At 60.3% G+C, this 115,343-nt stretch carries 90 protein-coding genes, 2 pseudogenes and 3 riboswitches (1 of these 95 running past the window's edge); of the genes and pseudogenes, 34 read left to right on the forward strand and 58 right to left on the reverse strand.

Annotation, left to right across the window (positions count from 1 at the left end):
* Positions 1-534 (forward strand): cysteine hydrolase family protein (locus tag ABF990_RS05260; protein ID WP_415499762.1); only part of this gene is annotated, 534 nt, incomplete at its 5' end.
* Positions 535-762: 228 nt separating this feature from the next.
* Here ABF990_RS05260 and ABF990_RS05265 read toward each other — a convergent pair.
* The 6 genes from ABF990_RS05265 to ABF990_RS05290 all read right to left on the reverse strand — a co-directional run bounded on the left by ABF990_RS05265 (position 763) and on the right by ABF990_RS05290 (position 7,706).
* Entirely contained in the window at positions 763-2,355 is a 1,593-nt protein-coding gene (locus ABF990_RS05265; protein WP_415499763.1) for a SufS family cysteine desulfurase, read from the reverse strand.
* Entirely contained in the window at positions 2,339-3,721 is a 1,383-nt protein-coding gene (locus ABF990_RS05270; RefSeq protein WP_415499764.1) for a family 2B encapsulin nanocompartment shell protein, read from the reverse strand. The genes ABF990_RS05265 and ABF990_RS05270 overlap by 17 nt, the downstream gene beginning before the upstream one ends.
* 229 nt (positions 3,722-3,950) lie before the next feature.
* Positions 3,951-4,817, reverse strand: coding sequence for a serine O-acetyltransferase (gene cysE / locus ABF990_RS05275; RefSeq protein ID WP_415499765.1), 867 nt, complete (start codon positions 4,815-4,817; stop codon positions 3,951-3,953).
* 497 nt (positions 4,818-5,314) lie between these two features.
* Positions 5,315-5,935, reverse strand: a complete 621-nt coding sequence (locus ABF990_RS05280; protein WP_415499766.1) for an RBBP9/YdeN family alpha/beta hydrolase — start codon at positions 5,933-5,935, stop codon at positions 5,315-5,317.
* 187 nt (positions 5,936-6,122) lie between these two features.
* Positions 6,123-6,752: a peroxiredoxin gene (locus ABF990_RS05285; protein WP_415499767.1), complete on the reverse strand. Its 630-nt coding sequence runs from the start codon at positions 6,750-6,752 to the stop codon at positions 6,123-6,125.
* A 750-nt stretch (positions 6,753-7,502) separates the two neighbouring features.
* Positions 7,503-7,706, reverse strand: coding sequence for a hypothetical protein (locus tag ABF990_RS05290; RefSeq protein ID WP_415506514.1), 204 nt, complete (start codon positions 7,704-7,706; stop codon positions 7,503-7,505).
* 354 nt (positions 7,707-8,060) lie between these two features.
* On the opposite strand from ABF990_RS05290, the gene ABF990_RS05295 reads away from it, so the two are divergent.
* The 10 genes and pseudogenes from ABF990_RS05295 to ABF990_RS05340 form a co-directional block, all read left to right on the forward strand.
* Positions 8,061-8,390 (forward strand): hypothetical protein, encoded by a 330-nt coding sequence (locus ABF990_RS05295; protein ID WP_415499768.1) that lies wholly within the window; start codon positions 8,061-8,063, stop codon positions 8,388-8,390.
* Positions 8,391-8,533: 143 nt separating this feature from the next.
* A complete protein-coding gene (locus tag ABF990_RS05300) occupies positions 8,534-8,896 on the forward strand; it encodes a transposase (protein ID WP_415499769.1) in 363 nt (120 codons plus the stop codon).
* Positions 8,897-9,023: 127 nt separating this feature from the next.
* Positions 9,024-9,113 (forward strand): annotated as a pseudogene (locus ABF990_RS05305) (IS5/IS1182 family transposase); the annotation flags it as partial.
* Between the two features lie 379 nt (positions 9,114-9,492).
* Positions 9,493-11,916 carry a TonB-dependent receptor gene (locus tag ABF990_RS05310; protein WP_415499770.1) on the forward strand — a complete coding sequence of 808 codons (2,424 nt, stop codon included), beginning with the start codon at positions 9,493-9,495 and terminating at the stop codon, positions 11,914-11,916.
* A 113-nt stretch (positions 11,917-12,029) separates the two neighbouring features.
* Positions 12,030-13,337, forward strand: coding sequence for an MFS transporter (locus tag ABF990_RS05315; protein WP_415499771.1), 1,308 nt, complete (start codon positions 12,030-12,032; stop codon positions 13,335-13,337).
* A gap of 4 nt (positions 13,338-13,341) precedes the next feature.
* Positions 13,342-15,759, forward strand: coding sequence for a beta-glucosidase (locus tag ABF990_RS05320; protein WP_415499772.1), 2,418 nt, complete (start codon positions 13,342-13,344; stop codon positions 15,757-15,759).
* Positions 15,749-17,998 carry an MGH1-like glycoside hydrolase domain-containing protein gene (locus ABF990_RS05325; protein WP_415499773.1) on the forward strand — a complete coding sequence of 750 codons (2,250 nt, stop codon included), beginning with the start codon at positions 15,749-15,751 and terminating at the stop codon, positions 17,996-17,998. The genes ABF990_RS05320 and ABF990_RS05325 overlap by 11 nt, the downstream gene beginning before the upstream one ends.
* Positions 17,989-20,649 (forward strand): hypothetical protein, encoded by a 2,661-nt coding sequence (locus ABF990_RS05330; RefSeq protein WP_415499774.1) that lies wholly within the window; start codon positions 17,989-17,991, stop codon positions 20,647-20,649. Before ABF990_RS05325 ends, ABF990_RS05330 begins: the two co-directional genes overlap by 10 nt.
* A 139-nt stretch (positions 20,650-20,788) precedes the next feature.
* Positions 20,789-21,724 carry a ribokinase gene (locus tag ABF990_RS05335; RefSeq protein ID WP_415499775.1) on the forward strand — a complete coding sequence of 312 codons (936 nt, stop codon included), beginning with the start codon at positions 20,789-20,791 and terminating at the stop codon, positions 21,722-21,724.
* A 124-nt stretch (positions 21,725-21,848) separates the two neighbouring features.
* Positions 21,849-22,054 (forward strand): annotated as a pseudogene (locus tag ABF990_RS05340) (IS5/IS1182 family transposase); the annotation flags it as partial.
* 85 nt (positions 22,055-22,139) lie between these two features.
* Here the strand turns inward: ABF990_RS05340 and ABF990_RS05345 are convergent.
* Positions 22,140-22,709 carry a TetR/AcrR family transcriptional regulator gene (locus ABF990_RS05345; RefSeq protein WP_415499776.1) on the reverse strand — a complete coding sequence of 190 codons (570 nt, stop codon included), beginning with the start codon at positions 22,707-22,709 and terminating at the stop codon, positions 22,140-22,142.
* A gap of 72 nt (positions 22,710-22,781) precedes the next feature.
* Here ABF990_RS05345 and ABF990_RS05350 point away from each other — a divergent pair, with 72 nt between their 5' ends.
* The gene (locus ABF990_RS05350; RefSeq protein WP_415499777.1) at positions 22,782-24,056 is read left to right on the forward strand and encodes an MFS transporter; all 1,275 of its coding nucleotides are present in this window, start codon (positions 22,782-22,784) and stop codon (positions 24,054-24,056) included.
* Positions 24,057-24,252: 196 nt separating this feature from the next.
* On the opposite strand, the gene ABF990_RS05355 is transcribed toward ABF990_RS05350, so the two are convergent.
* From ABF990_RS05355 to ABF990_RS05365, 3 genes are all read right to left on the reverse strand, one after another.
* The gene (locus ABF990_RS05355) at positions 24,253-26,037 is read right to left on the reverse strand and encodes an ABC transporter ATP-binding protein (RefSeq protein ID WP_415499778.1); all 1,785 of its coding nucleotides are present in this window, start codon (positions 26,035-26,037) and stop codon (positions 24,253-24,255) included.
* A gap of 286 nt (positions 26,038-26,323) precedes the next feature.
* Positions 26,324-26,965, reverse strand: coding sequence for a LysE family translocator (locus tag ABF990_RS05360; RefSeq protein ID WP_415499779.1), 642 nt, complete (start codon positions 26,963-26,965; stop codon positions 26,324-26,326).
* A 308-nt stretch (positions 26,966-27,273) separates the two neighbouring features.
* Positions 27,274-29,553, reverse strand: a complete 2,280-nt coding sequence (locus ABF990_RS05365) for a TonB-dependent receptor (RefSeq protein ID WP_415499780.1) — start codon at positions 29,551-29,553, stop codon at positions 27,274-27,276.
* A 321-nt stretch (positions 29,554-29,874) separates the two neighbouring features.
* A riboswitch (cobalamin riboswitch) is annotated at positions 29,875-30,108 on the reverse strand.
* A 59-nt stretch (positions 30,109-30,167) separates the two neighbouring features.
* A riboswitch (cobalamin riboswitch) is annotated at positions 30,168-30,308 on the forward strand.
* Between the two features lie 32 nt (positions 30,309-30,340).
* On the opposite strand from ABF990_RS05365, the gene ABF990_RS05370 reads away from it, so the two are divergent.
* On the forward strand, positions 30,341-30,562 hold the full coding sequence (locus tag ABF990_RS05370) for a CbtB domain-containing protein (protein WP_415499781.1): 222 nt from the start codon (positions 30,341-30,343) through the stop codon (positions 30,560-30,562).
* Positions 30,563-30,577: 15 nt separating this feature from the next.
* Positions 30,578-31,309: a CbtA family protein gene (locus ABF990_RS05375; RefSeq protein ID WP_415499782.1), complete on the forward strand. Its 732-nt coding sequence runs from the start codon at positions 30,578-30,580 to the stop codon at positions 31,307-31,309.
* A 54-nt stretch (positions 31,310-31,363) separates the two neighbouring features.
* Here ABF990_RS05375 and ABF990_RS05380 read toward each other — a convergent pair whose 3' ends face one another.
* Genes ABF990_RS05380 through cbiE form a run of 7 tightly spaced genes read right to left on the reverse strand, consistent with a single transcriptional unit; the run spans position 31,364 to position 38,463 of the window.
* Positions 31,364-32,155 carry a histidine phosphatase family protein gene (locus tag ABF990_RS05380; protein ID WP_415499783.1) on the reverse strand — a complete coding sequence of 264 codons (792 nt, stop codon included), beginning with the start codon at positions 32,153-32,155 and terminating at the stop codon, positions 31,364-31,366.
* Positions 32,121-34,091, reverse strand: coding sequence for a threonine-phosphate decarboxylase CobD (gene cobD, locus ABF990_RS05385; RefSeq protein WP_415499784.1), 1,971 nt, complete (start codon positions 34,089-34,091; stop codon positions 32,121-32,123). Before cobD ends, ABF990_RS05380 begins: the two co-directional genes overlap by 35 nt.
* Positions 34,088-34,825 (reverse strand): uroporphyrinogen-III C-methyltransferase, encoded by a 738-nt coding sequence (cobA, locus tag ABF990_RS05390; protein WP_415499785.1) that lies wholly within the window; start codon positions 34,823-34,825, stop codon positions 34,088-34,090. Before cobA ends, cobD begins: the two co-directional genes overlap by 4 nt.
* Positions 34,822-36,132, reverse strand: a complete 1,311-nt coding sequence (locus ABF990_RS05395; protein ID WP_415499786.1) for a cobyrinate a,c-diamide synthase — start codon at positions 36,130-36,132, stop codon at positions 34,822-34,824. The genes cobA and ABF990_RS05395 overlap by 4 nt, the downstream gene beginning before the upstream one ends.
* A complete protein-coding gene (gene cobM / locus ABF990_RS05400) occupies positions 36,129-36,911 on the reverse strand; it encodes a precorrin-4 C(11)-methyltransferase (RefSeq protein ID WP_415506515.1) in 783 nt (260 codons plus the stop codon). The genes ABF990_RS05395 and cobM overlap by 4 nt, the downstream gene beginning before the upstream one ends.
* The gene (locus tag ABF990_RS05405; protein WP_415499788.1) at positions 36,908-37,285 is read right to left on the reverse strand and encodes a cobalamin biosynthesis protein; all 378 of its coding nucleotides are present in this window, start codon (positions 37,283-37,285) and stop codon (positions 36,908-36,910) included. The genes cobM and ABF990_RS05405 overlap by 4 nt, the downstream gene beginning before the upstream one ends.
* Positions 37,282-38,463, reverse strand: coding sequence for a precorrin-6y C5,15-methyltransferase (decarboxylating) subunit CbiE (gene cbiE / locus ABF990_RS05410; protein WP_415499789.1), 1,182 nt, complete (start codon positions 38,461-38,463; stop codon positions 37,282-37,284). The genes ABF990_RS05405 and cbiE overlap by 4 nt, the downstream gene beginning before the upstream one ends.
* On the opposite strand from cbiE, the gene ABF990_RS05415 reads away from it, so the two are divergent.
* Entirely contained in the window at positions 38,462-39,223 is a 762-nt protein-coding gene (locus ABF990_RS05415) for a cobalt-precorrin-6A reductase (protein WP_415499790.1), read from the forward strand. The two genes, cbiE and ABF990_RS05415, sit on opposite strands and share 2 nt — an antisense overlap.
* On the opposite strand, the gene cobJ is transcribed toward ABF990_RS05415, so the two are convergent.
* Genes cobJ through ABF990_RS05450 form a run of 7 tightly spaced genes read right to left on the reverse strand, consistent with a single transcriptional unit; the run spans position 39,199 to position 47,234 of the window.
* Positions 39,199-39,933, reverse strand: coding sequence for a precorrin-3B C(17)-methyltransferase (cobJ, locus tag ABF990_RS05420; protein WP_415490533.1), 735 nt, complete (start codon positions 39,931-39,933; stop codon positions 39,199-39,201). The two genes, ABF990_RS05415 and cobJ, sit on opposite strands and share 25 nt — an antisense overlap.
* On the reverse strand, positions 39,930-40,673 hold the full coding sequence (locus tag ABF990_RS05425) for a precorrin-2 C(20)-methyltransferase (protein WP_415499824.1): 744 nt from the start codon (positions 40,671-40,673) through the stop codon (positions 39,930-39,932). The genes cobJ and ABF990_RS05425 overlap by 4 nt, the downstream gene beginning before the upstream one ends.
* 19 nt (positions 40,674-40,692) lie before the next feature.
* On the reverse strand, positions 40,693-41,322 hold the full coding sequence (locus ABF990_RS05430; RefSeq protein WP_415499791.1) for a precorrin-8X methylmutase: 630 nt from the start codon (positions 41,320-41,322) through the stop codon (positions 40,693-40,695).
* The gene (locus ABF990_RS05435; protein WP_415499792.1) at positions 41,306-42,547 is read right to left on the reverse strand and encodes a precorrin-3B synthase; all 1,242 of its coding nucleotides are present in this window, start codon (positions 42,545-42,547) and stop codon (positions 41,306-41,308) included. Before ABF990_RS05435 ends, ABF990_RS05430 begins: the two co-directional genes overlap by 17 nt.
* Complete coding sequence (gene cobN, locus ABF990_RS05440; protein WP_415499793.1) at positions 42,544-45,786, reverse strand: cobaltochelatase subunit CobN; 3,243 nt, start codon at positions 45,784-45,786, stop codon at positions 42,544-42,546. The genes ABF990_RS05435 and cobN overlap by 4 nt, the downstream gene beginning before the upstream one ends.
* Before the next feature lie 6 nt (positions 45,787-45,792).
* Positions 45,793-46,875 carry a cobalamin biosynthesis protein CobW gene (gene cobW / locus ABF990_RS05445; RefSeq protein WP_415490529.1) on the reverse strand — a complete coding sequence of 361 codons (1,083 nt, stop codon included), beginning with the start codon at positions 46,873-46,875 and terminating at the stop codon, positions 45,793-45,795.
* A gap of 2 nt (positions 46,876-46,877) precedes the next feature.
* On the reverse strand, positions 46,878-47,234 hold the full coding sequence (locus tag ABF990_RS05450) for a DUF1636 family protein (RefSeq protein ID WP_415490528.1): 357 nt from the start codon (positions 47,232-47,234) through the stop codon (positions 46,878-46,880).
* 100 nt (positions 47,235-47,334) lie between these two features.
* A riboswitch (cobalamin riboswitch) is annotated at positions 47,335-47,560 on the reverse strand.
* A 37-nt stretch (positions 47,561-47,597) separates the two neighbouring features.
* Here ABF990_RS05450 and cobO point away from each other — a divergent pair.
* Together cobO and ABF990_RS05460 are read left to right on the forward strand one after the other, a co-directional pair.
* A complete protein-coding gene (gene cobO, locus ABF990_RS05455; protein ID WP_415499794.1) occupies positions 47,598-48,236 on the forward strand; it encodes a cob(I)yrinic acid a,c-diamide adenosyltransferase in 639 nt (212 codons plus the stop codon).
* Positions 48,237-48,250: 14 nt separating this feature from the next.
* The gene (locus tag ABF990_RS05460) at positions 48,251-49,702 is read left to right on the forward strand and encodes a cobyric acid synthase (protein ID WP_415499795.1); all 1,452 of its coding nucleotides are present in this window, start codon (positions 48,251-48,253) and stop codon (positions 49,700-49,702) included.
* A 97-nt stretch (positions 49,703-49,799) separates the two neighbouring features.
* Here the strand turns inward: ABF990_RS05460 and cbiB are convergent, their stop codons facing one another.
* The 4 genes from cbiB to ABF990_RS05480 all read right to left on the reverse strand — a co-directional run bounded on the left by cbiB (position 49,800) and on the right by ABF990_RS05480 (position 56,241).
* Positions 49,800-50,762, reverse strand: a complete 963-nt coding sequence (gene cbiB / locus ABF990_RS05465) for an adenosylcobinamide-phosphate synthase CbiB (RefSeq protein WP_415499796.1) — start codon at positions 50,760-50,762, stop codon at positions 49,800-49,802.
* A 95-nt stretch (positions 50,763-50,857) separates the two neighbouring features.
* Positions 50,858-51,934 (reverse strand): GlxA family transcriptional regulator, encoded by a 1,077-nt coding sequence (locus ABF990_RS05470; protein ID WP_415499797.1) that lies wholly within the window; start codon positions 51,932-51,934, stop codon positions 50,858-50,860.
* A 287-nt stretch (positions 51,935-52,221) separates the two neighbouring features.
* Positions 52,222-53,529, reverse strand: a complete 1,308-nt coding sequence (gene glyA, locus ABF990_RS05475; RefSeq protein ID WP_415499798.1) for a serine hydroxymethyltransferase — start codon at positions 53,527-53,529, stop codon at positions 52,222-52,224.
* A gap of 246 nt (positions 53,530-53,775) precedes the next feature.
* A complete protein-coding gene (locus ABF990_RS05480) occupies positions 53,776-56,241 on the reverse strand; it encodes a TonB-dependent receptor (protein ID WP_415506516.1) in 2,466 nt (821 codons plus the stop codon).
* A 392-nt stretch (positions 56,242-56,633) separates the two neighbouring features.
* Here ABF990_RS05480 and ABF990_RS05485 point away from each other — a divergent pair, with 392 nt between their 5' ends.
* The gene (locus ABF990_RS05485) at positions 56,634-57,431 is read left to right on the forward strand and encodes a GntR family transcriptional regulator (RefSeq protein ID WP_415499800.1); all 798 of its coding nucleotides are present in this window, start codon (positions 56,634-56,636) and stop codon (positions 57,429-57,431) included.
* A 138-nt stretch (positions 57,432-57,569) separates the two neighbouring features.
* Here the strand turns inward: ABF990_RS05485 and ABF990_RS05490 are convergent, their stop codons facing one another.
* The 5 genes from ABF990_RS05490 to ABF990_RS05510 all read right to left on the reverse strand — a co-directional run bounded on the left by ABF990_RS05490 (position 57,570) and on the right by ABF990_RS05510 (position 63,476).
* Positions 57,570-59,063, reverse strand: coding sequence for an aldehyde dehydrogenase (locus ABF990_RS05490; RefSeq protein WP_415499801.1), 1,494 nt, complete (start codon positions 59,061-59,063; stop codon positions 57,570-57,572).
* Positions 59,056-59,967, reverse strand: coding sequence for a dihydrodipicolinate synthase family protein (locus ABF990_RS05495; RefSeq protein WP_415490519.1), 912 nt, complete (start codon positions 59,965-59,967; stop codon positions 59,056-59,058). Before ABF990_RS05495 ends, ABF990_RS05490 begins: the two co-directional genes overlap by 8 nt.
* 70 nt (positions 59,968-60,037) lie before the next feature.
* Entirely contained in the window at positions 60,038-61,402 is a 1,365-nt protein-coding gene (locus tag ABF990_RS05500) for an MFS transporter (RefSeq protein ID WP_415490518.1), read from the reverse strand.
* Positions 61,402-62,721: an NAD(P)/FAD-dependent oxidoreductase gene (locus tag ABF990_RS05505; RefSeq protein WP_415490517.1), complete on the reverse strand. Its 1,320-nt coding sequence runs from the start codon at positions 62,719-62,721 to the stop codon at positions 61,402-61,404. The genes ABF990_RS05500 and ABF990_RS05505 overlap by 1 nt, the downstream gene beginning before the upstream one ends.
* Before the next feature lie 38 nt (positions 62,722-62,759).
* Positions 62,760-63,476 carry a GntR family transcriptional regulator gene (locus ABF990_RS05510; RefSeq protein WP_415490516.1) on the reverse strand — a complete coding sequence of 239 codons (717 nt, stop codon included), beginning with the start codon at positions 63,474-63,476 and terminating at the stop codon, positions 62,760-62,762.
* 686 nt (positions 63,477-64,162) lie between these two features.
* On the opposite strand from ABF990_RS05510, the gene ABF990_RS05515 reads away from it, so the two are divergent.
* A complete protein-coding gene (locus ABF990_RS05515; protein WP_415499802.1) occupies positions 64,163-65,821 on the forward strand; it encodes a diguanylate cyclase in 1,659 nt (552 codons plus the stop codon).
* A gap of 166 nt (positions 65,822-65,987) precedes the next feature.
* Here the strand turns inward: ABF990_RS05515 and ABF990_RS05520 are convergent, their stop codons facing one another.
* From ABF990_RS05520 to ABF990_RS05540, 5 genes are all read right to left on the reverse strand, one after another.
* Entirely contained in the window at positions 65,988-66,953 is a 966-nt protein-coding gene (locus tag ABF990_RS05520) for a hypothetical protein (protein ID WP_415490514.1), read from the reverse strand.
* A 55-nt stretch (positions 66,954-67,008) separates the two neighbouring features.
* On the reverse strand, positions 67,009-68,304 hold the full coding sequence (locus tag ABF990_RS05525) for a methyltransferase domain-containing protein (RefSeq protein WP_415490513.1): 1,296 nt from the start codon (positions 68,302-68,304) through the stop codon (positions 67,009-67,011).
* Positions 68,305-68,370: 66 nt separating this feature from the next.
* On the reverse strand, positions 68,371-68,919 hold the full coding sequence (locus ABF990_RS05530) for a dTDP-4-dehydrorhamnose 3,5-epimerase family protein (RefSeq protein WP_415490512.1): 549 nt from the start codon (positions 68,917-68,919) through the stop codon (positions 68,371-68,373).
* A gap of 106 nt (positions 68,920-69,025) precedes the next feature.
* Entirely contained in the window at positions 69,026-69,733 is a 708-nt protein-coding gene (locus ABF990_RS05535; protein ID WP_415490511.1) for an SDR family NAD(P)-dependent oxidoreductase, read from the reverse strand.
* A gap of 266 nt (positions 69,734-69,999) precedes the next feature.
* Positions 70,000-70,272, reverse strand: a complete 273-nt coding sequence (locus tag ABF990_RS05540) for a hypothetical protein (protein WP_415490510.1) — start codon at positions 70,270-70,272, stop codon at positions 70,000-70,002.
* A 30-nt stretch (positions 70,273-70,302) separates the two neighbouring features.
* Between ABF990_RS05540 and ABF990_RS05545 the strand changes: the two genes are divergently transcribed.
* Entirely contained in the window at positions 70,303-71,340 is a 1,038-nt protein-coding gene (locus ABF990_RS05545) for an NAD-dependent epimerase/dehydratase family protein (RefSeq protein ID WP_415490509.1), read from the forward strand.
* 287 nt (positions 71,341-71,627) lie between these two features.
* Positions 71,628-72,392, forward strand: a complete 765-nt coding sequence (gene rfbF, locus ABF990_RS05550) for a glucose-1-phosphate cytidylyltransferase (RefSeq protein WP_415490508.1) — start codon at positions 71,628-71,630, stop codon at positions 72,390-72,392.
* Positions 72,393-72,415: 23 nt separating this feature from the next.
* Here the strand turns inward: rfbF and ABF990_RS05555 are convergent, their stop codons facing one another.
* Positions 72,416-73,762, reverse strand: a complete 1,347-nt coding sequence (locus ABF990_RS05555; RefSeq protein ID WP_415490507.1) for a DUF4910 domain-containing protein — start codon at positions 73,760-73,762, stop codon at positions 72,416-72,418.
* Between the two features lie 387 nt (positions 73,763-74,149).
* Positions 74,150-75,463, reverse strand: a complete 1,314-nt coding sequence (locus ABF990_RS05560; RefSeq protein WP_415499803.1) for an MFS transporter — start codon at positions 75,461-75,463, stop codon at positions 74,150-74,152.
* A 659-nt stretch (positions 75,464-76,122) separates the two neighbouring features.
* Here ABF990_RS05560 and ABF990_RS05565 point away from each other — a divergent pair.
* Positions 76,123-76,593, forward strand: coding sequence for a GAF domain-containing protein (locus tag ABF990_RS05565; protein WP_415499804.1), 471 nt, complete (start codon positions 76,123-76,125; stop codon positions 76,591-76,593).
* 12 nt (positions 76,594-76,605) lie between these two features.
* On the opposite strand, the gene mgtA is transcribed toward ABF990_RS05565, so the two are convergent.
* A complete protein-coding gene (gene mgtA, locus ABF990_RS05570; RefSeq protein WP_415499805.1) occupies positions 76,606-79,182 on the reverse strand; it encodes a magnesium-translocating P-type ATPase in 2,577 nt (858 codons plus the stop codon).
* A gap of 265 nt (positions 79,183-79,447) precedes the next feature.
* On the opposite strand from mgtA, the gene ABF990_RS05575 reads away from it, so the two are divergent.
* Entirely contained in the window at positions 79,448-80,968 is a 1,521-nt protein-coding gene (locus tag ABF990_RS05575; protein WP_415499806.1) for a CHAD domain-containing protein, read from the forward strand.
* A 96-nt stretch (positions 80,969-81,064) separates the two neighbouring features.
* Here the strand turns inward: ABF990_RS05575 and ABF990_RS05580 are convergent, their stop codons facing one another.
* The 7 genes from ABF990_RS05580 to ABF990_RS05610 form a co-directional block, all read right to left on the reverse strand.
* Positions 81,065-82,381, reverse strand: coding sequence for a haloacid dehalogenase-like hydrolase (locus ABF990_RS05580; RefSeq protein WP_415499807.1), 1,317 nt, complete (start codon positions 82,379-82,381; stop codon positions 81,065-81,067).
* A complete protein-coding gene (locus ABF990_RS05585; RefSeq protein WP_415499808.1) occupies positions 82,381-84,414 on the reverse strand; it encodes a phosphocholine-specific phospholipase C in 2,034 nt (677 codons plus the stop codon). The genes ABF990_RS05580 and ABF990_RS05585 overlap by 1 nt, the downstream gene beginning before the upstream one ends.
* Before the next feature lie 48 nt (positions 84,415-84,462).
* On the reverse strand, positions 84,463-86,892 hold the full coding sequence (locus tag ABF990_RS05590; RefSeq protein ID WP_415499809.1) for a TonB-dependent receptor: 2,430 nt from the start codon (positions 86,890-86,892) through the stop codon (positions 84,463-84,465).
* A 294-nt stretch (positions 86,893-87,186) separates the two neighbouring features.
* Positions 87,187-87,663: a hypothetical protein gene (locus ABF990_RS05595; RefSeq protein ID WP_415499810.1), complete on the reverse strand. Its 477-nt coding sequence runs from the start codon at positions 87,661-87,663 to the stop codon at positions 87,187-87,189.
* An 83-nt stretch (positions 87,664-87,746) separates the two neighbouring features.
* A complete protein-coding gene (locus tag ABF990_RS05600; RefSeq protein WP_415499811.1) occupies positions 87,747-88,316 on the reverse strand; it encodes a winged helix DNA-binding protein in 570 nt (189 codons plus the stop codon).
* A gap of 83 nt (positions 88,317-88,399) precedes the next feature.
* Entirely contained in the window at positions 88,400-89,578 is a 1,179-nt protein-coding gene (locus ABF990_RS05605; RefSeq protein WP_415499812.1) for a M24 family metallopeptidase, read from the reverse strand.
* A 290-nt stretch (positions 89,579-89,868) separates the two neighbouring features.
* Positions 89,869-90,633 (reverse strand): SDR family NAD(P)-dependent oxidoreductase, encoded by a 765-nt coding sequence (locus ABF990_RS05610; protein ID WP_415499813.1) that lies wholly within the window; start codon positions 90,631-90,633, stop codon positions 89,869-89,871.
* A gap of 323 nt (positions 90,634-90,956) precedes the next feature.
* Here ABF990_RS05610 and ABF990_RS05615 point away from each other — a divergent pair, with 323 nt between their 5' ends.
* Both ABF990_RS05615 and ABF990_RS05620 read left to right on the forward strand, forming a co-directional pair.
* The gene (locus ABF990_RS05615; protein ID WP_415499814.1) at positions 90,957-91,880 is read left to right on the forward strand and encodes a LysR family transcriptional regulator; all 924 of its coding nucleotides are present in this window, start codon (positions 90,957-90,959) and stop codon (positions 91,878-91,880) included.
* Positions 91,881-92,182: 302 nt separating this feature from the next.
* On the forward strand, positions 92,183-93,544 hold the full coding sequence (locus ABF990_RS05620) for an MFS transporter (protein ID WP_415499815.1): 1,362 nt from the start codon (positions 92,183-92,185) through the stop codon (positions 93,542-93,544).
* 208 nt (positions 93,545-93,752) lie between these two features.
* On the opposite strand, the gene ABF990_RS05625 is transcribed toward ABF990_RS05620, so the two are convergent.
* The 3 genes from ABF990_RS05625 to ABF990_RS05635 all read right to left on the reverse strand — a co-directional run bounded on the left by ABF990_RS05625 (position 93,753) and on the right by ABF990_RS05635 (position 99,373).
* Complete coding sequence (locus tag ABF990_RS05625; protein WP_415499816.1) at positions 93,753-94,736, reverse strand: hypothetical protein; 984 nt, start codon at positions 94,734-94,736, stop codon at positions 93,753-93,755.
* 20 nt (positions 94,737-94,756) lie between these two features.
* Positions 94,757-97,216: a TonB-dependent receptor gene (locus tag ABF990_RS05630; RefSeq protein WP_415499817.1), complete on the reverse strand. Its 2,460-nt coding sequence runs from the start codon at positions 97,214-97,216 to the stop codon at positions 94,757-94,759.
* 120 nt (positions 97,217-97,336) lie between these two features.
* Positions 97,337-99,373, reverse strand: a complete 2,037-nt coding sequence (locus tag ABF990_RS05635; protein WP_415499818.1) for an FAD-dependent oxidoreductase — start codon at positions 99,371-99,373, stop codon at positions 97,337-97,339.
* Between the two features lie 364 nt (positions 99,374-99,737).
* Between ABF990_RS05635 and ABF990_RS05640 the strand changes: the two genes are divergently transcribed.
* Positions 99,738-101,093 carry an MFS transporter gene (locus ABF990_RS05640; RefSeq protein ID WP_415499819.1) on the forward strand — a complete coding sequence of 452 codons (1,356 nt, stop codon included), beginning with the start codon at positions 99,738-99,740 and terminating at the stop codon, positions 101,091-101,093.
* Between the two features lie 12 nt (positions 101,094-101,105).
* Here ABF990_RS05640 and ABF990_RS05645 read toward each other — a convergent pair whose 3' ends face one another.
* The 6 genes from ABF990_RS05645 to ABF990_RS05670 form a co-directional block, all read right to left on the reverse strand.
* Positions 101,106-102,047: a LysR substrate-binding domain-containing protein gene (locus ABF990_RS05645; protein WP_415499820.1), complete on the reverse strand. Its 942-nt coding sequence runs from the start codon at positions 102,045-102,047 to the stop codon at positions 101,106-101,108.
* A 22-nt stretch (positions 102,048-102,069) separates the two neighbouring features.
* Entirely contained in the window at positions 102,070-102,819 is a 750-nt protein-coding gene (locus ABF990_RS05650) for a class II aldolase/adducin family protein (protein WP_415499821.1), read from the reverse strand.
* The gene (locus ABF990_RS05655; RefSeq protein ID WP_415490487.1) at positions 102,816-103,946 is read right to left on the reverse strand and encodes a TauD/TfdA family dioxygenase; all 1,131 of its coding nucleotides are present in this window, start codon (positions 103,944-103,946) and stop codon (positions 102,816-102,818) included. The genes ABF990_RS05650 and ABF990_RS05655 overlap by 4 nt, the downstream gene beginning before the upstream one ends.
* A gap of 442 nt (positions 103,947-104,388) precedes the next feature.
* Positions 104,389-104,754 carry a VOC family protein gene (locus ABF990_RS05660; protein ID WP_415490486.1) on the reverse strand — a complete coding sequence of 122 codons (366 nt, stop codon included), beginning with the start codon at positions 104,752-104,754 and terminating at the stop codon, positions 104,389-104,391.
* Between the two features lie 2 nt (positions 104,755-104,756).
* A complete protein-coding gene (locus ABF990_RS05665; protein ID WP_415490485.1) occupies positions 104,757-105,809 on the reverse strand; it encodes an LLM class flavin-dependent oxidoreductase in 1,053 nt (350 codons plus the stop codon).
* Positions 105,810-105,906: 97 nt separating this feature from the next.
* Positions 105,907-106,686, reverse strand: coding sequence for an SDR family NAD(P)-dependent oxidoreductase (locus ABF990_RS05670; protein WP_415490484.1), 780 nt, complete (start codon positions 106,684-106,686; stop codon positions 105,907-105,909).
* Between the two features lie 386 nt (positions 106,687-107,072).
* On the opposite strand from ABF990_RS05670, the gene ABF990_RS05675 reads away from it, so the two are divergent.
* From ABF990_RS05675 to ABF990_RS05710, 8 genes are all read left to right on the forward strand, one after another.
* Positions 107,073-108,386 carry an NAD(P)/FAD-dependent oxidoreductase gene (locus tag ABF990_RS05675; protein ID WP_415490483.1) on the forward strand — a complete coding sequence of 438 codons (1,314 nt, stop codon included), beginning with the start codon at positions 107,073-107,075 and terminating at the stop codon, positions 108,384-108,386.
* Between the two features lie 255 nt (positions 108,387-108,641).
* Entirely contained in the window at positions 108,642-109,310 is a 669-nt protein-coding gene (locus tag ABF990_RS05680) for a GntR family transcriptional regulator (protein WP_415490482.1), read from the forward strand.
* Positions 109,311-109,329: 19 nt separating this feature from the next.
* Positions 109,330-110,574: a D-amino acid dehydrogenase gene (locus ABF990_RS05685; protein ID WP_415490481.1), complete on the forward strand. Its 1,245-nt coding sequence runs from the start codon at positions 109,330-109,332 to the stop codon at positions 110,572-110,574.
* Positions 110,571-111,356: a hypothetical protein gene (locus ABF990_RS05690; RefSeq protein WP_415499822.1), complete on the forward strand. Its 786-nt coding sequence runs from the start codon at positions 110,571-110,573 to the stop codon at positions 111,354-111,356. The genes ABF990_RS05685 and ABF990_RS05690 overlap by 4 nt, the downstream gene beginning before the upstream one ends.
* Before the next feature lie 51 nt (positions 111,357-111,407).
* Positions 111,408-111,761 (forward strand): RidA family protein, encoded by a 354-nt coding sequence (locus tag ABF990_RS05695; RefSeq protein WP_415490479.1) that lies wholly within the window; start codon positions 111,408-111,410, stop codon positions 111,759-111,761.
* 46 nt (positions 111,762-111,807) lie between these two features.
* On the forward strand, positions 111,808-112,716 hold the full coding sequence (locus ABF990_RS05700; RefSeq protein ID WP_415490478.1) for an EamA family transporter: 909 nt from the start codon (positions 111,808-111,810) through the stop codon (positions 112,714-112,716).
* Between the two features lie 325 nt (positions 112,717-113,041).
* Entirely contained in the window at positions 113,042-113,701 is a 660-nt protein-coding gene (locus tag ABF990_RS05705) for a GntR family transcriptional regulator (protein ID WP_415490477.1), read from the forward strand.
* On the forward strand, positions 113,698-114,549 hold the full coding sequence (locus tag ABF990_RS05710) for an urea carboxylase-associated family protein (RefSeq protein WP_415490476.1): 852 nt from the start codon (positions 113,698-113,700) through the stop codon (positions 114,547-114,549). The genes ABF990_RS05705 and ABF990_RS05710 overlap by 4 nt, the downstream gene beginning before the upstream one ends.
* Before the next feature lie 90 nt (positions 114,550-114,639).
* Here the strand turns inward: ABF990_RS05710 and ABF990_RS05715 are convergent, their stop codons facing one another.
* Positions 114,640-115,343, reverse strand: partial view of an MFS transporter gene (locus ABF990_RS05715; RefSeq protein ID WP_415490475.1) — the 3' portion only. It continues 553 nt past the right edge of the window; only the last 704 of its 1,257 coding nucleotides appear in the window; the start codon falls outside the window, past its right edge — the gene reads right to left on this strand; its stop codon occupies positions 114,640-114,642.

Consider the following 115,343-nt stretch of genomic DNA (forward strand, 5'->3'; position numbering starts at 1 on the left):
GCGCTCACGGAACTCAGGCGAATAACGGGATGTTTTCTTCTTCTCTACCATAGGGTTCATCCTCCGAGAGTTTTACTCTCCGGTAAACCCGGGACAGTTCAGTTCCGGGAGACAGGAACGCCGGTCATCCATATCCGGCATGAGTTTGAAAGCAGCGATGCACCGTTCTTTGCTCCTGGATCAATCGGCGCGCAGATCAACGAACTGGTGCTACCGGAGAACGGAGAGCCGGTTGTGCTCAAACATCATCCCAACGCGTTGAGGAATACGGAACTGAAGACGCTTCTGGATGGGCGGGGCATCAGGAAACTGACGATCCTGGGCGTCATGAGTCATGTCTGCATCGATGCGACGGTTCGCGCTGCGGTGGATCTGGGATATGACGTGACCGTGGTGCATGACGCGATCGCAACGCGCGATCTGGAGTTCAATGGAACAGACGTGCCGGCGAAGCAGGTTCATGCCGCGTATATGGCCGCGCTGTCTTTTGCTTACGCGACGGTGGTGTCCACGGACGAAAGTCTTGAACGATGAGCGGGAAGGCTGGGGCAAGAGCCGTCCATCTCGTGCGTCCTCCGGATGGGTTCCGGTACCGATCACACCCGCGACAAAAGCTTGGCGCCAGATTTGCAGCGGGCGCGAAAACGCATGCCCCAGAATGCCGCTGCCCCCAGGATATGTCCTGTCGCGGCTTTCAAAAGAACGGCGGCACTCCCTATCAGAATGCCGCCGCAGAACGCATCTAATATCGCTGTTGTCATTTCAATGCCTGATCAGAGCTCTGAGCGTAGAGACCAGCACATCAACATCTTCAAAACTGTTATAAAGACCGAAAGACGCCCGGACGGTAGCCTCTACCCCAAAACGTCTTAGTGCAGGTTGTGCGCAATGATGCCCGGATCGCGCGGCTATACCGTAACTGTCAAGATATTTTGCAACATCTGTGACGTTGTGGCCCTGTACAATAAACGACAGGACGCTGGCTTTTGCCGCGGCTGTGCCAATGATCCGTATGCCCGGTAAACGTTCAAATTCAGAGGTAGCATAATCCAGCAGGGCATGTTCATGCGCCGCGATAGCTGGTAGCCCGATTTGTTCCAGATAGTCTACGGCGGCGCCCAATCCGACAGCTCCTGCAATATCAGGCGTGCCGGCTTCAAATTTTTCGGGGAGTCCCTGAAATTCCGTAAGGGTAAATGTGACATCCCGTATCATATGCCCTCCGCCCTGCCATGGGGGCATAGCCTCAAGCAGAGCGCGTTTCCCGTATAGAATGCCAATCCCGGTCGGCCCATAAATCTTATGTCCGGAGAGCACCAGAAAATCGGCATCCAGAGCCGTCACGTTCAAGGGAAGATGAGGCGAGGACTGCGCTGCATCCACCAAAACCGGCACACCATAGGTATGTGAGAGCGCTATGATCTGCTCAATAGGGTTGATTGTGCCCAATGCGTTGGCAACATGTGTGACGGCCACGATTTTGGTTCGTCCAGATAGAAGAGATGCAAACTGATCCAGCAGCAGTTCCCCCCTGTCATTAACAGGGGCCACCCGCAAAACAGCTCCGGTCTGTTGCGCAAGCAACTGCCAGGGAACAATATTTGCGTGATGCTCGATCGTGGTAATCAGAATTTCATCGCCCGCGCCGATATTGGCGCGTCCGTAACTTTGGGCAACCAGATTGATAGCTTCTGTGGTGCCTCGGACAAAAACAATTTCCGCCGGTTCACGAGCACCGATAAAGCGCTGAATTTTTTCACGAGCCGCTTCAAAAGCATCTGTAGCCCGTGCCGCCAGTGTATGGGCAGCGCGATGGATGTTTGAATTGTCCCGCTCATAAAATCGAGACGTTGCGTCAATGACAGATCTTGGCTTCTGGGTGGTGGCCGCGTTATCCAGCCAGACCAGTTTATGGCCATTGACCGATTGATTCAGAATTGGAAAATCATTCTTGATCTGAACAATTTCATAGGGCGAAAGCGTATTTCCCGTTCCAAGAGAGGGCTTGTTCCCTGCATGCAGGAAATATGGGGTATTTTCTGCAGCGCTATCATGGTCATGAGCGCGGATAGGGAAAGAAAATGGATTGGGGAAAAATGGCGAGGCTGCTTTTTGAGAAATATTTCCGAAGCGGTTTTCCGGAGTGGCAGGTGATGTTACCGGTGTTCGGGACCAGACGGGTTCATAACCGGAAACTTCAGCGCCGGACGCAAATGCTGGTGAAGCAAGCCGGTCATTGTGAGAGGGAGCAGCGACGGCTGCCCCCTCTTCAAGAACGTCGTGCAGAGCACGCGCAAGAAGGCTCTGATGCGCCTTCAGGTCCGGCGTACCGCCAAAGTCAGGGGGCGTAGTCATAATAATTTCCAATCAGCACGTTATCGAGCCGGGCAATTGCGTCTTCCACCAGAACAGCAGCCGAAAAGTAACGTGTAATCAGGTGTGAGGCGACGGAATATTGATCCGTTCCGCTATAACGGACAGACAGGCCCGGTTCGACCTCTCCGGTAATACCTGTATTATGCAAGCCGATAACGCCTTGCTCTTCCTCGCCCACCCGAAGCAATAGAATGCTCGTCTCTCCAATATCCGAAACGGGAATTTTGTCGGAAGGAACAAGGGGAATCCCGCGCCATGTCAGAAAGGGCGAGCCGAAAAGCGTCACCGTCGGCGGTGGCACGCCACGACGGGTTGCCTCACGGCCAAAGGCGGCAATGGCCTTGGGATGAGCCAGGAAAAAGGCGGGCTTCTTCCATACCCTGGTCAAAAGCTCATCCAGGTCGTCCGGTGTGGGTGGACCACCGCGTGTCGGAATACGCTGAGCAATGGCGGTTTCGCGCAAGAGTCCAAATTCAGGGTTGTTCAGCAGCTCCCATTCTTCACGCTCGCGAATGACGTCAATGACGACCCGCACCTGTTCACGTAACTGGTCGAATTCGTTACTATAGAGATCGGTAATGCGTGTATGAGTGCGTAGAACAGTCTGAAGCGAATGGAGATAATATTCGCGGGGATGATCCTGATAATCCACAAAAGTCGTCGGCAGCTTGGGTTCGCCGTCGACACTTGACAGAACCTGAATGGCGGCCTCGCCATACTGATTCACGCCGTGGGCCGGTTCAGCCTCATTTCCGATCTGCTCCAATGCCTCTGTCAGCCATGGATGCTGCTTTGCCAGAGAAGGAGAAAGTGTGACGACTGTGGTTTCATCCGTTGCAACAAGGGAGCCGTGCCTCTTGTCCTGTCGGATAATACCGTTTTGTCCCGCAGCCAGGAATAAATGTCTGACCTGCCGACCTTGCGGCGTTGTCGCTTTTTGCTGGACCTGTCCCTGGACAACAATAAGGAGACTACCATCGTCGACAGCAAATTCTTTTCCAGCAGAAATTTTCTGAGTTTTGAATGCGGTGCTGATATCGCGAATAGTTTCAAGCTTCTGATCAGAGAAACCCGGGAAGAGAGACAGGCTTTCAGGCGTCGGATAAAGCGCGTTCCCGCTACCGGAAAAAACTACCCCTGCATAACGGGATGTTACAATGCGTCGCCGGTTAACCCGGAACACGCCCCCGCCAACATTTACCCATGGCAGCAGTCGATGGAGCCATCGAGGAGTCCGCTCCAGATTTTGCACACGTGTGACATGTGCTGTTGAAAGTTGCCTTGCGGACAGATTACGATCAAGTGCCGACGCCCCTGCGAGAGGAGCGGGTTGAATTTCTGTCATGATCAGCCAGACCTTATGATTTTGTCGTGTTTTTTATGAAGCTCATTGATTAATTTATCTTGAATGATCGACAACATCGCTTCTGGTGAAAAATCAGACAGATCATGTTTTCGTTCCATCTCATTTTGGGTGTACCCTTCAGCAAACCTCAGTTCGAGCCTAACAGCCCATTTTCAGACGTCAATCAAAAACGATTAAATTTCGTGTATTTTTTAAATCACTATCGAAATTACAAAATGTAGTCGATTGCGGGAAGAGACTGGTCGAAAGTTAACCCGGGGATATGCGTATGTCGTCCTACAACCTGAGCGGGGCTACCAAAAACACAGGTAAAAGGGGCAACATTTTTGACAACGACCGATCCCGCTCCGACTTTGGCTCCTCGTCCGATCTCAATCGCGCCCAGTATCTTGCTCCCTGGTCCGATCACGACACCTTCCCGCACTGTCGGGTGACGTTTGCCACTCTCTTTTCCTGTCCCGCCCAATGTCACGTCCTGAAAGAGAATAACGTCATCTTCTATGATGGTTGTTTCTCCAATGACAATGCCGGTTCCATGATCGAGAATGATACGTGCTCCCAGAGCGGCTGCGGGGTGTATGTCAATGTCACAGAGTTCAGATGTCATGCTTTGCAGAAAGCGCGCGGCTGTCTTTCTTTGTTCGTTCCATAGAACATGCGAAACACGATGGAGTTGGAGGGCATGATACCCCTTGAATTCAAGAAAAGGCGTTCCATAGTCTGCAACAGCAGGATCACGATTATGCAAGGCAATCAGGTCGGACGCGGCGCGGTCAAGAAGATCAGGATATTTTCTATAAATTTCATGAAAAAATTTATAGAAATTCAGATTTCTATTTTCCGTAACGGATAGCTTTTCTGACAAAAGGAACGAAAGACCTTCTGCAAAGCCGGAATCTGTATGTGTAGTTATACTCGCGATTTTTTCAAAAAAAATCTTTAAAAAGGGATTTGCTTCTGATTTAAGCATTTCCCACAAACGCTGATAATAAATGTTTTTAAGTCCTTCAAAAGATGAAGATATATCGGTTTTGCAAAGTGGCTTCCCGACAAAGACAAGAGCTGGGTCTTCCATCTATGGCGACCTTCCAGAACGGCGTCATTAATAGACTGCTTTTCAAAGTTAATTGTTCTGTAAAGCTCCCGTTGTACAGTCTGGCACAAGCTGTGATTTGTGGCGCCGCAAATGGAAGTACGCAGAAAAAGCTAAAAAAGGATAAATATACATGATTTTTGCAGTCATATCGCAAGCGATGGCTATACAATTCGATCTGTCGTGTCGAATCGTATTATGAATGATCTGAATTTGTAAGGGCCATTAACGGCAGCAACATCGCCATACTTGCACGATGGAGGGCGAATAATGTTTTTGTGCAGCCATCATCACTTTCCCTCCTTTCCTGCTGACACATTCAACCAGAACGTGGAAATTGTGTCAAATTAATATCTTAAATTTTTGTTGTTTTTATATACAACGTTATTTTTTGGTTATTTGCGGTCGGGTTCTGAGAAATATTGGTGCTCTATGCTTGAGGCGTGATGCAATTTTTTTAACATAGCCTCTGTTCTGCTTCACGCGTATTCGTAGGCGGAATTTTGCGCCAGCCGATCCAGCAGGAGTAAGCCATCCGGCCAGTAACCAAGGTCACATTGATTGCCGATATGTCCTTTGCGTCCGGCATCGATAAAAAATGCGCCCCAATGACGAGCAAATAAGCGAGCCTGCGTTACACTCAACCATGGATCGTTTCTGCTCCCGACCACCAACGACGGGAATGGCAGGATTGATAAAGGTACAGGAGCAAAATCGGCAACACGAGACATATCGCTATCGGGGCCATTCTCAACGTCAGCTGGCGCAACTAGTAACGCGCCAGCGACAGTATCGGGCAAAAGTCCCTCCTGCGCGGCATGCGTAATCAGGATACAGCCCAGACTATGCGCCACGAGCAGGACGGGTTTTTTACTGCGTCCGATGGTTGCGACAAGTGTCGCCATCCAGTTTTTATAGTGCGGCCTGGACCAGTTCTCCTGCCTGACACGGCGGACCGACACTCCGCGAGAGCGAAGCGCCCTTTGCCAACTGGATTGCCAATGATGTGGGGCGGATCCATCCAGGCCGGGAACAACCACAATTTCAAAATCTGCCAAAGATGAAGAAATATGGGAAAGAACATCATCTGGCACACGCATGTCCAACAGATCCTTCGTGTGTCGAGTGCGCACGCCAGATGATTTTTCTATCTTCTGTGGAGCAGGCGTACGCGACAATTTTTCGAGCCCTCGTGAAGACATGATTGGGGCGACGCTATGGCTTTCGATGCTTCGCTTGCCTGTTCTTAAGTGCATTGTCATGCTTGCCTTTTGCACAAACGACGGATCAGGAGAGTGTCACCAGACGCAAGTAGGGCTTGAGGGTCTTCCAGCCTTGCGGAAAAAGTGTTTTTGCCTGTTCATCACTAACCGACGGCGCAATAATGACATCTTCTCCTACATGCCAGTTCGCTGGTGTTGTTACTTTCTGCCTGTCAGTTAATTGCAGACTATCCAGGACACGCAGAATTTCGTCGAAATTGCGCCCGGCTGATGGAGGGTAGGTAAGTGTGAGTCTGACTTTCTTATTCGGGTCAATAATAAAGACGCTTCGGACGGTCACCTTCGGATCGGCTTCGGGGTGAATCATGCCATAGAGATGGGCAACTCTGCCATCCACATCCGCCAGAATGGGAAAATCAACTGCAGCTCCCTGAGTGTCGGCAATATCTGCCTCCCACGCAGTATGGTCTTTCAACCCGTCGACTGACAGACCGAGCACTTTTGTATTCCGTTTAGCCCATTCGGGAGCAAGTCGAGCGACTGCACCTAGTTCCGTCGTGCAGACGGGGGTGAAATCTTTCGGATGGCTGAACAGGATTCCCCACCCGGTTCCAAGCCAGGAATGAAAATGGATCGGCCCTTGCGTGCTGTCTTGCTGGAAATCGGGGGCATTCTGGCCAAGCTGGATTGTCATTTGGGCACCTTAAACCACATGATGTAATCTTATTTTAAGATAACCACATTATAAAAAAGTTGTAAAACATTAAATGGCCTGAAATTAGTGAAATAAGTCGTATGAAAACTCAGGGCACCAGAACCAAGTTCAGAATGAAATCTTTGCGATAAAATATGAAGGTTGCAGCGATCCGAATGGCAGATACGAGGGTGTAGGTCTTATTGCGCGGCACGACACCGCGACAGTTTTCGATAGCGTAGCGATGTCTCATTCTGCACGTGAGCGTATGATTCGCTTGCTGTCGTGGTTAAGGGCCCCGATGCTTTCTGTTTTATTGGAAAGCCCGCACAGCATTGCTCTATTTAAATCGCTGATCTGCTCTATAGTCCGATACATACGGATGGTGCGGCCGTTACTGTATTATGAGTTTTTGAGTTGAGGTCGTCTTTGGTGCTTACTGCTATCGCAGGAGACAGTCATTTGTGAGCAGGACAAGAAAAATCTGCAACAAAGGCGGTCATATAATTTCTGTGAATGACATCGGTTTGTCAGGCTTTTAGCCGTCGTGTAGTAAGCTGTTCTGGTATGCCATGCGTGGAATGATCTGTGCCTGAGAACTATGGCCTGATCACTAGCAAAATAGCCGCGGCGGGAATGTGATGTCGCCCGCTATTTTCTCTGTCAGCGTAGCACGATGCAGAACAGGGCGATCTGGAAAAGAATGAGATCGGCCTGTTCCACAAGATCGTCGCTGACAGTGTGAAATTTTTACCCTGGAGTGGCCGAAGTTCTGGCCCGACGAAACTGCTGCGCAATCTGGCGACTCAGATTGCCGGATTGGTCCAGAATATGATTGTGAAAGGATTTGACAGCGTCATGTACGGCATAGAAACGCCGCTCGCAACGTGTGCAATCCTGAATGAGAGAACCAACAAAAACACCATCAATTTCGAAAATATGCGAAGTCAACATGGTCATATACTTTCTGTGCCTATACGGAGCGGACTACTTACCCATCGGGAAGCCTGAAGGAACGCTCAGCCTGACATCGTTTCATGACAGATGTTTGGTGCCTGAATTGCATGGTCCGTCTCCGGGGGTGACGTCGAAGTGCTATGAACTGGGAGGGATTATTCCACCATATATTAATGTGGTCAACATATTATATCTATAAAAATAGTTATTTTATATATACACAAAAAATATAGTTAAATATCAAGGGTGGCATTTGGGTCTGTGGGGAAGCCGGAGGGTTTTCTGCCGGGAGTAGGGAATTCTGGTTGCTGGTGATATCCGGCTCACGGTGTTCCGGGGTGGGGAACGGCTTTGGATGTCATCATGCACGATCGGCGACAGGAAGGCCGTCGCGCGGGTAGTGTTCGCGTGCCGACCGGTCCATATCACCGGTCGCTGGAGGAGCGCCTGGCGTCCCTCGGCGTGGTGAGGATCAAGGTCAAGCCGCGGCACGTGCGCCGCTTCGCCGAAGCCACCGGCAGGCTCGTGAAGGCCGATCGTGTCGATGCGTTGATGCTGGCGTGCTATGGCGCATTGCTGGATGCCGGTCGCCCGCCCGGTCCGTTCAAACCAGCAGAACCGCCTGGCCGAACCGGTCGCTGCCCGGCGGAGCCTGATGAGAGACCGGAGGGCCACGATTAATCGCTTCAAAGCCCTGACGATCGCATTGCGGCAATGCCATGCCCATCATCGCAAGTAGCAAATCAAGGCACGGGTCATCTCTCTCGACACCGCCGTCGAGCTATTAGTGGCAGAGGACCGGAACCAGTTACGACGCAGGGGACGTGCTGGCCAGTATCCCAGGTCTCGGTCTTGTCACGGCTCATGCGCTGCTGGCCGATATGCCCGAAATCGCCACAATGGAGGAAGGCCAGACTGCCGCGCTGGCATCGATGACCCGCCAGTTTGGAATATGGCGGGGAAGAGGTTTCATCCAGGGCAGCAGGGCTACCCTCCGATACGTACTCTACATGCCCGTCATCGTCGTCGGGCGCTTCAACCCATATTTCAAGCGCGTCTATGACCGCCTGACTGCCAAGGGAAAACATGCCAAAGTCGTCATTACCGTCATTATGCGAAAGCTTATCGTCTTCGCCGTCGCACTGTTGCGCGGAAAAAACGGCCTCTGGACGCCAAAAGCCGCTTGATCACGCAGGATATTCTAAGTGGTCTGCGTTCTGTTCGGGCGGATATTGAAGCGCGGTTTGTGCGTCGGCGTGATACAAAAAACTGTTTGCTATGCGAGGATCGCGCGCTCTTGGGGGGGGGGGCTGTGTGGAGGATTATGAACAGAGAATTGATGCCGCAGAAGCCATGATTCACATTGCGATGGAAAGCATGACGCTATGGCAAAATGCTCCGTGACTTTCTAAAAGGACTCTCAAGGGCTTACGAACGGATTTTTTGGGGGTAGGGTTGTTAATTCTTTCCGAAATCATGGTGTTTACGCGATATCGCCTACCTAAAGAGGATGATGGGCCCGCGATGCCTGATTATAATTACACAAGCATATTGAGGTCATGATTATTTTTTATTTGCAACGCATAGCCCTGGTTTGTTTGAAAACTATAGTATTTAGAGATTTTTTGTTATTTTTACACACCTGCTTCAGGTGGTGGGGTGCGCGTGGGATTCGGGGTTTCGTTGCGGAAACGGAACTTGACGGTGCAATCCATCATGTATACGCTACATATTAGATTCGAGCCTGATCCCGCTAGCAAACTCGTCGTTCATGGAGAACCCTATGGGGCTACCTTTCAAGGCTATCAAAGCATCGTTCTATTTTTCGACGATTATATCGTCGCTTGTCGCTGGCTGGGATTTCAGCGGCAAGGCGGCCCATGCTGCGTCGCGGGCGCACAAGGGCGGGCTGGAACATGTAAAATCACGGCACCCTTCAGGATCGTCCGCCGTATCGACCAAGGTATCCGCCACGCCTGCGGTGCATCGTAAGCCGTCGACCCTGGCGCTGACCGCCCGCGGCAGCGAGGCGGTGGATGTGCATACCCAGCATAAAAGCCATGGTGGCGTGACGGCAATTTCAGCGCAGGCCTTTACATCGGCTGTTGCTGGCACCTCGGTATTGAAAATTCTCGAACGTGTGCCCGGCGTGCTGTTCCAGTCCGATGACCCGCAGGGCGTAGATACCGGCGGTGTCAAGCTGTATATGCACGGTTTTTCCCAGAACCAGATCGGCTTCGCGCTGGATGGCATTCCCCTGGGTGAACCGGTGTATCGCAATTACAACGGCCTGAATACGGTCGAGGCGATCTCTTCCGAAAACGTCGGGCGCATGGATATTTCCCAGGGCGCCGGGGCGGTGGACATGCCCAGTACGAACAGCCTGGGCGGCGCTCTCAATATTTTCTCTTCTGACCCGAAGGACAAGATGGGGGGTGTGCTGGCGCAGAACGGCGGCAGCAATTCCACCGTGCATACGTTCATCCGCTTTGACAGCGGCAAGCTCAATGAGTCTGGCACCAAATTTTACGCATCCTACATGCGTAACGACACCAAGCTCTGGAAAGGTAGCGGGGATCAGTTCCTGCAGCAGGTCAACTTCAAGCTGGTGCAGCCCATCAGGGCGGAGAGCAAGGTTTCCCTGTTCTTCGATTATTCGGACCTGTCACAGTTCAATTACCAGGCTGAATCGCTCGAAATGGTTCACGTTCTGGGTTACAATGTTGCAAACACCTACCCCAACTACCGGCAGGCGTACCTGGCGGCGCAGGGCATTTACACCCACGGGGAAGACAAGACCAGCGACCCCAAGGACGTGTCCTATTACGCGGGCACGACAACAACAACCGATTATCTGGGTGGGCTGAATTTTCATCTGAAAATGGCGGACAACCTCAACTGGGATACGGTCGTTTACGGTCATGGGCAGGATGCCGCAACCCAGTGGAGCAGTCCGTGGATGGCCTCGGCCAATGGCGCGCCGCTGTCCGAAATCGTGAAACAGCCTTCCATCAGCCGTTTTGGTCTGACATCGGGTGTGACGTACACGATCGCCCGGAACCAGATCCATGCTGGTCTGTGGTATGAAAACAACAAATACGTTTCCAACATGTTTGCTTATGACGATCCGCTCCTGACCGGAAACGAGACCCTGACGCCCAACCCGTTCAGAAGCTGGAAAAACCCGTTCGCCAAGCTGTGGGGGCAGACGTATAATACCAACACGCTGCAAACCTATATCGAGGATACCTACCGCCCGATCGACAACCTGTCCCTGAATGCGGGCTTCAAGTCCCTGCTCAGCACGACGCATGTGGGGCAGACAGGCAATTACGAACCCTATACCGGCACCGATGCCCTGGCCGGTGGCGTGGGCCTGACGACATTCGGTGCGTTTCTGCCGCATTTCAGCGCTGACTACCGTTTCCTGAAGCATCACGAAATCTATTTTGATATTTCAGAAAACATGCGCGCCTATCCGCAAAGTGGTTATCACCTGTCCTCGTCTCCGTTCGCGGTGTCGCAGGCGGCGTTCGACCTGTCGCGCAACAGCATCAAGCCCGAAACGGACTGGGCGTATTCTGTCGGCTATCGCTATAACAGCAAGTATCTTGATGCGTCTGTCAGCGGTTACCGGGTCAACTTCTCCAACCGTTTGGGCGCCATGGTGGCCGGTAGCCAGCAGAACCCGCAAACCACGGTCATGAATCTGGGCGGGGTCACCATGAACGGCGTGGACGCGGCGCTGACCGTGCGGCCGTTCAAGAATTTCAGCATTTTCAATTCCATCAGCTACAATCATTCAACATACGACAACAACATTACGCAGCAGGGCGTGACCTATGCCGTAAAAGGCAAGCATGTCGTGAACTACCCCATGTTCATGTACAAGGCCTCCGCCGATTACAAATGGAACCGGACATCGTTCCATGCGGATGCAATGTATATTGGCAAACGGTATTTCAGCTACGTGAACGATACCAACCTGCCTGCCTACTGGATGGTGAATTTCGGCATGCGGCATGATTTCGGCCGTATCGGCCCGGCCGAGAACCTTGCCCTGACTTTCAACATCACCAACCTGACGAACGCCAAATACCTGATCATGACCGGGGATGACGGCGGCAACCCCCTGTCGGGCGATTACCAGTCCCTTGTGGTTGGTGCGCCCAGGCAGTTTTTCGGTGGCGTGCGGGCTGATTTCTGACAATATGCCCCGCCCCGGCCGGTCTGCCGGGGCAGCACTGTCTAAAGGGGAGGATACGATTGGACCAGCATGCCACCAGTCAGCCGGAGGCCCCCCGTTCAGGGGGCCGACCGTTGTCACTGTCTCAACGCATGACATTCGGTCTGGGGGACATGGTCGGTAATGGCATGTTTGGCATTACAGGTTCCTACCTGATCCATTTTTATACGGATGTGGTGGGGATCGCGACCGCAAGTCTGGCTGTGCTGCTCCTTGTCGCCCGGATCGTGCATAGCCTGGTCGACCCGGTGGTCGGGTGGTGTATCGACCGGCGTATTCTGTTCAATGGGCGGGTCGGGCCGTATCTCAAGTGGTTTGCGGTGCCGCTCGCCATTTCACTCACCTGCTGTTTCGTGTCGGTGCCGTTTTCTGGCCATGGCAGGCTGGCCTGGGCCTATGTCAGCTATCTGTCCATGGGCATTCTGTTTTCGCTCTATATCGTGCCGTACGGGCTGTTGCCCAATGTCATGACCGACAGCGCCAATGAGCGGCTTTCCCTGTCTACTTTCCGTATGGTCGGCGCGGCACTGGGTACGTTTCTGGTCGGCAGTATCGTGCCGCTGGCCGTGTCACGCTATGGTTATGCGACTGGGGTGGGCCTTGTGGCGGCCGCTGGGGCCGTTCTGGCCATGATCCCGTATAAAACCTGCCCCGAACGCATTAATCTTGAACCCGACCTGCTGCCGCTTTCGGTCATGGTGCGGTCTATCCTGCGTAATCGGGCCTGGGTTGTCGTGACCGTGGTGCTGAGCCTTTTTTATATCGACCTGACATCCTTTTACGGATTTTCCATTTACTACGCGCAGCATGTCCTTGGCCGGAGCGCTGCTTTCGGCGGGTTGCTGATTTCTGTCATGGGCATAACCAAGGCGTGCGGTGTCTACTGTTCGTCTTTCCTCTCCCCCCGTATTGGCTGGAAGCGTGCCGTGGCACTGGGGTATGCGTGTTCCATGTTCTGTCTTGTCCTGTTCTGGCATGCCCCGAACACGACCGGCGTCCTGCTGTTTCTGTTCGGCCTGGTCTGTTTTTTCGATGGCATAGCCCTACCGGTTTTTTATGCCATGCTTGCTGAATCGATCGATATCGGCGCGGACCTGACAGGGGTGCGTGCAGCGGGCCTTGCCTATTCCATCAACAGTTTTGCCGGAAAGTCCGCCTGGGCATTTGGCGGGTTTCTTGTTGCGGCCATTCTGTCATGGGGGCAGTATGACGCGCATGCGCCTATGCAGGCGGCCATGACCCGAAGCGCCATTACGTTCGGGTTTCTGGGCGTGCCGTTCTGTGTGGGGCTTTTCTCCATGGTTCTGATCCAGTTTTATCCGTCCGCAACCCGTGCCGAGACATCAGGCACTTTCAGCGGGCAGGTTCTGCCGGAGGATTAAGTCTGTGCGCCATACGCCGGAACAGCAACTGGCCCAGATGTCCCTGGATGAAAAACTCGATCTGGTCAGTGGGCATTCTCTTTTTACGACATCCGCCATCGCGCGGCTTGGTGTCAGGTCCCTGCGCATGGCCGACGGCTCCAACGGGCTAAGGGTCTTGCGCGAGGCCCCGACCATGTCCGCTGAGTTGGACGATGACACGGACATGTTCTTCGGCCTGGTTGAAACCGGCCGGGACACGGACCGGGCAGGGCCGGACACCACGGATGGGGCAGAAGCGTCCGCCCTGCTGGGGGCCAGCTATCCGGCCACGTGTTTTCCCGCGGCATCGGTTCTGGCCTGTGGCTGGAACGAGGCAACGCTGTACGAGATAGGCAGCGCCCTGGCGCGGGAATGCCGGGCGCGCGATGTCGATGTTCTGCTGGGGCCCGGGGTCAATATCCGCCGTTCGGCGCGGGCCGGGCGGTCTTTCGAATATTATAGTGAAGATCCTGTGCTTTCGGCGGATATGGCCGCCGCCATGATACGCGGACTGCAGGATAACGGTGTGGCAGCGTCCCTGAAGCATTTTGCCTGCAACAATTCCGAGACTGAACGCATCACGATGGATTCAGTCGTGGAGGAACGCGCGCTGCGCGAGGTATATCTGGCAGTTTTCGAACGTGTGATCGCGCGCAGCAACCCGTGGACAGTCATGACGGCCTATAACAGGCTGAACGGCATTCATGCTTCCGAAAACGCATGGCTTCTGACGGACATCCTGCGTGGCTGCTGGGGCTACGGGGGGGTGGTCATGTCTGACTGGCATGCCATTGGCAACCGCCCCGGCGCGCTGGAAGCCGGGTGTGATCTGGACATGCCGCTCAGCCGGGCCAGAAAAGCCAGCCTGCGTCAGGTCATGACCCGCCACGACATTGCGCCTGAGGTGCTGGACCATGCCTGTCTGCGCCTGCTGCGCCTTGTCGAACATCTGGACAGCATTCAGGCGGCCCGCCCGCGTCAGCCCCCTGTCTGGCGGGAACATCATGCTCTTGCGGTCCGGGCCGCGGCGGAAGGGTGCGTGCTGCTGCGCAATACGCATGCGCGCCTGCCGCTGCAGGACGGCGCGCATAACACGGTGCTGGTGATCGGCACGGACGCGCTCTGCCCGCAGATTCAGGGTGCCGGCAGTGCCGCGGTCAATGCGTGGCAGGTCGACCAGCCTTTGAGCGCGCTCCGCTCCCTGCTGCCCCATGTCACGGTCCTGCATGAACCCGGCTGGTGTGAGGACGGCACGGCAGACCCCCAAAGGCAGGCAGAGGCACTGCAGAAAGCGGCCCGTGCGACCTCTGTCGTAATTTTTGCCAGCACACCCGGAGCGGAAGCAGGCGAAGACGCGGATCGTAAAAATCTTGATCTTCTGCCAGCACATAATGCGCTGATCGAACGGGTCTGCCGTGTCAATCCGGCTGTGGCGGTTGTGGTCATCACGCCGGATGCCGCGCTGTTGCCCTGGCGGGATGACGTACAGGCCATTGTTGCGGCGGGCTATGCAGGCCAGGGATTTGGTCTGGCGGTTGCTGAACTGCTCTGTGGGAAAAGGAATTTTTCTGGAAAGCTTTCAACAAGCTGGCCGGAGCGCGAGGCAGACGCCCCGGCGTTTCTTGGTTATCCGGGCGAACAGGGGCGCAATATCTACCGTGAAGGTATTTTTGTCGGGTATCGCTATTTCGACCGCAGGGATATTACGCCGCTTTATCCGTTCGGATTTGGCCTGTCCTACACGACGTTCCACTATGGTCAGCCCGATGTGCAGGCCGAAGGGCAGGGGGCGGAGCAGACCGTGCGCGTCAGATTTTGGCTGACCAATACAGGAACCCGGCCGGGGCGTGAAATATGGCAGCTCTATATCGGCCGGACCGATACCGGGCAGAGGGAAAGCCGTGTCAGCTATCCGGTGCGGGTGCTGCGGGCGTTCGGGTCCGTAACACTGGAACCCGGTGAAAGCCGGGAGGTGGAGGTCTGTCTGTCCGGCCGTGACTTCGCGTATTTCGACTGCCTGCGACAGGACTGGTGCATTTCGGCCGGTGCCGCCACGATCGAGATCGGCGCTTCCTCGCGTGATATACGCCTGCGTGTATCCCATACACCGGACAGCACCGCACAGCATTTTGCCCTGACGGTTGAGACACCCATGAGTGCGGTGCTCGATCATCCGGCCGCGGCTCCTGTCCTGCGTGGCTGGCTGATGGACACGCAGGGGCTGGATGGAGAAAGTGCTGACATGCTCCTGCGCAAGTGCCGCCGGTCGTTCCTGGGGCTGCACAACACCCTGGCATGGAGCCTGGGGCACGAACCGGACACGGCAAGCCTGACACAGGCGCTTTGCCGTATTGTTTCTTTCGATTTGTCTTCAGAGAGTGAGAGTCACCATGCTGGTTAATCCCAACGTACCTTCCTCCCGCGCCTGGAACACATGGTCGGACCTGCCGGCCGAAATGGTTTTTCTGCCGCTGGGGGTAAGGGTGACCCCGGTTCTGTATTCCACCCGCCTGCGCAGGGCGACCCTGCTGCGCGGACGTGAGCATATGCGTCTGGGCCGCCACAGCATGGATGGGGACGTTGTGGAGTTCGTGTCGGCTTTCGGTGGTACGGAACTGGCATTTTCCTACACCAAGCCTGATCCGTGGGCCGTTGTGGGAAGCTGGCGGCCCGCCGTTAAGGCAGAGTGGGGCCTGCGGTACTGGGTCAGCATCTGCCTGTCCAGCGATGATGGCAGCCCCGTCTGCTGGAATGGGTCGGAGGCGCTGGTGACTGTCAATGGCCGCACGGTAGCCTTGGGCAGTGATATCGCGCCCGTGCAGGTTACGGTACACGACACGCTGGATGACGTTGTTGCCGATTACGAGAAAAATGGTTATTTTTTCAAGGAGAGTCGTGGCACGCAGGGTAATGTCCTGGTTCTGCGCTTCAATCTGGAAATGATGCCGCAGGGCCGCTTTGCCGCCGCCGCCGCTGACAGTGCGGCACTCGCGGTAGAGCATGTCCGCGCCGCACTGGGGCAGCCGGTCCAGCCTGTCCTGCCGGTCCAGACCGGCCGCTTTGCGGGCGCGCTGGATGCCGTGCGCGATGTCATGGCATGGAATACGCTGTACGACAGGCAGAATCACCGTGCCTATACATGTGTCAGCCGGTTCTGGAACCTGGGCAGCTTTGCCGTCTGGTGGAATGACCAGACCTATGCCGCACTCATGACCAGCCTGTTCGACCGCACGGTCACGCGCGAGAATATTGATGTTTCCATGGCAAGTGCGACCCCCCAGGGTAATTTTGCCTGTATCCTGACATCGAACGATTCCTGGGTGGACCGCACGCAGGCGCCCAATGGCGCCTTCATGATGTGGCTGATCTATCTGCGTACATCGGACAGGACCGTGCTGGAACGCTGCTATGGCGATCTGGTGCGCAACCATATGTGGTGGCGCACCCATCGTGATGTGGATGGTTCGGGCCTTGTGTCGTGCGGGACGTCGGATGTGGGAGACGGCCTTTATCAGGGCACGCGTTTTGGCGCCTGCAATGAAACCGGCATGGACAATTCCCCCACCCATGACGAAGCAACCTATGACCCCGCCACGCGCAGCCTGTCGACGCTTGACCTGGGGCTGAACTGTTCCCTGACGCTCGATGCCGAAATGCTGTCCCTCATGGCGCGTGAACTGGGTGACAGTGCCGCCGCGGCCCGTTTTGCCACCCTGGCGGAACAGGGGCGGCAGGCGATCAGTACGGTGTTCTGGGATGCAGAGCGCTGTGTATTTGCCAACCGCCAGCGCGGCGGCGGTTTTGTCAGAAGTATCGGGCCGACAAGCCTTTATCCGCTGGTCTGTGGTGCCGCCACGCAGGAGCAGGTCCGCCATATGGTGGCCCTGCTGACAGATCCGGCACGGCTGGGCGGCACGTTCATGTTGCCCAATGTCACGCGGGATGATCCGGCATTTGCGGATAATGTGTACTGGCGGGGCCGCATATGGCCCAACGTCAATTATTTTGTCTGGCAGGGTCTGCAACGCTACGGGCTGGCGCAGGAGGCAGAACAGCTTGCCACAAGCAGCATGGCGCTGTTTGACCTGTCCTGGACCGGGCGGCGCATAGCGGCTGAAAACTACAATGCGGATACGGGCCTGCCGGACGACCAGCCCGACACCGACCTGTTCCTGTCATGGGGGGGTATGCTGCCGCTGATCGGCGTGTCCCATGTCATGGACTTCAACCCCTGGCAGGGGTGGAGACTGAACTGGAACGGAGAAACAGGCACGCTGGGTCCGGTGAACAGCCCTGTAGGCCCGGTCACGCTGGAAATGGATGCCACGCAGGCCCGGCTGCTGCGGAATGGCCGCCTGCTGCTGGCATGGTCCGTGCCGGGTGTGCTGTCGCATCTGCGTATCGGGGATGATGGCATGTCCTGCCGGATTACGGCGGCGTCAGGCACGGTTGCGGGCGGCACGCTGGTACTGGGTGAGCGCACCCGTGCAGGCCTTGTGCTGGCGCATGAAAATAACACGGACTGCGCCGTGGCGGAACTGGCGCAGGGGCTTGAGCTGACACTGGCCGGAACCGGGGCGCAGGCTCAGGTCATGGTGTGTTTCGCCCCTGCCGATACGGCCGTGCCCGCATGCTGCTAGACAACGCGTTCCGCCCGGCGGCGTTCTGGTTCTGGCATTACCTGCCGGGCGAGGACGAATGCCGCGAAAGCCTGCGTGACGCCAGGGCTGCCGGGTTGGGGTGTGTCATGGTGCAGACACGCCTGTCCTTTCCGCGGGCGGAGTATCTTTCGTCCGCTTACCTCGAACGGTGCCGTTTTGTCAGTGCTGAGGCCCGTGCCCTGGGCTTGGATCTGGAAATTTACGACGAATATAACTGGATGTCCGGCCATGGGGGCGGCCGGACCGTACAGGGGGCGGACCACCTGCGTGAACGTCACCTGTTCTGGTGCCGGGCACCGCTGCGGCAGGGCCGGGCCTCCTTCAGCATTACCGGTATCCGTTCGGATTTCCTGGGTTTTCTGGGGCAGGAGGGGGCTGACTGGTGCTACGAGACCGGTGTGCCGCGCTGGTCTGACTGGACGGTGGTGGGGCTGGTGCGTGAGGACGGGCAGCCCTTTCAGGCCGAAGCGGTGGACCTTGTCGCCGATGAAAGCGGGTGCCGTGTCGAACTGGGCGCTCCCGGCCTGCCCGAGGGGGGGGAGGTAACACTGCTGGTTGCCGCGCGCTGTGCGACATCCCGGCTGGTCAACTATCTGCTGCCCGAAACCGCTCGCCGGTTTGCCGAACGGGTCTATGCGCCCCTGCTTGAAGCCATGCCCGATGCGGAAAGTTTCTTTTTCGATCATCCTTATGCCGGTTTTTATACCTGGAACGAACAGTGCGGCAGTGTCGGCAACAGTATCCTGTGGGATGACAGCCTGCTGGCCGATGGGGTGACGCTCCAGCAACTGGCATCCCTGGCTGCGGGCGACAGCCCTGAACACTGTCGGGCGCGTGTTCTGTTTTTCCGACGCTATGCCACACTCATGCACCGGGCTTTTTTCGGCACATTGCGTAGCTGGTGCGATATGCGGGGCAAGGGCCTGACAGGCCATGAAATTCTGCCCCATGTGGGGGCCTGGGCGCTGCGCGGCGGGCTGAAGGGGTTTGACCCGCGGGTTATGCCCGGTACGGACTATTTCGGGTTTGACCGTTTTCGTACAGCCACAACGGTGGACGCTGCGGATTTTCATTCCCAACTGTCGGTTCTGATGGGGGATTCCATCGCGCGGGCCAACGGGCGCAGCCGCTGCACGGTGGAACAGTACGCAACCGGGCGCGAAGCCGGCCGCCCTTCACTCAAGGGGCAGTGGGACCTATCGCTAGACCGGCTGCGCATGCAGTGCATCGGCCATATCCTGAACGGCGCGCGGCGTGTGCTGCTGCATGCGCTTTATCTGCCGGGGGTGACGGCGTTCGAACCTGCGGGTGACTTCGAGCCACTTTTCGATTTTCCGCCCGGGTTCAACATGCAGCCATGGTGGCGGTACATGCCGCTCCTGTCGGATTATCTGGCCAGGCTGTCTGTGTTTCTGGAAGACGGTCATCCCGTGCGGACGGTCGGCCTGGTATACCCGCTGGCGGATCTGTGGGCTTCGGACACGGCCCCCGCCAGTGCCGAACAGTTCGGGCAGTGGGCGCAGGCGCTGGACGCGGCAGGGTGCGCCTTTGCTGTTGTGGATGAAAGCCAGTTCAGCACCACGATTACTTTCGCGGAGGAAATCGATACCCTGATCCTGCCGGGCCCGGGCTGGCTGGAACAGGCAAGTTCCCTGGAGCAGCTCAAGCGTTTTGCCGCCAGACCGGGCTGCCGTCTTCTGTCAGGTGGCCCGGTGGCGATATCGGCCGTGCATGGGGGAGGGGAGCGCTCGTGGGCCAGCGGCCTGCCCGTGCAGGCTGTGGCAGTGGGCGATATTCCGCAGACCGCCGAAAACCTTGCCAGCGGACAGACCGGCGCAAGGGCGATGTTTGTAAAAACCAGCGATAACGCCACCCGTATCACATGGCACAGGATAAAACCCGGCCATGACCGGTTTGCGGTGTTCAATACCGCAACACACTGGGGCACGCTCGATATCCCGCCTGCGCCCCACGCACGGCATGTACGCCTGTGGTGCCTTGAGAGCGGAACCTGGCTGGCGGAATGCCACGTTCCCGCGCAAACCGGGGCAACACTGGCCCTGCGCCCGCATGACGTCATGTGTCTGGATGTCATGTCGCCCATCCCCCCCGCCGGTTCAGGGAAGTCCCCTGTTCCGCCTTTACCCCTTCTTGCCCGCCCCCCGGCGGTAACCGATGCGGGCCGACAGGTTGTACCGTTGCCCGATGGGTGGGGTTTTGTGGTGCCCGAACAGCCGTCCCGCCCCGTCAGCACCGCCTGTGCGCTGGAAGAACAGGGGATCATCCTGCCGGAAGGCATGGGCCAGTATACCCTGACCTTCACGCCGCCACCGCTTCCTGAAGGGTGCGTGTGGTATCTGGTCGTGCCAGAGGTATCGGGTGTGCTGGACTGCCGCATGAACGGGCAGACCTGTGGTGTCAGTCCGGGTGCGTACGGGGCGTTCGCGGTGCCGGAGGATACCGGGCCGGTTACACTGGTGTTTGACCTGCGGACAAATGCCGCAAGGCGTTTCTACCCGGAAGACTATCTGGCCGGAGAACGCAGCGGCCTGACAGCCGTGCCCTATCTTGAGGCATGGCCGCTCCGGCCCGTTGTCATGCTGCAACCCGACAGGGCCGGTGCTGTGTGAAAGACCGCGACACCCTGCCGCGAACGCAGCCGGGTAACCGCTTTTTTCACGGTATTCCACTGGCCGAAGATGCTGTAGGAACCATGCTTGCATGGTCCGCACGGATCGGGTTTTGGCACTAGAACAGGCTCTTCGATCAATGTCGGGCTCACCTCTTATTCTTTCTTTTGGCAGCATCAATATCGATATCACGGCACGCGGGCAGAAACTGGCCGTGCCGGGTGAAACTGTCCATGCCGATACCTACGCTATCGGGCTGGGTGGCAAAGGTGCCAATCAGGGCGCGGCGGCGGGGCGACTGGGGGCTGGTTGCGGCGTGCGTTCCGCACTGGTGGGCCGGATTGGTGATGACGCATTTGGCGTTCAGGCGCGCGCGGCGCTTCAGACATTTACGGTCGATCTGGATGCCGTCAGAATGGATGCCAACGCCCCGACAGGGCTGGCGCTGATCGGGGTCGGCCCGGGCGGAGAAAACTGTATTACCGTGGTGGGCGGCGCCAATATGTGCGTGGACCACAGTGATGTCAGCCGGGCGGATACCCTGTTCAGCGCGGCATCGGTTCTTTTGTTGCAGCTTGAAGTGCCGGTTGCGGCGGTTCTGGCGGCGGCCCGGCGTGCTCGTGACAATGGCTGTTGCGTCATTCTGGACCCCGCCCCCATTCCGTCCTGCCCTGTGCCGGATGAGTTATGGTCGCTTGCGGATATTGTAACCCCGAATGAAACGGAAACAGCAGCCTTATGCGGTATTCTGCCAATGAATGAGCAGGAAGCCGAAAAAGCCGCCCGGCTGCTGTTGGACCGGGGTGTCGGGACCGCAATCGTAAAAATGGGGTCGCGCGGGGTCTGGTGGCAGAATAGGACTGCGAGCGGATTTATTCCGCCGTTTCCTGTGACGCCAGTGGATACAGTTGCAGCAGGCGACTGTTTCAATGCAGGGCTGGCAGTCGCAATGGCTTTGAAAAAGCCGCTTGCTGAAGCTGTTCGCTTTGCGGCGGCAACAGCAGCCTTGTCTGTTACGAAGCCCGGCGCTGCGCAGGCTGCCCCGGAATGGGATTCCGTTGTCGCCATGCTTTGACCATGGAACAGATGCTCTGGCCGGCTGTCGGCCTGCGGTAACGGCCCGCGGGCATCCGCGGTAAGTTTTCGGGGTAAGCGGCTTCATCCCGTTTGATCGATCGCAGCTATATCCTCTGCCGCCGGATCTGAAGGCTAGGCTGTATCCGGACCCGGAAAAAGCTCTCTACGCCTACGTAGGCAGGCCGCCGTAACCGGTCTGTGGCATTACCAAAAGTGCAATGGGCTTTACTCGATTCCACCTTCGTAGCCTCGCAAATGTCGCAACAGAATGGCCTTTATCGCTTTCGCGTATTACTGCCACAGGGTCACGCGACTGATGGTCACATAAACGCCGGTGCCTTCGTCACGCATCTTGTTTCTGACATGACGGAGCGAAAGCTCAGCGCCCAATGCGGAGATGTGCAGCATAACATTTACATATCAAGCAGGAGACGGGCTACCATGCCGGCGTGAGCAGCCGGGCCGGGCGGTGCAAAGGCCTGTCCCGCGACGAACACCCCCTCCATCAGCAGCACCAGTCCAGACGTCAGCCGTTCGGGTTCGCCTGTGTCCAGAAGCGCGACGCGCGAGGCGATCCAGTCGGCCATTGCCTGCTTCAGTCGCGCGGCCTCCCGGCGGACGGGGTGGTTGTGATCGGGGAACTCCAGAATTGCGTTTGTCAGCCCGCAGCCCCGATAGGCCGGACGGGAGGCCCGTTCAGCCAGACCGTCGAAATAGGAGAGGAGCTGGCCGCGCGGATCGTCAGGACAGGTGGCCTCGGCCTGTTCGAAACGCGTAAGACAGGTCTGGAAAAATTCATCGAGATAGACCGCGGCCAGGCCGTCCTTGGATTCGTAGGCGCGGTAGAGCGACGGCTTGGTGACGCCCGCATTCTGCACGATCTCGTCGACGCCGACGCAGCGTATTCCGTTGCTGTAAAACAGGTCTCGTGCTGAGTTCCGAATACGTTCGGCGGCGCTGACGCCGGAGGTGGGTCGCTTCATGATATGTTTCCGCTTGACGATGTTACCGATCGGTACCTACGCTGACTGAGTTGTAACTTACCGGTCAGTCATATGAGCAGAAACCTTCACATCCGCAAGGGTAGCGTCTTCGTGGTCGTCGTGGGGCTTACCTTTCTTTCCTTGCTGGTGTCGGCCGGTGTGCGCGCAACGCCCGGCGTCCTGATGATGCCCCTGCAAATGGAGCTGGGGTGGAGCCGGACCACGGTCTCGTCGGTCGCCGCGTTCGGCATATTCCTCTATGGCTTCGTGGGACCGTTCTCGGCGGCGTTGATGCAGTCGATCGGCATCCGGCGTACGCTGATCGGTGCCCTTCTGCTGATCGGGGCGTCGTCCGGGCTTTCGCTGTTCATGACCGCGCCGTGGCAGTTCTTTCTCACCTGGGGCGTGCTGACCGGTCTGGGCACCGGGGCCGTGGCGATGGTGCTTGGCGCTACGGTCGTCAATCGCTGGTTCGTGGCACGGCGCGGCACGGTCATGGGGCTGCTCGCGGCAAGCACGGCAACGGGGTCGCTGCTGTTCCTGCCCTTGCTGGCATCCCTTGCGCAGACGCATGGCTGGCGGGGGCCGGTCGTCGCTGTGACGGTCGTGTGCCTCTCCCTCGTGCCGCTCGTCGCGCTGTTCCTGCCCGAGCATCCCGAACGTCTGGGACTGGTGCCGCATGGGGCGCAGGAGGGATATGTCCCGCCCGCGCGCCCGTCGCGCCACCCGCTGCGCATTGCGGTGTCGGCGCTGCGTGAAGCCATGGCGATGCGGGATTTCTGGCTGCTGTTCCTGACGTTCTTCGTATGCGGCTTTACGACAAACGGGCTGATCGGCACGCATTTTATCGCGATCTGTGCTGATCACGGCGTAGGCGCGGTCCCGGCGGCAGGGTATCTCGCGCTCATGGGGTTCTTCGACCTGTTCGGCACCACCGCCTCGGGCTGGCTTACCGACCGGATGGATGCGCGGCGGCTGCTTTTCGCCTATTACGGACTGCGCGGCCTGTCGCTGATGGCGCTGCCGTTCGTAGACTTTCACGGCGTAAGCCTGACGCTGTTCGGCGTGTTCTACGGCCTGGACTGGATCGCGACGGTGCCGCCGACGCTCCGGCTCGCCAACGCCGCCTTCGGCGAGGCACGCGCGCCGGTCGTGTTCGGATGGATCGTGTTCGGCCATCAAATCGGCGCGGCCTTCGCGGCATCGCTCGCGGGTGTGCTGCGCCAGGCACAGGGGAGTTATCGCGACATGCTGGTGATGGCCGGGTTCGCCGGGGTGGTGGCGGCGCTGATGGCGCTGCGGATCGGGCGATCCCCGGCGCAGGGCGTCGCCGTCGCTGCGGAGTGAGGCGAGCCGATGCAGGGGTGGCGCCAGCGACCGACTGATCGGCCGTGCCGCTTCGCCCGCGTCTCGCCGGGATTTTCTGGCGTATCGGCCGTCAACTTTCCCGAGGCTTACGGGTTTTTCTGTCTCCACAAGGCCCTGGGCAATTCAATCGGGATCAGGGCCGTTGTGGGCACAGAGAAACAGGTTTTTGAAGGTGTTACTGGTAACCTTCGGCCTGTAATGCAAAGAGTTCGGCATAGCGGCCCTGTCTGGCAAGAAGCTCGTCATGCGTGCCGGTTTCGAGCACTGTCCCATGTTCCAGAACGACGATACGGTCTGCGGTTCTGACTGTCGAAAAACGGTGCGAGATGACAAGAGCCGTCTTGTTGCGCCGCAGAATGCGCAGGCGGTCGAATACATCTGCTTCGGCCCTTGCATCGAGGGCGGATGTCGGTTCGTCAAGGATCAGTAGATCGGCATCGCGCATGTATGCGCGGGATATCGCGATTTTCTGCCATTCTCCGCCGGATAGGTCTCGTCCTTGGGCGACGCGCTTGCCCAGGGGCTGGTTGTACCCCATGGGCAGCCTGCCCACGACGTCCGCGGCCAGTCCTTCCCGTGCGGCGGCTTCGATCCGCCCGGCGTCTGAAAGTGCGGTAATGCGGCCGACGGCTATGTTTTCGGATGCAGTCAGGCTGTAACGGATGAAATCCTGAAAAATCACGCCAATATGCGCGCGCAGGTCCTGCAGGTCCATGTCCCGCAAGCAGATGCCATCAACCGTGATCTCTCCTTCATCCGGTTCGTAAAGGCGGGTCAGCAGTTTGACCAGTGTGGTCTTGCCTGCACCGTTTTCCCCGACCAGAGCCACGGTCTCGTTCGCATGGATTGTCAGGTCCAGATGGCGAACGGCCCAGATATCCGTTCCCGGATACCGAAAACCCACATCCCTGAAACGAATGCCCTTGTGGATAGGAGAGGGAAAGGGTCTGGCGCATGCAGGAGACCGGATGACCGGCCGCAAATCCAGAAAGGTGTAAAAATCGTCCAGGTATTGTGCCTGACTGGCAGTCTGGGTAATGCCCAGCAGCAGGGTCGATAAAAGGCCATGCAGGCGCAGGAACGACCCCGAAAGAAAGGTCATGTCCCCGACCGAGAGAGGGCCGTGAACGGTGTTCCACACAATCACGACATAGACACCGTAATACGCTGCCGACCCTATGGCTGCGAACACGCTGCTCCAGATAAAGCGACGCACGGCCAGCTTGCGGTTCTGGTCCAGAACGGTTGTCGCTGCCGCGCGAAAACGCCCGACAAGAAAGTCACCCAGCCCGAACAGTTTGAGTTCCTTGGCATGTTCGGCGCTGGCGCCGACATAGCGGAGGTACTCCATTTCACGGCGTTCGGCGGTCTTGGTGCGTGCCAGCCGGTAGGCGCGTGCGTTGAAATGGGCCTCCCCCGCGGCGGAGGGCAGCAATGCCACGACCAGTATCAGCACCATCCAGGGCGCAAATACGAGAACGCCGATAGCGAGCATGAGTGCCGTTACGGCCGTTTGGGCAATATTGAAAAGCTGTACCAGTAAATTGTTCCGCCCCGAAGCCTGGCGGCGGGCCCGTTCCAGCAGGTCCTGTAATGTACTGGATTCGAACTGCTGGAGATCCAGCGTGGCTGCATGATCCATGAGCGCCAGACTGACAGCGTTGATATAGCGTTCGTTTAGCAGACCATCGACCAGAGCGATGCCGCGCGATGTCAGGTCGAACACGATAATCAACCCGAATTCCAGAACCAGGTATTCCTGCAGATGGCCACTGCTGCCATGGACCATCCATGCCGTTATCGGGGCAGGAAGGGTGGGAATGCGGCTGAGACGGACAACCTCGTCAACGATCAGCTTGGCAATATAGAGTGCCATCGCAGGCTGAACAGCCTGTATCACGCGCAGGACTGCGCTGGCGAGTGTCAGCGACGGGCTGCATGCCCAGAGTTGCCGAAACATGCGCGGGAGGTGGCCATATACCCCGAACCTGCCACGCAGTCGGGCCACCCAGGCAGAGCCCGGCTGGTCGTTACGGTGCGTGTCACCCGGTTCAGGTGGAGGCGCCTGGGGTCGAGGCTCGGGGGTATCGTTCAAGACCGGTTTCCAATGTCATACGCGTTCAGACACGCGCGCCCAGAAAAGGACGTGGGATAGAACCTCACATCCTTGCATATCACGCGTTATTCCGGATGTTCTGTCATGACTTGGGACCAGGCCAGTATCTGGCAGGTAGTTGCGCGCACGGTCAGGTCGGTGAACGTTCCGTCACGAAGCGAAGGCCCAGCGCCATGAATGCGGCACCGGCGCACCGGTCGATCCAGCGGCGGTGTTGCACAAAAACGGAGGATACGCGCTCAAGGCTGAACAGCATCGTGACCAGCGTGAACCAGGTCACGGCAACCATGAACATGGCAGCGACACAGGCAAGCCCCAGATGGATCGGAGCATGCTGCGGCATGGAGGCGGCAAACAGGCTGGACACGAAAATCGGCGCTTTTGGGTTGGCCAGATTGGTCAAAAGCCCTGCGCGGAAACTGGCGCTTCGGGACGGGGTTGCCGGTGCTGACTGGTCTGCCGTGTCGTCGGCTTTCCAACTGCTGGCGAACAGCTTCACGCCGACTGTTATCAGGTAAAGCCCCCCGCCGATCTTGAGCGCCAGGTACAGCCAGGGTGCTACAAGGAAAAGCGCACGGATACCGAAAAACCCTGCCAGCCCCCACAATGCGACACCCACAGCAATTCCGGTTGTGGCCTGTATGGCCGCCGCGCGTCCTTTCGTGACGGCAAGACGTGTCACGAGCAGGAAATCCAGTCCGGGCACGACCATGGCAATCAGCCAGAAGGCGGAGACCGCGGCAATAACGGAAAACTCCTGTGGCAGGTTCATGGGTGGCAGACCTTGTCAGGTGGAGGGAACGCACAGTGTAGTGGAGCCGCGTGCACAAGCGCAAGGACAGGGGCCACGCATGTCCGTACCGCGCTGGATGCCCGGGACGGCTACAGGCTGCGTGCCGGGGTAATTGCGTCAGCACTCCCGTTTTACGTGGTTCCTTCCCGTTCGGGGGGCGACGGGCAGGGCCTGCATGAATACGCCCCTGTTCTACTGTTGATTTCTACCATCGCTGCTGGCCGGGCCAGGATTATGCAGGGTGTGTTCCGCCGTCATGCGCCAGCCCGGCGGGATGAAAGGGCGCATCAGAATGCGGCGGTGACAGCCAGACGGGCGGAAATGGGTTCGATCGGGTGGCCCGTGGCGCCGGTCTGGATGGCCGATGTCGGTGTCAGGCGATAATCATAGGCGTATTGCGCGGCGTAGGCGTGTGTGTTGAACGCGTTGAACACACTGGCTTCCAGTTTCAGTTTCTTGGTGAACCGGTAGCCGAGGGTCATGTTGACTTCCTGATACCCGCTTGAGCGCAGGCTGTTGTCTTCCACCAGCGGGTAGCCGCCCAGCCAGCGGACCTGTAGCCCGCCATACCACGGTCCACGATCGAGAATGACGCCGAACGACCAGACAAAGCTCGGGGCGTTCGTGACATAGGCACCGTCGATCCCGTAACTGGACAGGTTTTTGGCCTGGTACCGTGCCTTGGCGAAGGACAGGTCGGTGTTGATTTCCAGCCAGTTGAACGGTGTGTACTGGGCCGAAAACTCAACACCCTTGCGGCGACTGGCCGGGCCGGGAGACGTGACCCCGGCATCGCCGTCGTAGCTCAGTTCGGACTCGAAATCGATAATGAAAGCCGCCGCCTGCAGGCTCAGGTGCCGTAGTGGCGTTGTTCTGACCCCCACTTCCCCGCTGACGGCAGGTGTCATGAGCGGTACCGTGACCGAGCCTTTTGCAAACTCGTCCGACGCGTAGGACCCGGAAACGGAGCGAAAGTCGTTGGAATGAAAACCTCGCCCGGCGCTCAGGTACAGTTCGGTTTTCCGCCACGGCCCGAACACCAGACTTCCCTTGGGCTGGAACAGCCACTGCTGTTTGCGCGTCAGGCTGCCATCGACCAGATTGCTGTCGCTCCCGCCCTGATAATCCTCGCGCAGGCCGGCAACCGTTCGCAGCCACGGCAGCCAGTGCGTGGTGTTCTGCACGAAAAACCCCACCGCGCCCAGATTGATGGTGTCGGCGTTGCACAGATAGGGCCGTGTTGCCTCAAGGCTGGATGGACAGTCGGCCAGTGTCACGCGCTGCCGGGTGTGGCGACGGTCCACATACAGGATGTCGTATCGTCCCTGCACGCCAATCTGTGTGTCGGTTCCGACCGTGCCGACCCGGTCCTTGCGGGCATATACACTGCTGCCGCCCAGTGTCGTGCGTGTTTCATCCTGCTGCTGCTGGTCGCCATTGACCGGATCGTCCAGGTAATGGGTGAAATTGTTCCACAAGGTCAGGCGGTCATGGGTGACAAAGGCGCTGGTTGTCCATTTCCAGGTGTCCCGGCTGAGATGATAATGGCCTGACAGGCTGTACCGTTCTGAAAAACCGCCATCGGTCGGGTCCAGGGAGCCATAACGGCCGATCAGCCCCTGGGAATACGCTGCAAGCGGCTGGTCGTTCGTGGCACGCCACTGGCCGCGATAGAACATGGCTGTCAGGTCAAGGCCGTTTGCGGCGCTGCCGTGGGTGTAATGCGACAGCGCGCGGATGCTCCGGGCGTTGTCGGGGTATGTCCACGGCCCGTCGGAGTGGGAGAGGGCGAACGCATTGACCCATCGGTCCCCATTGGCAAAATGGGCGGTGCCGCCAAGATAGGCGCGGTAATCGCCCAGGGTGCCCGCACTCAGGCTGATCTGGCGGGGGATCTCGTCCGCCAGTTTCATGTGATCCGACCCCGCCACGCCGAAATCGCCAATATCCGCGTGGAACGGGCCTTTGGTGTAATCGACACCGGACAGCACCTCGGGAATAAGGAAATTCAGGTCGGTATAGCCCTGCCCATGGGCGTTGCTGACACCGTTGACCGGCATGTCGTCCACAAAGGTTGCCAGATCCGTCCCGTGGTCGAGGTTGAAGCCACGCAGCAGGAACTGGTTGGCTTTTCCTTCGCCGGAATGGGATGTCACGACCAGTCCCGGCACGGCCTCCAGCAACTGCCCGACCCGGTAGACGGGCCGAAGCTGTATTTCCCGCGTGGTCAGCGACCCTTCGCTGGCGGTGGCGGCCCGGCCGAGCAGATCATGGCGGGAGGCAATGACCTGAATGGTCTCGCGCGTTCCGGTCGCGGGCGGCTGGGTGGGGGCTGCCGATCGCGCGCTGGCCTGCCCCTGTGTGGCCGCCCGTGTGGGCGGCTGTGCGGGTGGCTGTGCGGGTGTGCCTGTCCTGGCCGGCATGGCCCGGCGGACGGTATGGCCGGGTTTTTCGGGGTCTGCCGGAAATGTCGGGGTTGCCGCCTGCAGCGGGAATGTTGGCAGCGTGAGCGAGAGCAGGCTGGCGGTATAAAGGGTGCGCGCTGGAAAAAGCGTACGAACGATCATAATGGTCCTGCGGCGTGCAGAGGCTACGCATTCGTCCCTTCAAAGCCCTGCACGATGCAGTGGAGCATTGTACAGGGCTGAGCCGGGAGCCATGGCGGCCCCAAACCGTGGCCCGGCGCAAAAGCCGTGGTTCGGGGGGCCGTATACGGACGAACGGGCCTGTGGAACGGGAGATATCGGGGGGAAAGGGGCAGGTCAGCCGGGCCGGTGGCCCGTGGCTGGACGTGCGTGCGGAACGCGGCGTGCTGGCGGGCAGACGGCGCAGGGAAGACGAAGGGTCATCATCTGTCTTTCGGGAACCGGCCATCCCCGACCGGTATCCGGGCTTGTCATGACGATGGCAGGTCTCCTGACTCGCGGATCATGGATATCTGCCCAAGCCTTCCCGGCCCGAACGGGCCAGTGACCAGCCCCGGAAGGAGCCATACAGGCAGACTCTCACCGCCAACAGTTGCGGGGGCAGTTGCTGACTGGCTTCCGGACATGGCGTCCTGCCGAAGCGTACAGCATTCCCTTTTCATCCGTTCGCACGGAACCATCGACTTGTAAGGGTTTCATACCCCCTGCGTGCCGCACCCATCAAGGGTGTTGTGACATATCCGCCCGCGCCGTGCCGCCTTTTCAAACCAGACGGTGGCGTGTAGTCTGCCCACAGCAGGGAAGTCGGTGAAAGTCCGATGCGGTCGCGCCACTGTAATTGCAGCCACGCCAGGCATGCGCAAAGCCAGACCCCTGCTGTTCTTTTTGTCCCAACCCGGAACGCGCTTTTCCGTGCGGAGTGTCTGTCATGAGCCAGGGTTTTTCCTCCTCCATTCCTGCATCCACCCCGATGCCTGTCGCCATTCCCCTGCGGGCTGTTCTGCCGTGGGCGGTCTTCGGGCTGATCCTGTCGGCGCTGCTGCTGTATTTTGTGGGGGCCGAACAGGGTGCCACGGCGCTGCTTTCGGGGCATGCGGTGCATGAATTCGTGCATGACGGGCGCCATCTGCTGGGCTTTCCCTGCCACTGAGGCAGGGCAGCTTCCATGGTCGGACGCCTTCTGGCGCGGGGCATGATTGCCGGCGTTTGCGCGGCATGCCTTGCGTTCGTGTTTGCCCGCCTGTTCGGTGAACCGCAGGTGGCACTTGCCATTGCGTTTGAAAGCGCGCGGGATACGGCCGCGGGCATGGCGGCGGAGCCTGAACTGGTCAGCCGTGCCGTGCAGGCATCCTTCGGGCTTCTGACGGCCGCAGTCCTGTACGGCGCGGCCTATGGCGGGATTTTCGCTATCGTTTTCGCGCTGGCCTATGGGCGGGTGGGCAGGTTTTCGCCGCGTGCGCTGGCCCTGCTGCTGGCGGGGGCCGGGTTCCTGACCTTTGTGCTGATCCCCGACCTGAAATACCCGCCCAATCCGCCGGCTGTGGGGTTGCCGGGTACAATCGGCCTGCGTACCGCCACGTATTTCGAAATGATCGTGCTGTCCGTGTGTGTCATGGCGGTATCCGTTCTGGTGGGGCAGCGGCTGATACAGCGGTTGGGGGCATGGAACGGCACGGTCTGCGCGGCAGGGATCTTTGTGGTTCTGACAGCCCTCGTGCAGGCTGGTCTGCCCGATATCAATGAGGTCCCGGCGGATTTTCCCGCTCTTGTACTCTGGCGTTTTCGCGAGGCGGCCATAGGCATGCAGCTTGTGCTGTGGAGCGCCCTGGGGCTGATTTTCGGGCGGCTGGCGGCCCCTGTCGTAGCCCCGGGCGCTGCCAGGCACCGTGCCGGCTGATGGCTATGGCCTGATACTGAAGGTGCATGCTGGCGGTTGAGAGCAGGGCGTGTTTCAGCCCAGTGGCACGCCCATGGCGCAAACGCGCCAGCCCGTATGGCGGGTTATTTCGCTGCGGCTTGCTGGCGGTACGTCGATACGGGCCACCATATCCGCGCCACAGCCAAGGGCGTGGATCAACAGCAGTTTTATCACCGTCGGCCGTGCCAGAACGGTGCAATGGCCGCCATCACAGGGCAGGCGGGCAAGCCAGTGGCCAATACGCTCGAACGCAGCCAGCCCGCTCTCGCCACCGGGTGGGGCAAATTGCGGATCGTCGATCCAGCGGCGGAGCGCATCGGGTGGCAGATCACGCAGGTGGCGCCCGTGCCAGCTCCCGTAATCGCGTTCACGCAGGTCTGGCTCGGTCACGACCGGCAGCCCGGAACGCGGCCGTGTGCCTGCTGGCCAGGCATCGGGTGCAATAATAAGTGCGCGCCCATGATCCGCCGTATCCAGCCATGTGGCAATGCCTGTCTCCGTGTTGCCGCTGCTGCCCTTGGGCGGGATAACACCGCGCCGGATGTCATCGGGCAGGCCGGAGGCAATACAGAGCAGTTTCATGCGCGCAGGTCGGGGCGTTGGGCTTTTGCCGTCATGGCCTGCTCCAGACAATGCCGGCACAGGCAGCCACCCGGCCCCCCATGCGGGGGAATTTGGGGTGGGGGAAGGGGCAGGGTGTGCGGCAGGGTCATGCACCAGCATGCGGTACTGGCAAGGCAGGGCATTGCGCCGCCGCAGGACGCGCAGCGGGTTGTGGGTGCGCGCCGGGTCATGGCGGGGTGCTGCGCCAGGCAAGCAGGGCATCCTCCAGCCGGTTCCATGCCTGTTCGTCACCCGGCAGGCCAAAGCGCAGTGCGTCGGGCATGGCGCAGAAACGGCGGGTGACAATTCCGTAGCGGCGCAGATGGGTCCACAAGGCCTGTGCCTGCCGGGTGCGCACCAGCGTGAACAGGCGGGCCTGCCCCTGGTGGTGCAGGCCGGCTTTATCCAGCAGCGTGGTCAGGCGGCTTTTCGCAGCGGCGGCGGTCTGGGCTGCCATGCCCAGCCACCGGGTATCCCGCAACGCCTGACGGCCTGCGGCAAGCGCAAGTGTGCCGACGGGCCATGCGCCCACCATGTCCCGTGCCCGTTTTGCCGTTTCATCGGAGGCCAGCAGAAAGCCCAGCCTGACACCGGGCAGCCCATAGGTTTTGCCGAACGAACGCAGGACGATCAGCCCGGGTTGGGGCAGGGCGGGTATGACGCTCTGGCCGTCGAAATCGGCAAAAGCCTCGTCCACCACAAGGTGGTTCCCGTGGGTCGCGCAGCGCTCGGCAAGGTCAAGCAGCAGTGTGGCGGGCAGCAGGCGCCCGTCCGGGTTGTTGGGGTTGCACACGATACAGACCGTACCGGGTAAAGTCGCGTGTTCGGCAAGGTGTTCGGGGTCAGTTACGGTCTGCACCGTTTTGCCCGCCTGCCGCCATGCGGTGGCATGCCCCGAATAGGTTGGCCCCAGAATACAGGCGGTCGATGCGCCAGTCAGGCGCGGCAGGAGGGAAATCAGGCTCTGGCTGCCCGGGCCGGCCGCGATCAGGCGCGGGCTGGCGGCACCGTAGGCGGTTGCGGCGGCAGTGCGCAGATCGTCTTCCTCATCCGTTTCGGGCAGCCGGGTCAGGGCTGCCACAGGGGGCATTGCCAGCGGATAGGCCTGCGGGTTGATACCGGTGGACAGGTCTATGAACGGGTGCGGCGCATCGGGCATGTCGCGCATGACCTCGCGCACCTGTCCGCCATGCGGTTCGGGCTCGGGGGCATGGGCTGCCATTTCGGTCGCGCGGGGGGCGCGGCGCAGCAGATAGATATCCATGATCCAGCCATGCCGGGCGCGGGCTTCGGCCCGGGTGGCGACAATGCCCGGCCCTGCCTGTGCAAGGGGGCCGGAGCACAGGATCTGTTCGGCCATGCCCACATACGCGCCCCAGTAAATGGTGACGCCCGCGGCGGGAATATGCCGGAACGAGCAGTCCCCATCGAGCATGACCACGACGGTATCCGTTCCCGGTGGCCAGCCATGGTCGCGCAATTGCCGCCCGGTGGTGACAAGAAACGGCGCACCGATATCGTTCAGCGCAATACCATGAGCGGCGGCCAGCATGTTGAGCGACATGATGCCCGGAATGCTGCGTACCGTTCGGGGGCGCTGGGTCAGGCGGGCGGCAATGCGCAGGGTACTGTCATACAGAGCGGGGTCGCCCCAGACCAGCAGGGCGATTGTGCCGGTGTTGCCAGACCGGTTTGCGGGCGCTTGTGCCGGTGAACGCACTGACGGGCCGGCAGGGGGGGGGCTTGGCGGTTGGGTCGGCAGGTCGTTGCGCTGGTTGTCTGGCCAGTCGCATGGCCGGTCGTAGGACCAGTTGTCCGGTCGGTCCTCGGGCTGCTCTTCGGGCCAGTGGGCGGGGGGCAGGTTTGCGCTGATCGCTGCCTGCCATGCCTGGGCTATGGCGTCGTGCCAGTGGTCCACGCTCTGGCGATAATCGGGGGTGGCGGTATCGCGGCGTGGCATGTCGAAGGTGACAATGCGGGTCGCGGGGTTGGTGACTACCTGCGCACAGATGGCATGGCGCAACTCGGCCAGATCGGCTTTGTCGTCCCCCTTGCGCGGGATCAGGATCAGGTCGGCGGTGTTGAGCGTGCGAACGGCCTGTAGCGTCAGGTGTTCGGGGTTGCCCGTGCCAATGCCGACAAGAACCAGATCGATCATGGCTGCCGGCCGCCTGCCGGGTTGCCCAGCGGGCCATACAGGATAAGGGCAGGAGCCCGGCTGTCATGGCTGGCCAGAAACCGGGCCAGTTCGGCCACCGTGCTGTGCCGCAGGTGCTGTTCGGGCTGGCTGGCGGCTTCGGCCAGCAGGGCGGGGGTGGTGCCCGGCAGCCCCGCCGCCATCAGGCGGGCCGCCAGTTCGGGAAAAGTGCGCCTGCCCATGAACACCACCGTCGTGGCATGGGGGTCTGCCAAGGCCGCCATGTTCAGGTTTTCGGGCAGTTCGCCTGTTACGTCATGCCCGGTCACGAACTGTACGCGCCGTGCGGTCAGGCGGCGGGTCAGCGGAATGCCCGCCGCCGCCGCCGCCGCGCAGGCGGAGGGCACGCCGGGGACGATCTCATACCCGATGCCCGCGGCCTCCAGCGCCGTGATTTCTTCCTCCAGCCGCCCGAAAATGCCCGCATCCCCGGATTTCAGGCGTACGACGCGGCCCCCCGTGCGTGCGTAATCGACCAGCAGCCGACTGATACTGTCCTGCCGGGGCGATGGCCGGCCCGCACGTTTGCCCACGGCAATCAGGTCCGCGTCGGGGCGGGCATGGGCCAGAATCGGGCCGGAGGACAGGTCGTCGAACAGCACGGCATCCGCCGTTCGCAGCCGGTCCACGGCCTTGAGTGTCAGCAGGTCCGGGTCGCCCGGGCCGGAGGAGACGAAAGAGACAAAACCGTTCATGTCGCAGGTGCTATCAGATGGAAGAAGGTGCCGGTAGCCAGTCCGCGCCGTGACCCGGCTTCGGGCACGTCAGCGCCGGTGGCGTCGACTGTGTGGGCAAGGGGGGCGTCGGGCTGGTGAGTGATGGTGGCATAATGGAACTCATGCCCGCGCAGCCGGGTCTTGGGGCTGTGGCCGGGCATGGGGGCCAGCAGCGTGGCCAGCCGGTAGCCCAGATGCATCCGCCGTCTGGCAAAGGATGTTTCAAGCCCCAGCAGGCCCGCCATGGCGTGCCGCGTGCCCTGCGCATCGACAAGGCCCGCCCCCATGGCCATATAGCCCCCGCATTCGCCATGCACCGGCTTGCTGGCGGCAAAGCGGTGCAGCCCGTCCCGGAAACGGCAGGCGGCCGACAGCCTGCCCGCATGCAGTTCGGGGTAGCCGCCGGGCAGCCAGCAGGCATCGGCACTTGCCGCAGGGGCTTCGTCGGCCAGGGGGGAAAAAGGCAGGATTTCTGCCCCGGCCCTGCGCCACCCTTCGATCAGGTGTGGATACACGAAGGAAAAAGCCGCATCGCGCGCAAGGGCGACCCGGTTGCCCGGTGGGGCCACCGCGACAGGAGCCGCGCGGGCCGCGAAACCGCCTGCCGCCTGTTCCATAACCGCATCCAGATCCACATGCTCCGCAATGAACGCGGCAAGGGTGCCCAGCAATGCGGCAAGCTGTGGCTGTTCCTCCGCCTGCACAAGACCCAGATGGCGCTCGGGCAGGGCTATGGCCTCGCGCCGGGGCAACGCCCCCAGCACGCGCAGCCCCGCTGCGGCCATGGCCGTGCGGATCAGGGTGTCGTGGCGGGGGCTGGCGACGCGGTTGAGTACCACCCCCGCCAGCCGCACATGGGGCGAAAACGTTGCCAGCCCGTGGGCGATGGCGGCGGCGGTCTGGGCCTGGCCGGATACGTCCAGTACCAGCACGACCGGCCAGCCGGTCAACGCCGCCAGATCGGCGCTGGCACCTGTGCCTGTCTCCCCCGCCTTTGCCACGCCGTCGAACAGACCCATGGAGCCTTCCGCAACTGTCAGGTTGGCATCCGCGCGCGTGCCGACCAGCCCTGCGATCTGTCCGGCGGACATGGCCCATGTGTCCAGATTGAGCGACGGCCTGCCCGCGGCCGCGTGGTGAAAGGCCGGGTCGATATAGTCCGGCCCGTTCTTGAAGGGCTGCACACGCAGGCCCCGCGCCCGCAGGGCGGCCAGCAGCCCCAGCGTGACCATGGTTTTGCCAGCCCCCGAAGCCGGGGCGGAAATAATGAGGCCCGGACAGGTCATGCTATATCTGGGAACCGGGGTTCCGTGCCGACGGGGCGGAAACGCCGGTCGTAATCGCCCGCATACAGTCTGCTTTCGTCGAAATCCGTGGCCCCGATGGTCCGGCCGACCAGGATCAGCGCCGTGCGTTCCAGTTCGGTGGCAAGGGCCGCCTCGAGCGTGCCCAGCGTTGCGCGGACAATGCGCTCATCCGGCCAGCTTGCACGCCACACGACGGCCACGGGACAGTCCGCGCCGTAATGGGGGAGCAGTTCGGCCAGAACGCGGTCCAGCACATGGATCGACAGATGAATGGCCAGTGTCGCACCTGTCGCGGCAAAGGCGGCCAGGTTTTCGCCCGGGGGCATGGAGGTGGCGCGCCCGGTGGTGCGGGTCAGCACCACGGACTGGGCAATGCCCGGCAGGGTCAGTTCGGCCCCCAGTGCGGCGGCGGCGGCGGCAAAGGAGGGCACACCGGGTGTGATGTCGTATGGTATGCCCATGGCGCGCAGGCGACGCAGTTGTTCGCCCATGGCGGACCATACCGACAGGTCGCCCGAATGCAGGCGGGCCACATCCTGCCCCGCCGCGTGCGCGGCAGCCATTTCGGTCATGATGGCGTCAAGCGACAGGGGGGCCGTGTTCACGATCCGCGCCCCAGGCGGGCAGTGCGCCAGCAATGCGGCAGGCACCAGGGAGCCGGCATGCAGGCAGACAGGGCTTGCGGCAATCAGGTCGCGCCCGCGCAGGGTGATAAGGTCTGGCGCACCCGGTCCCGCGCCAATGAAATGAACGGTCATGTCCTGTCTCCTTCCATGCCGTGGGCAATGGCTGCAACGGCCATTGCGTCGGTGGAGCATGCGCGCGGACCGAGCAGGCGTGCCCCCGCCCCGGCGGCGGCCAGTGCAAGGGCTTCGGCAATGCTGCCGGTGCCGAAGCGCGCCATGATACGGGCTGAACGGGTTGGCGTGTCGATATCGGCCAGCGCTTCTGCAGCGATCGCGCGGATCGGCAGGCCCGTTTCCGCCGCCAAAGCCTGTAACGCGGGGGCATCGGCCTTGTGCGCGAGTGTTGCCAGCGCGTCGAGCCCCTGCGGCCCGCCCGCCGCCGCCAGAGCGTCGCGCAGGGAGGCAGTGCTTGCCGCGCGCCGGAAACCGAAGCCAGCGACTTTCATCGGGTGACACTCCATTGCACGATGGGCCGGGCCGGACGCCAGCCCCGCAATGGCCCCAGCGGGGCTGCCTCCGCCAGCTCTATCCGCAACAGGTCGCCCCCTTTCTGCCCGTGCCACAGGGTCAGCAGGGCTTCGGTTTCCAATGTTACGGCATTTGCGACAAGGCGTGTGCGGGGCGGCACTGTGGCCCACAGGTGGTCCAGCAGGGCGGCACTGGCCCCGCCGCCGATAAATACGGCATCCGGCGCGGGCAGGCTGGCCAGTGCCGCAGGCGCCTTGCCCTCCACAACGTCCAGCCGGTGCTCCAGCCCCAGCGCACATGCGTTGGCACGAATGGTCGCGGCGCGGTCGGCGCGCGGTTCAATGGCGATGGCGCGCCCCCCGGCCAGGCACCATTCCGCCGAAATCGAGCCCGATCCGGAGCCGATATCCCACAGGCGTTCCAGCGGGCGTGGCGCCAGGGCGGATAGTGTCAGCGCGCGGACCGGACGTTTGGTGATCTGCCCGTCATGGCGGAACGTGCGATCCGGCAGGCCGGACGCGCGGGGCAGGCCCGGCGGCCCCGCCATGGCAATGCCGACCGCCACGGGGGCCGCGACATCCGCAAACGCGTAATCCGCCGCATGGGTTGTGCGGAGCCGTTCACGCGGGCCACCCAGTGCCTCCATCACATGCAGGGTGGAGGCACCATATTCCTGTGCTGTCAGCCAGTGCGCCAGCGCGCCCCCGGCCGCGCCGTCGCGCAGCAGGCAGATGGCCCGCCCATGGTCATGCAGCATGGGGACCAGCCTCTCGAACGGTGCCGCGTGCAGTCCCAGGCACGCCACCTGTTCAAGCGGCCAGCCCAGCCGGGCCGCCGCAAGGCAGAAGGTTGACGGTGCGGGGTGGGCAACCCATTCATCCGGGGCAAGGGCTGCGGCAAGACTTGTGCCCGCGCCAAACCAGAACGGGTCGCCCGACACCACCACAACCACCCTGCGCCCACGCTTGGCCAGCACCGGCGCGACCGAGAACGGCACCGGCCATGCCCGGCCCCTTTCCCCGGCGTTGACCAGTGCCAGATGGCGCGGGCCGCCAAAAATCACCTCTGCCTGCGCCAGATCGGCATGGCGTGCGGCGGATAAACCTGCCATGCCGTCTTCACCGATTCCGATAATGACAAGCCAGGAGTCAGCCATGATCCGCGTCCTTTTGCTGGGGGGCACGACGCAAGCCAGCCAGATGGCCCGCCTGCTGGCGGATGCCGGAATGGACGGCGTGTTCTCCTACGCCGGGCGAACGATCGCACCCTTGCCCCAGCCGCTGCCGGTGCGTGTCGGCGGGTTTGGCGGGGCGGATGGGCTTGCCGCCTACCTGCGCATGGCGCGGATCACCCACGTGATCGACGCCACCCATCCCTTTGCAGCCCGGATGAGCCACAACGCCATTGCGGCGTGCGCCACCACGGGCGTTCCCCTGCTCGCCTGCGAACGTGCGCCATGGCAGCCGGGAGCGGGCGATGACTGGCGCATGGTGGCTGATATGGCAGGCGTACCCGCTGCCCTGCCGCATACACCCGCGCGGGTTTTTCTGGCAATCGGGCGGCAGTTGCTGCACGTCTTCGCGGCATGCCCGCAGCATGACTACCTGCTGCGGCTGGTAGACCCGCCCGCAACGCCCCTGCCATTGCCCCGGGCCACGGTGGTGGTGGCGCGGGGCCCCTTTACGCGGGAGGGGGATGTTGCACTCATGCAGGCGCACGGCATTACCCATGTCGTGGCCAAAAATGCCGGAGGCGATGGCGCACGGGCCAAGCTGGATGCGGCACGCATGCTGGGCCTGCCCGTGGTTCTGGTCGAACGGCCCGCCATGCCGCCGCGCGCTGTTGCCCGCACGGCCGATGAGGTCATGGCCTGGCTTGCCGGGCAGGGGCATCAGCCCGCCCGCCGTGGCGTGTAGACATAGCGCCCGACCTGCCGTGTGGCGGCATTGCCGAGCAGCACCACCGTGCGCATGTCCGCCATGTCGGGGCGGGCTTCGGCCAGTGTCGTGACAAGGACCTGCTCGGCCGGGGTGGTTACGGCGCGGGCGAAAATGACCGGTCGCGCCATTCCGCATTCTTCCCGCAGAATATCCAGCACGCGGCCGAACTGGTGCGGGCGGCTGGCCGAGCGCGGGTTATAGAACGCCATGGCGAAATCGGCCCGGGCGGCAAGACGCAGCCGGCGTTCAAGCAGGTCCCACGGTTTGAGATTATCTGACAGGTTGATGGTGCAGAAATCATGCCCAAGCGGTGCGCCGACCCGGGCCGCGGCCGCCAGCATGGCCGTAATGCCCGGCAGGACGCGGATTTCCAGCCCCGACAGGTGGGGTGCATGCTCCAAGGCCTCGAACACGGCGGAGGCCATGGCGAACACGCCCGGATCGCCCGAGGACACCACAACCACCCTGTGCCCCGCTGCCGCCAGTTCCAGCGCATGGGTGGCGCGCGCCAGTTCCACGCGGTTATCCGTGGCGTGCAGCGTCAGTCCCGCCCGGGGGGGAATGCGCGCCACATAAGGAATATAGCCGACCACATCGGTTGCGTCGGCAAGGGCCTGGGCCACTTCGGGTGTGATCAGTGCGTCATCCCCGGGGCCAAGGCCTGCTATGACCAGCGCGCCGGTCATGGGGCGTGGCTTTCGGCTTCGGGGCGGCGGCCATGGCCGTGCACCAGCACGATCGCAAAATAGGGGCAATCGCTGTCCGGGGTTTCGGTCAGGCGGCTCACCCGCTGGCCCGGCATGGTGCCGCGTTCGACCAGCCAGGCGGCGTCCAGCCGGTTCGCAGCCGCAAGGGCGCTGCGGATCTTGGGCAGGTTGCGGCCGGTTTTCATGACCACAAGCGCATCTGTCCCGCGCATGTGCCGGGCCAGATCGGCCTCGGGTATTGTGCCGGTCAGCACGGTCAGCACATCGTCCCCCCAGGTAATGGGTATGCCCGTGGCGGTCCAGCACCCTGCCATGCCGGGAATGCCCGGCACGATTTCCATGGCTACCCGCCCCTGAAGGCGCGCATGCAGGTGCATGAACGAGCCGTAAAAGAACGGGTCGCCCTCGCACAGCACCACCACATCCTGTGTTTGCGCCAGGTCGGCCAGGCGGCCCGTCCAGTCGTCGTAGAACGTCGCCAGTGCGCTGCGGTAGGCGGGGCTGTTGACCGGCAGTTCGGTGGTGACCGGGTATTCCATCGCGTGTTCGACCACGCCGGGGGCCAGCATGCCCGTGACAATGCGCCGGGCCTCGCCCATGCGGCCGGCCTTGCGGAAATAGGCCACGTGGCGGGCGTTGCGGATCAGCCTGTCCGCGCGCACGCTCAGCAGGTCGGGGTCGCCGGGGCCGAGACCCGCACAGATGATCTTTCCGGGCATGGGGGGCTGGAGCACGGTCTTATTCCACCCCGCTGGCCAGGGCGTTGACCGCCGCAACCGTCATTGCGGAACCACCCAGCCGCCCCATGACACTGAGCGCTGGCACGGGTGGGGCGGCCATGAGCGCGTGTTTCGATTCGGCGGCTCCCACAAACCCCACCGGGCAGCCGATAATGGCCGCGGGCCGGGGGCAGGCCGGGTCTTCAAGCATGTTGAGCAGGTGAAACAGCGCGGTCGGCGCATTGCCGATCGCCACTACGGCGCCCTGCAGGTGGGGTCGCCACAGCTCCAGTGCGGCGGCCGAGCGGGTATTGCCCATCTTGCGGGCCAGATCGGGTACCTCCGGCGCGTTCAGCGTGCAGATGACCGCATTGTTCGCGGGCAGGCGCGCACGGGTAATGCCCTCGCTGACCATGCGCGCATCGCACAGGACCGGCGCCCCGGCTTCCAGCGCTGCGCGGGCAGCCACCGCCATGCCGGGCGTGAAGGTAATATGGCGCTCAAGCCCCACCATGCCCGCCGCATGGATCATTCTGACGGCGACACGCTCTTCCTCCGGTGTAAAGCGGGCCAGATCGGCCTCGGCCCGGATAATGGCGAAGGACTGGCGGTAGATCGCGCTGCCATCGGTTTCATAACAATGGGGCATTCGAGCGCTCCGTCAGTAGTTCGGGTGTGGCCAGCAGGTGTTCGGCCGTAACATGGCGCGTGACGGTGGCCGTGGCGTTGCCGTTGCGCACAAGGCCAAAACCCCGTGGCTGCGCCACAAGTGTCAGCGCCGTGGGGCCGGGCTGCGCGCATCCTTTTGCGCAACCGCTGACATGCAGCACCGCATCGGGGGGGATGTGCGGGGCCAGTGCGCGGGCCAGAGGGCGTGTGGCTTGCAGCCCCTGTGCGCAGTCAGGCGCACCTGGGCATGCGATAACGCGCAGGAGCGGGTCATCCGGCCGGGTCAGGAGGTGGTCCATGCGCGGTGGCTGTGCCTGCCCTTCCAGCAGCAGCATGCGCCACGGTGTGACACGCAGCGGCGCAATGGCGGCCAGGGCCGCAAGGGTGTGGGCGTGCATCTGCCCGAAGGCGAAACCGACCATGACCCCCGCTGCTGTCGGGCCGGGTGCGGGGGGCGGGATGTCGCGTACGGGCAGGGCGGGTATGCTGGCCAGTCCGGTAGGCAGGGTAGCTCCGGATGACAGGCGGGCCGCCATGCGCCCTGGCATGCCGCCTGCCATGAACCAGCGCACAAGCTCTAGGACCGTGCCAGCCATGGTGTCTGGCGTGACAGGCGCACCGCAATCCGCCCCGTCGGCACGGCAGAGCAGCGTACCGGCGGCATCGCGCTCGATGCGGATATCGGCGGACACGCCACGCAGGACAGGCCAAGGCCCGGTGTCGATGGCAAAGCCGAATTTCGAGGGCAGGTCTGCCATGCAGGCGGTTCTGACGGATGCTGGTCCGGGCGGTGGTTCCGTACTGGTTTTCTGGCTGGTTTCCGGGCTGGCCGTGCCCAAGTCGCGCAGGGCATGGGCCAGGCGTTCGGCCAGGTCACGCGTGCCGTCGCCCGCCTGCCAGTACGGTGTTACAACAATATTGCGTCGGGCTTCCGCCTCTGGCGTGGGGTCGGTCAGCCCCAGTGCTGCAAGTCCTGCGATCAGCGGCGCGTGGCTGCCCCCGTTTATGCCACGAAGCTGTATGTTGCCCCGCGTGGACAACTCGACCAGTCCGTTGCCGTATTGTGCTGCCAGTCGGGCAATGCCTGCGGCCTGTGTCTGCTCCAGGCGTCCGGCGGGGGGACGCACGCGGACCAGAAGCCCGTCGCCCGAAACCATGGGGCGCAGCGCGCCGGGGCACCAGCCCTTGACAAGCGGTGTGGTCATGGGCTGGTCCGCAGGCTGGCGGCAATGGCGTTGCTGCGTGTGGTCCACAGGCCCGCCGCATCCAGGGTGCGGAAACGGTCACGCAGGGCGGTAAGGGCTGCAGGGTTTTCGCGCGCCATGAAGGCTGTCACATCGTCCCGGCCCAGCGTGGCGTTGTAGTAGATATCGAACAGGTGGGCGGGTACGTCGCGCGTCAACTGCGCGAAGGCGGCCAGCGTATCGAGCGTTGCACTCAGTTCGGCCGCGCCGCGAAACCCATGGCACATCATGCCGCTGGCCCATTCGGGGTTGCCGGCGCGGGCGCGCACCACCCGCGCGATTTCCTCACGCACGGTGCGGGCGCGGGGGGTGTCGGGGCTGGTTGCGTCGATATGGTAAAGTATGGGCGTGGCACTGCCGATATGCGCCATGGCGGCGGCGGGGCCGGCTTCATGCGCTGCGTAGTCGGCGGCAAGCAGCAGGTCGGTCTCGGGCAGGTCCTGCACATGCACCACGCTGTCGGTCATGCGCAGCCGTGCTTCCAGTGCCGTGCGATCCTGCGTGATCTCCCCACCCGCGCCAATGGCCCATTCCGATGCGCTCAGCCATGCCTCACCTGCTGCGGCACGTCCCTGTTCGCTGTAGTCTTCCAGCGCTGCTGCCATGCCTATGCCGTAATGGCCCGGCCTGGGACCGAACACGCGCGGTCCGCGCACGGTGTAGGGGTTTTCCTCCGCCGGTTCGCGCCGTTCGGCCAGGGCTGTGGCAGCGGTTTCGAACATCTGGGCAAGACCCGGGAAAATATCGCGGAACAGGCCCGAGACACGCAATGTGACATCGATACGGGGTCGCCCCAGCAACGCGGGGGGCAGAATTTCAAAACCGCATACGCGCTCTGTTCCCCCGTCCCATTGGGGGGCAAGCCCTGCCAGATGCAGGGCCATGGCGTAGTCCTCCCCCGCGGTGCGCATGGTGGCCGACCCCCACAGGTCGATGACAAGGCCGCGTGGCCAGTCGCCGTGGTCCTGCAGGTGGCGGCGCAGCAGTTTCTCGGCCAGGCGTACGCCCTGCGCATGCGCGACCCGGCTGGGGACCGCGCGCGGGTCGACGGCGTAGAGGTTGCGCCCTGTGGGCAGCACGTCGGCCCGGCCCCGCGCGGGTGAGCCGGCGGGGCCAGGTGCGACATGGCGGCCTGACAGCGCCTTGAGCAGTCCCTCGGTTTCTCCCGCTGCCGTGCCATAAACATGCAGCCCGTCACCGAACTGGCTTTCCTTGATATCGCAGACAAAGCGGTCGATCCGCACAATGGCTTCGGCCGCGCCTGCGTCGGGTGGAATGCCCATGTCCTGTTCCACGCCAATGGCCTGCGCCTCGCCCCTTATGGCGTCGATCAGGCGGGTACGGCGCGAAGGGTCCAGCCCGTCGGCGGTGGAATATTCGTCCAGCAGGCGTTCAAGGCGTACCATCTCCGCCGGTATGGTGCTGGCGCGCTGCGGTGGCGGCAGGTGGCCCAGCGTAACCGCTCCGATCCGGCGCTTGGCCTGCGCGGCTTCGCCCGGGTCGTTGACGATAAACGGGTAGATGACCGGCAGGCTGCCCGCCAATGCGTCGGGCCAGCAGGTGGCGGATAGCGCGACGGCCTTGCCCGGCAGCCATTCCAGTGTGCCATGCGTGCCCACATGCACCAGCCCCTGTACTTGCTGCAACACCCGGAGCCACAGATAAAAGGCGACATAAGCGTGGCGCGGGGTACGCGCCAGATCGTGGTATTCGCTCTCGCGCAGGGGGGTGTCACCCCGTTCGGGTTGCAGGGCCACCAGCATCCCCCCCCGATATGTGGCGGCGAAATCAAAGGCGTCGTCCCGGACAGCCGGGTCGTGAGCCGGATCGCCCCATGAGTCGTGCAGGGCCTGTTGCAGTTCGGGCGGCAGGGCGGCAAGGGCGACGCGATACGCGGCAACCGGCCAGCTTTGCCGGGTTGCCAGCAATGCGTCGGCCAGTGGCTGTGCGGGGGTGGATACGTCGTAGCCCGCCTTGCCGAGTACGCCCAGAATGGCCTCGGTCGAGGCCAGGGCATCCAGTCCTACGGCATGGGCCATCTGGTCGGGGCGGCCGGGGTAAGTGGACAGGATAATTGCCAGTTTTCGGGCCGGGGGCAGGGTTGTGCCCAGTCGGTGCCATGCGGCCACGCGGTCGGCCACGGCGGCAATGCGCCCGGCATGGGGCTGGTGTATCAGCCGTGCAAACTGCAAGTCCGGGTCACGGTCCTGGGCTGCTTTGAAACTGACAACCCCTGCGAAAATCCGCCCGTCCACTTCCGGCAGGACGACATGCATGGCCAGATCCGCCGGGGAAAGGCCGCGCTCCGCCGCAGCCCAGTCGGCCTGTTGCGCGGTGGACAGCGCAACCTGGAACACCGGGCACCCGGTGGCGTCCAGCGGGGAAAGACCGTTTTCTTCCCGTGCGGAAAAAGCCGTGGCGTTGATAATGGCGGCCGCGTTGCTGTCTGACAGCGCCTGACTGACCCAGCGTGCCGCATCCGCCGTCTTGAGCGATGGCGCGAACAGCCCCACGGCCCGAAAACCCCGGTCGCGCATGGCGCGGACCAGCGCATCGACCGGGCCGGTATCGGCCGCAGCCAGATACGCGCGATAGAAGGTGATGACAGCCAGCGGTTCCCTGCCCTGCGGCGGCGCCATGGTTACGCCGGTATCGGGGTCGTACCAGCCGCAGTCGGGCAGGGCTTTTATCCCGATGACGGGGGCCGCATACAGGCCCGATGCCAGCGCCAGTTGCGCAAGGGCCGCCCGTGCCGCCATGGCGCCACCCGTGTCGCACAAAGCAGCCAGACGCCGTAGTGTGGAAGCAGGCACGGTGGAGATATCGTCAAGGCGCGGATCGTCCTGTCCGTCCGCCGGGAGCACGGCAAGGGCAATGCCTTTTTCGCGGGCCAGATTTTCCACCTGCGCCAGCCCGTAAGACCAGTAGCCAGCGCCCCCGATCAGGCGGATGAGAATACCTCTGGCCCGGGTCAGGGTCGTGTCCAGATAGGTGTCGACCGATAGCGGGTGCCGCAGGGCAGCCAGATTGGCCAGCCGCAGGCTGGGCAGCGTGCCGGCCGCCGCGTGCCATGCCGCGGCAAACGCGCCCAGATCGCTGTCGGAAAAGGACAGAACCACCAGATCGGCCGGGCTCTGGCCGAGATCGACCGGTGTTTCCGTCTCTTCCAGACCGTGACTTTCGCGGAAGAGCACATGCATGGCGGCTTATGCCTCCGGTACGGGCTGGCCCATCAGCACGGCGCGGATTGCTGCGGCGTTGACATGATCGTGCTCGGCAATGGCCACCAGCCGGGTCTGGCGGGGCTGCGTGCCCCATGGCCGGTCGTACTGGGTGCGCACGCGTTCGCCCACGGCCTGCAACAGCAGCCGCATCGGCTTGCCAGTTACGGCGACATACCCTTTCACGCGCAGGATATGCTGCTCACGCGCAAGGGTGCGCACGGCCCGTACCAATGCGTCAGGGTCGGGTATTTCGGGCAGGTCGATGACGACACTCTCGAAATCCTCGTGCTCATGGTCGTCATGGCCATCGTGGTGGGAGGGACGGGCTGCCAGATCGTCTTCGGCGGCGGCACCCAGCCCCAGAATGACCTGCGGGTCGATCAGACCGTCATGCACGGCAACGATCGGCAGCGGGCGGGGGGTCATACCGGCAATGACCGCACGGGCACGCTCAAGGCATGCGCCATCCACCAGGTCGGCCTTGGTCAGCAGCACGATATCGGCGCAGGCAAGCTGGTCCTCGAACACTTCGGCCAGCGGGGTGTCGTGATCGAGGCCGTCATCGGCCAGGCGTTGCGCGTCCACCGCTGCCGTGTCAGGTGCGAAACGCCCATCGGCCACGGCTTCCGCATCGGCCAGGGTTATGACGCCATCCACCGTGATGCGGGAGCGAATGCCCGGCCAGTCGAACGCCTTGAGCAGCGGCTTGGGCAGAGCCAGGCCGGAGGTTTCGATCAGGATATGGTCGGGCTGCTGCTCAAGGGCCATCAGCCGTTCGACGGTGGGGATGAAGTCATCGGCCACGGTGCAGCAGATGCAGCCATTGGCCAGTTCGATAATGTTTTCCGCCGGGCAGTTCTCGTCCGAGCAGGATTTGAGAATATCGCCGTCCACGCCCAGCGTGCCGAATTCGTTGACCAGCACGGCAAGGCGGCGGCCTTGCGGGTTGCCCATCAGGTGGCGGATGAGCGTGGTCTTGCCCGCGCCAAGAAAGCCGGTGACGACGGTGACGGGAATTTTCGCAAGATCTGTCCCGGCCGGGCCGGGGGCGGTGGTTTTGTTCATGGTCAGCGCTCCTGCGGGGGAAGGCGGGCAAGGCTCTGCTTGCGGAAAATCTGCGGGCGTTCGCGCCAGGGCACAAGCCCGTCGGGGGTGGCGGCGTAGGCCGCAGCGCCCGCCAGTATGTCTGGCACGTCGTTAAGGCCCAGGCGGCCGTAGACATAGCTCCAGCAACCCGGTGCGCTCAGGGCGACTGCGCAGCCATTATTGCAGGCGGACAGGCATTCCACCGGGGCAATGGCCAGGCCGGGGGGCGGGGGGGCCTGTGTCAGCGCGGTAAAAAGGCGCGCACCGGCTACCGGTTGCCCGTCCACGACCGGTTGACCCGCGCGGCAGGTTGTACAGACAAAGAGTGTCGCGTTCATGGCCCAGCCCTGTTTGCAACCGGGGCGTTCGCGGCCAAACTCCTGCGGCCGTCATGGGGCCATGTGGAGCGTCCAGCCGGTCGCAGCGCACCCCGGCTGCCCGTTATATCCGTTTGCTGGCAGGTCTCCCGGCTCGCGGATTCAGGGTTTCCCCAGTGATCGTCCTCCCTTCCCGACGTGGCGTCAGTGGCTTTGGACGATCTTTCCGGTAACGGTCGCGGGGGCGGCTGTGCCTGGGTGGCCCCTGCGGGCGGCCCTGTCACATTCCCTCTTAGCCTCTCCACAGATTGCGTCTATAGAGCGGAACCAACACCCCTGCTGTTGCGGCAACGCGCCCTGCATGTCAAGCGATGGAGCCCCACCATGACCCCTGAGACCGGCTCGCACATGAACGGGCAGGACGAAGACAGCCGCCACGCCGACAAAATGGCCCGTAAAAAGGTGGCGCGCGATAAAATCATGGCGTCCAAGCGGGGCGAGCAGGGGCTGGTGATCGTCCATACCGGCGCAGGCAAGGGCAAATCCTCATCCGGTTTTGGCATGATCCTGCGTTGTATCGCCCATGGCATGCCCTGTGCCGTGGTCCAGTTCATCAAGGGTGCTTGGGACACTGGCGAGCGCCGCCTGATCGAGGGCAATTTTGCCGATCTGTGCCAGTTCCACGCCATGGGTGAAGGCTTTACGTGGGAGACGCAGGACAAGGCGCGCGATATCGCCGCTGCCCGCCGGGGCTGGGAAAAGGCCATGGACCTGATCCGCAATCCCGACATACGCATGGTGCTGCTGGACGAGATCAATATCGCGCTGGCTTATGACTATCTGGATATCGGGGAGGTTCTGGCCTTTCTCCGCGCTGAAAAACCGCTGCTGACCCACGTCGTGCTGACCGGGCGCAGGGCAAAGCAGGACCTGATCGACTATGCCGATCTGGTTACGGAGATGACACTGGTCAAGCACCCGTTCCGGGCGGGCATCAAGGCGCAGGCCGGGGTCGAATTCTAGCCGCCGGAGGGTGCATGCGCGCGTTGATGATCCAGGGCACCGGCTCCAATGTCGGGAAGTCGCTGCTGGTGGCGGGGCTGTGCCGGGCAATGCTGCGGCGCGGCCTGTCTGTGGCGCCGTTCAAGCCGCAGAACATGTCCAACAATGCCGCCGTAACCGCGGACGGCGGAGAAATCGGGCGCGCGCAGGCCCTGCAGGCGCTGGCCTGCGGGCGTGCGGCCCATACGGACATGAACCCCGTTCTGCTCAAGCCCGAAACCGACACCGGCGCGCAGGTGATCGTGCAGGGGCGGCATGTCGCGACCGCGCGCGCGCGTGATTACGCCCGGCTCAAACCCCGGTTGCTGGCGCCTGTCCTTGAAAGCTTTGCACGGTTGCGGCAGGGGGCCGATCTGGTCATTGTCGAGGGTGCTGGCAGCCCGTCCGAGGTCAACCTGCGTGCTGGCGATATCGCCAATATGGGGTTTGCCCGGGCGGCGGATGTGCCCGTCATTTTAGTGGGGGATATCGACCGGGGTGGGGTCATTGCCCAGATCGTGGGCACACAGGCCGTGCTGGAGGCGGCCGATGCCGCCCAGATCAAGGGGTTCCTGATCAACCGTTTCCGTGGCGATCCAGGCCTGTTCGACGACGGCTATGCCCTGATCGCACAGCGTACCGGCTGGGCCGGGTTTGGCGTGGTGCCCTATTTTGCGGATGCAGCCCTTCTGCCGGCGGAAGATGCGGTCGACCTGCGGCGCAGCGGTGGTGGCGGTGCGTTGCGCATAGCCGTGCCGGTTCTCTCCCGTATCGCCAATTTCGATGACCTTGACCCGCTGGCACAGGAACCGGCCGTCACGCTGCGCATGATCGGGCCTGGTCAGCCCATTCCCGGCGATACCGATCTGGTCATTCTGCCGGGAACCAAATCCACCATTGCGGATCTTGCCTGGGTGCGCGCCCAGGGGTGGGATATCGACATTCAGGCCCATGTCCGGCGTGGCGGGCACGTGCTGGGTATTTGCGGCGGCTACCAGATGCTGGGCCGGAGCATTCATGACCCGCTGGGGCTGGAAAGTGCATGCGGGCAGGATCGTGTGCCTGGCCTGGGTCTGCTGGATGTCGTCACGACCATGCAGCCTGACAAGCATCTTTCGCAGGTTCATGCGGTGCATGCGGCCAGCGGCACGCCCATGACGGGGTATGAAATCCATATCGGTGAAACCACCGGCCCTGCCCGTGTGCGCCCGTTCGCCCATGTTGGGGGCAAACCCGAAGGTGCCATGTCGTCGGACGGGCTGATCATGGGCAGCTACCTGCACGGCATGTTCTCGGGGGACACGTTCCGGGGCGCGTTCCTGCGCCAGCTTGGTGCGGCACCATCCCCCCTGACATACAGCGAAAAAGTGGAAAGCGTTCTGGACGCGCTGGCCGACCACCTGGAAAAACATTGCGATGTCAGCATGCTGCTGGCAACCGCACGCTAACAGCTATCCGGCGCGCGTTTAAGGTTGTCTGGTGGGGATTTTTTAACTCTGGTGGGTTTGCCATCCCGTGCAGGGCAGGGTGCGAGTTTGCTGTCCGTCATGGCCTGCCACATGCCAGAACGATTAAGGCCATGGTCGCGGCAAGTGCCACCATGGCCCGGCGGTAGAGGGCCAGCCCGCGCGCCAGATCGCGGGGTTGCGGGTCGGGGCTGCCTGCATTCAGCCAGGGTTCGTCGGCTACGTGCCCGTCGTAGCTGCGCGGACCTGAAAGCCGAATGCCGAGCGCGCCGGCAAAAGCAGCCTCTGGCCAGCCGGCATTGGGCGAGCGGTGGGTGCTGGCGTCCCGCAGCATGACCGTCCATGCCGTGGCTGGCCGGACCGAAACAAGCGCGAACAGTAGTCCGGTCAGTCGCGCGGGGATCAGGTTGGCAATATCGTCAAGACGGGCGGCCGCCCAGCCGAACGCCTCATGACGGGGGGTACGGTGGCCGATCATGGAATCCATCGTGTTGATGGCCTTGTAGGCGGCAATGCCCGGCAGGCCCAGCACCATGCCCCATAGCAGGGGAGCCACTACCCCGTCCGAGGTGTTTTCGGCCAGGCTTTCCATTGCCGCACGGGCAACCCCGGCGGTATCGAGCCGTTCCGGGTTGCGTCCGACAATCATGGAAACGGCCTGCCGGGCACCGGCCAGGTCGCCCATGGCCAGAGGTCTTGCAACAGCCAGAACGTGGTCGTGCAATGCGCGTGTGGCGACCAGCGGCCATGCCAGTATACCGGTCAGGATCACCCCGCCCCACCCGGCGGGCAGCGCTGCGGAGACCGCAAAGCCCAGCCCCGCCGCAACGGCAATGACCCCACAGGTAAGGCCCAGCCCCGCAAGGCGGCGCGTGGCGTTGCGGTCGGCGGTATGGTTGAGATGTCTGTCCCCGGCATCGATGAGCGCACCCAGCCACGTGACCGGGTGCCCCACAACGCGATACAGGCTTTGCGGCCAGCCAAAACTGGCATCCAGCAGCAGGGCGATCAGCATGGCGGCGGTCATGTTTACGTTCGGCATGGGGTATTGTGGCAGGTCCTGACGGTGCGCACAATCATGGCATGACCAATGCCCGCCCGACTATCTGATATCGTCGTGCCCCGTTGTGCCGCAGGTCATGGGCGGGAGAAAATGCGCACACCGGCGTGGGATGAAGCCGGTGTGGCGGTCATGCCGCCTGCCTGTCCCGCCATGCCGCCGCGTTGCCAGATGCTCGGGGCTACTCCGTAAATCGACTTGAAATGACGGGAAAAATGGGAGCTGTCGGAAAAACCCGTTTCTATCGCGGCCTTTGTTACGTTCATTTCTCCCGCTTCCAGCAGGGCGCGGGCATAGCTTAACCGGATCATGCGGTAGACATCCTGCGGTTTTCGTCCCACGGCATTATGGAACAGGCGTTCAAGCTGCCGGCTCGATATGCCAAGCTGTGCTGCCAGTTGCCGGATCGGCAGCGGGCGGGACATATTCTGTTCCATGCTCAGCAACGCACGCTGGACCCGCTGGTCCACAATACGGTCCGCTATACCCGGAACCGGCGGAATGGGTTGCAGGCTGACCTGCGCACGGGTGCTGAACACACGGTCCATAAGCAGGATATGACGGGCTTTTTCAGCCGTGGACTGGCCAATGCTGCGGTTGATCAGGTGCAGCGCCACATCGGCTGCGGCACTGCCGCCAGAACAGGTGATACGGTCGCCATCGTCAAGAAAGCGCTGGTCGCTCACCACATCATGATCGGGAAATTCGGCCATGAAATCGTGCCGGTGGTACCAGCTTACGCACACACGCCGGTTGTCCATCAACCCGGCCCGGCAGAGAATGAACGTGCCCGTGCAGACCCCTATCAGCGTTACACCCAGTGACGCCGCGCGTTGCAGCCATTTGAGCGTGACGGCATTGATCTGGGCGTGCCCCTGCAACAGGCCGCCGACCACCACGATATAATCGAAATGCCCCGGGTTGCCGAGTGGCGCATCGCGCGCGACCGTAACCCCGCAGCTTGCATGAACCGGGTGTACGGAATCGGAAAGAACCTGCCACGAGCAATGGATAGGCCGACTGTGATCGTCCTTGTCCGCGGCAAGCCGCAGATGGTCGACAAAGAGAGCAAAGGCTGAAAGCGTGAAATGTTCAGCCAGAATAAAGCCCACCCGCAGCCTTGGCCTGATGGTACCCTGCAGTCCCTTTTTCACTGTCTCATGACCTTGCTGTTAAGGGCAGACACATCCATGCGTGGCGTGTCTTTTCCATATGGATCGTACCAGACAATCGTTCCACGTTGGGGCCGTGGCATGACGGGTCTGGCTGCCGGTCATGTCCTGCTCTGCGGCGTGCTCCATGTGGCAGTTCAGGGAATACCATATGCCATGCCCTGAAAAGTCGTGCAGCAGCCCGCGTTCGTGTGTGCAGGACACAGGACCGCGGGCCGGAACAGGATAGTGCCGGTCCGGCTGCCAGGAGCCGGACCAGGGCTGAAAACTTACGCTCCCGGGTAGGCGACATCATAGATCGGGAAACGCTGGCATAAGGCGCTGACTTCCGCGCGTACCCTGTTTTCCACGCTCTGTGCGTCAGCAGTGTTGTGGGCACTCAGCACCTCATCGACAAAACGGGCGATTTCACGGAACTCGGCAACGCCGAACCCGCGTGCCGTTACCGCCGGGCTGCCCAGCCTGATGCCGGAGGTTACGAACGGGGTTTCGGGGTCGTAGGGGATGGCGTTCTTGTTCGCGGTAATGCCCGCGCGTTCCAGGGCGGCTTCCGCGACCTTGCCGGTCACGTTCTTGGGCCGCAGGTCGACAAGCACAATATGGCAGTCGGTCCCACCGGTGACGATATTGAACCCACGGCGCAGCAGTTCCTGCGCCAGCGTCGTGGCGTTTTCAGCAACGGCCTGCTGATAGGCGGTAAAGGACGGCTGCAGGGCCTCGGCAAAGGCGACGGCCTTGCCCGCGATGACATGCATGAGCGGCCCACCCTGAAGGCCGGGGAACACCGCGGAATTGATTTTCTTGGCCAGATCGGCGTCATTGGTCAGGATAATACCGCCGCGTGGCCCGCGCAGGGTCTTGTGGGTGGTGCTTGTCACCACATGGGCGTGCGGCAAGGGGCTGGGGTAAAGACCGGCTGCAACCAGCCCCGCAAAATGGGCCATGTCGACCATAAGATAGGCCCCGACTTCATCGGAGATCTTCCTGAACCGTGCGAAATCTATGATCCGGGGGTAGGCGGAACTGCCGGCAACAATAATTCTGGGCCGGTGCTCACGCGCAAGCTGTTCCATGCCGTCATAGTCCAGTGTTCCGTCTTCGCGGCGGACGCCGTACTGGACTGAGCGGAACCATTTGCCGGAGTAATTGGGGGCCGCGCCATGCGTCAGATGCCCGCCAGCGGCAAGGCTCATGCCCAGTATCGTATCGCCCGGCTTGGCCAAGGCCATGAACGCTGCCTGATTGGCGTTGGCGCCCGAATGGGGCTGAACGTTTGCGAATTCAGCGCCAAAAAGCTGTTTCACGCGGTTTATGGCCAGGGTTTCCACCCGGTCGACCTCCGCACAGCCGCCGTAATAGCGCCTGCCGGGCAGGCCTTCGGCGTATTTGTTGGTCAGGACAGAGCCCTGCGCCTGGAGAACGGCAAAGGATGCCAGGTTTTCAGATGCGATAAGCTCAATGCCGTCCTGCTGGCGTTTGAGTTCATCGTGCAGAATGCCCGCGACCTCGGCATCTGTCGTGGAAAGCGGGGCATGAAAAAAATCATGGTGGGATGTGATGGCGGATTTGTTGTGCATCGAAGCCGTCTTTTCCTGTTGAATGACACCCGGAAGACCTACGGATTTTTTACAAAAATGAAGGAATAAAGCCGTATGTTGGCGAGTGGTGTAATGCTGTATTAAAGCAGGTCCATGACGGGAAAGAATGACGGAAGCGACAACTGAGCATAATCCATGCGACACGAAATCAGGTGTGTGAGCCCCCGCAGGCTTGCCAGCCCGAAAGGCCCGCAATGGCTGAAAAAACCATTGCGGGATAGCAGGTCAGAACTCTGCGCGGACGGAGCCGAAATACTGGCGTGGTGCGCCGATCAGGAAGGACTGGTAGCTGTAGGCACTTGCGCCACCGATGGGGTTGCCGCCTTCACCCATGGTGGAGATGTAGGTCTGGTTGGTGAGGTTGGCGACGGTGAAGCCGAAGACCAGGTTCTGCACGAAGCCTGCGCCATGGATATACTGGCCCATGTTGCCGAGCTTGTATTCGGCGCCCAGGTTGGAGAGCCAGTAACCGGGAGCCTTGTAGTCGCCCATGTAGCTGAAGTTACGGGCACTCATGTAGGAGCCGTCGATCCAGGCCGTGGCGTTGTGATACGTGTAGGACAGGCGGGCCTTATACATGAAGCGGGGATAGTTGACGACCTGCTGGCCCTTGATGGCGTATGTTTCGCCGCCGCTGCTCACGTCCTGGTCGTATGTGGCATGGTCGTAGCTGACGCTGTTATACAGTTCCAGGCCACGGATGGGGCGGATGGTCAGGCCCGCATCCACACCGTTCATGGTCACACCGCCGACGTTGGCCACGGCGGAGACCGGGTTGATGACGGAGCCGGACGTGATCTGCTGGAGGCGGTTGTTGAAGTTGGTGCGGTAGGCATAGACACTGGCCGAGATCATGCGGTTGTTGAACCGGTAACCGATGGCGTAGGTCCAGGCCGTTTCAGGACGGACATGCGTGGAGTCAAACGCGGACTGCAGCACCGAGAACGGCGAGGTGGACAGTTTGTAGCCGGACTGCGGATAGACATGCACGTTTTCGGAAATATCGATGAAGATTTCATGCCCGGGCAGGAAGCGGTAGGCGATGCCGATATGGGGCAGGAACGGCTTGGCGACGGTCAGACCGACACCGCTGGTGATGGGGCCGGGATTGCCGTAATAGCCCTGGTTCAGATAGCCATTGCCGACGCGGGTTGTGTTCAGCACCGACTTGAAGCCGAAATGCAGGTCGAGGTTGCGCACCGGGTGGAACGTGTCGTTGACGAACGCCGTAAAGGTGTTGGTGTTGTAATCCTGGTTGAAGACCTGGGCGAACGGATTGGAGAAATGGTTCAGGTCATACACCAGCGGGCTGGTGAGCTGGCCATTGGCATCCAGCGCGGGTTCTTCATACTGGTTCATGGCGGACTTGTAGTGGTTGTTTTCATACCACACGCCCAGGCCGAACTCGTTATGCTTGATGTTGTAATGCATGGCGGACAGAATACCGAAACGACGGATTTCGGGTTCTTTCACTAGGTTGCTCATGGGGGAGCCATTGGGGGACCCGAAATACGGCGTGACCCAGGTTGTCTGGTTCTGCTGGTTGTGGCCGTAGACGGTCGTAGTCCATTTCAGATGGTCGGTCATCTGCAGGTCGGCCTTCAGGCCGCCCAGAAGGTCGACGTTGTTGGTGGCGCCACTGTAATAGGCCGCATCGGACTTGTCGGACAGGCCGGACATGTAGCTGGGATAGCTGCCGCCGGGCAGGCCCTGGGTGGCCAGTGCCGCCTTGTAGGCGGTTTCATAGGCTGAAAGCTGGCCATTGTAGTAATAGCCCTGACGGGTGCCGATCTTGTCCATCATCTCAAAGGAATAATCCATATAAGTGATCTGGTGGAGATCGCTCCAGTCGAAAAAGGCACTGATCTTGCTGCGCTCACCGATGGGCTGCACGAATTTGGCGTTGACCTGTTGCAGGAACTGGTCGCCGTAGCCTTTCCACATCTGGCTGTCATTGCGCATGTAGGACACGTAGAACTTGGTGCCCGAGGCGTTCAGCTTGCCGGAGTCAAAGCGGATGAAGGTGTGGAAGTTCTGGTTGGAACCGAAAGACTGGCCGATCTGGCCACCCATCTTGTCCTTGGGGTCGGAGGACACGTATTCGATGGAGCCGCCGAGGTTGTTGGTGGCGGCCACGGTTTCCGCACCGGCGGAGCGAGATACGTCCATGCTGCCGACGTTTTCAGACGAAATCGCCTGGATCGGGTTTGTACCGTTGTAGTTACGGTATGTCATTTCACCGAGCGGGATGCCATCCAGCGTCATGCCGATTTCCTGCTGCTGGAAACCATGCATCATGATCTGTGCGGACCATGTATCCAGCCCCTGGGGGTCGTTGGACTGGAACATGACGCCGGGTTGCATCCCCAGGACTTTCATGGGGTTTGTGCCGGGAATGGCGCGCTGGAGCTGGGCCGCGCCGACGGTGACGGTCTGGGCGCGATAGGGATGGCCGACGACGCCGACTTCCTCGGTGCGGTGAGAGGTCAGTGCGGCGGGTGCGACATGCCGGACCGGCGCGGGGGCGGCCGTTGTCGCGGAGGTATGTGCAACCTTGCTTGTGGAAGACGTGTGGGCAGATTTGGCTTTTGCCTTGGTTGCGGCAAAGCCTGTCTGGGGTACTGCCATCGCGGTCAAGACCAGCGCGGACGTGCCGGCCGCGAGAACGCCTCTTTTGATCGCCTGCTTCATGTATCTGCTTTCACAAGTTCAGGGTTGAACCGATCACGGATCTGATTGCGGAAAGTTCCGACATCAAAATGATCTGCGGCGACAACCGATTTGCGTCAAGAAAAATGTATTTTTAAAATGTACAATTTTGAAGGCTGTTACAATATCGCATCAAACTGGCCGCGGCAGTATGAGCAGAACTGTGGCTTGTAGAACACATGCCGTAATACGGAATTCAGGTTGTAACTGGAGATTATCATTGAAAAATTCTTTGAAATAACGAATCCGGATTCCGGTCCGGAAAGCGGAGGCCCTTATAGACCGGTTAGGAAGGTCGTGTTTTTGCCTTTGCTTCCGGTGCGGATTATCCCGGTGGCATAACAGTCACTGTAAAATGTATATACAATTTATACATGTATTGCGTCCCGAAATTCGCATCTCGCCGCCGTTGTGTGATAGTCTGCGCCGCCAAAGGCAAGCATGGCGGGAACAGCGTGGCGAAAAGCGGAAAAGCAACACTTTACAGTGACCTGAAACGTCGGATCCTGACCATGGAACTGGATCCCGAAGAGGACCTTGATGAAGCCGTGATCGGGGAAGCATATGGGCTTTCCCGCACGCCCGTGCGCGAGGTGTTCCATCGCCTCGCGGGTGAAGGTTATATCGACCTTCGGGAAAACCGTGGTGCCCGCGTGGCACCCATGAACCACGCGACATTAAGGAACTTCTTTCTGGTCGCGCCCATGATCTACGCTGCCATTGGCCGCCTTGCGGTCCATAATTTCAAACCACGGCAGATGACCGATCTGGCTGACACGCAGGAACGGTTCAGAAAAGCCAGCATCGCAGAAGATGCCTACGCCATGGTCATGGAAAACAATCGTTTCCATGAAATTATCGGAGAAATGGCGGGCAGCGCCTATCTGCAACCCAGCCTGAACCGGCTGCTGATCGACCATGCCAGAATTGGCAATACGTTCTACCGTCCCCAGAATAATGAAATGCTGAGACGCCTGCGTCTGTCGGTCAAACATCATGACGGTCTGATCGAGGCGATCAAAGCCCGTGACGAGGTTGCCGTTGTCGATCTTGTTTTCGAGCATTGGGAACTTTCGCGCGAAAACATGGAAGTCTATATCGTGCCGAAGGAAATGGCGGCCGATGTCATGCCTGAAACACCTGTCGATATCAGGACAGAAAAAACACCCTGACCCTGCCGGATTTCCGCTGCTGGGCCAACCGGCGCAGATGTGTTCTCGCCGGTTGCCGGTCTGTCATGCGGGCTTCGTATCCGGGTTGCTGTCATGCTGGCCGGCAGGGTTAGGGGCCGGCCAGCATGTCTTGTCTGCTCAGGGCTGGGGCGTGTCGATCCAGATTGTCTTGAGTTCGGTATACTGGTCGTGCGCCCAGGCGGATTTGTCACGTCCACCAAACCCGGACTGGTTATACCCGCCGAACGGGGTTGAGGAATCCCCTTCGCCAAAGCAGTTGACCGTCACCACGCCTGCGCGGATTTCGCGCGCCAGACGTAAGGCATTGCGCAGGTTGCCGGTATAGACAGAGGCGGCCAGGCCGTAGACCGTGTCGTTTGCGAGGGTGATCGCTTCTTCTATCGTCTCGAATGTCGTGACAGCCAGTACGGGGCCGAACACTTCCTCGCGGAACAGGCGGGCGTCGGGTGTTACGCCATCAACAATGGTTGGCTCCACGAAAATACCGTGCTCGGTGCCGCCGCCCAGAACAACCGGGCGTTTTTCCGCAACAATTTCGTCGAGAAATTCGCGAACCTTGTTGAAATGCGCCCGGCTGACCAGCGAGCCCAGGCGGTTTTCGGGGTCGAGCGGGTCGCCCATCTTCCAGTCGCGCAGGTGAACGGCAATCCGCCTGAGCAGTTCGTCCTTGATGTCGGCATGCACGATCAGCCGTGATGAGGCCGAGCAGTTTTCGCCCATGTTCCAGAAGGCGCCGTTCACAACATGGGAGGCAACTCTGTCGAGGTCCTCGGCATCTTTCAGGACCACGGCAGGATTTTTGCCACCACATTCAAGAACAATGCGTTTGAGGTTGGACTCCGCGGCATAGGACAGGAACCGCCGCCCGGTCGCGGTGGAGCCGGTAAAGCTGACCATGGCGACATCCATGTGCCGTCCTATCGGTTCGCCTACCTCTGCCCCGCCGGGCACGACATTGAACACCCCGGCGGGAATGCCGGCCTGCTGCGCGAGTTCCGCCACCCGCAATGCCGTCAACGCTGTTTCGGGCGCGGGTTTTACCACGACCGAACACCCGGCGGCGAGGGAGGGTGCGATCTTCCAGGCCAGCATCAGCAGCGGGAAGTTCCATGGCAGGACAAGACCCACCACCCCAATGGGTTCGCGCACGACCAGGGCCAGCGCGTTCGATCCTGTCGGGGCGGTGCTGTCATAAATCTTGTCGATCAGTTCCGCGTGCCAGCGGATGGTGCCGATTGTCTCCGGCAGGTCTATGGTCTGGCATTCATGCACAGGCTTGCCGCTGTCCAGACTTTCCATGACCGCAAGTTCATGGGCGTTGTCTTCCAGCAGGTCGGCCAGACGAAGCAGAACCTGCTTGCGTTCGGCGGGGGAGCGCTTATGCCAGCGCCCGTCCTCGAACGCGGCCTTGGCGGCGGCGACAGCTACGTCGACATCTCGCGTGTCGTAGGCTTCGATCGCGGTCAGAACCGCACCGGTGGCGGGGTTGGTCGTCTCGAACGTCGTGCCGGACGCAGCCGGGCGGAACGCGCCGTTTATAAAGGCCTGTGTGGGCAGCACCAGACCTTTGGCGATTGCCGCGTATTGTGCGGCAGAAAGAAGCTCAGCCATGGGTGGACTGCCCTGTCACTGCGGCGACATCGCTTTTCAGTGCGGCGATAATGGCACGCAGGCTCTCGGTTTCGGCGTCATCAAGCGGTTGCAGGGGGGCGCGCACGCCACCGGTCTTCAATCCGATCAGCGCTGTTCCGGCCTTGATGGCCTGTACGAACTTGCCGCCTTCAAGGAAGTCCATAAGCGGGAGCATTGCGCTCATGATCCGGCGGCCTTTGTCAAAATTGCCTTCGACCACGCAGGCTTCGTAAAGAGCGACATGTTCGGCCGGCACGAAGTTGGACCCCGCGCACACCCAGCTTTTCGCACCCCAGGCAAAGAATTCCAGCGCCTGGTCGTCCCACCCGCAGGACAGGCCAACGCTGGGATAATTGCGTGCAAGGCTGTGGACACGGGCCATTTCGCCCGAACTTTCCTTGATCGCGACAATATTGGTAACATCCGCCACGGCGTCGAAAAATTCGTCAGTCATGCACACGCCCATGCGGGCCGGGTAGTTATACAGCATGATCGGCAGGCCGGCGGCCTTGTCGATGGCTTTCACATGGGTCGCGATTTCCTGCTGGGTCGGCAGGGCGTAAGGCGGGGTCGTAACCAGTATGGCGTCGGCCTTGATATCCTTCGCGGCTTTTGCGTAAGCGATTGCATCTTCCGTGCGGGTGGCACCCGTGCCTATTACCAGCGGCAGGCGGTTGCCCACGACATCTTTCGCACGGGCCGCAAGGTCGAAGCGTTCCTGCATGGTCTGTGCATAATATTCGCCCGTCGATCCGCCGATGATAATGCCGTGGACCTTGCTGGCAATCAGATGTTCCAGAACATCGGCGAAAGCCGCGTGGTCGATATCGCCCTCAGGCGTGAGCGGCGTGATCGCGGGTGTGTAAATACCGTTGAAAAGCATTGTATTTTTCCTTGTCCGGGTGGCGGTTATGCAACCGGGCACCACTGTTGGGGAACGGGGGTCACGTCCGTCATGTGTCCAGCGACGCGGCTTCGGCCAGGTTGAGGGAGCCGGTTTCAGGGGCGAGTATTATGGCCGATGCAAGACCCACTGCGGAAACTGCCGCTGCGGCATACATGGTGTATGCGATGCCCAGAGTGTCGAGCGACAGGGGAACGAGATAAGTGCCGATGGCAGCGCCAACACGCGAGAGCGAGGTGCCGCAGCCTACGGCTACGGCGCGGATCTCGGTGGGAAACAGCTCGTTGGGATAAACAAGTTGCAGCACCTGCGCGCCACCGATGAAAAAAGCGTAGGCGCCAAAAGCAAGCAGGATCACAAGTGAAGGGCCATTGGCCTCCACACCCAGCACAAGCAGGGCCAGGCTGGACCACAGAAAGCTCTGGATCAGCATCGGCCGTCGCCCCATGGCGTTGATGAACGCCGTGGCTGCAACGCAGCCGATCACGAACATGAGCGTAATGGCAATAGACCCGTAAGCGGCCCATTTGCCATGCAGGTTGAGGGCCAGCAGAACCTTGGGTGCGAAGGCATAGACCGCGAATACGGGAATGACCGAACAGGTCCAGAACAGAATGACGAACACAAGTCTTGTGCCGTAACCCGAGCGTAACAGGTCAAGGAGCGACACCTTGCGCGTCTGGGGGAGTTCGGGCAGGTCTGCCGTGGAATAGGTGTTGCCATATACCTGCCTGATGACGGCATTGGCGTCCTGTGTGCGGCCCTTGCTTAACAGCCAGCGTGGAGATTCGGGTGTGCCGATGCGTACAAGCAGCAGCGCAAGACCGATAAGTGCCGAGCTTGCAAGGGCCAGACGCCACCCCTGGGCACCGCCAGCGCCAAGGATCATGTTGCCCACGATATAGGCCGTGGCCGCCCCCGCGAACCACATGATCGTCAGTGTGGCCAGGCGGGGTCCGCGGTGGCGCCGGGGCAGGAATTCAACGAGCAGGGCCGTTGCGACCGGGTATTCTATGCCGACCCCGATGCCGATGAAAAAGCGGCAGGTGAACAGGAAGATGGGGCCGTTCACCCAGAGCTGGGCAAGCGAGAAGACAATGAAAAGCGTGGGGCCGACAAAGAAAATGCGCTTGCGACCGAAATGATCGGTCAGCGGGCCGCCGATCAGTCCACCGCAGAAAATGCCGATCAGCGCTGACGCGGCAATCAGCCCCTGCCACAGGCTGGACAGTTGCAGCGCGGCTGAAAGCCGGACCATACCAACGCCGATAATGCTCAGAACATACCCATCCACGAACGAACCGCCGCCAGAACGTACAGTCAGCAGGCGGTGAAAGGTACTGAGCGGCAGGTCCTCCAGCGTGGGGGGCTGTCCGCCGTTTGCGTGCGTCGGGGGGGTATGGTTCGGGCGCATCAGGCTTCCCGTCCCGCGCGGAACTGAGCCCAGGCAAGGTTCAACCGTACGCCGATATCCAGAATGGGAGAAGGCGGGTTGCGGTTGGGGCCGGGAAAGGCTGCCAGAAAATCGACAAGATCGCTGTCCTTGCCCGCCAGCAGATCGGCCAGCAGCATGCCCATGGCGGTACCGCGCGTGACCCCCAGCCCATTACAGCACAATGCGCCGTATACATTGGAAGCCAGTTTCCCGAACCGGGACTGGTGATTGCGCGCAATGGCAAGAGAACCGCCCCAGGTATAATCGAACGTGACATCGGGCAGCATGGGAAAACGGCGACTAAACGATGTACGATGTCGCTGCGCAAAACGTTTCAGATAATGCGGATGGCTGCGCCCGTCCGGATTGTAGCTGAAGCTGTTGCGCACCAGAATGCGGTTGTCATGCGTGCGGCGCAGGGTGGTTCCGGCCGGGTCGGCGGGAATAAGGCCCCAGAAGTCCCTGCCGCCCAGTCGTTCCTGTTCATCCGTGTTCAGGGGGCGGGTCAGGCTGCCATATGTGAAAACAGGCAGCATGCGGCCACGCAGAAAACCGAACTGCATGCCAAAGGCATTGTTGGTCAGCAGCAGTTTGTCCGTGACGATACGCCCGCCCGCATGGCCCAGAACGGTCTGCGCCCCATACTCCACAGTGGAAATGGGGGTGTTTTCGTACAGTGTGACATTGGGCGGCAGACTGTCCGCCAGCCCTTTTACCAGAGCCGCGGGCTGGACCAGCATGGTGCCCGGCGTAAACAGCGCCTTGCGGTAGAATGACGTGCCGATATGGTCGCGCAGGGTGTCGGCCTCGAGCATGGTGTATGGCTGCTCAAGCGTGTCCAGGCCCTGGCGGTAGGCATCGAGAACGGCAACGCCCCGGTCTTCCACAGCGGCCTGATATTTGCCCGACGCACGCAGGTGGCAGTCGATGTTGAATTGCGCGACCAGATCCCGCAGCGCGGTCTGGCCCAGCAGATTCAGCTTGAGCACCATGCGTGCGGTCGCGATATCTCCAATATAATTGTCGGCGGCTATGTCATGGGGCAGGTCGATGGCAAAGCCGGCGTTCCGCCCGGACGCGCCATAGCCTACCTCCTGTGCGTCAAGCAGGACGATTTCGTCCTGTGGAAAATGGGTCGCCAGTTGGCGTGCCAGGGCCAGCCCGGTAAAGCCCGCGCCTACAATGGCCCACGGCACGCGCCGTTCGCCCATATGCGGGGCATTGGGGGTGCGGGGCGGGCTGAGGTGAAACCAGCCGCATGTCGTGTCATCGGCGGGAAGTTTTTGGATGATCGTCATGGTATGACCCTGCGGGCTGGACGCGATGGCGCGCGCGACTAGAAAAGGGGGACATCCAGTCCTTCGGGGGTGACGTAATCGGCCATGCGTCGGCGCGACAGGTCGAAATGGGCACGCACCAGCGCACCGGCCCGTTCCACGTCACGCTGTTCGATCGCGTCGATAATCTGGTCATGCTGCACCACTGCCGTGTCGAAGCTCTGGCGCATTTCCTCGGTTACGGGGTCCTGGTAAAACGTCATGCCCAGGCGGGAATGATCGAGCAGCAACCGGCGCAGGCTTGGCAGCAGATAGGCATTACGGGCCATCTGCCCGATCTCCAGATGAAACTGGTCGTTATAGAAAACACGCTTGCGGGCGTCGTTTTCGGCAATGGCGGTCCGAAAGTGGTGCTGGGTCTGTTTCAGCGCCGCGATATCGTCCGCGGTGGCGTTGGTCGCCGCCAGTTGCGTGGTCGCGGCATAGATCAGGGGGGCTGCCACAAAGAAACTGCGCAGGGACTGATAGCTCATGGGGGATACGCGTGCCGGCCGGTTCGGCTCCAGTTCGAGATAGCCCTCCGCCGCAAGCTGGCGCATCAATTCTCGCACCGGTGGCCGCGACAGGCCGAATTCCTCGCTCAGCGCCAGTTCGTCGACAATCGCGCCGGGTGCGAGTTCCATATTGCCGATCCGCTGCCGCAGGGCCTCGTTCAGAAGCGCCTTGCGATCGGACGACGGAGCCGCGTCGCACTGGCTTTCTCCGGGCTTTTTCATGCATCACTCTCCATTGCAGGGGCAGAATAGACATATTGTAGACATTGAGTCTATCCTCAATCGTAATGATCGGGAACCGTGACGGGAATGGGCGGTCGGGGCGGAACGCATAAGCCGCGCAGGGGCGGGATTAGGGAGGGGCTGATAGCGGTTGATCACCATATAATGTCGCAAACCATGATCGCTTTGCCCGTATCTGTTGGAGTGTTGTTGGCGCTTTGGTGTGTGGCTATCGTTCGTCCAGCTCTGCCTGTTGTGCTGGGTTGCCTGGCGTCCGCGCTGGTTCCCATACTTATGTTTCCGGCCTGCTGGACGGGTTGAACGGTGCCGTCACCCTCTGGGATCTGCCATGAAGCACCTTTTCCTGGAGCTGGTGCCCAGTTTTGCGCCAGATTGGTCATGTGTTTTTTGGGGGCGTGGATCGACCTGCTTGAATGGCGTGCCCTGAGCCGATGTTGGCCCGTGCGCACGTCGCAGTCCCTCTGGGGCCTGTTGCGCGGGTGTTGATGATCAGTCCAGCCAGACGCCCCATTCAGTGCGATAAACTCGCTACAATCCATGCAAAAAGCTGCCTTGCATTTTTATATATGAGCCGCCTATTTTTGGGGTGTGCACACTATGCTAAAGAAAAGGTTCTTTAGAGATAGAAACGGTGCAGGACAAAAATGCTGAAATCCGGAATGAGTATGTCTGATATAGGCATAAAAAAATTATTCGGTTTTTTTGTTCTGTATGTTGTAATTGCTTATATTTCGATGAAATATACGGTCTATTATAATGGTCATTCAACCATATGGCCAGCAGACGCCCTCATGCTTGCGGCTATCTTCTCCAAGCAAATCAAAAATATTAATGCTGTCACGCTGATAACTTTTCTTGCAAATACCGTCAGTCATTATGCGTGCGGATATCATGGCTTAAGTGTCCTGTGTTATGCGGGTATCAGTTCGCTGCAAATATTTTTATCGAACAAAGCCTATATCAGATTTGTCGGGAATGGCATTTTATTTTCAGAATATAAGTACATTATAAAATTCAACTTATACTCAGGTCTTGTATTTCCTTTTGTGTGTGCGTTACTGGGGGCCGCATCGAATGCGGCGTTCTCTGGCACCTTGTCTCTGAATGATTTGTCCGGCTGGTTTTTTGCTTTATCACTGGGGAATATAACGTTTACGCGCCCTTTTACGTATATTCTTGACGGAACACTTGTCAAAAACATACGAAATTTTGCAAAGAACGGACTTAAAAAATCATTTCTGGCATTTATGTCCATATCCATTACATTGTATGCCGCATATTATGTATTCCATCAGATAAAATATCCTTTTTTGTTTATAACGACATCATTGGTTATTTCTAACTCTCTTATTTCGGAAGAGGTTTTTGGATCGATCGTCGTGATGATGATTGCGGTCATGGCGACAAGAGCAACATTCGATTTAACGGGCCCCATAGCGCTGATGCAGGCCGGGTATTTAGGCCGCCAAGCTGTTCTGCAGACCTACCTTATTTTTACCGTTTTCACGGAAAGAGCGGTTTCTGTCCTGTTTATGAGAAATAAAACCCTGGCCCAAAGTGTTGCAGAACGAGAGCAAATGCTCGCGCTGGTCATGGTCAATTCAACAGACTGCATGATCAGTATCGACCGGGATGGCGTATGTCTGTGGGCGGGGGGAGCGTCTGTGCCGCTTCTGGGGTATGACGCTCAAAATATACAGGGTAAACATCTGATGGATATTCTCACAATATCGGATAAAGATCGGGGTCTGATAAAAGAGTATTTTGCAAATGAACGGCAGCAGCATGTATTTTTTGCCGCTGTCCCTGTTTCCAACCAGAGCCTGTCGCTCAGTCTGAGCCTCCGTAAATCTGTTACGAATGGCATTGTTTCCGGTGCAATTGTCACTGTAAATGACATTAGCGAAGAAACACATAAAATAGCGATTGCTGTTGAAAAGTCGGAAAAAGATCCTCTGACGCATTTGCTTAATCGCGCCGGCTTTAACGAGAAAATGAAAAGCATAACAGCCGGGAAGGAAGATTTGTATTGTATTTCTTATATAGATATCGATCATTTTAAAAATATTAATGATACATATGGCCATGACGCAGGCGATACGATTTTGACGGACGTTTCAGAGTTGATGCAGAATTTTATACATCCACATGACATTCTTTCACGGTTTGGGGGAGATGAATTTGTTATTGTGCATTTGATTACAGAAAGCGATGCGAAGGCATTCTTTGGCACTCTTGTCGCTGAAATTGAAAATACGACCTTCACTTTAAGCAATAACGTAGAAATAAAAATTACAATCAGCTGTGGGTTCACGCGTTATTAATCAGGCAAAACGGTGGACAGCATTATTCAGGAGGCGGACACAGCACTTTATACGGCGAAAAAATCTGGCAGGAACCGTATTTGTGAATTTTCCGCAGATCTGGTGAATTAACGCTATCATAATCCGAGTGGGTCATGGGGCGTCTGTCATTGCGGCAGGTCCATGGTTAATGGGAAATGGACGTTGCGCGTTTATACTGCGTCAGACCATACCAGCGCGCACACAGGGTGGCCAGTTTTTGCCGGACCGAGACGAACCGTCGCCCGATGGCATTTTTTAACAGGGGCATGTAGAAACTGCGCGGGAAACGCGCCAGTTTCCGCCGGAAAGAACTGCCAGGTATGAAATATGTCTCGGGTCTTCCCTCGTAACGGATCGTGCTGGCAATATAGCGGTGCGTATCGAGAACGGGGTGGATCAGTTCATTTGCATCGGGGTTTTTGACATCGTCTTCCAGAAAGGCCGGCTCATGGCTGTAGCGTGCAAGTGTCGCATAGGATGATAATTCCCCCAGCCGGAATCCCGCCAGGGCGAGTTCCGTGGGAATAAAAGCTTCACAATGGGGCCAGTGTGTCAGGGTGCCCTCAAGAAACCGGGCGGACAGGGCAAGGCGTCGTTCAAAAAGGAAACGCACCGCCCTGTTGGAGAAAATTCCGAACGGTAAAAGCATTTTGACAATATCTTTGTCAGCGTAAAGGTCTGAGCAGGTGGTGCGGAACCACCAGTTTTCCAGTGTTGGCCCTTTTGTCGTACCGACAAGATCCACGCTGTCATGCGCGACCTTTATCATCATGCGGTCGAGATCTGTATTGGCGACGACATCGTATTCGAACAGGATATAATAGTCATAATCGGGGTGGGTCTGTAAGAAGTAATATAGCGCGTAATCGACATTGTTCCATAACATTTCCCCCTTTCCGCCACGGGCCAGTCCCATGGCCTCCAGGTCGTGTTCCGTAAAGGTCATGAACGGCAGCCCGGCAACCGCGGGGCATGAGCCCGAGGTATTATTGGCAAGGATATGGACATCGCCATGCCGGACTGTCTGGCGCATTCTGGCGAACTGCCGTTCTACAAAATCGTCCCAGACATGCGTGCGGAACAGAACTGCGTAACGAGGGGGATGGTCCATTGCCGTGTCATCCGGAAGCCTGGGTGGAATACGCCATCAGATCGATCTGAACGGTTCACAGAATTTCCAGCGTCGGGATGGGCACCACAAACCGGCCGCCCCATTCCCTGATATCGGACATCTGGGACATGATTTCATCTTTCAGGTTCCAGGGCAGAATAAGCACGTAGTCCGGCCGTGCCTTGCGGAGCGCGTCGGGGTGCAGAATGGGAATGCGTGTGCCCGGTAGAAGCAGGTTCTGTTTGTAGGGGCTGGCGTCGACGGTAAAGGGGATCAGTTCGGGGCCGATGCCGCAGTAATTGAGCAACGTGTTTCCCTTTGCGGGCGCGCCATAGGCCGCCACCACGGCCCCGTTCCTGTGGGCCTTGATAACAAAGTCCAGAACATCGCATTTGATCGTGACGATCCGCCGGGAAAAATCACGATAGGTCTGCATGTCCTCAAGACCGCCTGCGCGCTCGCGGGCAATCAGGTCTTCCACTGACTGTGCCGTGGGTAGAAAGACATTGGTGGAGGGGGTGGCGTAAACACGCAAGGATCCCCCGTGGGTTGGCAGTTCCTCGACATCGAATACGCGCAGGTCATGCATGGCAAGGGCTCGCCGCATGACCAGCAATGACAGATAGGAAAAATGTTCGTGGTAGATGGTATCGAACTGATACTGCGAGATCAGTTGCAGCAGGTGCGGAAATTCAAAGGTGACGACACCATCCTCAGCCAGCAGGACCCTGAAACCTTCCAGAAAGTCGTGCAGGTCGGGCACATGGGCCACGACATTGTTGGCGACCATCAGGTTTGCGGTATAGCCTGCGTCTTTCAGGCGGGTGGCTGTCTGGCGGCCAAAAAAAGCTATATCTGTCGGAATGCCTTTTGCTATCGCGACTTCCGCGACGTTGGCGGCGGGTTCCACCCCCAGCACGGGAATGCCAGCCTGCGAGGCATATTGCAGAAGATATCCGTCATTGGACGCAACTTCCACGACAAGGGACTGGGACCCAAGCCCGAAGCGTGAAACCTGCTTGCGAATATAGGCCTGAGCGTGCCTTAGCCAGCTTTCGGAATAGGAGGAAAAATACAGATAGTCCCCGAATATGGCCTGCGGCGATTCAAATTCGGCCAACTGGACCAGATGGCAGTCATCGCAGATAAACGCATGCAGGGGATAGAACGCCTCCATCGCGTTTTCGAGTTCGGGTTTTATATAGGAATTGGCCAAAGGCGACAGGCCCAGATTGGCGACACTTGTTTTCAGGGCAGCTCCGCACAGGCGGCAATGCGTTACGGCTGCGTGGGGAACCTCCGGCACGGACTGGCTCGCCGGGCTTTGGGGGGAGAGGGTTACAGGATCCATTGCCGTGCCTTTTCAAAAAAGAGTGTAGCAGCGCCCTTGTTCCAGACGGCCCGTTCCGGGTCCCTGCTACAGGGTGGAAAATGCCATGGGCCGGTAAGGAGGCCATGCCCGGTCCTGCTCGGAAATACAGGTGACGGGCAGGGGCCAGACAATATTCAATACCGGATCGTCGAACTGTATTCCCGTGCCGGAACCGGGGGAATAGATATGGGACATGGCGTAAAAAACCTCGACATCATCCGTCAGGGTCTGGAATCCATGGGCACATCCGGCAGGAATATAAAGCAGCCAGTCGTCATAGGCGTCGAGAACAAAGGACTGTTTTTTCAGATAACTGGCGGAATCCGGGCGCACATCGCATACAATGTCCTGTATTGTGCCCCGGATGCAGCGTACCAGCTTGACCTCGGTATGGGGCGGGCGCTGGAAGTGCATGCCCCGGACGGTGCCTGCCCGGACCGTTCTGGAACTGTTCATCTGCACAAAGTCGGCACACAGGCCATGTGCGGTAAATTCATCACGGCAGAACAGCCGCCCGAACGAACCCCGGTCGTCGATATGGCGTTCGATACCGATCCTCCACAAGCCTTCGATCCCGGTCGGCTCAAAGATCATAGTTACCCCATATCAGTATGAGATCCGTCCAGCCCGGTGCTGTCAAAAGGGGCTGCGTCTTTAAGGCGATCTCACCGGAAAAAGTTTCCATGATATGAAAAAATCGTCATGCGTTTTCGGGGCGGATGACGATATCGGTCAGTTCCAGTCGCCGCGATGTGCGCAGGCAGTACAGGACGGTCTGGGCAATGTCATCCGGCTGGAGCAGCGCCGGGGGGGTGAGGGTTCCGGCCTCATTTTCCAGCACTTTTTGCAGCATTGCAGTATCCGTGCGGCCGGGAAACACGTTCAGCACCCGGACATGGCGGCCCTTCAGGGACGGGCGCAGGGCATCGGCGGCGTGTTTCAGGGCGCGTTTGCTGGCGGCATAGGCTTCATGCGCATGACCAGCGGGGCTCAGGGCGGCTGTGGAGTTGATGAAAACAATCTGCCCGTGTGCCTGAATGATAGCTGGCAGGCACAGGGAAGACAGCGCCATGGGGGCGGTGACATTGATCGCATCCAGCCGTGTGACGGTCGGGCCGTTATCGGCTGGGCCGGGCAGGAACAGCCCTGCGGAATGAACCAGGATGTCCAGCCGGTTGGCGCACAGGCGGGCCAGCGCGTGGCGGGCGCTCTCATCCGTCAGGTCGGCCGGACATACGGTCGTACGGGTTTTACCCAGCAAAGCTGCCAGGGCCTGTAAAGGGGCTGTGCTGCGTCCGCTGAGAATGACATGGCAGCCCGCATCCACCAGGTGCCGGGCAATGGCCGCCCCTATGCCGCCAGCCGCGCCGGTGACGACTGCGATACTGTCTTTTTCGGGAAAGCTCATGAGAGAAAACACTCCTGACCGGCTGGAAATGCGGCTCTGACTGCGGGCGCTTTCGCACGCGGTTCATGGTGTTTACGATCCGGCGTACCTTTTCGGATAACGTGGCGCGCATATTCACGAAAACGTGTTTGTAAGCCGCTATCTCGAACGGCAATGGCGACGTTGAACGCAATAAGGCACGGCAACGACAAAGATGGTTGTTTCCGGACCGGATATTCGAAACAGGATCTGGCAGCAGGTCGTTTTTTAAAAGCGTTCATGTGGTTTCATGCAAGGGTTCTGGAGTGTGTTTTTCCAGCCAGTCGATTCCATAAGCGTTCATGCGCCGCCGGGATGACGATCCGGTCGGGCATATCAGCAATGGTTGAGGTCAATGGCGGGTCGGAAGCCCGATCAGCCTGCGCCATACGCCGCGCATACAGTGAGTGTAGCCGCCCCTGCGCGATGTGGATTTTATCGATACGGATCAGAGGGGCGGGCGTGCCGCCACGCCATTTGCACACGTAGGCAGGCATATCCATCAGCAACAGCGCCGCCATCTGCCGGCGCCAGCACGGACGAGACAGACAATGCATATTCTGGTCGTTGGGAACATGGGGTATATCGGTCCTGTCGTTGTAAGGCACATGCGCACGAGGTTCCCCGACGCGCGCATTGTCGGATACGATTCCTCGCTGTTCGGGCAATCGCTGACCACGCGCGGCCCCCTGCCGGAAGTTTTTCTGGATGCCCAGTATTTTGGCGATGTGCGTGACCTGCCCGCAACCGTGCTGGAGGGGGTGGACGTGGTCATTCATCTGGCGGCCATTTCCAACGATCCCATGGGGAACCGCTTTGAAGCCGCGACAGAAGCCATCAACCGCGATGCCAGCATAAAGGTGGCCGAAGCCGCCGCCCGGGCCGGGGTGGGGCATTTTGTCTTTGCCTCCAGTTGCAGTGTGTATGGATGTGCCGCCGGTGCGCCACGGACCGAGACCGATCCTGTGGAGCCGCTGACAGCCTATGCCCGCTCCAAGATCGAAACCGAACGTGCCCTGCAAAAGGCCGATCGGGGCGATATGATCGTGACATGCCTGCGCTTTGCCACGGCCTGCGGCTTTTCAGCCCGGTTGCGCCTGGATCTGGTTCTGAACGATTTTGTGGCCAGTGCGCTGACAACGGGCGAAATCGTGGTGCTGAGCGATGGTACGCCATGGCGGCCACTGATCCATGTGCGCGATATGGCACGCGCTATCGAATGGGCCATGCTGCGCACGGGTGAGCCCATGCTGGTGATCAATGCCGGCAGCGACACATGGAACTATACGGTGCGGGACCTGGCCGAAGCGGTGGCGGCGCAGTTGCCCGGCACGACGGTCAGCATCAATACCGCGGCCCCGCCCGACCGACGCTCCTACAAGGTCGATTTTTCGCTGATGGCCGAACTCGCGCCCGATCATCTGCCGCGTATGACCCTGAATGCGGCAATCGGGGAGTTGATAGACGGATTGCAGGGGATTGGTTTTGCGGATCGGGAGTTTCGGCAGTCACCGCTTATCAGGCTGCATGCGCTGGCAGGCATGATGGAGGATGGCAGGCTGTCGCATGATCTGCGTTGGGTCGCGTAAAGAAACACCTGCGACGACGGGCCTGCTGTACGGGGTGGGAACGTGCGTCCCCGTTGGTGTCGCGTGTCGTATGGCAGGTCATGCAGGCCCTGCGCGAAGCAGGCGTGCCGCGCGGCTTATGCTGCCTGCGATGCGCGGTGTCTGTGTGCATACAAATTATGGAAACATGGGAACTTTAAGCCTTTCTAAAAGATTATTCGCAAGGCCGGTACGTGCAGCGCGTCCGGTTTGCATGCCAGGCGGATGGGTGAACCAGGACCGGCCGGGCCCAGAAGGAGAAGAACGTCATGAAAGCCGTCATCCTGTCGGGTGGTTATGGCACACGTCTGATGGAAGAAACCCAGAGCAGGCCCAAGCCCATGGTCGAGATCGGGGGGCGGCCCATTCTGTGGCATATCATGAAAATCTATTCTCAGTCGGGTATAAACGACTTTGTTATTCCGCTAGGTTACAAGGCGGAAATGATAAAGCAGTATTTCGCAAACTATCATCTGCTGTCGGCCGATATCACGGTCGATTTTCAGTCCGATTCCATCAGCATGCTCAAACGCACGGCCGAGCCATGGCGCGTCACGCTGGTTGATACGGGGCTCGAAACCATGACAGGCGGTCGCCTTAAGCGCCTGCGTTCCTACCTGGACGATGAACCGTTCTGCATGACATACGGTGATGGCGTGGCCGAAATCAATGTCAGTAACACGGTCGATTATCATAAAAGCCACGGGCGTATCGCAACCGTAACGGCAGTCAAGCCACCTGCGCGGTTTGGTGCGCTGGAGATTGAAAACGGACGTGTGGGCGCATTTCGCGAAAAGCCCATAGAGCAGAGCTATGTCAATGGTGGTTTTTTTGTGCTCTCGCCGGGGGTTTTCGACTATCTGGACGATGACGAAACCGTTTTCGAACGCGGTCCGCTTGAACGTCTGGCCCAGGATGGAGAACTGATGGCGCTCAAGCACGACGCCTTCTGGCATTCCATGGATACATTGCGTGACAAGCGCCATCTTGATGAACTATGGGCCACACAGCAAGCGCCGTGGCGCATGTGGTAAGCCTGCCGGGGCTGGTTGCGCGTTCAGTCGGGGTTGGCGCGCACCAGCCCGGCCTTGTCCAGTGCCTGTGCGGCGGCCATGACCGCCGCGAACGGCTTGCCTGAACGTTCGGCAATATCGAGCAGCGAATGCGCGCCGTCGGCCAGGTTGAGAACCCAGAGCAGCGTCATCTGGTCAATGGCGTGACCGGGTTCGGCGTCGGTGGTGTTTGTGCCGCCGATCACCTTGTAAAGTCCCCGGCGGCCCAACTGGGGTTCGCAGAAGGGGTTCAGGCTGGTCAGTGTCGTATCGGCTTCCATCATCCCGATCATGTTTGCAATGATACGATACGAGCCCGCAAGGGCTGCCGGGGTTATGAAATCCAGATTGTCGGCCGATGTGTGGTACTGCGCGAAGGTCCCGTTGCGCGAACGCATGAGACAGCCGACAGGCAGGTTGAAGCCGGGCGAGCAATATTGCCGTTCGTCATAACCGTAGGGCTCGAAAGGCACGATCTGTGCTCCCGGCCAGCGGGCGAGCAGATAGGCGGCATAGCGGTCCACCGGGGCATTGGTCCGTCGTGACTGCTTGTAGGTGGGGGGGGCTTCATCTCCCAGGCAGCTCAGCACCAGCCCATGGCGGATACGCTCTACCGTGTCGCGGTTCATGGCCAGCCATGTGATCGCCCCGATTGTGCCCGGTATGAACACGAACCGGTATGACAACCTGCGCGCAGGCCCGGACTGGAGTGCCCGCGCCAGCTCGATCGCTATGGCAATGGAGGAAAGATTGTCATTGGCAAGCGATGGATGGCAGCAATGAATTGAAAACAGGACTTCATCCGGTTGATCGCCAGGGACAAGAACCTCGCCATAGCTCAGCACGCCCGGGCGCAGTTCGGTATCGATGTCGATATCGTATTCGGGCTCGGTCAGGGCGGCACGCTGGTGTTCAGACACGCAAAAACCCCAGCCTTCGGTGTAATAGCTGGTGCGATAGGGGATCAGGTCCGGCTGTTCCGGCAGGGAGTGCAGATGCTGCTCCAGCACCGCGCGCGTGACACGGCCCTGAAAGGGGGCGCTGTACTGCACAAGGTGCAGGTTGCAGTGCGCGAAGTCGATCACGGTCTCACCATTTGTGCGGCAGATACGCGCCTTGCGGACAGCCCATTCCAGCGGCACCTGCCAGTCGAAGACCTGCGTGCCGCTGCCGACGTGGTGAATGTGAAAATTCGCGATATGTTGGCCAATATAGGAAAGTGTCTGGCGAATGCCCTCTCCGGTAATACTGCGGCATATGGGGAAGAGGCGGCGGGCATGGTCGTGTAACTGGTCTGGTTTGCCGCCTGTGGGTGCGCCGGGTATGATCAGGGGGAAGGCGCATAGGGTCATGGAGTATCCTCGATTGGTTGGAGGCATGATCGTCTTGCAAAACAAGACGCCTTCTCCAGACACGAACGGAGGCTTGACCCTCGGGTTCCCCCGGTAGGTGAGAACTCAGGGGGGGGGGGGGAAGAAAACGGTGTGCGGGCTTATGCCCGGTCTTGAGTCGCACGGCGTGTTCCACCCTGGGGGCGAACAGTTCCGTGCCGCTCAAGACCGGCAGGGCTGCCAGAACCGGCGGCTGCGCATGATAGCCCCGGCCTTTTCAGGCAACTGGCGGTGCCTGCCGGTGCGGCAGGGGCCCGCGCGGCGTGCTGGAGCCGCGTAGAAAGGGGGGCGCGGTATCGGGACAAATGGCATTCCGGCCGTATGAACAGGCCGGAATGCCGGGATTTTTCAGGCTGCCTGGCCGACGGCAAAATCGTTCTGGCGGGCCCGGCTCTGCTTCTTTTCGAGCATTTCCGTGTGGCGTCGTGCTTCGGGCGAAATACGCAGGCACAGGGTCAGCACACCGGCGGCAAGGTAGAGGCCCGAAAACGTCCAGATTACCCCTTCCAGTCCCATGCCAAACCAGGATTCACAAACCCCGACGACTGCCGGTCCCACCCATGTGCTGGCACCCGCACCCAGCCCCAGAATGGACAGCGCCGCGGCTTTTTCCTTGGGGCAGATCAGCGGCATCAGGCCGGACATGGGCACAAAGGCCGCGACCGTTCCACCGTAGATGAAACCCATGATGGCGGCTGCGGTAAAGTTGCCCGGGTACCAGAGCGGCACGTAGTAGAAGAGCGGAATGGTAACGCAGCAGCCTACACACCCGCCAACGGCCACGACAAAGCGGTGGCCAAGCTTGTCGGCCAGCATGCCTGCGACAAGGTTGAAAAGAATGTTGCCCAGAAAGATCAGGGACAGAAGGTCCAGCCACAGGGCTTGCGAAAAATGGAGCTGATCGATGAAGAAAGCCGGCATGATCGCGAGGAATGCATATTCGGAGGACGTGTCGACCGTGCGGATAATGCCGGCCGCGAGGGTTTTGGGTTCACGCCACATGATGCTGATGGAGCCGAAAAAAACCTGTTTCCTGTCGGCGCCCGCGGCGACCAGAGGTTTCGATCCTGTTTGTTCGCGGACCAGCAGCAGCGCGATCAGGCCACCTGCGATCACCAGACCAAGCGAACTCCAGAACGTCGCCAGTTCGCCGATATAGGGAATGGTGTAGCGCGCGAATTGCGACCCCAGCGTGGGCAGGCCGGCGGAAAAGGAGAACCAGAACCACCCGGCGGCGGAGCCAAGCATGCGCGCCGGGGTTACAGCCGCAATCCAGACCAGAAAACCATAGGCAAACAACGGATAGGCAAAGCCACGCAATGTATAGAACAGCAGCGTCATGCGCAGGTTGTCAGGCCCCAGACCCAGCGACAGAAAGCCGACCTCAAGCGCGGCCCACAACACCAGCCCGGCCCACATGGTGCGGCGTGGCCCGTAAAGGTCCGACAGGGGGCCGGAAAGCCATGCAGATATCATGACGGCTACGCCATAGGTGGTGAACATCAGGTTCACGTCGCCCTGGGTATGGCCATGGTGCAGCATGTAGGTGTCGAGATAGCCTGCCTCGACACCGTCACCGACCATAAACAGCAGCAGGCCGATAAAACCGAAAAACAGGGACTGGGGAATACCAAGGCGCGCGGCAAATCCGCGATCCTGCATAGCTGTCTGAGGGCCTGTCTCTGGCAAGACGCTCTCTCCTTATCAAATTGACTGCAGCCCGCGACATAAGAAAGCCCGAAGGAGAACGGACGGCGGGCATGCGTGATGCTCGGCCCCCGCGATGACACAGCAGGGCCGACAGGATGCGAGCACGAAAACAGGATCGCGCATCACGGAATGGGAAGCACAGATAGCGTGCGTTGAAGGGTTTATATAATCATTGCAGCGCCATTTCAAGATATTTTTTATAAATAAAAATGACACGGGCAATGAAGAAGCCGAATTTTTATATCAGTTTGGTGTTCTTTTTTATGTGTATTCATGGGTTTGATTAATTGTATTTGAGTTTTGTTTTTCTTGTGTAGAGAAGCTGAATGCCTGTTCTGTTTTTTCTCACCCTTGCCTGCCGCGATTATAACCGTCGCGCATGATCTGTCCGTTATGACAATTTGCGTTATCGGGAAATATAAAGACTATTCAAGGGTGTTTTATATCTGCCTGTGGCGCTTGTGGTCTGCGGGGCAGCCATGGGGGGCCGCCCCGATTGAGAGGGCGCGCAACTATTCATCTGCCTGTCGACAGCCTGGGGGGATTGACCGGCCTGCGTGTGTCGTGGCGCAGTTGGCCATCATGCAATGACCATACAGGAACGACATGCCATGCTTGCCCCTTCCCGGCGTCTGACAACAGCCGATCTTCTGCCTGCCATAACCGCCGTGGTGGCGGATGAGCCGGACCTGATCGCCAATATGGCCAATATTTCGGCGCTGATTTTCGAGGCCATGCCCGACCTGAACTGGGCTGGCTTTTACCTGTGGAAAGAGGGGCAGCTTGTGCTCGGTCCTTTTCAGGGGCGCATGGCCTGCACCCGTATTCCGCTGGGCAAGGGGGTATGCGGCACAGTGGCGCAGGAACGGGTCACGCGCATTGTGCCCGATGTGCATGATTTTCCCGGTCATATTGCATGCGATGCGGCATCCGCGTCCGAAATCGTGGTGCCTGTGCTGGCGGGGAATACGCTGCTGGGTGTGCTCGATATCGATAGCCCGCGCAAAAACCGCTTTACACAGGCGGACCGGATCATGCTGGAAGCCATTGTGCACGAGCTGGTGCGGGCAGTTGCGCCCTAGCGCCGGGACGTTTCAGCGTCTTGCGGGCATGATGGCAAAGCGTTTGAGTAGTTCGGCGCAAACTAGGTAAAGCCCGACAAGAACACCGATGGTCAGGGCCACGGGCAGGGGCGGTGGCTTAAAGCCAAACCAGGTGCTTAGTCGGGTCATGGGCAGGATCAGGGCCAGCGCCAATGCGACAAGGGACGACACCGCAAGTACCTTGCCCGGTCGGGTGGCCCAGGCACGGCCATTGGTTCGGATAACGAAAATGACCAGAATTTGCGTGGCCATGGATTCAAGAAACCATGCGGTTCGGAACTGTGCCTCACCTGCGTGAAAAACAGCGACAAGCACGGCAAATGTCGCAAGATCAAAAACCGAGGAGAGCGGCCCCATGACGGCCGCGAACCGCACAAGGGCGCGCATGTCCCAGACCTGGGGTCTGGCGACGGCTTCGGGCCGTACCGTGTCGAACGGGATGCCGATTTCCGAAAAGTCATAAAGCAGGTTGTTCAGCAAAATCTGGGTCGGCAGCATAGGCAGAAAGGGCAGCGTGACCGAGGCCACCGCCATGGACAGCATGTTGCCCAGATTGGAACTGGCCGCCATGCGGACATATTTCAAAATATTGGCGAAAGTCCGCCGTCCTTCCTCAACCCCGTCCGCCACGACTTCCAGGTCGGGCGCCAGCAGGATCATGTCCGCCGCCGCCTGGGCCACCCCTGTAGCACCCGAAACCGACAGCCCCACATCGGCTATTTTCAGGGCCGGTGAATCGTTTATGCCGTCACCCAGATACCCCACCACCGCACCCCTGTCCTGCAGGGCGCGGACAATCCGCGATTTCTGGTCCGGGGTAAGGCGGCCATAGGCGTGAACTGTCTGGACCTGCACGGCCAGGGCCTCATCCCCCAGCGCTGCGATATCGGGACCGGACAGCACGGTGCCGACATCCACCCCCACCAGTCCCGCAACCCGGCGGACAATGACCGGATCATCGCCCGATAAAATCTTCAGGCCGATTCCTGCCGCCCTGAGCCGCGTGATCGCGGCGGCTGCGGTCGGCTTCGGTGGGTCGGTAAAGGTGCATAATCCCTCGAAAACAAGCCCTGCCATGGCTTTGTCATCAATGTCGTTTGCGGGCGTGTCCCACAGGCGCGATGCAATGGCGATCGTCCTTTTCCCCTCCTGCGCCAGATCCTGCACGCGGGCCTGCATACCCTCAAGCGCGGGTGCGTCCAGCAGCGTCGGGCCGTTTTGCGTGCGCTGGCTGGTGCACAGGGGCAGTACAGCCTCCACAGCCCCTTTGACGATCAGGATCGCGCCTTCCGGCCCGTTTGCCACGACAGCGCCAAACCTGCGGTTGAAATCAAAGGCGCGCTGGGCCCGTAATGTCCAGCCCGTGTTCTCCACCTGCGCGCCAGAGCGCGCCAGAGCCCGATCCAGTGCCCCGCGGTCCCCGCCAAGTCTTGCGGCGACCGCGCCCAGCATGGCCGGGCGCGGGTCGGGGTGGCCCGCTGCATCCAGTGTGTCCGCCAGTGTGATTTCGGCCGCGGTCAGCGTGCCGGTCTTGTCCGTGCATAGCGTGGTCATTGCACCCAGATCGTGAATGGCGGCCAGACGTTTGACAATGACCTTGCGGCGCGCCATGCGTACAGCCCCGCGTGAGAGCGTGACGGTGGTGATCATGGGCAATAATTCGGGTGTCAGCCCGACGGCCAGCGCGACGGCGAACATCAGCGATTCCAGTGCCGGCCGTCCCATGATGACCCGCACGGCCAGCACGATCACCACCAGCGCAAGTGTCAGCCGGGCGATGACCAGCCCGAACGCGTGCAGGTCCCGCTGGAAAGGGGATGGCGGCTGCGCTGCGTCAAGGGCTGCCGCCACAGCGCCGAACACCGTGGCCCGCCCGGTAGCGACCACCAGTGCCGTGGCCTCTCCCGTCTGGGCGACAGCACCGCGAAAGAGCGCGTTCGTGGCATCGGCCGGGCTTTGGGCTGTAACCGGGCCTGCGCGTTTTTCCACCGGATAGGGTTCACCTGTCAGGGCGGCTTCGTCGGCGGTGAAGCCGTTGCTGGCCAGCACCAAGGCATCGGCGGGAATGATATCGCCCCCACGCACCCGCAGAATATCGCCCGGCACAACAGTGCTGACATCGACCGGCACAAACGCGCCATCCCGCCGGACTTCGGCCTGCAGGGCGACCGAATGCTTCAGCGCGTCGGCAGCCTTGAGCGCGTATCCTTCCTGCACGGTGTCAAGCCCGATGGACAGAGCGAGAATGGCCACGATAATCGCTCCACCGCTGACATCCCCCGTTACGACGGAAACCACCCCGGCCCCCAGCAGGATCAGCGAGAGCGGTTCCAGCAGGCGGCGCATGACGGCGCGTGGCGCGCTGGCGCGGTGTGGCGTGCTGTCCGTATTGGGGCCATAGCGATCGGCGCGACGCAGGGCTTCTTCGGAACTCAGCCCCTCCGGCCCGGATTGCAGGGCTTTGGCCACGGCGTCGGGCGGGAGGGTCCAGAACCGTGCCAGATCGCGCGCATTGCTCTCCCCCGTGTTGTCCTCGGCCGGGTTCGCCGCGTTCGGGGGCTGGGGCATGGCACTGTCACGGCTTTCATGGACCGGTCATTTCTGCCTGATGTAACGTCGGGTAGCGGATTTGTTTGCAGGACATGGCAGCCGCAGCACGTGCTCTGGTCCTCGCTCTGGCAGGCGTTCTGGCCCGCTGTTCTGTAAAAATGCTCCTGCCGGGGCTGTAACGGACAAAGCCTGCTGCTTTTTCATCGGCAGTATCGTGCATCCCTCATGTGGCGTGACGCGTTGCAGAACAGCAAGTTGCCCGCCCGGATTGTCAGGAGAGACGATGACCGCCCCGACATCGCCCCCGCAGGAAGTCGAGTTGAAACTGCTTTTTCCGGCCCGGAGCCGCCAGGCCGTCGAACAGCATCCTGCCCTGCGCGAGGGGCTGGTATCTGGCGTGCGCCACCAGCACCTGCTGACGACCTATTACGATACGCCCGCTCTGGCCCTGTACGAGAAAGGACTGACGCTCAGGGTGCGCGAGGCAGGGGGACAATATGTCCAGACATTGAAATCGGACGCGGCGGGTGGGGGGCTGGCCGCCAGCCGGAACGAATGGAGTTGGCCGGTTACGACAGACCGGCCCGATACGACCGTGCTGGCCCGCACGCCCGCTGCCGTATTTGGCCCGACCCTGGCAGAAAGGCTGGTGCCGGTTCTGGTCAGCGATATCCGGCGCAGCGTGCATCCTGTCGCTTATGGCGGGGCGATGATCGAAGCGGCGGTCGATGACGGTGTGGTGCGTGCCGCCGGGCGTGAAGTGCCCGTGCAGGAGCTTGAACTGGAGCTTAAGGATGGCCCGGTCCTGCAGGTCTATCGTCTGGCGCTGCGCCTGCTGGCCGACCTGCCCTTGCGGATCGGGGTGGAAACCAAGGCCGGGCGCGGCCACCGGCTGCTGCGTGGCGGCGCCCCCGATGCCGTTGCGGAGCCCGCCGTAGCCCTGACCCCGCAGATCTCGACCGAACACGCGTTCAGGCTGATCGTTCGCTCCCAACTGGTTGTCCTGACCGGCAGTCAGCCGGCGGCCGAAGCGGGGGAGGTGGACGGGATACACGACATGCGGGTGAGCATTCGCAAGCTGCGCACGGTGCTGCGGCTGTTCGCCCCCTGTCTGGCCGCGCCTGTTTTCGAACGGTTTGAAGAAGCCTTGCAGCAACTCGGGCAGGTGCTCGGTGCCGCCCGCGACTGGGATGTGTTCTGCCTGGAAACAGTGGTTTCGGTCTTTGGTGACGGGGACCCGGCATATTCCCAGCCCCTTGTGGCGGCGGCGGCGGAAAAACGTAGTGCGGCCCACAGGGCATTGCGGGCGGAACTGGATGGGCCTGCCCCGACCATGCTCGCACTCGAACTTATGGCCTGGGTGGAAGGCGCACCTGTTGTTACGGGTAGCGGGGATGTTCCGCCCCGACTGTGCGACTTTGCGCCAGAACAGCTTGAGCGGTTTGCCCGCAAGGTGGCCCGCCGTGGTCGTGGAATTGGGAATCTGAGCCCAAACGGCCTGCATAGCCTGCGCAAGGCTCTGAAAAGGCTGCGCTATAGTGCCGATTATTTCACGGCATTTTATCCCGCGCGGCACGTCAGGCCGTATCTGAAGCTGGGTCGGCATATGCAGTCGGCGCTGGGTGAGATCAACGATGCGGCAGTGGCTGCCACGCTGGCCGAAAGTCTGGCTATAGGGCACCCGGCCCTTGCCCCTTTATGTGCGGATATTGTGGAATGGAGCCACAAACGAAGGAAAAAAGCCCTGCGAAAATTGCCCGGATTATGGAAGGATTTTCATAAGGCAGCCGAATTCTGGCGATAAAGTGGCCCTGTTTGTGCAAACCTGCCCAGCCACCTGGCACGACAAGCTGCCCCTAAAAGCAGTATCGCAGTGCGGAATGTTTTTAGGGGCCGGGTATCAGGCTTTGCCTGCCAGCAGGCACGGGGTATTTTCCCCCAGTTTGATCGCCTGTTCGGAAGGGCGCCATTCCCCCGTATTGCCATCGCGTCCCTGTAGCAGGAAACGGGGGTGTTTTTCGTTCATCTGGACGGCGGCCTTTGCACATAGCTGACCGATTTCCCCGCCAAGACACCGGTTGACGATCAGCGCGTGCCGTGTCTCGGCAAAGGCGGTCATCATTGCGTAATCGCCGCTGCTATCGCCGCAGACAAGGACCGGCCCATAACCGCGCCTGTCGGCAAGGGCTGCACGCAATGCGGCAACCTTGCCCGCCTTGACCGTAACGGGCCAGCCCGGTGCTGTTTCCAGACCAAGCTTGCCGTCAGGCCATGTCATGCGAATACCCATGACATTCTCGCGCGGCAGGTTGTAGCCAAAATCCGGGTCGGTCGCGAACACGGCCACAATGTCTTCCAGCGATGCGGAGCAGACAAATACATCTATGCCGCAACGGCGCAGGGTGGCCTGCAGGTCGGCAATTTCGGGTGTCAGGCGCAGGGCGGTCAGGGCGGGGCAGGCCACCAGTCCGGCCCGGCCGGGACGCTGCGCGGGTGTTGCCCATATATCGTGGCGCATGGCCTGGCCCAGATGCCACAGGTTGGACGCCTTGGCCATGGCGGCAAGCTGCTCGCGTGTCCAGCCACCGAACAGCCGGACAATCCAGCGGCAGGACACATCGGCGCTGTAGCTCGCATCAATCGCATCATACGCGAACAGCAATTTGCTTTTCAGGCTCAGCAAAGCCGGATTGTCCGCAGGAATCGGACCGGACCGGGCCGCCAGTTCCGTATAGTCGGCAAGCAGGTCGGCCTGAATGGCGGACAGGGATACGGGTTTGCCGGCTGTTGTGGTCAATGCCGCATCAAGCGGGCGCGGCGGTACGTCCAGTGCGATGGCGCGTGCGAACTCCTGGGGGGAAAGTGCAAAGCGGAAATGGCTTGCCGCATAACGCATCAGGGTTTCTTCGCAGTCCCCTGCGATACAGGTATTGTCCCAGTCGAACACGGCATAGGGCTTTTGTGCCGGGTTATAATGGGAGCTGCCATAACCGCAATCGGCAATCAGGCGTTCAAGATACGCCCGGTTCCGAGGGGCCCATTTAAGCGGGGCCAGATCGCCATGCGGTGCCGGTGCGGGCTGGTCGGGAGTTGTGCCGACAGGGAAGGATGTTTCCCTCGCGCGGCCCAGTGCCAGTCCTGTCAGTCCGGGGGCCAGCAGGGTGCCCACCGCAGCCCCGCCGACAGCGGTAACAAGCCCACGCCTGGAAACAGCCATCAGGCGTGGGCCTTGAACGTGCTGGACCCCATGAACGGATCGGTGCGGCTGGGTTTGCCGGTTTCCACATGTCCGGCAAACTGGGCCAGCAGCGTCCTGCCCTGGAACAGCGACAGATCGTACCAATGGTCCTGCCCTGTAACCGGCAGGCGTATCGCCACAGGTGCGTTCGCGTTCACGCCAAGGGTTTTGTCCGTGCCGGCATAGGCATCGTGCAGGCGCAGGGTCAGCGGACCTGCTTTGCTACCAGCCCCCCGCGCAACAGACAGGGTTACAAAATCAAGCGTGGGGTCCATGGTCAGGTCGGCAAGCACGGAGCCGCCGGCATTGAATGCACGGTAAAAACCATTTGGGCCATGAACCGTGACCAGGTTGCTGCCCTGAACGGGCACGTTCATCTCCGCCCCGGCACTGAGTGTATAATGCCGTGCCCCCGCGGCATCGATGACCCGCAGCACGGCGCCTTCCGCCCCTGTGTTGTTCAGCCTGATCTGGCCGGGTGCCGTCAGGTCGGCATGGAGCGCATAGGGCAGCGGCCGGGCAGGGCGCTGGCCTGCTTCCTGCACCGGTGCGCGCTGATGCAGCGGAATCTGTGGGGCGGGCAGCGTGCAGGAATGGCGTGTTTCAGCCAGATAATCGGCGGTATTGGGCAGGTCCGCCGTCCAGACCGGATCGGGGCTGGTAAAATCGAATACCGATGTCAGGTCACCCGAAATAGCCCGCCGCCAGGGTGTGATCAACGGGGCTTCAACCCCGAAGCGCGCTTCCAGAAAGCGCAGGACCGATGTGTGGTCGAACACCTGAGAATTGACCCAGCCGCCCTTCGTCCAGGGTGAAATGATAATGGCAGGCACCCGTGGGCCAAGTCCGACCTGCACGCCATGAAAACTCTCGCCTGCGGTGCTGACGGTACTTGCGCCCTGCGTCGTGTCCAGCGCGGGGACGGGGGGCGGCACGTGATCGAAAAAACCGTCGTTTTCATCGTAATTGAGAATGAAAACGGTTTTTGCCCAGACATCGGGGTGGCGAACAAAAACGTCCATCAACTGCGAAATCAGGAATTCCCCGTAACCCGGAGGGGCGTTGGGGTGTTCCGTCAGGGCGGTGGGCGGCACGATCCACGAAACCTGTGGCAGTGTGCCGTTGGCGATATCATGCTCGAAAGCCTGTACCAGGTAGCGTCCTTCAGACGTGTCCTTGTTCTCATGTGTGGAACCGGGAACGATTCTGCGGGCCTGCTGGTACTGCCACGACGTGTCCGGAACAGTGCGGAACGCCGCGAACGAGGCGAGCGGATTGTCGCCGAAATTGTCGTATTCCTGGTAAACGCGCCAAGTTACCCCCGCCTTCTGCAGGCGCTCAGGGTATGTTTCCCAGCCGAATGGCTTGAAATCCGGATGGTCGAGTTTCATGTCGGCGGTCCAGTTACCGTCATCGACATTTTCGATTACCTGTTTGCCGTCATCGCCCGCCGCCAGTCCGCTTGTGCCGGTAAAGAAATAGAGCCGGTTGGGGTTGGTGGGGCCGAAGATTGAGGCATGATAGGCGTCGCAAATGGTAAAGGCGTCGGCCAGGGCGTAATAATACGGGATTTCCGTGCGGGTGAAATGGCCCATGGTCATGGCCGTTTTCCGCGCGATCCAGATATCCCAGTTGTTCCACGCTGTCTGGGTGCCCTTCCAGCTATGGTCCAGGCTGGCCAGGCACGCGCTGGACGTATGGGCGGTTTCGAACTGGAAAGGCAGAATGTATTTTCCCTTGCCGTCAGGCTGGGCAAACACGCTGTGGCCGTCCCTGCGGTGTTCGGCGCGCGGGTCGCCATACCCGCGCACACCGTTCAGACAGCCGAAATAATGATCGAAGGAGCGGTTTTCCTGCATCAGGATCACCACATGTTCGACATCCTTGATCGTGCCTGTCGCGCGGTTGGGGGCTATGGCCAACGCGCGCTTGAGGTTGTCAGGCATGGCGCCACTTGCCGCGAGGGCTGCGGCGAACTTGAGAAAACTGCGGCGACCAGGCGTGACGGACATCGAAACAAGGCTCCTTCTGATAATCAGATCCCCAAAGGCTGGATGAGGTCAGAAATGTTTGCGCAGGGTGAAGAAGACCATGCGCGGTGAACCGGCCTGAAGCGTTGCAAAGGTGTGCGACGGGTCGGAGAAGACAAACCCGTTACTGCCGACCGTTGCCGCGTAACGCTTGTCGAACAGGTTACTGACATTGATCTGAGCGTCCAGCCCACGCAGGAAGAAATTGTCGCTGTGGACGCGATAACCAAGGTTCAGGTTGAAGATTTCGTTGGACGGAACCCAGGAGTCGTTCAGATAGGTGTAGGTCCGCTTGTCCTGGAACTGCATGTTGACGTTACCCCAGATGGAGCCGTCGTCGTAGCCGATCTGCACGTTGGCGAGGTTGCGCGGCATGGCCACGACTTTCTTGCCCTGTGTGGCGTAGGTGACGCCGCCAGTCGTGACGTTGTTGTCATACTTGGAGTCGTTGAACGCATAGGACGCATAGAGCGACCAGTTCATGGCAAAGCGGTAATTGAATGCCACGTCCACGCCGCGTGTCGTCACACCGCCCACGTTGGCCAGCACCGCAGCGTTACCCTGAATACCCACACCCTGGGTGATGGACGCCAGACGGTTTTCGAACTCGACATAGTAACCCGTGACCGAGGCCTGGATGTTGGAGTCGTGGTAGCGGTAACCGATTTCTTCCGAATAGGCCATTTCGGGGCGGAGCTTGCCCTTGATGGCATTGTAACCCGCGATGGTCGTGGCGAACGGGCTGGTGGCCCCCGTCTGGGAGTTGTCGAACGCGGACATGTTGCGCGAGAAATCGGCAAAGATTTCGTTATGGTGGTTAATACGGTAGTTGGCGCCGATCTGCGGCAGGAACCCGTTGGAGGACTGGATGGAGCCCGAGGGGTAACCGTCGTTCCCGATCACGCCCATGGTATTGCTGCCAAGCTGGCGGGCGGAGCTGTCCACGATCAGTGAGCGGAAACCATAGTTCAGCTTCAGCGCCGGGGTGATCTGCCAGTTATCCTGCAGATGGACCTGATAGGTCTTGGTGTTGAAGGCTGCCTGCCACGCGGTCTGGAAGGAATTGCCCTTATACCAGTGAACGCTGCCCGGCGTGCCGTCCAGACCCAGCGGGTAGAAGCGGCGAGCCTGTTCGAAGTCGTTGTTTTCGAACCAGAAACCGCCTTCGATCGTGTGGGTGCCGATCTTGTAGGTCACACCACCCATGAACCCTTCGCGGTGAATGCCATATTCGGTCGTGCGGACCGAAAGGGGGGAGCCGCCCAGCGCTTCGGGTGTGGGGGTGTAAGGGGTGACCCAGACGCCCTGGCCACTGTTGGTGTGACCATAAACGGTCGCGTAGGCCTTGAGATGGCTGTTGATGTCAAAGTCGAACCGGCCATAGCCCATGGCGTCCTGCCGCAGGCCCGCAGCGTTGTAATACTCGAAGTCGGGTTCGCTGCCGTAGTTGGTGTTGCCAATCCCGGCCGGGTAAGGGGTGCCGTTCTGGTAAGCATAGGCGATCTGCTTGGCCAGCGGGTAGTTGCCGGTAATGTTGTCCACCCGGTAGCCGTACTGCTTGATGGTGGCGAGCGAGATATCCTGATAGTCGTTTTCCTGGCGCAGGGACCAGTCCCCGAACAGGGTCATCTTGACGTGATCGCCCAGCGGCTGGACAAATTTCGCGTTGGCCTGCTGCTGGCGCTGGATGCCGTCGCCCTTCCACTTGTTGGCGTCCTGATAGTCGTAAGACACAAAGAACTTGCCGCCGCCAGGCAGCAGGCCGCTGTTGACGCGCATGAACGTCCGCCAGGTCGAGGCCGAGCCGATGGTGCCGGACACATCCACGCCGAACTTGTCGGTCGGGGCGATTGAGGTGAATTCCAGAGCGCCGCCCAGGTTGTTGGCCGCCGCGACGCCGACCGAGCCGGCACCCTGGCTGAGTGTTGCCGCGCCGTTGTTTTCGGTCTGGAGCGCACGGCCGATGGAAAGGCCGTTATCGTTGCCGTAGGCCAGGTTGCCCAGCGGGATTCCGTCCATGGTAAAGCCAAGGCGGCTCTGGTCGAAGCCGCGGATGATGATCTGCTGCGACCATTCGTAAGACCCCAGCGGGTCGGACGAGGTGAACATGACGCCGGGCAGCTTTGACAGCGCCTTGAAGGGGCTGGTGCCGGGCACATACTGGGAAATGGCGGTGCGCGAGACGGTCTGCGTTTCGCGCGCGGCACCGGCACCCAGGACCATGATGGCTTCCTGGTTGCGCGATGTTACGGCCTTGCCGGGCGCGGGTGCTGCGACCGGGCGTGCCGCGACGGTGGATGTCGGGGTGGCTGGCTTTGCGGCGGACGTGGCGGCGGTCCGCGAACTGGTGTGTGAGGTGGATTGTGACTTTGCGCTTGTCGTGGCCGCGTTTGCGGTCGCCCCTGTGATCATCACGGTAGTGAGGCAGGTGGAAAGAAGGAGCTTTTTGCTGCGGGTCATACCCTCACCTTTAAGTTGTCTGTTCTTGCCAGCCGGTCCCGGCGGGGCGGCTGAAGTTGTTGGTGGGAAAATACAAACCTGGGCCCGATATGACCCGTGACCGTTCAATGACATTTCGAAGACGGTTTTGTTACGTTTGCGTAGCCGGGTGCCTGTGCACCGTCCTGCCCGTTCCAGACGGCATTTTCCCCGGTTTTCTGGCGGAGTTCCGGCCGTAAGGTCATATGTTGCAAGAAAGGTGCCCCCTGCATTCGCCTGATCCGGATAAATACCCCGTACGGGTATCGAGTCTCGTTACGGAATTATAACGGAATAAAACAAATGCGCCGCAAGTAAGAAATTATGCGACATCTCAAAGATGTAATATGTGTTGCCTATAAGACACATGGAAGTGATTGCGTGTGATGGGGTATAGCCATCAGGCTTTGTCAGCAATGATGAGCCGTGATGTGTTAATTCTCGATAAAATTTTTTGTCGAGCGGATTTATTTTCTTAAATACGACGCGGATTTTGTCGCAGAGATGATAGTTTTGTCGGGATAATGAAGTCGTGCCGGGTGTAAAATAACTCGGTATCGTTTGGAAAAGCCATTTTATCGGGCTTTCCAGTCCGCCGGAGCAGGACATTGCTACTGTGGCTATGTCTCTTTTTCTAAACCGGTTTGCGGTGGAGGCAACGCGCCAGTTGCGATACGCGCTGCGTGCCAGCACGCCGGAAAAGCCGTGGAATCTGTCTGCTGACCCCGGAGGTACAGGTCCAGACTGCTCCATCGGTCCATCGGGCGTAACGTGCCATGGTATCCCCTGCAGTCACGGCACAAGGGGTGCGAACAGGGTGTTCCGCGTGCTGCGTGTCAGGTCGCGCCGGAAAGCGCTATGGCGTGATCGTAAATGGCAGTCAGTTGACGGAGCATGCCGGTCAGGTCGGTTATGGCCATATTGGCGATCTTGCGGTCCTGCGGCATGGCGGCCAGCAGGCATTGCTGCTGAAGGCGCGCATGATCCCGGCACGCTTTGCGGCCTTTATCGGTCAGGCTTACAAACACTTCTTTCCTGTGTCTGTGGCGGGCAATCAGCCCCAGCCGGTCGAGTTTTTTCAGCGCATAATCCAGGGGGTGGCGTTCCGTAAGCTGGAGATGCGCCATGACGCTGCCTATGCTTTCGTTTGCCCCGTTCTGGCTCACGCTCCGCAACACCAGGATTTCAAGGGCTGACAGCTCCGGGTGTCCGGCCTGGGTCATGCTCTGGCGCATCCAGCGCTGAAATGTCATGGCCATGGCGTTCAGGGCATATTCGAATTCACGAAAAACCTTTTCAGGCATGGCAATGTTCAGGGAAGAAGCAACAAATGCACGTTCCACGTCGGCACTGTCCGGTACCGGAGCCGCGTGGTTTTTACGGGTTTTGCTGCGTGTTGCGGCCATGGCATGCTCCTTGGTCTGTCAGGACGTTTACGAGACGTTCCGCAAAACGGCGGTGCCGTCGCGCTTGCTGCGATCGGGCGGGGTCAGAACCAGCAGTCGGGTGAGCGTGTCAGAAGTTCGTTGTCATGTTCACCGATCATGATGATATTCTCGAAAAATGCGGAACCCGTGCCATCAAGGGACAGAAAGGCCTCCACGCCGAAAACCATGTTCTGCTCAATGCGGTCTTCTGGCAATGACATGACGGAAGAAAGTCTTGGATATTCGAAACCGAGCCCGATCCCATGCCCATAAAAGGGAAAGTTCTTCATGATGGGGGAAACCGTTCCACCGAACGCCCGTGTCAGACGGTCACCTTCTGCCGCCACATCCAATGTGGCAACGCCTGGGCGCATCATGGCTGATAGATGGTGCACGATATGGGCGGCGGCTTCTATCAGGCGCTTCTGCCCGGCGGTGGCTTTGCCGCGTACGCCTGTGCGTCCGGGGTCGAGCAGATAGCCCTGAAAGAAAGCCGCATGCACCGTGCCCGTGACGATATCGCCCATCCGGGGCACATCCGCACTATAACCCGTCAGGGGAAAACGCTGGTCAAACCCCAGCGTCTCGCCATGGTTGGTGCCGATCATCTGGATACGCCCGCCGCGCCGCACCACCTCCCGGGCGGCCTCCCCTGCGGCCTCCTGTTCGGAAAGGCCGCCTGTCAGCCCTTGCATGAGCCGATTGAGGGCAATGGTCGCGCTTTCGCCCGCTATGCGGTAGCATTCGCGTTCACGGGGGCTCTTGATCCGCCTGACGGACTTGACCAGATCATCCGCCGCAACCCAGTTTATGCCGGGAGCGGCATCCAGCAACTGCTGGTAATATTTGACGGGAATGAACTGCGTGCCCACCAGGGCCACGGAACCGTCTACGCCCTCTGCTGCCAGAAGTTCGGCCACGCACCGGAACGGGTGGTTCGTGCAGGTGACATCGCGCACGCTGACCAGATCGCGCCTGGTCTCCGGTTCGTCGATAACAAGCCGTGGCGCCTGTCCTTTCCTGAATATGACGGCAGAAAAAGACCGGGCCGACCAGATCAGGGAGTCAAGGCCCCCGCTAATGGCGTAGTGATTTGACAGGTATAGAATGTCACCGCAGTTATCCAGCGTGCCCCCGCCGCGTCCGAATACCACGGCTGTTTCAAATCCCCTGACCTCCATTTCGGTCAGGACGCGTGCCCAGCGTGTTTCATATTCATCAAGCGGGAAATAACGCAGCATCCGTGGTGCGCCCTTTCGGGTTGTTTAACGCGCAGGTATTCGCAGCATCATTTTTCTCACAGATCGATACGGTTACGCAAATAAGGCAACCGGTCCCGCCGGTTCGGGCAACAAATAAAAAAGGCGGGTGGCTGCGAACATGTCAGGGGTGGCGGTGGCGAATATCAGACGTGTTCTGTGGTGTATTGAGCTGTTGCAAATTATCGAAGCCATTGTGAACAATAGAAAAAATTGTTTGGTATGTCGGGCAGGCAGGCTCGCGCCTTGCCCGACTGGTATGGTCCCTCCTATTAGCGCGCGCTGAAACCGCCATCGACCACAAGTTCCGCACCTGTCATAAAACTGGCGTCGTCGCTGGCCAGAAACGCAACAGCGGCAGCCAGTTCCTGCGGGGTGGCCCTGCGGCGGAGCGGTGTTTCGGGAATAACGCCGCCTTCTTTTTCGGCGGCGTTAAGCGGGGTGCTGACACCCCCCGGCACCAGGGCGTTCACCCGTATGCCATCGGCCGCCAGTTCCAGTGCCGCGGTCCGGCTGAAGCCGAGCAGCCCTGCCTTGCTGGTGGCGTAAGCGCTATATCCCGGCGCGCCGGAGGGGCCGAAAATCGATGACGTGTTGATGACCGATGCGTGTCCGCTTTTGCGGAGCAGAGGGATCATGCTTTGCAGGCCCAGAAAAGCGCCGCTCAGATTGACGTTGAGAATATGCTGCCAGTTTTCGGGCGTTTCGTCCTCGATGGTGCTGATGTGGACAATACCGGCGTTGTTGACAAGAATATCCAGCTTTCCGTGGATGTCGGCAAGATGATCGTGCAGTGCCATCCATTCGTCCTTGCGGGTGACATCCAGATGCCGATAGGTAACATCCAGATTCTCCGCCTGGAGGGTGCGGGCCAGCGCCGTGCCTTCATCATCAAGGATATCGACCGCAAGAACATGAGCCCCCTCCTGCGCCAGCCGGCGCGCATGGGCAGCACCCTGACCGCGTGAACCGCCCGTAATCAGGGCAATGCGGCCTTTCAGCCGGCAGGGCATGGCGTCATGGTTGTCCTGTGTCATGGTGCGCTCCTTTTTTCGGTGGTGGGCGTGGCGGTATCAGCGGCTCGACTATCGCTGCCGGATCTCTGTTGGGTTGCCTGATCAAATGCCCGTTCATGGTCAGCACGCTGCTGGCCTGTTATTGCGTGACCGATATGAACGTATGCCGGCCCGATCATGCGATAAAGACGAGAAATAGCGTGCTTCACATAGGTCATGCCTATATAAAGGAGCCAGACGGGCCGGAGCGGCCTGTCGCCTTGCAATGGGTCCGATGACGGGTGTTGGGACGATCCTGATCGTGTGGAGCCGCAGACTGTGATGTATCATTCGGTGTCACGATCATGACCTTGCAGCAACTTCATTATTTTCTGGCGGCCATCGACCATGGAACGCTGTCAAAGGCGGCTGAACACCTCAATATTTCCCAGCCTTCGCTGTCGGACCAGATTTTGAGGCTGGAAAACGCGCTGGGCACGCATCTTTTTATCAGAACAAACCGCAAGCTTATTCTGACCGAAGCCGGTCGGCGGCTTATCCCGCATGCCAAGGCGTCGCTTCGGGCGGTTCAGGAAGGGCACGATGCGGTGCAGTCCGTGCGTGAACTACGTGGCGGGGTGGCCAGTTTCGGCACCTTCGGTAGTGCGTATCAATATTTTCTGATCGATTTGATCGCGGAATTCAGGCGCCTTTACCCGCATGTACGGGTCAAGGTCGTTGGGCTGAATTCCAGCGAAGTGGCTGAGGCCGTCATAGACGGGCAGATCGAAGCCGGGCTTGTCATGCTTCCCGTCAATAACAAAAGCCTTGTTACCAGTGAACCCGTCTGGGCGGCCCAGGTCGGTTATATCAGCGCCAATGAACACCATCTGACCGGCAGGAAGGATATTGACGCGCTGCTCGATGCGCCACTGATTCTGAGCGATGCAAAATGGAATACGTCCGACCCGATCAGAAAGCTCCTGAACAGGCGGGCCCGTGCACGGGGGCGCGAACTTGAACCCGTGATCGAGGTTGAGCATCAGGCGACGGCGTTTGAACTGGCGGCGCGTGGGCTGGGCGATGTCATTGCCACGCGCCCTATTCTGTACCAGTTGGGGTATCAGGACCGGTTGAAATGGGTGCCGATCGAACCCCATGTGTTCGAGGTGTTCGGGTTCATTTATCGCTCCGATACGGCAATATCCACGGCAACGCGCGAAATGATGGGTATGATGAGGAAATACCTGACACAAATCCAGGATCAGTTTAGCAATATAGAAATCTGATGGATTATTTCTGTATTGATTGACCTTGCGCGACATGCCGCGTTTTACGGCTGTCAGATATGGCTCAACGAAAGCGGGTCGTAATATCCATAAACTGTATCCCGATCGTTAGCCCATAGGTTTATCCTTTGGGAAGCATTGGATATGCAAGGTTCATGACCGTTCATAAAATGCGTATGACGGATGTTGTTGCCTGTTCGTTACGATGTGCCGGAAAAACATCGTATCTTTCATGGTGGCCGGACCGTTTCCGTTAAGCAGTCATCAGCGACGTGACCACTTTATTGAAGGAACAGATGACAATGGCGGGGCCTGAAATGTCGCAAACCGTGTATGCCGCTGCCGGTCATGACCGCGAAAACACCGCTGTTCCTTCTGACATGGTACCTGCAAATCTGGCAAAAGCCGTTGCCGGTGTCACGTTCGGCAATATGGTCGAATGGTTCGATTTTGCCATTTATTCATCGATGTCAGGCATTATGGCGGAGGTTTTTTTTCCTGCATCGAACAAGTTGAGCCAGCTTGTTGCCGTGTATGCTGCCTTCGCTGCGGGGTTTTTAATCCGTCCTCTGGGTGGCTTTCTTTTCGGTCCTATTGGCGACAGGTATGGCCGCCGTACGGCCCTGGTGGCGAGTATTTCCTTAATGTCCATTGCGACACTGTGTATTTCCGTCATTCCGGGGTATCGGAGTGTCGGGATCTGGGCGCCTGTGCTGCTTGTTGCCATGCGGTTGCTGCAGGGCCTTTCAACGGGTGGGGAATATGGAGGATCGTGCATTTTCATTGCCGAATACAGCCCCGACAACAAAAGAACCTATCTGACAAGCTGGCTCGAATTCGGGAATACCACAGGTTTTCTGATCGGTGGCCTGATGGTGAGCGGCGTTACCTATTGCCTGGGATGGGAGAGAATGCTCGCATGGGGGTGGCGGGTACCGTTCGTCCTTGCCGGGATGATGGGTGTCATTGCGCTGTATATTCGCATGAATGTCGAAGAAACACCGGTATTCAGGCACATGCAGGAAGAAAAGAGCCATAAGCCTGGCAAAGACCAGACAATATGGACTATGCTGACGCAGGAATGGCCAAATCTGCTGCGTAGTGCGGGTCTTGTTGCGACATTCAACGTCACCTATTATATCGTTCTGGGCTACACACCGACTTATCTTGCAAACATTGCCGGGTATTCTCCACTCTTTTGCTCCAACCTGTCTTTGGCTATTTCTCTGTCACTTCTGGTTTTTATTCCCTGTTTTGGCTGGATGGGGGATTATATCAGCCGCAAAAAAATGCTCGTCATGGGCTGTCTTTGCATTGGCGGGGGGGCTGTTCCGGCTTTTCTGGCATTTCAGGCTCATAGCGGCCTTCCCGTCATAGGGGCCTGTATGGCGGTTCTGCTCACGGGCATGCTCTGCTTCCATGGCACCATGCCTTCTACCCTGCCGTCCCTGTTCGGCAGTGCTGTGCGCTATACCTGCCTTGCCGTCAGCTATAACATATCGGTCTCGCTGCTGGGGGGTACAGCCCCTCTGGTCAATACCTGGCTGATTGCCAGAACCCAATATGCTCTTGTGCCGGCATGGTATCTGGTTGCAAGTGCCATGGTGGGTCTGATCGCATTATGGGGCCTGCGAGACCGAACGGGCCAGCCAATGCCAGCCTGAATATTCAGGCATTGTCCCTGCGGGTGGAAAAGCTTTGCCGCACCAGAGGCAGCATGCCCCGCAGGGAGATGAAAATGCGGTTGCATGGCCACGCGGCAGGTCGTGGGCTGTTCGCGAACAGGCACGGTATAAAGCCTGCCATGTGCAAAGCCAGAGGGTGGATGTTTATGGTGCGGGATACGCGGTCTCCAATCTGGCGTTGGCAGGGTCAGGCAAGCGTCATGCGGGCAAGAATGTAGCGTGCGGTAAACAGGTCAAGGTGTCCCCCACCTGCATTTTTATAGACCGTGATATCCTGTGTCGTGTTTCGGCCCGGCAGGCCGGTGCAAAGATCGAACAGATCGCCAAGAATATGCTCGGCTGTAATGTCCCCGGCGCGAAGGGGGGCGAGCAGATCGCCACATTCCAGAATGCGGTTCCGTTCGTTGCCGAACACCCTGGCTCTGGCAATAAGCGGGCCATCCACCTCGCGCATCTGGGGCGTCCACCCCCCGATCAGGTCGACATGGGTGCCGTTTTTTACCCATGCCCCTTGGATCAGCGGGGTTTCGGACATGGTCAGGCAGGTAATAATGTCCGCTTCAGCCGTGGCTTTTTCAAGGTCCGATACAACACGGATTGTCCGCCCCTGTCCCAGGTCGGTATGGAGCAGGCGGTCGCGCAGGGCCGTGGCCCGCGTGGGGGAGCGGTTCCAGATCAGCACCCGTTCAAGAGCAGGGCGAACAGCCAGATGGGCCGCCACGGCATGAAAGGACAGGCCTCCCGCCCCTACAACAAGCAGACAGCGGCTGTCAGGGCGGGAAAGCAGGGAGGAGCCGAGTGCTGAATCGGCTGAGGTTTTCCATAAGGTCAGTGCTGTGCCGTCTATAATGGCGCTTGGGGTGCCGGTGGCGGCGTTGAACAGGGCAAAGATACCCTGGGCGGATGGCAGGCCCTTGTCCAGATTGCCGGGAAAATAGGTAACAAGCTTGGCGCCCAGCACTTCGTCCTCCTGCCAGGCGGGCAGGAGGTTGAAGGCATTTCTGGTCCCGTCAGGCTGGGTGCGTGACAGGTGCATGCTTTCATCGCAGTGCATGCGGCGTGTATGGGCCTGCCGTAGCGCTTCCACCAGCGATGGAAATTCGGCCACACGCTCGAGGGTCGGCCCGTCTACAAAAATCAGGCTGGCGCCGTGAGTTGTTGGCTGTTCCATGATGTCACCCGTCTGGTTTTTCAATATTCGACATGTACGGAACCGAAGAACTGACGTGGTGCGCCAAGCATGAGCGACTGATAGTCGCCCGACATGGAAAAGCCTTCCGTGCCCATGGTCGAGATATAGTGGGTGCCAGTCATATTGTAGATGTTGAAATTGAAAGTAATGTTTTTCAGGCCGATACGATCACCCAGAAAGTAATGCGTGCCGAACGATGTCAGCCAGTAGCTCGGTATTTTGACATCGCCAACATAACTGAAGTTCCGTTTGGATGTATAGGTTGTCTCGACATAGGCCTGTAGCGCGCGCCAGCGGTAGGACAGGGTGCCTTTGTACAGCAGCCGGGGGTAGCCAATAACCTGCTGGCCCGCGGTATGATACAACTTGCCCATGGTCATGATGTTGTTGTCATAGGTCGAATGATTGTAGCTCAGGCTATTGGTCAGGGCCATGCCCTCGATCGGGCGCAGGGTTGCCAGGGCATCCACGCCGTTCATGCTCACACCTCCGACATTCAGCACTTCCGTGACCGGGTCGATAATGCTGCCTGCCGAAATCTGCTGGATACGGTTTGAAAAATTCACCCGGTAAGCGCTCACCCCGGCATCGATCAGGTGTGAACTGTAATGATACCCCAAAGAGTAGGTGAGTGCCGATTCAGGACGCAGGCTGCCGCGCGAGGCATCGAACGCCGCCTGCGAAACGGCAAACGGCGAATTGCCAAGATGATACCCGGTCTGCGAATAGGCTTTGGCGTTCTTGGCAAAATCGAAATACAGTTCATGACCGGGCAAAAATTTCCAGTCGATACTGACATGGGGCAGGAAGGCTTCGGCCGTTGTCAGCCCGACACCGCCTGCTATGGCATCTGTGCCGGTAAAGGAGGGCAGGCCCTGCACATTGCCGACATGGGTGGTGCTGAGCAGGGACCGGAAACCCGCATGTACCGTCAGGTTTTTCAGGATACGGTATTCGTCCTGCAGGTAGGCGGTGAACGTATTGGTGTTGTAGGTCTCGCTCCACAAGGTGGCAAAGGGCGTGCCCCAGGGGCCGAAAACAGAGGGCTCGCCTTGGCCCAGAAGCGGCATATTATAGGCGAGCTGGTTGGTAAAATAATGGTCGTTTTCGTACCATGTACCTAAGGTCGCGGTATTTTTTCCGAATACGCCTGTGGCATAACTGTTCACGCCAAAACGGCGCTGTGTGGGGCGCTTGACCATCTGGGACAAGGGAGCCCCCGTATCGGGTGATGCCATATAGGGGTTGCCGCCCCAGGTCGGCACGTTTTCTTCGCCATGGCCATAGACCACTGTTTTCCACCTGATATGCGTATTCAGGGCGAAATCCGCGGTCAGGGCGCCCAACTGGTCCGTGATCTGGGTCGTGCCGCTGTAATAGGTTGCGTCCTTGGCGTCGGCAACCTTGTCCTGCCCGGCAATATACACCCCCTGGGCCGCCAGATACGCGATTTTATATGCGTTGGGCCCACCCGCCAGATAATCCATGTTCTGGCCAAAGGCGGACAGCATGGCAAAAGAGTAGTCCAGATAGGCAACCTGCTTGACATGACTATAGTCATAAAGCACCGAAATGCGACTGTCTTCGCCAACGGGCTGTACCAGCTTGGCATTGACCTGTTCGTTAAGCTGGCTTCCGTAGCCTTTCCATTTTTCGGAATCATTGCGTGCATAGGATACGAAAAACTTGGTGCCCGACGCGTTGAGCTTGCCGCTGTCAAAGCGCACGAATGTCATGAACGAGGAATAGCTGCCGAACCCCTGGTCCACTTCGGCTCCAAGCCTGTCCTTGGGATCGCGACTGACAAAACTGATCGACCCGCCAAGATTGTTGGTCGAAGGCACGCTTTCATTCCCAGCACCGGGCGAGACGTCAACCTGCGCTATATTCTGCGATGCAAGTGCCTGGGTAATGGGCAGGCCATTGTAGTTCCGATAAATCATTTCACCCAGTGGAATACCGTCCAGACTCATGCCGATCTGGGTCTGGTCAAACCCGCGCATGTAAAGCTGGAGCGACCAGACGTCCTGTCCCAGGGCGTCAGCCGAATTGAACATGACACCGGGCAGACGGTTCAGGGCTTTGAGCGGGCTGGCCCCCGTAACCTGGTCGCGGATCATGCTGGCTGAAACGACCGACATTTTCGCTTTGGAGCGGAGAATACCCGCAACCTGCACTTCTTCAGCGGTGGTCGAGGCGCGTGCGCCGGTGCCATGGCCTGTGCCATGCGTTGCGCCAGCCATGGCTGCGGGCTTTGGCCCGCTACCGTGCTGCAGCGCTGTTTTGGTGCTGGTTTGTCTGACGGCCGCTGAACCATGCCCGGCTCTGGCGAACCGGACCTGTTTATGCGCAGCGTCTGCGGCGGCGTAGGCGTAGTGTCTGGCATCTGGCAGGCATGTGGTCGATAAAAGACTGCCCAGCAGAAGGCGTGTGCTGACCTTGTTCAGATTGTAGCTCATGTTTCACTCCACCCGTATTTGAGAACGACCGATTGTCTCTAAATATAACGTTATCGTAACGAAATAGGCGGTAAAACTGCCTGGCAAGAGCTATGATCTGCCAGGCAGGATAAAGGACTTTTACATGTCCTTCATAAGGCGCAGCGCATCGTAGATGGCGGCATGCGTGTTCCTGGACGACACGGCATCGCCAATCCTGTACAGGGTGAATGTACCGTTCGTGTTGTGACACACATCCTGCGGCCTGCCCTGTGTCAGCGCCACATAATCCACCGCACCCTGATTGCGCGCATGCGGTTTGAGTTCGAAATACAATTCGTCCAGTGGCTTGGTGCCGCAATTTACGACCACCTGATCCACCTCGACCCGGCGTTCGAACTCACGATAGTCGCTGCCGATTGCCGCAGTCAGGCCATTGCCCGAACGTTCGACGCTTTCAAGTCGCTGGGCCACGGTAAAAGCGGCGTGGTCTCCCTGTAGCGACCGGATATACGGCACCAGATTCAGCCCCATGATTTCGGGTGAAAAGGTCCGGTCTGGCGTTATGATTTCAACTTTGCCACCGTGTTCCACGATCATCTCCGCCGCCTGAAGGGCCGCGTGGTCGCCCGCGTCGTCGAACAGCAGGACGGTTTTGCCGGGTGCGACGTCGCCTGACAGGATGTCCCATGTCGAGACGACAAGATCATCGCCCGTGGCAAGCGGCGGTGTGTCGGGGAAACCACCGGTTGCGATAATGACGCAATCCGGGGATTCCGCCAGCACGTCGGCACTTTCCGCCCAGGTGTTGAAGCGGAATTCAACGCCCAGCCGCTCGCATTCAGCCATACGCCATGCGATAATGCTCAGCATTTCCTTGCGGCGGGGGCTGCGCGCGGTAAGGCGGATTTGTCCGCCAGCTTCATCCGCCGCTTCGAAAACCACAACCTTGTGCCCACGTTCGGCCGCCACGCGCGCGGCTTCCAGCCCGCCGGGGCCAGCCCCCACGATCACGATCCGTTTGGCAACGGCGGCAGGTGTGATGTCATTGGGCATGGTCAGTTCGCGACCCGTTGCCGGGTTGTGAATGCACAGCGCCATGCCACCCTGATAAATACGGTCGAGGCAATATGTCGCACCAACACAGGGGCGAATTCTGTCTTCCTGCCCGCTCATGATCTTACGGACAATATGCGGGTCGGCAATATGGGCCCGCGTCATGCCCACCATATCCATCTTGCCGCTTTCGATCGCGTAGCGCGCGGTTGCCACATCGGAAATTTTCGCGGCATGGAATGTGGGCATGCCGGTACGCGAGCGCACGGCGGATACGAAGTCGAGATAAGGCGCGTTTGCCATGCCCTGAACGGGAATGACGTCGGCCAGACCTGAATCTGTCTCGATATGACCGCGAATGATATTGAGAAAATCGACCAGACCAGACGTCTGGAAACGACTGGCGATTTCCAGCCCCGTTTGCGCGTCGATCCCGCCTGCAAGCCGTTCGTCGGCGGAAAAACGGACACCGACCAGGAATTTGTCACCGACCCGTTCGCGGATTGCGCTCAGGACATCGAAAATGAAGCGAAGGCGGTTATCGAACGATCCGCCATAAGGCCCGGTCAGTTCGTTTGTCAGCGGTGTCCAGAACTGGTCGAGCAGATGGCCATAAGCCTCCAGTTCCAGTCCATCCAGGCCGGCCGCCTTGACGCGTTCGGCAGCATCGGCAAAATCCTTTATAATGCGCTGAATATCCCAGTCTTCGACAATTTTGGGTGACGCCCGGTGCGCGGGTTCACGCATATGGGTTGCACTGAGCGAAGGAAGCCAGTCCCCCTTGTCCCAGCGTGTACGTCGGCCCAGATGCGTCATCTGGATCATGACCGCGGTGCCGTGTTCGTGGCATTCATCGGCCAGGGCTTTCAGCCACGGTACGCATTCATCCTTGTAGAGAAGGATATTATTGAAAGCAGGCGGGCTATCGGTGGATACGGTGGCGGACCCGGCTGTCATGGTCAGAGCAACGCCCGCTTTCGCGCGTTCGACATGATAGGCGCGGTACGTGTCTTTTGGCATTCCGTCCTCGGCATAAGCCGGTTCGTGGGACGAAAGCATGATTCGGTTTTTGAATGTGAGGTGCTTGACGGTCAATGGCGTCAGCAGCGGGTCGGCGCGCATAACGAACGTTCCTGTATCAAAACAACAGGGAGAAATCTGCACTCAGTGTACATAAGTGTCAAGTTTTCTTTTCACCTCTGTTCAAGCGGCCCGAAAGGCCGGTTTTTCGGCAGGAAGAAGGGGGGCTCAGCCAGCGTGAACACCGGTTTTTTGCTTGACGGCAGGGCAGGGGGCACCGCAGTCTCGATTCAGATCCCGCCTGTAATGTCCAGTCCGCACCGTGTTACCGGCATGCGACGGGCAGTTCGGGCGGCGCGGGCCGGTTCGGCGTGCCCACCTGCCGGGTGCTGCATGCCGGATTGGCAATGGTTCTGAAAATTGATGTCTGCAAAGGCATGGATTATTTTCCGGGGTATGTCTTTCCATGATAGGGACTAACGGACAGGTAATAATATCCGGCTCAGTTTGTAACGATAAAGCAACGGAATGCCGTCTTGACGAAATTCCATCGTGTCGGTTGCATCATTTCGTAACTCTTAGTGCTGCTGGCGGCACGTTTTGCGACGGTTATGCCGTGGGCGTTATCGGCGCGGTCATGCCGTATGCGGTTGGCGCGCTGCATGCGGGGTCGTTCGGCAGCGGTTTTCTTGGCAGCGGCACGCTGTTCGGCATTCTGGCCGGTGCGGTCATAACCGGGCCGCTGGCGGACAGGATCGGGCGCAAGCCTCTCCTGCAGGCTGGCATGCTGCTGGCCACGGTGTTTTCGGTTCTTCAGCTTTTTGTGACATCGATCCCGCAGCTTACGCTGCTGCGTTTCGCGCTGGGTGTTTCGCTTGCGGCGGACTATGTGGCGGGCGCTGTCTATCTGCTGGAATATGCACCGCTCAGAAACCGTGGAAAGCGATTGAGCCTGATGCTGGTAAGCTGGACCGTAGGGTATGCTGTTGCGTTCCAACTGGCGTACTGGTTCTGCGGTTCAGGTGGGATGGGCTGGCGGATCAGTCTGGCGCTTGGGGGCGTGCCCGCACTGGCGGTGTATAGGCTGCGCAGGCACCTGCCGGAATCCCTGACATGGCTTGCGGCCCGCCGCCGTATGCAGGAGGCCCAGGCGGTGGCTCGGCGCCATTTTGCGGGCTATGCCGTCATTCTGCCTCTGGCCGCAGCCCCGACCCCGACAGGTGGTGAGAGGTCCCTAAAGGCCATGTTATGGTCGCGGCCGGTTGTGTCGCGCATGCTGGTGGCTTTTGTGTTCCTGACCGCACAGATCGTGCCCTATTTCTGCATTGGCACTTTTCTGTTCGAAATTCTTGGCGATCTGGGCATTCGCAGCGGTTATTTTCTGGGGCTGATCTATACCGCTTTTCTGGTTATGGGCGCTCTGCTCGGACAGGCCATTATCGATCGCATGTCGCGCCGGGTCTTTCTGGTCGGCACGTTCGGTATCACGTCGGTACTGCTTTTTGTTCTGGCGTCAGGATATGCACTGTCCCTGATGGCGCAGGTCGCGCTGTTCAGTGTGTTCGCGCTTACGCTCTCGGCGTCGTGCTGTATGGAATACGTGTATATGGCGGAGCTTTTTCCTGTGGAGGTCAGAACGTCGTGCAACGGGATCACGCAGTCCGCCAGCCGCATCTGCACGTCCATCTGCACGCTGGTGTTCCCGGTCATGACGCAGGCTCATGGGGTTGAAACGGTTCTGCGCCTGACCGCAGCCCTTCTGGGATTTGGGGCTCTGTATTGCCTGATATTCGCCCCCGATACCCGGCACGCCCATATCTGAGGGCGTGTGCGCTCAGGGCGGCGGCGGCGGCTGGTCCGCGCGCTCTTTTTCCTGTGCGATCAGATGCCGCAGCCACGATACGAAATGGCTGGTTGCGGGACTGTCGGCACTTCGTGCGGGAATGACGATATGATAAGCGCCGTCCTCCGGCGTGATCGAGGGCAGGCCTGCCACGTGCAGGCGTCCCTCCGCCACGAGATCCCCCGTAATCGAGCGCCAGCCCAGCATGATGCCCTGGCCGTTCAGCGCGGCCTGGGTGGCCTGTACATAATTATTGAAACGCAGGTCGGCCCCGTTCCGTCCCCGGGGCAGGCCCGTTTGCTGCAGGTAGCCGTTCCAGCTTCGCCATGACGCGTCGTCCACGTCGACATGGATCAGCGCGATATCTGACAGGTCTGTCGCCAGGGGGCGCAGGCGGTCGACAAAACCGGGGCTGGCAACAGGGTCTATCTGTTCCGGGAAAAGGGTAATGACCTCACCATCGGTCCAGCGGCCATGCCCGTAGCGGAACATGACATCGGCATGCGGGGCGTCCGGGGCGGCGTCATGGGCGGTTGTCATCACACTAACGGCGATATCGGGCCATGCCGCGCTGAAGGTCGACAGGCGCTGCATCAGCCAGTAGGTCGCAAATCCGATCGAACATGAAATACGCAGCGTGCGGCCCCGTTCGACATGCAGGCGGGTTATGTCGTCCAGCGTGTCGGCCAGCAGGTTGAAACTGGTTTCTATGGCAGTCAGCAGCATTTCGCCGCCGGGGGTCAGCGCCAGCGGCCTGCGGGTGCGGTCGAACAGGGGAATGCCAACCCAGTGTTCCAGTTCGCGCAGGGATTTGCTGACGGCTGGTTGCGAGACATTGAGTGCGCGTGCCGCCGCCCGCAGCGTGCGGTGCCCGGCAATGGCGCGAAACACGCTGAACAGACGCAAGGGGGGAAGCTGGCGGGGTAACGTCATGGTCATGCCCCCCTTTTCTGGTTCAGTCGCGGTAGGAGGGGTCCTCCGCATCCAGAACCGATTTCAGATACGCGAAATGCGCGAAGGATGCGCCGCGATAGGCATCCCATCCTTCGGCCGTCAGGGTTGCGATCTCGTCTGACATGATCGAGAGCGGCCGCCCTGTGGCGTAGGCACGCAGCAGCGTGTCGGCTGCTTTCTCAAAGAAATAGAGGCTCTCGAACGCTTCGGCAACAGTCTGTGCCGTGACCGTCACGCCATGGTTGGCCATGAGCAGCGTCGGGGCCTTGGCCAGCATGCTGGCAATGCGGATGCCTTCTTCCTCCTGGTCGGCAATACCGCCGCATTCGGGGTCGATCACCATGCGCCCGAAAAACCGGGCGGTGTTCTGGTCGATGGGGAGCAGCCGGGGGTCCGCGAGCGTGGACAGTGTTGTGGCGGCAATGGGGTGACAGTGAACAATGACCTTGGCCGATGGCACCCGCCGGTGCGCATTGCCATGGATACACCATGCCGACGGGTCGGGGGCGTCGGCCCGGGTCATGACATCGGGGTCGTTTGCGTCGAGAACCTGCAAGTCACTTGCGCGGATGGTCGCGAAATGCCGCCATTTCGGGTTCATGAGAAAGCGTCGGCCGTCGGCGCTCAGCGCCGCGCTGAAATGATTGCCGACCGATTCATGCCACCCGAAACGCGCGGCCAGCCGGAAAGCCGCAGCCAGATCGATGCGCAGGGCGGTCTCGTCCACAGATATGTGCAGGTCATTCGTCACGGCTGGAACCTTCCCTCGTTGGACAATACGCGCCATGCGCTGCGCAGTTCGCCCCGGTCCGTGTAGGTGCCGCGCAGATGGCGCGCCCCGCTGCCAGCCTTGAAGGCCGCACGCCCATGAACGATCCGGTGGTTGTCGAACACGATACATTCCCCCGCGTTCAGGCGAAAGCGCATAAGAAAACGCGTGTCCTGCAACAGGCGTCCGAAACGGCAGAAGGCGGGGTAGAAACGGTCCAGAAAATGCTGGTCCATGTCGAACACGTCCGCCATGTGCTGGCTGATCGTAACCCCGGAAATATCGCCCCGCTCGTCCAGTTCTATCACTCTCTGGCGTGCCCGCATGTCATAGGCGTCGTGTTCGTCGTAGAAGGGGACAAGGGTTTCGCAAAGCAGCGTGAAGTCGTCGGGGTGGGTGCGGCGTAATTCGGCGGCCACGGCTGCTCCGTCCACGAACAGGCTTTCTCCCCCTTCGGTCGAATTGGCGCGGCAGTGCAGGAACTGCACGCCGGGGGGCAGGTCCTCGGACGGAACATCCGTGTGCAGTTCCAGCGCCTTGGCCGTATAAGCAAGGTTGTCGGGTTTGGCGTGCAGGTTGACATCGAAATACAGGCCGAAAAAAGTCGGCCGGGGTACCCCGATCAGGGTTGCCGCGTCTTCCAGCGCCTGGTCGGTGTCGGGCATGTCCGTTACCAGGGCTATGCCTTCGCTCAGCAGCGTATGGACCCAAGCCTTTCTGGTGGCACGGTCGGACTGGAGTGCGGGCAGCGCAAAACGCGGAATATGCGGGTAATGGTCGCCATACCACAGTTTGCGCGGCATAATGGCGGGGTCGGGCCGGGGTTTTGCCTGTGCGTGGCGGGCCAGCCAGGCAAGAGGGTAGGAGGATACATGCCGGTCACCCGCCCATACGATCCGGAGGCTGCCGTCTTCAACCAAGGCTTCCAGCGGTGTCGGGGGGGCGGTCTGTGCAAAAATATCGAATACCCGCTCACGCGTTTCGGGGTCGAAGGATGTCGCGCAGTTATCGCGTAGCCAGTAATAGTTGAAGTAGGCGGGTTTTTCGTCACCAAGGCCGATCTCCAGCCCGGTGTCATGCAGTGTCAGGCTGGGCGCACAGGTAAGCATGGGCAGAACCTCCGAAACAGGGGGCGTGTCCGAACGCGGTGGAACGCGGGCGGGAAAGGGCATTTGAGGAACAGGAAATTTCGGAGCGAAGATTTCCATAAGCCTGAAGTGTAGAGACCTGTGGCCATCACTCAAGCCTGGAAAAATTCATCACATTATAACTGCTGGGTTATAATAAGGCTGTGGGGGATGCGTGCCGCGCAGCGTAAAAGCGGGGCGTAATCCGGCCCAGGGGCAGGGGCCGCCCGCGCCAAGTCATGGTACGACGCCTGTCCGCCGGGGTGCGTGCCTTATTTCTGGGGCCATAACTGGCAGAGCAGCGGCGCAAGCGAGGGGCACCCAGAACCGGCCGCGCAGGACTGGCCACCCAAAACCGGCCTGACAGGACCGGGCAGGCAAAGATTGCCCGCGCCGGTCATACACGGGTGCCGGTGGGCAGGGTTCAGGTGCGGCTGAAAAACTGGACGATATTGCCGTCAGGGTCCTTGATCGTCAGCACCTTGCCGTGGTCGCCCATGTCGCGCAGGCCGACTTCCGTGACGTTGGAAGCCGCGCAGCGGGCACGGAATGCCGCCATTTCATCGACCTCGAACACTGCAATCGCCCCCTGTGCGCCGGTCGGGTATTCCGCCGCCCCCGCCAGGGCGAAATTGGCATTGCCCGTGCCGAACTGCACCCAGCGCTCGCCATCGGCAAATTTAAGCGGCAGGCCGATGCAGTCCGTGTAGAACTGCGTTGCCTCGGCCGAGACGGCACTTGGAACGTAAACGGTCATCAGCCTTGTGACGGCGCCGGTCGCGTCTGTCATGTCTATAGCTCCGACAGGGGGCCGACTTCACGTTCCACCAGTGGCAGAACTTCGGTCGAGAAGCGTTCGAGCGAGCGTTTCGCGTGGGCCAGCGGCATGTCGCCAAACTGGAAAAAGCAGTTGTAATGGCTGGGCTTGAGCTTACGGATTTCCGTCACAAGACGTTCGGCCACATATTCGGGCGAGCCGATCAGCAGGTTGTCGCGGAATGTTTCAAGCGGGGGTTCGTCAGGCAGGGGCGGGGCCTTGAAGAAAGCCCCTTCCAGGTGCAGGTCGGGGGCGCGCAGGCCATGGACCATGCGGGCCACGTATCGGGCCCGTTCCGCGGCTTCCAGTGCTTCTGTCGCACTGTCGGTCACATGCACGTATTGCTGAAGTGCGACCGGCATTGTCGGGCCGTCCAGCCCGCCAGCGACCCACGCCTCGCGCACATACTCCACAATACCCGGCAGGGCCGGGCTGCCGCGCCATCCGGCGGTGATGAAGGGTGTGGAATTCCACTTTGAAAGGGCTTTGAGAATAACCGGGTGGGGCGACGTGCAATACACTGGCGGCATGCCTCCGGCGGGACGCACGCAGAAAACGGATTCCGGTTCCTGAATGTATTGCCCCGAGAACGCGACATGGCCTTCGCTGAGCGCGCCTTCGAGAATTTTCCAGTATTCGAGAAAAATATCGACCTTGTGCGTGACGTCCGCGCCGTACCGTTCGAACTCATAAGCCTGGTAGCCTGTGCCAACCCCAAGAACCGCCCGGCCGTTGGACATGGCGTCCAGCAGACCGATTTCCTGGGCAACCCGCATGGGGTGGTACAGGGGCAGGACGATCACGCCTGTTCCCAGCTTGATGCGCGACGTGCGGCCTGCGGCGTGGGCGGCCATCATCAGTGGCGACATGCAGACAGAGTAATTGGTAAAATGGTGTTCCGCGAACCAGGCTATTTCAAACCCCGCCTGTTCGGCCGCGGCCACCATCTCGCATGTGTCGCTGATAACGCCAGGCACGCCACCGGGGTTGTCCCGGTAACCCATAAGATTGAAGATGCCAAAATGCATTCTGCTGTCTTTCTGTTTTACAGACCGGGATCGTTCTGGGAAAATGACCGCCCCAGGGCTGACAGGACTTGGGCCGGGGCGGTCGCGGGCGGGTTGCTCAGGGAATGTAGTAGCCACCGGCGGTGACGACGGTTTCGCCCACCATGTAGCGGTTGCCATCCGACATCAGGAACGCGATGACATCGGCAATATCTTCGGGCTCAGCTGCCCGGCCAATGGCCGACTGCGCCGTCAGTTCGGGCACGAACCCTGCCGCATGTGCCTTGGCGGTCGCGATCCCGGCCGGGGCAATGCCGTTGACCAGAATGCCCTTGGGGGCAAGTTCCAGCCCGAGACTGCGTGTCAGGCTGACGACGGCGGCTTTCATGGCTGCGTAATGGGCGTTCTTGGGATGCGGCTTGAATGCATCGATCGAGGATACATTCAGGACCCGGCCCCGAATGTCACGCACCGGGCTGTTCCCTTCCATCCGGGCGACAGCCGCGATGGTCATGTTATACAGCCCGCGCACATTGACCGAAAAGCTGAAGTCCCAGTCGGCATCGGTAATGTCCAGAATGGGGCGGCGCGGATAAACGCCGGCGCAGTTGACCAGGCCGGTCAGCCCACCCAGGGCCTGGACGATTTCGGCTGTCAGGGCCTCGGCACTTTCGCGGGTGGTGATATCGCCCACGGCGGCAGCGCAGGGAACACCTTTGGCGCGCAGTTCGGCCAGTGCGGCTTCGGTCGCGTCGGCATTGATATCGACAATCCCGATTGCGGTATTGCCCGCGTCAGCCAGGGCATGGCAGGTCGCCAGGCCAAGGCCGCTGGACCCGCCAGTGACAAGAATGGTGCGTGACGGGGTCGCGTTGGACAGGTTGGTGTCAGATGTCATGTCTTTGTGTCTTCATGGCAGAACAATGGATGCGTGCTGCATCGATTTCCATAATGTGACGTTATGGAGTTGCAACGATCCATTCAATTGCGCATTTCTAATGCTGCCATTAAACGGCGGAATATATGGTTTTTTACCATTAGTATATTTAATGGATAACTGACAAAATCGTTATACGAACGGGTGGCCTGCCCACGCGGGAATACCCCGGTCAGTGCTGGAAACAAGGCCCGTTCGTGGCGGCGCGCCCCGGTCCGCCGTGTGGGTGCGGGGTGTGGTGGCCTGTTCTCAAGTGTGTGATGCGCTGGTAACGTGGGATGAAACAGGCCCTGTTCCCATCCCTCGGCCCGGCACCGCCCCATGCCGCAAATAAAGAGTACGCCGTCATGATCAACACCAGTTCCACAATGTTTCACTGGCGCATGCTGTCCAGGGAGCCTGAATATCCTCTGACCGTTGTGGATACGGATATCGAAACCGATGTGGCTGTCATTGGCGCGGGGCTGACCGGCCTTGCCGCAGCCCTGCGTTTCGCGCGCGCTGGCGCACGGGTGCTGCTGCTCGATGCCGGGCGCATCGGCCAGGCGGCGTCAGGGCGGAACAACGGGCAGGTCATTCCGCATTACGGCAGCCACACACCACAGGACATCGAAGCCCAGTTCGGCCCGCATCGGGGCGCAATTTTCAACCGTATGGTGGGTGGGGCCGCCGACGGGGTGGCAAGGCTTGTGCGCGATCATGATCTGGCCTGCGATTTTGTACAGAAAGGCTGGATTCAGGCCTGTCACGCCACATCCAGTGTCGCCCGCGTGCGCGCCGTCTACGACGGGTGGAAGGAAAGAGGCTATCAGGCCGAATGGCTGGACCGGGGCGCCATGACCGACCATATCGGGTCCTCGGTTTTTTACGGGGGGTGGAAGGCGGGTTCGGGCGGCTATCTCAACCCGTATGCATTCTGTCAGGGTATGGCCCGCGCGGCCGGTGCGGCGGGGGTGGATATCCGCCAGAACTCGGCCGTGCTGGATATGGAGCGGGTGGACCGGCGATGGCTGCTGACCTGCCCCGGTGGCAAGGTATTCGCGCGCGAGGTGATGGTGGCGGCCAACCTGCCGCAATCGGCATTCTGGCCGGGCATAGACAAGGTTTCCGTGCCGGTGCGAGTTTACCAGGTTTCCACCGGCAGGTTGGAACCCGACTGGCAGGCCCGTATTCTGCCCGGACGTGAAGGCGTGTCCGATACCAGCCGGGTGATCTGCGCCTTCCGCTACGATTCCGACGGCGGGCTGGCCATGGTCGGCCAGCATACGCTCTGGCACGATGCGGCCAACCGGGGGCGGCGTGCGGTTGCCGCCAGACTGCGCAGGGTGTTTCCCGGCCTGCCGTTACAGATGGCGGACCGTTACTGGGAAGGGACGATCGCTGCTGTCGTGGACCGTCTGCCCCGCCTGATGGCGCTGGCGCCGGGCCTGAATTTTGCCGGGATCTATTCCGGGCGGGGGGTGGCGCTCAGTGTAGCCTGGGGGGATATGGCGGCAGGCCTTGCCCTGGGCGACGTGGCCGAGCGTGATGCGCCTGTGCCGGTTACACGTCTGCGCACGGTGCCGTTCCATGCGTTTGGTGTTCAGTACGCCCGCTACATGCACCCAAGGCTGCGCGCGCAGGACCGCAGGGAAGTCGCGCAATCCGAAAACAGGGGCTGAAAGCCGGCCTGTCCCTCCCTTGGGCGGGACACCACGCAGGCGGCATTTTTCCTCCGCTCTCCTGTATTTATATCTGATGATGTGTCCTGTCGGGTGTTGCCCGGTTCCGGTTTCTGTCCGGCGTAACAAAGGGGTGGCAATGCGGCCCGGCAATGGGCGGGGATGTGCGGGGTCCGCGCTCAATCGTTGCGAATCGTAAATTAACTCTTGTCAGCCGACAGGTCTGTCGACAGTATTGTCGGCAGGAGGTTCGCCATGCAGGAAAGCACAGCCGATCGCGCCTACGGGCATCTGCACGCCATGGTGGTCAGTTTCGAGTTCAGGCCGGGTGAGCACCTGAACGAGGTCTCGCTGGCCCGGGAACTGGGCATGTCCCGCGCCCCCGTGCGCGAGGCGCTGAACCGCCTGACCAGCGAGGGACTGGTGGAAGCCGTTTCGGGCAGGGGGTTTTTCTGCCGTCGGCTGAACCCGCGTGAACTGCGCGACCTGTACGCCGTGCGGGCCGATCTGGAGGCCGGGGGGCTTATGGCCCTTGCCGGGCAACTGGCGGACCCCGATGTACGCGCCCGCCTTGTGGACCTGCGCGCGGCGTGGGTTTCCCTGTCCGCGCCGGGTCAGGCGATCGGGGATATGGTCGACCAGGACGAGGCTTTTCACCTGGTTCTGGCCGGGGTGAGCGGCAATGCGGAGCGGGTGAAAATCCTGCGCAACATTAACGCGCGCATTCGTTTCGTGCGCCGGATCAATGTGGAACGGCCCGAACGTCAGGCGCGCACGCTGGCTGACCATCTGGATATTCTCAACGCCCTGCTGGATGGCGATGCCGGGCAGGCCGCCGATCTGGTCCGTGCGCATCTGGAGGCGTCGGCGCGCGAGATCGAGCATGGCGTGGCCGATGGCCTGCTGCGCCTTTACACGAACTGAAGGAAGGAATGGGTCCGGTATGAGGGTCGTGGTTCTTGGTGGCGGTGTCGTGGGTGTGTCCACGGCCTACCAGCTTCAAAAAGACGGGCACGAGGTCGTGGTGATCGAGCGCGAGGAAAGCCTTGCCGCCGAGACAAGCTGGGGGAATGCGGGCATGATAGCGCCCGGGCATTCCTTTGTCTGGTCTTCTCCCGCGGCACCCAAAACGCTGCTGAAATCGCTGTTCCTCAAGGATCAGGCGCTGCGTTTCCGGTTTTCGGCCGATCCGTATCTTTATAAATGGTCGCTGGAATTTCTGGCCCAGTGTACCCATGAGCGGGCACGACGCAACACGTTGCTCAAGCACCGGCTGGCCGCCTATTCGCAGAAAATCCTGGGCGATGTGGTGGCGGGGGAAGACCTGCGCTACGACCGCAACACGCGTGGTATTCTCTACGCCTATCGCAGCGAAGCCGCGATGGAGGCTGGAGCCCGGCATATGAAGCTGCTGGAATCCGACGGTCAGGTCGTGCAGATGCTCGACCGCGCCGGTGTGGCCAGGGTGGACCCCGTTCTGGGTGCCGCCTCCGGTATTACAGGCGCGATCTACTGCCCGACGGACGAGACGGGGGACTGCGCCAGATTTACCCGTGGTCTGGGTGCGCTGGTTGCAGCGCGCGGGGGCGAGATCATGACCGGCGTTGTCATCCGCGATCTGGAAACCGAGGGGGGTGTCGTACGTGGCGTGCAGACCAACCGGGGCATCGTGCGGGGGGACGCCTACGTGCTGGCCATGGGCTCCTTCTCGCCCCTGCTGGGGCGGCGCGTGGGCGTAAGCCTGCCCATATATCCGGTCAAGGGATACGCGCTGACCGTGCCGATCGGCCAGCATGCCGCCCCCCCCACGGTGGGGATGGTGGATGAGCATAATCTTGTCGCCATCACCCGGTTTGACGACCGCATCCGCGTGACGGCCACGGCGCAGTTTTCTGGCTACGACAACAGTAACCGGGCATCGGACTTTACCTTCATGCGCTCGGTCACGCGCGCCCTGTTCCCCGATGGGGGGGATTACGAACAGGCGCACGAATGGTCGGGCCTGCGGCCCATGACACCGACCAACCTGCCCATTCTGGGGCGGGCGCGCTATGCCAATCTTTTCTGCAATACCGGGCATGGGCATATCGGCTGGACCATGTCGCATGGCTCTGCCCGGATCGTGGCGGACCTGATCGCGGGTCGCGCCCCCGCTATTCCCATGCAGGGGCTGGAGTACGGCGCATGAACGCGTTTTCACCTCCGTTCGATCTGGGCGTTCTGCCATCGGTTCTGGATGGCGGGGTTGCCCAGCGCGCAGCCCTTGGCATGGTGGTGCTGGCGACCGACCAGACGCTGGAGCCCGAAACGGCGCAACTGGTACGTATGCCCGGCGTGGTGCCCTATGTGGCCCGCCTGTGGAACGATGCCGACATAACGCCCGAAACCCTGCGTGCCATCCAGCCCCGCATAGCGCCAGCCACCGACCTTATCCTGCCCGGGTGCAGGCTCGATGTGGTGGGGTTTGGCTGCACATCCGCCACCATGGTGCTGGGTGAGGAAACCGTTTTTGCCGAAATCCGCAAGGCGCGGCCCGGCATTGCCTGTTCCACGCCCATTACGGGTGCGCTGGCGGCAATATCGGCGTTCGGGGCGCGGCGTGTGGGGTTGCTGACCCCTTACGTGCCCGAAATCAACCTGCGCATCGCGGCCTATTTCGCCGGACGTGGGGTGCATGTTTCCGCCATGGCCACGTTCGACCGCCGCGATGACCTGGAAGTGGCGCGTATCCGTGTGGCCGATATTGTCGACGCGGCCCGGCGCATGACGGCGCAGGGCGGTTTTGACATGCTGTTCGTTTCCTGCACGAGCCTGCGCGTGGTCGAGGCCGTGGCGGAAATCGAGGCGGCAACCGGTATCCCCGTCACGTCCAGCAATCATGCCATGATCTGGCACATGCTCCGCACCGCCGGTGTGGATGACACGATTGCGGATGCGGGCCGTCTGTTCACCATGGGGCTTGCGGGTTAAGAAGCAGCAGGCTCCACAGTCTTTTCCCAACCTTACAAGGAAAAAATTACCATGTCCGATATCAAGCGTCTTTCCGCGGGTCCGCGTATGAGCCAGGGCGTCGTTCACGGCAACACCGTCTATCTGGCCGGTCAGGTTGCCCTGGGTGCGCCCGGCGCGTCTGTTGCGGAGCAGACCAAAGACATTCTCGACCGGATCGATGCCCTGCTGGCTGAAGCCGGTACGGACAAGACGCGTATTCTTTCCGCCACGATCTGGCTGGCCGATATTGCCAGCTTCGCGGAGCTGAACGGCGTGTGGGACGCCTGGATCGTGCCCGGGCAGACACCGGCCCGCGCCTGTGTGGAATCGCGTCTGGCCGCGCCGGAATTCACGGTTGAGATCGGCGTCATTGCCGCCCTCTGATCCCCGGGCCCAGCCGCGTATTCCCCTTGGGGCATATGGCCATCTGTTGGCCATCTACCTGATCTGGGGCAGCACGTATCTGGCCAGCAAGATCTGCCTGTCGGGTCCGCATGCCATGAGCGTGATGCAACTCCAGATCACGCGTGAGATGGTTGGCGCAGTCATTCTGGGTGGCCTTACCCTTTTGCGGTATGGCTGGCCAGCGGGCGTGCGCGGGCGGGATATCGGCCTGTGCATGTTTTGCGGTGTCCTGCTCTGGTGTGGCGGCAACACGCTGGCGACGGCGTGCGCGCCTTATACCAGTTCGGGCTTTATCGTCATGGCCATGGGGGTCATACCCCTGTGGACAGCCCTGTTCGACAGCCTTTTCGGTGGGGGCGCCATTTCCCGCCGGATGGTGCTCAGCCTGCTGACCGGCCTTGCCGGTCTTGCCATGGTGGTATGGCCGAGCTTCCATGGCGGGCAGGCCGGTGCGGGGCAGGGGCATCCGCTTGTCCTTATGCTGGTTCTCCAGCTTGGCGCCATGAGCTGGGCTGCCGGCACGGTGCTGCAGCGCCCGCTTGCCGCGCGTTTTCCCGGCGGGCTGGTCGCGGCGGGGCAGCTTGCAACCGGTGCGGTCGGGCTGTCCTGTGTCGCGCTGGTGCTGCATGACGTGCCGCATTTTGACCTGGCCCCCCGGCAATGGAGCGCGCTGGCGTTCCTGCTGCTGTTCGGCTCGGTCATAGCGCCGGGCTCCTATGTCGCGGTGGTGCGGACGTTCAGGCCGGAAATCGCGTCCACCTTCGCCTATGTCAATCCGATTGTGGGGGTTTGCCTGGGATCGCTGATCCTGGGTGAGCGCCCGGCCCTGCTCTCCCTTGTCGGGATGGCGATCATTCTGGGCAGCGTCGCACTTCTTCTGCTCCCGCCCAGGCTCCTGGCTTTTCGGGGGCTGGGTCGTAATAAAACGGCATAGGTCGTTACAGCATTTCCATGAGGCGTAACGGGCTGCGCGCGGCATTGGTCGCATGCAGCCCTTTTTTTGTGTGGGCCATTGCCGGGAGCGCTACCCGTACGGCGGGAGCATTTCTCATCCGATATAAATTGTTGAACAATTTATTGACCGATGACGTTTCGAGGTCGTATTAATGAGCCTACGCGAGAGCGTAGCGCATTGATTTTTCCCGTGCGCCAGAAAAGCCACGTGACGGTGGAGTAGGCATATCCTCTTTACTCCCTGTTTTTGTTGAACGATTTTACCAGTGGGCATCCCTCCCCACGATTCATGACGCAGGAGTGCCATGCCAGAGTCCAGCGGGCTTTCCCGGCCGGTGCGGATCGCCCAGCTCTTGCGGGACGATATTCTCAATGGTGCTCTTGTCAGTGGGCAGGCGCTGGTGGAAGCGCAGATGGTCGAACGCTTTGGCGTTTCGCGGAACACCATCCGCGAAGCCATGCATTCGCTGGCGCAGGCGGGGCTTGTTACGGTTATCAGCAATCGTGGCAGCTTCGTACGCCAGATCGGACCACCCGAAATCCGCGAACTTTACATGATCCGCCGACTGATCGAGACTGGGTGCTGCGAGCGGGTACCCCCCGATCGGTGGGCGGCGTTGCAGCCGGTGTTCGCATCGGCCTTTACCCAGGCCCGTTCGGCTGCCCGTAACGGGGACTGGACCCAGGTCGGAACCGCCAGCCTGCTGTTCCACCGTCTGCTGGTCAGTGCCTGTGGCAGCGACCAGCTTTCGCAGTTTTTTGACACGATCTGCGCGCAAATGCGTCTGGTTTTCCAGACCGTGGGGGATCAGGAGCATCTGCAATCGCCCTGGCTTGCAAAAGATATCGCGATTTTCGAGGCATTGCTGGCCGGGCAGATCAAGGCGGCAACGGATTTGCTGCACGACTATCTCACCTATTCGGAAGAACTGATTTTTCAGTTCGTGGCAGGACAACCGATATGAAAAACTATCCAGCAGCCTATCAGATTCCTGATGATTTCCGTTACGCGGTCGACAGGGCTTTTTACAGGGCCGTGTCCGAAGGGGCCACGGCGCGCGCGCCACGCCTGAGCGAAGTCGTGCCCATTCGCAGTGGCTATGCGTGGGAGGTCAAGCAGGGCGAGATTTTTCGGGTGGTCGCCCCCGAAGGCCCGCAGGTGGGGGATCTGAACATCTGGTATCGACACGACCCGCGTGAGCGCATGTGGGCAGCCCGGACCCGCCAGCTTGAAAGCGCGCATCTGACCACCTTCAACAGGATCTGGTCCACGCTGCCGTTCATGCGCCCGCTGGCCACGATTACGGCCGACACATTGGCCGATTACGGTGTCGATGACTATGGCGGGCGTGTGCACGACCTGCTGGGCACTCGGTGCGACCCCTACATCAACAAGCTGCTGACGGGGGAGGAATTCGATCATCACTGTCATTCCAACCTGACGCGCGCGGTGCTGCCATACCGGCTGACCGAGTTCGATGTGCATGACGTGCTCAATGTGTTCCAGGTTACGGGCCTGAACCGGGACGATCAGTATTTCATGAAAGCATGCCCGGCAAAGCCCGGCGACTATCTGGAATTTTTTGCCGAGGTCGATCTGCTCTGCGCGATTTCGACCTGCCCGGGGGGCGATCTGTCATTGCCCATGTGGGGGGATGAAACAGTGACAAGCACGGTTTCCGTCTGCCGCCCGCTCCAGATCGAAGTCTACGAAACCGCGCCGGAGCTTCTGGCCGGGTGGGTCCCGCCCGAACGTTCAGACTACAAAGGCCAGCATGGCCTGCGCGAAGACCGCTCGAACGTGCTGAAATAACACGGACCAGCCTGTGTGCGGTGGGGCTTTTACGACCACCGCGCACAGGGCCGCGTGCCCCATGCGGTGCGTGCCGCGCGGGGTTTTGGTTTATGGGGCGGTCTGCACGGGGCGCGCATGCACGGCGCTGCGGGGCAGGATAAGGGCGTTGAGCGCGCCAAGCAGCAGCAGGGTTGTCATGATATAGAAAACAGCGTGGAAACTGCCTGTGCCCTGTAGCAGGTATCCGGTCATGATCGGGGCCAGAATGCCGATGCCGTTGCTGAAGGTCATGGTCAGCCCCGTGACCGAACCCAGCAGTTCATGGTCGACAAGCAGATCAGCCAGTAGGGCCATGTTGGCGCCATCGGCGGCGGCGACAAAAGCCAGCGAAAATGCAAGCAACCCGACAACGCTCAGTGTCGTATGGCAGAAGGGCAGGAACCCCATGACAGAGGCCAGAACAAGATAAAGGCTGACAACCCGGCGGCGTTCGCCCCGCGCCAGCGCATGGCCGGATACGAAATATTCGCCGCATTTTCCGGCAACGAGCGAGAGCAGTGCCGCACCAAGGTTGGCGCAGGCCGTATACGTGCCAGACTGCGCAAGGCTGAGATGCAAGATATCGCGCAGCATGATCGGCATCCACGACATCAGCAGGAAGTTGGCGTAATTCGCGCAGCACTGGGAAATGACAATGCCCCAGAACGCACGGCAGCGGAACAGCGTGGGCACCGACAGCACCGCGACAATCTTGCCGTCCCGCGCCTTGTCCCCACGCGGGCTGATAAACAGCCAGCAGGCGGCCCAGAGCA

Source organism: Acetobacter sp. (assembly GCF_047723915.1).
Lineage (GTDB): Bacteria > Pseudomonadota > Alphaproteobacteria > Acetobacterales > Acetobacteraceae > Acetobacter.

Coding starts and splice junctions, on each gene's coding strand:
- ABF990_RS05415 (WP_415499790.1), top strand. CDS start 38,462: ATGATCCGCGTCCTTTTGCTGGGGGGCACGACGCAAGCCAGCCAGATG.
- ABF990_RS05590 (WP_415499809.1), bottom strand. CDS start 86,892: ATGACCCGCAGCAAAAAGCTCCTTCTTTCCACCTGCCTCACTACCGTG.
- ABF990_RS05705 (WP_415490477.1), top strand. CDS start 113,042: ATGCCAGAGTCCAGCGGGCTTTCCCGGCCGGTGCGGATCGCCCAGCTC.
- mgtA (WP_415499805.1), bottom strand. CDS start 79,182: ATGCCCCAGCCCCCGAACGCGGCGAACCCGGCCGAGGACAACACGGGG.
- ABF990_RS05615 (WP_415499814.1), top strand. CDS start 90,957: ATGACCTTGCAGCAACTTCATTATTTTCTGGCGGCCATCGACCATGGA.
- ABF990_RS05500 (WP_415490518.1), bottom strand. CDS start 61,402: ATGCGCCCGAACCATACCCCCCCGACGCACGCAAACGGCGGACAGCCC.
- ABF990_RS05285 (WP_415499767.1), bottom strand. CDS start 6,752: ATGACAATCCAGCTTGGCCAGAATGCCCCCGATTTCCAGCAAGACAGC.
- ABF990_RS05660 (WP_415490486.1), bottom strand. CDS start 104,754: ATGACAGACGCGACCGGCGCCGTCACAAGGCTGATGACCGTTTACGTT.
- ABF990_RS05695 (WP_415490479.1), top strand. CDS start 111,408: ATGTCCGATATCAAGCGTCTTTCCGCGGGTCCGCGTATGAGCCAGGGC.
- ABF990_RS05605 (WP_415499812.1), bottom strand. CDS start 89,578: ATGCTGCGTTATTTCCCGCTTGATGAATATGAAACACGCTGGGCACGC.
- ABF990_RS05600 (WP_415499811.1), bottom strand. CDS start 88,316: ATGGCCGCAACACGCAGCAAAACCCGTAAAAACCACGCGGCTCCGGTA.
- ABF990_RS05685 (WP_415490481.1), top strand. CDS start 109,330: ATGAGGGTCGTGGTTCTTGGTGGCGGTGTCGTGGGTGTGTCCACGGCC.
- ABF990_RS05490 (WP_415499801.1), bottom strand. CDS start 59,063: ATGGCTGAGCTTCTTTCTGCCGCACAATACGCGGCAATCGCCAAAGGT.
- ABF990_RS05635 (WP_415499818.1), bottom strand. CDS start 99,373: ATGCGCGCCGACCCGCTGCTGACGCCATTGACCGTCAAGCACCTCACA.
- cbiE (WP_415499789.1), bottom strand. CDS start 38,463: ATGGCTGACTCCTGGCTTGTCATTATCGGAATCGGTGAAGACGGCATG.
- cobO (WP_415499794.1), top strand. CDS start 47,598: ATGACCCCTGAGACCGGCTCGCACATGAACGGGCAGGACGAAGACAGC.
- ABF990_RS05430 (WP_415499791.1), bottom strand. CDS start 41,322: ATGCCCCATTGTTATGAAACCGATGGCAGCGCGATCTACCGCCAGTCC.
- ABF990_RS05495 (WP_415490519.1), bottom strand. CDS start 59,967: ATGCTTTTCAACGGTATTTACACACCCGCGATCACGCCGCTCACGCCT.
- ABF990_RS05540 (WP_415490510.1), bottom strand. CDS start 70,272: ATGGCGGCGCTGTTGCTGATGGATATGCCTGCCTACGTGTGCAAATGG.
- ABF990_RS05680 (WP_415490482.1), top strand. CDS start 108,642: ATGCAGGAAAGCACAGCCGATCGCGCCTACGGGCATCTGCACGCCATG.
- ABF990_RS05585 (WP_415499808.1), bottom strand. CDS start 84,414: ATGTCCGTCACGCCTGGTCGCCGCAGTTTTCTCAAGTTCGCCGCAGCC.
- ABF990_RS05330 (WP_415499774.1), top strand. CDS start 17,989: ATGCTGCTAGACAACGCGTTCCGCCCGGCGGCGTTCTGGTTCTGGCAT.
- ABF990_RS05620 (WP_415499815.1), top strand. CDS start 92,183: ATGGCGGGGCCTGAAATGTCGCAAACCGTGTATGCCGCTGCCGGTCAT.
- ABF990_RS05515 (WP_415499802.1), top strand. CDS start 64,163: ATGTCTGATATAGGCATAAAAAAATTATTCGGTTTTTTTGTTCTGTAT.
- ABF990_RS05665 (WP_415490485.1), bottom strand. CDS start 105,809: ATGCATTTTGGCATCTTCAATCTTATGGGTTACCGGGACAACCCCGGT.
- ABF990_RS05265 (WP_415499763.1), bottom strand. CDS start 2,355: ATGACTACGCCCCCTGACTTTGGCGGTACGCCGGACCTGAAGGCGCAT.
- ABF990_RS05690 (WP_415499822.1), top strand. CDS start 110,571: ATGAACGCGTTTTCACCTCCGTTCGATCTGGGCGTTCTGCCATCGGTT.
- ABF990_RS05325 (WP_415499773.1), top strand. CDS start 15,749: ATGCTGGTTAATCCCAACGTACCTTCCTCCCGCGCCTGGAACACATGG.
- rfbF (WP_415490508.1), top strand. CDS start 71,628: ATGAAAGCCGTCATCCTGTCGGGTGGTTATGGCACACGTCTGATGGAA.
- ABF990_RS05560 (WP_415499803.1), bottom strand. CDS start 75,463: ATGCAGGATCGCGGATTTGCCGCGCGCCTTGGTATTCCCCAGTCCCTG.
- ABF990_RS05355 (WP_415499778.1), bottom strand. CDS start 26,037: ATGTTTCGGCAACTCTGGGCATGCAGCCCGTCGCTGACACTCGCCAGC.
- ABF990_RS05310 (WP_415499770.1), top strand. CDS start 9,493: ATGGGGCTACCTTTCAAGGCTATCAAAGCATCGTTCTATTTTTCGACG.
- ABF990_RS05290 (WP_415506514.1), bottom strand. CDS start 7,706: ATGTTGACTTCGCATATTTTCGAAATTGATGGTGTTTTTGTTGGTTCT.
- cobA (WP_415499785.1), bottom strand. CDS start 34,825: ATGAACGGTTTTGTCTCTTTCGTCTCCTCCGGCCCGGGCGACCCGGAC.
- ABF990_RS05545 (WP_415490509.1), top strand. CDS start 70,303: ATGCATATTCTGGTCGTTGGGAACATGGGGTATATCGGTCCTGTCGTT.
- ABF990_RS05575 (WP_415499806.1), top strand. CDS start 79,448: ATGACCGCCCCGACATCGCCCCCGCAGGAAGTCGAGTTGAAACTGCTT.
- cobD (WP_415499784.1), bottom strand. CDS start 34,091: ATGATCGATCTGGTTCTTGTCGGCATTGGCACGGGCAACCCCGAACAC.
- cobW (WP_415490529.1), bottom strand. CDS start 46,875: ATGAACAAAACCACCGCCCCCGGCCCGGCCGGGACAGATCTTGCGAAA.
- ABF990_RS05645 (WP_415499820.1), bottom strand. CDS start 102,047: ATGACGTTACCCCGCCAGCTTCCCCCCTTGCGTCTGTTCAGCGTGTTT.
- cobJ (WP_415490533.1), bottom strand. CDS start 39,933: ATGACCGGCGCGCTGGTCATAGCAGGCCTTGGCCCCGGGGATGACGCA.
- ABF990_RS05630 (WP_415499817.1), bottom strand. CDS start 97,216: ATGAGCTACAATCTGAACAAGGTCAGCACACGCCTTCTGCTGGGCAGT.
- ABF990_RS05675 (WP_415490483.1), top strand. CDS start 107,073: ATGATCAACACCAGTTCCACAATGTTTCACTGGCGCATGCTGTCCAGG.
- ABF990_RS05530 (WP_415490512.1), bottom strand. CDS start 68,919: ATGATCTTTGAGCCGACCGGGATCGAAGGCTTGTGGAGGATCGGTATC.
- glyA (WP_415499798.1), bottom strand. CDS start 53,529: ATGCACAACAAATCCGCCATCACATCCCACCATGATTTTTTTCATGCC.
- ABF990_RS05460 (WP_415499795.1), top strand. CDS start 48,251: ATGCGCGCGTTGATGATCCAGGGCACCGGCTCCAATGTCGGGAAGTCG.
- ABF990_RS05280 (WP_415499766.1), bottom strand. CDS start 5,935: ATGCGTGTGCCAGATGATGTTCTTTCCCATATTTCTTCATCTTTGGCA.
- ABF990_RS05595 (WP_415499810.1), bottom strand. CDS start 87,663: ATGGAGCAGTCTGGACCTGTACCTCCGGGGTCAGCAGACAGATTCCAC.
- ABF990_RS05555 (WP_415490507.1), bottom strand. CDS start 73,762: ATGACCCTATGCGCCTTCCCCCTGATCATACCCGGCGCACCCACAGGC.
- ABF990_RS05640 (WP_415499819.1), top strand. CDS start 99,738: ATGATAGGGACTAACGGACAGGTAATAATATCCGGCTCAGTTTGTAAC.
- ABF990_RS05395 (WP_415499786.1), bottom strand. CDS start 36,132: ATGACCTGTCCGGGCCTCATTATTTCCGCCCCGGCTTCGGGGGCTGGC.
- ABF990_RS05435 (WP_415499792.1), bottom strand. CDS start 42,547: ATGACCACACCGCTTGTCAAGGGCTGGTGCCCCGGCGCGCTGCGCCCC.
- ABF990_RS05375 (WP_415499782.1), top strand. CDS start 30,578: ATGGTCGGACGCCTTCTGGCGCGGGGCATGATTGCCGGCGTTTGCGCG.
- ABF990_RS05335 (WP_415499775.1), top strand. CDS start 20,789: ATGTCGGGCTCACCTCTTATTCTTTCTTTTGGCAGCATCAATATCGAT.
- ABF990_RS05505 (WP_415490517.1), bottom strand. CDS start 62,721: ATGACGATCATCCAAAAACTTCCCGCCGATGACACGACATGCGGCTGG.
- ABF990_RS05270 (WP_415499764.1), bottom strand. CDS start 3,721: ATGACAGAAATTCAACCCGCTCCTCTCGCAGGGGCGTCGGCACTTGAT.
- ABF990_RS05345 (WP_415499776.1), bottom strand. CDS start 22,709: ATGAAGCGACCCACCTCCGGCGTCAGCGCCGCCGAACGTATTCGGAAC.
- ABF990_RS05610 (WP_415499813.1), bottom strand. CDS start 90,633: ATGACACAGGACAACCATGACGCCATGCCCTGCCGGCTGAAAGGCCGC.
- ABF990_RS05625 (WP_415499816.1), bottom strand. CDS start 94,736: ATGGAACAGCCAACAACTCACGGCGCCAGCCTGATTTTTGTAGACGGG.
- ABF990_RS05525 (WP_415490513.1), bottom strand. CDS start 68,304: ATGGATCCTGTAACCCTCTCCCCCCAAAGCCCGGCGAGCCAGTCCGTG.
- ABF990_RS05510 (WP_415490516.1), bottom strand. CDS start 63,476: ATGAAAAAGCCCGGAGAAAGCCAGTGCGACGCGGCTCCGTCGTCCGAT.
- ABF990_RS05350 (WP_415499777.1), top strand. CDS start 22,782: ATGAGCAGAAACCTTCACATCCGCAAGGGTAGCGTCTTCGTGGTCGTC.
- cobM (WP_415506515.1), bottom strand. CDS start 36,911: ATGACCGTTCATTTCATTGGCGCGGGACCGGGTGCGCCAGACCTTATC.
- ABF990_RS05520 (WP_415490514.1), bottom strand. CDS start 66,953: ATGGACCATCCCCCTCGTTACGCAGTTCTGTTCCGCACGCATGTCTGG.
- ABF990_RS05670 (WP_415490484.1), bottom strand. CDS start 106,686: ATGACATCTGACACCAACCTGTCCAACGCGACCCCGTCACGCACCATT.
- ABF990_RS05485 (WP_415499800.1), top strand. CDS start 56,634: ATGTATTGCGTCCCGAAATTCGCATCTCGCCGCCGTTGTGTGATAGTC.
- ABF990_RS05425 (WP_415499824.1), bottom strand. CDS start 40,673: ATGCCCGGAAAGATCATCTGTGCGGGTCTCGGCCCCGGCGACCCCGAC.
- ABF990_RS05480 (WP_415506516.1), bottom strand. CDS start 56,241: ATGAAGCAGGCGATCAAAAGAGGCGTTCTCGCGGCCGGCACGTCCGCG.
- cysE (WP_415499765.1), bottom strand. CDS start 4,817: ATGGAAGACCCAGCTCTTGTCTTTGTCGGGAAGCCACTTTGCAAAACC.
- ABF990_RS05370 (WP_415499781.1), top strand. CDS start 30,341: ATGAGCCAGGGTTTTTCCTCCTCCATTCCTGCATCCACCCCGATGCCT.
- ABF990_RS05535 (WP_415490511.1), bottom strand. CDS start 69,733: ATGAGCTTTCCCGAAAAAGACAGTATCGCAGTCGTCACCGGCGCGGCT.
- ABF990_RS05365 (WP_415499780.1), bottom strand. CDS start 29,553: ATGATCGTTCGTACGCTTTTTCCAGCGCGCACCCTTTATACCGCCAGC.
- ABF990_RS05580 (WP_415499807.1), bottom strand. CDS start 82,381: ATGGCTGTTTCCAGGCGTGGGCTTGTTACCGCTGTCGGCGGGGCTGCG.
- ABF990_RS05655 (WP_415490487.1), bottom strand. CDS start 103,946: ATGCTTACCTGTGCGCCCAGCCTGACACTGCATGACACCGGGCTGGAG.
- ABF990_RS05380 (WP_415499783.1), bottom strand. CDS start 32,155: ATGCCCTGCTTGCCTGGCGCAGCACCCCGCCATGACCCGGCGCGCACC.
- ABF990_RS05710 (WP_415490476.1), top strand. CDS start 113,698: ATGAAAAACTATCCAGCAGCCTATCAGATTCCTGATGATTTCCGTTAC.
- ABF990_RS05450 (WP_415490528.1), bottom strand. CDS start 47,234: ATGAACGCGACACTCTTTGTCTGTACAACCTGCCGCGCGGGTCAACCG.
- ABF990_RS05565 (WP_415499804.1), top strand. CDS start 76,123: ATGCTTGCCCCTTCCCGGCGTCTGACAACAGCCGATCTTCTGCCTGCC.
- cobN (WP_415499793.1), bottom strand. CDS start 45,786: ATGCATGTGCTCTTCCGCGAAAGTCACGGTCTGGAAGAGACGGAAACA.
- ABF990_RS05405 (WP_415499788.1), bottom strand. CDS start 37,285: ATGAAAGTCGCTGGCTTCGGTTTCCGGCGCGCGGCAAGCACTGCCTCC.
- ABF990_RS05360 (WP_415499779.1), bottom strand. CDS start 26,965: ATGAACCTGCCACAGGAGTTTTCCGTTATTGCCGCGGTCTCCGCCTTC.
- cbiB (WP_415499796.1), bottom strand. CDS start 50,762: ATGCCGAACGTAAACATGACCGCCGCCATGCTGATCGCCCTGCTGCTG.